General features: G+C 41.5%; 109 protein-coding genes (1 of these 109 only partly in view). 54 read left to right on the top strand and 55 right to left on the bottom strand.

Annotated elements, in window-relative coordinates; all coding sequences use genetic code 11:
• The 9 genes in view from secY to rplQ are tightly spaced (at most 21 nt apart) and all read left to right on the top strand, a layout consistent with a single transcriptional unit that may run on beyond the window.
• Positions 1-588 carry the 3' portion of a preprotein translocase subunit SecY gene (gene secY, locus LPTSP_RS10435; protein ID WP_108928720.1) on the top strand. Its footprint begins 795 nt before the window's first position, so 588 of the gene's 1,383 nt are visible here — the last part of the coding sequence; the start codon falls outside the window, past its left edge; the stop codon is at positions 586-588.
• Between the two features lie 4 nt (positions 589-592).
• Positions 593-1,156, top strand: coding sequence for an adenylate kinase (locus LPTSP_RS10430; RefSeq protein ID WP_108928719.1), 564 nt, complete (start codon positions 593-595; stop codon positions 1,154-1,156).
• A 1-nt stretch (position 1,157) separates the two neighbouring features.
• A complete protein-coding gene (gene infA / locus LPTSP_RS10425; RefSeq protein ID WP_008595303.1) occupies positions 1,158-1,376 on the top strand; it encodes a translation initiation factor IF-1 in 219 nt (72 codons plus the stop codon).
• Positions 1,377-1,385: 9 nt separating this feature from the next.
• A complete protein-coding gene (gene rpmJ / locus LPTSP_RS10420) occupies positions 1,386-1,499 on the top strand; it encodes a 50S ribosomal protein L36 (protein ID WP_008594142.1) in 114 nt (37 codons plus the stop codon).
• Between the two features lie 2 nt (positions 1,500-1,501).
• A complete protein-coding gene (rpsM, locus tag LPTSP_RS10415) occupies positions 1,502-1,879 on the top strand; it encodes a 30S ribosomal protein S13 (RefSeq protein ID WP_100769642.1) in 378 nt (125 codons plus the stop codon).
• Between the two features lie 2 nt (positions 1,880-1,881).
• Positions 1,882-2,289 (top strand): 30S ribosomal protein S11, encoded by a 408-nt coding sequence (gene rpsK, locus LPTSP_RS10410; RefSeq protein ID WP_016547062.1) that lies wholly within the window; start codon positions 1,882-1,884, stop codon positions 2,287-2,289.
• 12 nt (positions 2,290-2,301) lie between these two features.
• Complete coding sequence (gene rpsD, locus LPTSP_RS10405) at positions 2,302-2,925, top strand: 30S ribosomal protein S4 (RefSeq protein WP_008595182.1); 624 nt, start codon at positions 2,302-2,304, stop codon at positions 2,923-2,925.
• A 21-nt stretch (positions 2,926-2,946) separates the two neighbouring features.
• Positions 2,947-3,924: a DNA-directed RNA polymerase subunit alpha gene (locus tag LPTSP_RS10400; RefSeq protein WP_008593478.1), complete on the top strand. Its 978-nt coding sequence runs from the start codon at positions 2,947-2,949 to the stop codon at positions 3,922-3,924.
• Position 3,925: 1 nt separating this feature from the next.
• Complete coding sequence (rplQ, locus tag LPTSP_RS10395) at positions 3,926-4,513, top strand: 50S ribosomal protein L17 (RefSeq protein ID WP_108928718.1); 588 nt, start codon at positions 3,926-3,928, stop codon at positions 4,511-4,513.
• A gap of 111 nt (positions 4,514-4,624) precedes the next feature.
• Here rplQ and LPTSP_RS10390 read toward each other — a convergent pair whose 3' ends face one another.
• Together LPTSP_RS10390 and LPTSP_RS10385 are read right to left on the bottom strand one after the other, a co-directional pair.
• On the bottom strand, positions 4,625-6,610 hold the full coding sequence (locus tag LPTSP_RS10390) for a PP2C family protein-serine/threonine phosphatase (RefSeq protein WP_108928717.1): 1,986 nt from the start codon (positions 6,608-6,610) through the stop codon (positions 4,625-4,627).
• A gap of 197 nt (positions 6,611-6,807) precedes the next feature.
• On the bottom strand, positions 6,808-8,880 hold the full coding sequence (locus LPTSP_RS10385) for a glycosyl hydrolase family 5 (protein WP_108928716.1): 2,073 nt from the start codon (positions 8,878-8,880) through the stop codon (positions 6,808-6,810).
• 189 nt (positions 8,881-9,069) lie between these two features.
• Between LPTSP_RS10385 and LPTSP_RS10380 the strand changes: the two genes are divergently transcribed.
• Positions 9,070-9,570 carry an LIC10604 family protein gene (locus LPTSP_RS10380; RefSeq protein WP_108928715.1) on the top strand — a complete coding sequence of 167 codons (501 nt, stop codon included), beginning with the start codon at positions 9,070-9,072 and terminating at the stop codon, positions 9,568-9,570.
• 235 nt (positions 9,571-9,805) lie between these two features.
• Here LPTSP_RS10380 and LPTSP_RS10375 read toward each other — a convergent pair whose 3' ends face one another.
• The 3 genes from LPTSP_RS10375 to LPTSP_RS10365 are packed head-to-tail and all read right to left on the bottom strand — an operon-like array spanning position 9,806 to position 12,612.
• The gene (locus tag LPTSP_RS10375) at positions 9,806-10,462 is read right to left on the bottom strand and encodes a class II aldolase/adducin family protein (protein ID WP_108928714.1); all 657 of its coding nucleotides are present in this window, start codon (positions 10,460-10,462) and stop codon (positions 9,806-9,808) included.
• Positions 10,459-11,115, bottom strand: coding sequence for a class II aldolase/adducin family protein (locus LPTSP_RS10370; RefSeq protein WP_108928713.1), 657 nt, complete (start codon positions 11,113-11,115; stop codon positions 10,459-10,461). The genes LPTSP_RS10375 and LPTSP_RS10370 overlap by 4 nt, the downstream gene beginning before the upstream one ends.
• A 30-nt stretch (positions 11,116-11,145) precedes the next feature.
• Entirely contained in the window at positions 11,146-12,612 is a 1,467-nt protein-coding gene (locus tag LPTSP_RS10365) for an aspartate aminotransferase family protein (protein ID WP_108928712.1), read from the bottom strand.
• A 149-nt stretch (positions 12,613-12,761) separates the two neighbouring features.
• On the opposite strand from LPTSP_RS10365, the gene LPTSP_RS10360 reads away from it, so the two are divergent.
• Positions 12,762-13,424, top strand: a complete 663-nt coding sequence (locus LPTSP_RS10360) for a TetR/AcrR family transcriptional regulator (protein ID WP_108928711.1) — start codon at positions 12,762-12,764, stop codon at positions 13,422-13,424.
• Positions 13,425-13,444: 20 nt separating this feature from the next.
• On the opposite strand, the gene LPTSP_RS10355 is transcribed toward LPTSP_RS10360, so the two are convergent.
• Both LPTSP_RS10355 and LPTSP_RS10350 read right to left on the bottom strand, forming a co-directional pair.
• Positions 13,445-14,722 (bottom strand): LA_0442/LA_0875 N-terminal domain-containing protein, encoded by a 1,278-nt coding sequence (locus LPTSP_RS10355; RefSeq protein WP_108928710.1) that lies wholly within the window; start codon positions 14,720-14,722, stop codon positions 13,445-13,447.
• Positions 14,723-14,800: 78 nt separating this feature from the next.
• Complete coding sequence (locus LPTSP_RS10350; RefSeq protein WP_439957007.1) at positions 14,801-16,105, bottom strand: LA_0442/LA_0875 N-terminal domain-containing protein; 1,305 nt, start codon at positions 16,103-16,105, stop codon at positions 14,801-14,803.
• A 459-nt stretch (positions 16,106-16,564) separates the two neighbouring features.
• Between LPTSP_RS10350 and LPTSP_RS19260 the strand changes: the two genes are divergently transcribed.
• Together LPTSP_RS19260 and dinB are read left to right on the top strand one after the other, a co-directional pair.
• Positions 16,565-17,023 carry a ComF family protein gene (locus tag LPTSP_RS19260; RefSeq protein WP_245915546.1) on the top strand — a complete coding sequence of 153 codons (459 nt, stop codon included), beginning with the start codon at positions 16,565-16,567 and terminating at the stop codon, positions 17,021-17,023.
• A gap of 42 nt (positions 17,024-17,065) precedes the next feature.
• Positions 17,066-18,169 carry a DNA polymerase IV gene (gene dinB / locus LPTSP_RS10340; RefSeq protein WP_108928708.1) on the top strand — a complete coding sequence of 368 codons (1,104 nt, stop codon included), beginning with the start codon at positions 17,066-17,068 and terminating at the stop codon, positions 18,167-18,169.
• Between the two features lies 1 nt (position 18,170).
• Here the strand turns inward: dinB and LPTSP_RS10335 are convergent, their stop codons facing one another.
• The 4 genes from LPTSP_RS10335 to LPTSP_RS10320 all read right to left on the bottom strand — a co-directional run bounded on the left by LPTSP_RS10335 (position 18,171) and on the right by LPTSP_RS10320 (position 23,754).
• A complete protein-coding gene (locus tag LPTSP_RS10335; protein ID WP_108928707.1) occupies positions 18,171-18,923 on the bottom strand; it encodes a hypothetical protein in 753 nt (250 codons plus the stop codon).
• A gap of 107 nt (positions 18,924-19,030) precedes the next feature.
• Positions 19,031-20,896 (bottom strand): RecQ family ATP-dependent DNA helicase, encoded by a 1,866-nt coding sequence (locus LPTSP_RS10330; protein WP_108928706.1) that lies wholly within the window; start codon positions 20,894-20,896, stop codon positions 19,031-19,033.
• A 15-nt stretch (positions 20,897-20,911) separates the two neighbouring features.
• Positions 20,912-22,852 carry an FAD-dependent 5-carboxymethylaminomethyl-2-thiouridine(34) oxidoreductase MnmC1 gene (mnmC1, locus tag LPTSP_RS10325; protein ID WP_108928705.1) on the bottom strand — a complete coding sequence of 647 codons (1,941 nt, stop codon included), beginning with the start codon at positions 22,850-22,852 and terminating at the stop codon, positions 20,912-20,914.
• Entirely contained in the window at positions 22,849-23,754 is a 906-nt protein-coding gene (locus LPTSP_RS10320) for an LIC10647 family lipoprotein (RefSeq protein WP_245915545.1), read from the bottom strand. The genes mnmC1 and LPTSP_RS10320 overlap by 4 nt, the downstream gene beginning before the upstream one ends.
• A 184-nt stretch (positions 23,755-23,938) precedes the next feature.
• Here LPTSP_RS10320 and dusA point away from each other — a divergent pair, with 184 nt between their 5' ends.
• The 4 genes from dusA to LPTSP_RS10295 all read left to right on the top strand — a co-directional run bounded on the left by dusA (position 23,939) and on the right by LPTSP_RS10295 (position 29,037).
• Entirely contained in the window at positions 23,939-24,994 is a 1,056-nt protein-coding gene (dusA, locus tag LPTSP_RS10310) for a tRNA dihydrouridine(20/20a) synthase DusA (protein ID WP_108928703.1), read from the top strand.
• 41 nt (positions 24,995-25,035) lie between these two features.
• Entirely contained in the window at positions 25,036-25,977 is a 942-nt protein-coding gene (locus tag LPTSP_RS10305; protein WP_108928702.1) for an MBL fold metallo-hydrolase, read from the top strand.
• A 258-nt stretch (positions 25,978-26,235) separates the two neighbouring features.
• The gene (locus LPTSP_RS10300; protein ID WP_108929872.1) at positions 26,236-27,945 is read left to right on the top strand and encodes a 7TM-DISM domain-containing protein; all 1,710 of its coding nucleotides are present in this window, start codon (positions 26,236-26,238) and stop codon (positions 27,943-27,945) included.
• 102 nt (positions 27,946-28,047) lie between these two features.
• Positions 28,048-29,037, top strand: a complete 990-nt coding sequence (locus LPTSP_RS10295; RefSeq protein ID WP_167396455.1) for a cytochrome-c peroxidase — start codon at positions 28,048-28,050, stop codon at positions 29,035-29,037.
• Positions 29,038-29,369: 332 nt separating this feature from the next.
• Here the strand turns inward: LPTSP_RS10295 and LPTSP_RS10290 are convergent, their stop codons facing one another.
• On the bottom strand, positions 29,370-30,653 hold the full coding sequence (locus LPTSP_RS10290) for a citrate/2-methylcitrate synthase (RefSeq protein ID WP_108928701.1): 1,284 nt from the start codon (positions 30,651-30,653) through the stop codon (positions 29,370-29,372).
• A 127-nt stretch (positions 30,654-30,780) separates the two neighbouring features.
• Here LPTSP_RS10290 and LPTSP_RS10280 point away from each other — a divergent pair, with 127 nt between their 5' ends.
• The 8 genes from LPTSP_RS10280 (at position 30,781) to LPTSP_RS10245 (ending at position 37,991) form a co-directional block, all read left to right on the top strand.
• The gene (locus LPTSP_RS10280) at positions 30,781-31,875 is read left to right on the top strand and encodes an AraC family transcriptional regulator (protein ID WP_108928699.1); all 1,095 of its coding nucleotides are present in this window, start codon (positions 30,781-30,783) and stop codon (positions 31,873-31,875) included.
• A gap of 77 nt (positions 31,876-31,952) precedes the next feature.
• Positions 31,953-32,900: a M24 family metallopeptidase gene (locus LPTSP_RS10275; protein ID WP_108928698.1), complete on the top strand. Its 948-nt coding sequence runs from the start codon at positions 31,953-31,955 to the stop codon at positions 32,898-32,900.
• A gap of 46 nt (positions 32,901-32,946) precedes the next feature.
• On the top strand, positions 32,947-33,795 hold the full coding sequence (locus tag LPTSP_RS10270) for a metal-dependent hydrolase (protein ID WP_108928697.1): 849 nt from the start codon (positions 32,947-32,949) through the stop codon (positions 33,793-33,795).
• Positions 33,792-34,592: an SDR family NAD(P)-dependent oxidoreductase gene (locus tag LPTSP_RS10265; protein WP_108928696.1), complete on the top strand. Its 801-nt coding sequence runs from the start codon at positions 33,792-33,794 to the stop codon at positions 34,590-34,592. Before LPTSP_RS10270 ends, LPTSP_RS10265 begins: the two co-directional genes overlap by 4 nt.
• 20 nt (positions 34,593-34,612) lie before the next feature.
• Complete coding sequence (locus LPTSP_RS10260; RefSeq protein ID WP_108928695.1) at positions 34,613-35,557, top strand: alpha/beta fold hydrolase; 945 nt, start codon at positions 34,613-34,615, stop codon at positions 35,555-35,557.
• 151 nt (positions 35,558-35,708) lie between these two features.
• Entirely contained in the window at positions 35,709-36,185 is a 477-nt protein-coding gene (locus LPTSP_RS10255; protein ID WP_245915544.1) for a C40 family peptidase, read from the top strand.
• A gap of 199 nt (positions 36,186-36,384) precedes the next feature.
• Positions 36,385-37,044 (top strand): M15 family metallopeptidase, encoded by a 660-nt coding sequence (locus tag LPTSP_RS10250; RefSeq protein ID WP_108928693.1) that lies wholly within the window; start codon positions 36,385-36,387, stop codon positions 37,042-37,044.
• On the top strand, positions 37,041-37,991 hold the full coding sequence (locus LPTSP_RS10245) for a class I SAM-dependent methyltransferase (protein ID WP_108928692.1): 951 nt from the start codon (positions 37,041-37,043) through the stop codon (positions 37,989-37,991). Before LPTSP_RS10250 ends, LPTSP_RS10245 begins: the two co-directional genes overlap by 4 nt.
• Before the next feature lie 293 nt (positions 37,992-38,284).
• Here the strand turns inward: LPTSP_RS10245 and LPTSP_RS10240 are convergent, their stop codons facing one another.
• Genes LPTSP_RS10240 through LPTSP_RS10230 form a run of 3 tightly spaced genes read right to left on the bottom strand, consistent with a single transcriptional unit; the run spans position 38,285 to position 41,058 of the window.
• Positions 38,285-39,088: an SDR family oxidoreductase gene (locus LPTSP_RS10240; protein WP_108928691.1), complete on the bottom strand. Its 804-nt coding sequence runs from the start codon at positions 39,086-39,088 to the stop codon at positions 38,285-38,287.
• Between the two features lie 43 nt (positions 39,089-39,131).
• Positions 39,132-39,989, bottom strand: a complete 858-nt coding sequence (locus LPTSP_RS10235) for an LA_0991 family prenyltransferase-like protein (protein WP_108928690.1) — start codon at positions 39,987-39,989, stop codon at positions 39,132-39,134.
• Positions 39,990-40,038: 49 nt separating this feature from the next.
• Positions 40,039-41,058, bottom strand: a complete 1,020-nt coding sequence (locus tag LPTSP_RS10230; RefSeq protein WP_108929870.1) for a mechanosensitive ion channel family protein — start codon at positions 41,056-41,058, stop codon at positions 40,039-40,041.
• A 152-nt stretch (positions 41,059-41,210) separates the two neighbouring features.
• On the opposite strand from LPTSP_RS10230, the gene LPTSP_RS10225 reads away from it, so the two are divergent.
• The 4 genes from LPTSP_RS10225 to LPTSP_RS10210 are packed head-to-tail and all read left to right on the top strand — an operon-like array spanning position 41,211 to position 46,499.
• The gene (locus tag LPTSP_RS10225; RefSeq protein ID WP_108928689.1) at positions 41,211-43,544 is read left to right on the top strand and encodes an adenylate/guanylate cyclase domain-containing protein; all 2,334 of its coding nucleotides are present in this window, start codon (positions 41,211-41,213) and stop codon (positions 43,542-43,544) included.
• Positions 43,545-43,547: 3 nt separating this feature from the next.
• Positions 43,548-45,059 (top strand): FecR family protein, encoded by a 1,512-nt coding sequence (locus LPTSP_RS10220; RefSeq protein ID WP_108928688.1) that lies wholly within the window; start codon positions 43,548-43,550, stop codon positions 45,057-45,059.
• 9 nt (positions 45,060-45,068) lie between these two features.
• A complete protein-coding gene (locus tag LPTSP_RS10215; protein WP_108928687.1) occupies positions 45,069-45,896 on the top strand; it encodes a fibronectin type III domain-containing protein in 828 nt (275 codons plus the stop codon).
• A 3-nt stretch (positions 45,897-45,899) separates the two neighbouring features.
• Positions 45,900-46,499: a DUF1554 domain-containing protein gene (locus tag LPTSP_RS10210; RefSeq protein WP_108928686.1), complete on the top strand. Its 600-nt coding sequence runs from the start codon at positions 45,900-45,902 to the stop codon at positions 46,497-46,499.
• Here the strand turns inward: LPTSP_RS10210 and LPTSP_RS10205 are convergent.
• From LPTSP_RS10205 to LPTSP_RS10190, 4 genes are all read right to left on the bottom strand, one after another.
• Entirely contained in the window at positions 46,496-47,170 is a 675-nt protein-coding gene (locus LPTSP_RS10205) for a response regulator (RefSeq protein WP_008594648.1), read from the bottom strand. The two genes, LPTSP_RS10210 and LPTSP_RS10205, sit on opposite strands and share 4 nt — an antisense overlap.
• Positions 47,167-48,216, bottom strand: a complete 1,050-nt coding sequence (locus LPTSP_RS10200) for a sensor histidine kinase (protein WP_108928685.1) — start codon at positions 48,214-48,216, stop codon at positions 47,167-47,169. Before LPTSP_RS10200 ends, LPTSP_RS10205 begins: the two co-directional genes overlap by 4 nt.
• 109 nt (positions 48,217-48,325) lie before the next feature.
• Positions 48,326-49,618, bottom strand: a complete 1,293-nt coding sequence (locus LPTSP_RS10195; protein ID WP_108928684.1) for an LruC domain-containing protein — start codon at positions 49,616-49,618, stop codon at positions 48,326-48,328.
• 146 nt (positions 49,619-49,764) lie between these two features.
• Positions 49,765-51,288 carry an HDOD domain-containing protein gene (locus LPTSP_RS10190; protein ID WP_108928683.1) on the bottom strand — a complete coding sequence of 508 codons (1,524 nt, stop codon included), beginning with the start codon at positions 51,286-51,288 and terminating at the stop codon, positions 49,765-49,767.
• Between the two features lie 402 nt (positions 51,289-51,690).
• On the opposite strand from LPTSP_RS10190, the gene LPTSP_RS10185 reads away from it, so the two are divergent.
• Complete coding sequence (locus LPTSP_RS10185; protein ID WP_108928682.1) at positions 51,691-53,178, top strand: aldehyde dehydrogenase family protein; 1,488 nt, start codon at positions 51,691-51,693, stop codon at positions 53,176-53,178.
• 50 nt (positions 53,179-53,228) lie between these two features.
• Here the strand turns inward: LPTSP_RS10185 and LPTSP_RS10180 are convergent, their stop codons facing one another.
• The 5 genes from LPTSP_RS10180 to tpx all read right to left on the bottom strand — a co-directional run bounded on the left by LPTSP_RS10180 (position 53,229) and on the right by tpx (position 56,269).
• Positions 53,229-53,654 (bottom strand): acyl-CoA thioesterase, encoded by a 426-nt coding sequence (locus LPTSP_RS10180; RefSeq protein WP_108928681.1) that lies wholly within the window; start codon positions 53,652-53,654, stop codon positions 53,229-53,231.
• Between the two features lie 105 nt (positions 53,655-53,759).
• Positions 53,760-54,179, bottom strand: a complete 420-nt coding sequence (locus LPTSP_RS10175; RefSeq protein WP_217350169.1) for a DUF3995 domain-containing protein — start codon at positions 54,177-54,179, stop codon at positions 53,760-53,762.
• Positions 54,180-54,249: 70 nt separating this feature from the next.
• Positions 54,250-55,056, bottom strand: a complete 807-nt coding sequence (locus tag LPTSP_RS10170) for a hypothetical protein (protein WP_108928679.1) — start codon at positions 55,054-55,056, stop codon at positions 54,250-54,252.
• A gap of 10 nt (positions 55,057-55,066) precedes the next feature.
• The gene (locus LPTSP_RS10165; protein ID WP_108928678.1) at positions 55,067-55,723 is read right to left on the bottom strand and encodes an SGNH/GDSL hydrolase family protein; all 657 of its coding nucleotides are present in this window, start codon (positions 55,721-55,723) and stop codon (positions 55,067-55,069) included.
• Between the two features lie 30 nt (positions 55,724-55,753).
• Complete coding sequence (tpx, locus tag LPTSP_RS10160) at positions 55,754-56,269, bottom strand: thiol peroxidase (RefSeq protein WP_108928677.1); 516 nt, start codon at positions 56,267-56,269, stop codon at positions 55,754-55,756.
• A gap of 352 nt (positions 56,270-56,621) precedes the next feature.
• On the opposite strand from tpx, the gene ilvB reads away from it, so the two are divergent.
• The 3 genes from ilvB (at position 56,622) to LPTSP_RS10145 (ending at position 60,489) form a co-directional block, all read left to right on the top strand.
• Positions 56,622-58,349, top strand: coding sequence for a biosynthetic-type acetolactate synthase large subunit (ilvB, locus tag LPTSP_RS10155; RefSeq protein WP_108928676.1), 1,728 nt, complete (start codon positions 56,622-56,624; stop codon positions 58,347-58,349).
• 134 nt (positions 58,350-58,483) lie between these two features.
• Positions 58,484-59,902 (top strand): anthranilate synthase component I family protein, encoded by a 1,419-nt coding sequence (locus LPTSP_RS10150; RefSeq protein ID WP_108928675.1) that lies wholly within the window; start codon positions 58,484-58,486, stop codon positions 59,900-59,902.
• Positions 59,899-60,489, top strand: coding sequence for an anthranilate synthase component II (locus LPTSP_RS10145; protein ID WP_108928674.1), 591 nt, complete (start codon positions 59,899-59,901; stop codon positions 60,487-60,489). The genes LPTSP_RS10150 and LPTSP_RS10145 overlap by 4 nt, the downstream gene beginning before the upstream one ends.
• 2 nt (positions 60,490-60,491) lie before the next feature.
• Here the strand turns inward: LPTSP_RS10145 and LPTSP_RS10140 are convergent, their stop codons facing one another.
• On the bottom strand, positions 60,492-62,198 hold the full coding sequence (locus LPTSP_RS10140) for a hybrid sensor histidine kinase/response regulator (protein ID WP_108928673.1): 1,707 nt from the start codon (positions 62,196-62,198) through the stop codon (positions 60,492-60,494).
• Between the two features lie 104 nt (positions 62,199-62,302).
• Positions 62,303-62,773: an LIC13081 family protein gene (locus tag LPTSP_RS10135; protein WP_108928672.1), complete on the bottom strand. Its 471-nt coding sequence runs from the start codon at positions 62,771-62,773 to the stop codon at positions 62,303-62,305.
• Positions 62,774-62,848: 75 nt separating this feature from the next.
• On the opposite strand from LPTSP_RS10135, the gene LPTSP_RS10130 reads away from it, so the two are divergent.
• On the top strand, positions 62,849-63,715 hold the full coding sequence (locus LPTSP_RS10130; protein WP_108928671.1) for a pirin family protein: 867 nt from the start codon (positions 62,849-62,851) through the stop codon (positions 63,713-63,715).
• A 10-nt stretch (positions 63,716-63,725) separates the two neighbouring features.
• On the top strand, positions 63,726-64,964 hold the full coding sequence (locus LPTSP_RS10125; protein WP_108928670.1) for a BaiN/RdsA family NAD(P)/FAD-dependent oxidoreductase: 1,239 nt from the start codon (positions 63,726-63,728) through the stop codon (positions 64,962-64,964).
• Here the strand turns inward: LPTSP_RS10125 and LPTSP_RS10120 are convergent.
• From LPTSP_RS10120 to LPTSP_RS10090, 7 genes are all read right to left on the bottom strand, one after another.
• Positions 64,961-65,302 (bottom strand): VOC family protein, encoded by a 342-nt coding sequence (locus LPTSP_RS10120; RefSeq protein ID WP_108928669.1) that lies wholly within the window; start codon positions 65,300-65,302, stop codon positions 64,961-64,963. The two genes, LPTSP_RS10125 and LPTSP_RS10120, sit on opposite strands and share 4 nt — an antisense overlap.
• Positions 65,299-65,580, bottom strand: a complete 282-nt coding sequence (locus LPTSP_RS10115; protein WP_108928668.1) for a GNAT family N-acetyltransferase — start codon at positions 65,578-65,580, stop codon at positions 65,299-65,301. Before LPTSP_RS10115 ends, LPTSP_RS10120 begins: the two co-directional genes overlap by 4 nt.
• A gap of 64 nt (positions 65,581-65,644) precedes the next feature.
• Positions 65,645-67,000, bottom strand: coding sequence for a sensor histidine kinase (locus tag LPTSP_RS10110; protein WP_108928667.1), 1,356 nt, complete (start codon positions 66,998-67,000; stop codon positions 65,645-65,647).
• 324 nt (positions 67,001-67,324) lie between these two features.
• Positions 67,325-67,762, bottom strand: coding sequence for a DoxX family protein (locus LPTSP_RS10105; protein WP_108928666.1), 438 nt, complete (start codon positions 67,760-67,762; stop codon positions 67,325-67,327).
• 103 nt (positions 67,763-67,865) lie between these two features.
• Complete coding sequence (locus tag LPTSP_RS10100; protein WP_108928665.1) at positions 67,866-68,315, bottom strand: MarR family winged helix-turn-helix transcriptional regulator; 450 nt, start codon at positions 68,313-68,315, stop codon at positions 67,866-67,868.
• Between the two features lie 83 nt (positions 68,316-68,398).
• Positions 68,399-69,220 (bottom strand): aldo/keto reductase, encoded by an 822-nt coding sequence (locus LPTSP_RS10095; protein ID WP_108928664.1) that lies wholly within the window; start codon positions 69,218-69,220, stop codon positions 68,399-68,401.
• Between the two features lie 61 nt (positions 69,221-69,281).
• Complete coding sequence (locus LPTSP_RS10090; RefSeq protein ID WP_108928663.1) at positions 69,282-70,634, bottom strand: hypothetical protein; 1,353 nt, start codon at positions 70,632-70,634, stop codon at positions 69,282-69,284.
• Between the two features lie 29 nt (positions 70,635-70,663).
• On the opposite strand from LPTSP_RS10090, the gene LPTSP_RS10085 reads away from it, so the two are divergent.
• Positions 70,664-71,257: a DUF6962 family protein gene (locus LPTSP_RS10085; protein WP_108928662.1), complete on the top strand. Its 594-nt coding sequence runs from the start codon at positions 70,664-70,666 to the stop codon at positions 71,255-71,257.
• 50 nt (positions 71,258-71,307) lie between these two features.
• Here LPTSP_RS10085 and LPTSP_RS10080 read toward each other — a convergent pair whose 3' ends face one another.
• A complete protein-coding gene (locus LPTSP_RS10080) occupies positions 71,308-73,032 on the bottom strand; it encodes a transglutaminase-like domain-containing protein (RefSeq protein WP_245915543.1) in 1,725 nt (574 codons plus the stop codon).
• Positions 73,033-73,136: 104 nt separating this feature from the next.
• The gene (locus tag LPTSP_RS10075) at positions 73,137-74,024 is read right to left on the bottom strand and encodes an LIC_13029 family protein (RefSeq protein WP_108928660.1); all 888 of its coding nucleotides are present in this window, start codon (positions 74,022-74,024) and stop codon (positions 73,137-73,139) included.
• A gap of 138 nt (positions 74,025-74,162) precedes the next feature.
• Between LPTSP_RS10075 and LPTSP_RS10070 the strand changes: the two genes are divergently transcribed.
• Both LPTSP_RS10070 and LPTSP_RS10065 read left to right on the top strand, forming a co-directional pair.
• Positions 74,163-75,185, top strand: coding sequence for a DUF2804 domain-containing protein (locus LPTSP_RS10070; protein WP_108928659.1), 1,023 nt, complete (start codon positions 74,163-74,165; stop codon positions 75,183-75,185).
• A complete protein-coding gene (locus LPTSP_RS10065) occupies positions 75,145-76,320 on the top strand; it encodes an acyltransferase family protein (protein ID WP_108928658.1) in 1,176 nt (391 codons plus the stop codon). The genes LPTSP_RS10070 and LPTSP_RS10065 overlap by 41 nt, the downstream gene beginning before the upstream one ends.
• A gap of 124 nt (positions 76,321-76,444) precedes the next feature.
• Here the strand turns inward: LPTSP_RS10065 and LPTSP_RS10060 are convergent, their stop codons facing one another.
• From LPTSP_RS10060 to LPTSP_RS10045, 4 genes are all read right to left on the bottom strand, one after another.
• On the bottom strand, positions 76,445-77,656 hold the full coding sequence (locus tag LPTSP_RS10060) for an acetyl-CoA C-acetyltransferase (protein ID WP_108928657.1): 1,212 nt from the start codon (positions 77,654-77,656) through the stop codon (positions 76,445-76,447).
• Between the two features lie 113 nt (positions 77,657-77,769).
• Entirely contained in the window at positions 77,770-78,741 is a 972-nt protein-coding gene (locus LPTSP_RS10055) for a YheT family hydrolase (protein ID WP_108928656.1), read from the bottom strand.
• A gap of 42 nt (positions 78,742-78,783) precedes the next feature.
• The gene (locus LPTSP_RS10050) at positions 78,784-81,081 is read right to left on the bottom strand and encodes a hybrid sensor histidine kinase/response regulator (RefSeq protein WP_108928655.1); all 2,298 of its coding nucleotides are present in this window, start codon (positions 81,079-81,081) and stop codon (positions 78,784-78,786) included.
• Between the two features lie 163 nt (positions 81,082-81,244).
• Positions 81,245-81,430, bottom strand: coding sequence for a hypothetical protein (locus LPTSP_RS10045; protein WP_108928654.1), 186 nt, complete (start codon positions 81,428-81,430; stop codon positions 81,245-81,247).
• A 101-nt stretch (positions 81,431-81,531) separates the two neighbouring features.
• Here LPTSP_RS10045 and LPTSP_RS10040 point away from each other — a divergent pair, with 101 nt between their 5' ends.
• Genes LPTSP_RS10040 through LPTSP_RS10020 form a run of 5 tightly spaced genes read left to right on the top strand, consistent with a single transcriptional unit; the run spans position 81,532 to position 90,143 of the window.
• Positions 81,532-83,139 (top strand): TolC family protein, encoded by a 1,608-nt coding sequence (locus LPTSP_RS10040; protein ID WP_108928653.1) that lies wholly within the window; start codon positions 81,532-81,534, stop codon positions 83,137-83,139.
• Complete coding sequence (locus LPTSP_RS10035; protein WP_108928652.1) at positions 83,136-86,435, top strand: efflux RND transporter permease subunit; 3,300 nt, start codon at positions 83,136-83,138, stop codon at positions 86,433-86,435. The genes LPTSP_RS10040 and LPTSP_RS10035 overlap by 4 nt, the downstream gene beginning before the upstream one ends.
• 5 nt (positions 86,436-86,440) lie before the next feature.
• On the top strand, positions 86,441-87,046 hold the full coding sequence (locus tag LPTSP_RS10030) for a TetR/AcrR family transcriptional regulator (RefSeq protein WP_108928651.1): 606 nt from the start codon (positions 86,441-86,443) through the stop codon (positions 87,044-87,046).
• A gap of 34 nt (positions 87,047-87,080) precedes the next feature.
• On the top strand, positions 87,081-87,698 hold the full coding sequence (locus tag LPTSP_RS10025) for a TetR/AcrR family transcriptional regulator (RefSeq protein ID WP_108928650.1): 618 nt from the start codon (positions 87,081-87,083) through the stop codon (positions 87,696-87,698).
• Positions 87,699-87,719: 21 nt separating this feature from the next.
• The gene (locus LPTSP_RS10020) at positions 87,720-90,143 is read left to right on the top strand and encodes a glycosyltransferase family protein (protein ID WP_108928649.1); all 2,424 of its coding nucleotides are present in this window, start codon (positions 87,720-87,722) and stop codon (positions 90,141-90,143) included.
• A gap of 122 nt (positions 90,144-90,265) precedes the next feature.
• Here LPTSP_RS10020 and LPTSP_RS19095 read toward each other — a convergent pair whose 3' ends face one another.
• The 4 genes from LPTSP_RS19095 to LPTSP_RS09995 form a co-directional block, all read right to left on the bottom strand.
• Positions 90,266-90,511: a hypothetical protein gene (locus tag LPTSP_RS19095; protein WP_167396430.1), complete on the bottom strand. Its 246-nt coding sequence runs from the start codon at positions 90,509-90,511 to the stop codon at positions 90,266-90,268.
• A gap of 161 nt (positions 90,512-90,672) precedes the next feature.
• On the bottom strand, positions 90,673-91,896 hold the full coding sequence (leuA2, locus tag LPTSP_RS10005; protein ID WP_245915610.1) for a 2-isopropylmalate synthase LeuA2: 1,224 nt from the start codon (positions 91,894-91,896) through the stop codon (positions 90,673-90,675).
• A gap of 289 nt (positions 91,897-92,185) precedes the next feature.
• On the bottom strand, positions 92,186-92,797 hold the full coding sequence (locus LPTSP_RS10000) for a tetratricopeptide repeat protein (RefSeq protein ID WP_174704454.1): 612 nt from the start codon (positions 92,795-92,797) through the stop codon (positions 92,186-92,188).
• Entirely contained in the window at positions 92,745-93,611 is an 867-nt protein-coding gene (locus tag LPTSP_RS09995) for a hypothetical protein (RefSeq protein ID WP_245915541.1), read from the bottom strand. Before LPTSP_RS09995 ends, LPTSP_RS10000 begins: the two co-directional genes overlap by 53 nt.
• Positions 93,612-93,793: 182 nt before the next feature.
• Between LPTSP_RS09995 and LPTSP_RS09990 the strand changes: the two genes are divergently transcribed.
• The 4 genes from LPTSP_RS09990 to epsC all read left to right on the top strand — a co-directional run bounded on the left by LPTSP_RS09990 (position 93,794) and on the right by epsC (position 95,611).
• Complete coding sequence (locus tag LPTSP_RS09990; RefSeq protein ID WP_108929867.1) at positions 93,794-94,396, top strand: hypothetical protein; 603 nt, start codon at positions 93,794-93,796, stop codon at positions 94,394-94,396.
• 61 nt (positions 94,397-94,457) lie between these two features.
• Positions 94,458-94,646, top strand: a complete 189-nt coding sequence (locus LPTSP_RS09985; RefSeq protein WP_108928645.1) for a hypothetical protein — start codon at positions 94,458-94,460, stop codon at positions 94,644-94,646.
• Positions 94,647-94,654: 8 nt separating this feature from the next.
• The gene (locus LPTSP_RS09980; protein ID WP_108928644.1) at positions 94,655-95,056 is read left to right on the top strand and encodes a phage holin family protein; all 402 of its coding nucleotides are present in this window, start codon (positions 94,655-94,657) and stop codon (positions 95,054-95,056) included.
• Between the two features lie 9 nt (positions 95,057-95,065).
• Positions 95,066-95,611, top strand: coding sequence for a serine O-acetyltransferase EpsC (epsC, locus tag LPTSP_RS09975; RefSeq protein WP_108928643.1), 546 nt, complete (start codon positions 95,066-95,068; stop codon positions 95,609-95,611).
• On the opposite strand, the gene LPTSP_RS09970 is transcribed toward epsC, so the two are convergent.
• Positions 95,603-96,199: a TetR/AcrR family transcriptional regulator gene (locus LPTSP_RS09970; protein ID WP_108928642.1), complete on the bottom strand. Its 597-nt coding sequence runs from the start codon at positions 96,197-96,199 to the stop codon at positions 95,603-95,605. The genes epsC and LPTSP_RS09970 overlap by 9 nt on opposite strands.
• A 90-nt stretch (positions 96,200-96,289) precedes the next feature.
• On the opposite strand from LPTSP_RS09970, the gene LPTSP_RS09965 reads away from it, so the two are divergent.
• Positions 96,290-97,312, top strand: coding sequence for a zinc-dependent alcohol dehydrogenase (locus LPTSP_RS09965; RefSeq protein WP_108928641.1), 1,023 nt, complete (start codon positions 96,290-96,292; stop codon positions 97,310-97,312).
• Positions 97,313-97,354: 42 nt separating this feature from the next.
• Here the strand turns inward: LPTSP_RS09965 and LPTSP_RS09960 are convergent, their stop codons facing one another.
• Positions 97,355-98,017 carry a DsbA family protein gene (locus tag LPTSP_RS09960; protein WP_108928640.1) on the bottom strand — a complete coding sequence of 221 codons (663 nt, stop codon included), beginning with the start codon at positions 98,015-98,017 and terminating at the stop codon, positions 97,355-97,357.
• 95 nt (positions 98,018-98,112) lie between these two features.
• On the bottom strand, positions 98,113-98,397 hold the full coding sequence (locus LPTSP_RS09955; RefSeq protein WP_086448304.1) for an LIC10816 family protein: 285 nt from the start codon (positions 98,395-98,397) through the stop codon (positions 98,113-98,115).
• 456 nt (positions 98,398-98,853) lie between these two features.
• Here LPTSP_RS09955 and LPTSP_RS09950 point away from each other — a divergent pair, with 456 nt between their 5' ends.
• Complete coding sequence (locus LPTSP_RS09950) at positions 98,854-99,999, top strand: M14 family metallopeptidase (protein WP_108928639.1); 1,146 nt, start codon at positions 98,854-98,856, stop codon at positions 99,997-99,999.
• Positions 100,000-100,041: 42 nt separating this feature from the next.
• Here the strand turns inward: LPTSP_RS09950 and LPTSP_RS09945 are convergent, their stop codons facing one another.
• The gene (locus LPTSP_RS09945) at positions 100,042-101,805 is read right to left on the bottom strand and encodes a GAF domain-containing SpoIIE family protein phosphatase (RefSeq protein ID WP_108928638.1); all 1,764 of its coding nucleotides are present in this window, start codon (positions 101,803-101,805) and stop codon (positions 100,042-100,044) included.
• A 131-nt stretch (positions 101,806-101,936) separates the two neighbouring features.
• On the opposite strand from LPTSP_RS09945, the gene LPTSP_RS09940 reads away from it, so the two are divergent.
• From LPTSP_RS09940 to LPTSP_RS09930, 3 genes are all read left to right on the top strand, one after another.
• A complete protein-coding gene (locus LPTSP_RS09940) occupies positions 101,937-103,172 on the top strand; it encodes a metallophosphoesterase (protein WP_108928637.1) in 1,236 nt (411 codons plus the stop codon).
• A 56-nt stretch (positions 103,173-103,228) separates the two neighbouring features.
• On the top strand, positions 103,229-103,801 hold the full coding sequence (locus LPTSP_RS09935) for an MORN repeat-containing protein (RefSeq protein ID WP_108928636.1): 573 nt from the start codon (positions 103,229-103,231) through the stop codon (positions 103,799-103,801).
• A 144-nt stretch (positions 103,802-103,945) separates the two neighbouring features.
• A complete protein-coding gene (locus LPTSP_RS09930; RefSeq protein ID WP_108929866.1) occupies positions 103,946-104,374 on the top strand; it encodes a DoxX family protein in 429 nt (142 codons plus the stop codon).
• Between the two features lie 57 nt (positions 104,375-104,431).
• Here LPTSP_RS09930 and LPTSP_RS09925 read toward each other — a convergent pair whose 3' ends face one another.
• From LPTSP_RS09925 to LPTSP_RS09895, 7 genes are all read right to left on the bottom strand, one after another.
• Positions 104,432-105,517: a hemin-degrading factor gene (locus tag LPTSP_RS09925; RefSeq protein ID WP_108928635.1), complete on the bottom strand. Its 1,086-nt coding sequence runs from the start codon at positions 105,515-105,517 to the stop codon at positions 104,432-104,434.
• The gene (locus LPTSP_RS09920; protein ID WP_108928634.1) at positions 105,504-106,361 is read right to left on the bottom strand and encodes an ATP-binding cassette domain-containing protein; all 858 of its coding nucleotides are present in this window, start codon (positions 106,359-106,361) and stop codon (positions 105,504-105,506) included. Before LPTSP_RS09920 ends, LPTSP_RS09925 begins: the two co-directional genes overlap by 14 nt.
• Entirely contained in the window at positions 106,358-107,488 is a 1,131-nt protein-coding gene (locus tag LPTSP_RS09915) for a FecCD family ABC transporter permease (RefSeq protein ID WP_108928633.1), read from the bottom strand. Before LPTSP_RS09915 ends, LPTSP_RS09920 begins: the two co-directional genes overlap by 4 nt.
• The gene (locus LPTSP_RS09910) at positions 107,485-108,339 is read right to left on the bottom strand and encodes a heme/hemin ABC transporter substrate-binding protein (protein WP_108928632.1); all 855 of its coding nucleotides are present in this window, start codon (positions 108,337-108,339) and stop codon (positions 107,485-107,487) included. The genes LPTSP_RS09915 and LPTSP_RS09910 overlap by 4 nt, the downstream gene beginning before the upstream one ends.
• 27 nt (positions 108,340-108,366) lie before the next feature.
• Positions 108,367-110,859, bottom strand: a complete 2,493-nt coding sequence (locus LPTSP_RS09905) for a TonB-dependent receptor plug domain-containing protein (protein ID WP_108928631.1) — start codon at positions 110,857-110,859, stop codon at positions 108,367-108,369.
• On the bottom strand, positions 110,859-111,485 hold the full coding sequence (locus tag LPTSP_RS09900; RefSeq protein ID WP_108928630.1) for an HmuY family protein: 627 nt from the start codon (positions 111,483-111,485) through the stop codon (positions 110,859-110,861). The genes LPTSP_RS09905 and LPTSP_RS09900 overlap by 1 nt, the downstream gene beginning before the upstream one ends.
• 67 nt (positions 111,486-111,552) lie before the next feature.
• Positions 111,553-112,305 carry a hypothetical protein gene (locus tag LPTSP_RS09895; protein WP_245915540.1) on the bottom strand — a complete coding sequence of 251 codons (753 nt, stop codon included), beginning with the start codon at positions 112,303-112,305 and terminating at the stop codon, positions 111,553-111,555.
• Positions 112,306-112,794: 489 nt separating this feature from the next.
• On the opposite strand from LPTSP_RS09895, the gene LPTSP_RS09890 reads away from it, so the two are divergent.
• Both LPTSP_RS09890 and LPTSP_RS09885 read left to right on the top strand, forming a co-directional pair.
• Positions 112,795-113,223 carry a host attachment protein gene (locus tag LPTSP_RS09890; protein WP_108928629.1) on the top strand — a complete coding sequence of 143 codons (429 nt, stop codon included), beginning with the start codon at positions 112,795-112,797 and terminating at the stop codon, positions 113,221-113,223.
• Between the two features lie 103 nt (positions 113,224-113,326).
• Positions 113,327-114,874, top strand: a complete 1,548-nt coding sequence (locus tag LPTSP_RS09885) for a glycerol kinase 5 (RefSeq protein ID WP_108928628.1) — start codon at positions 113,327-113,329, stop codon at positions 114,872-114,874.
• 1 nt (position 114,875) lies between these two features.
• Here the strand turns inward: LPTSP_RS09885 and LPTSP_RS09880 are convergent, their stop codons facing one another.
• Positions 114,876-115,310 (bottom strand): hypothetical protein, encoded by a 435-nt coding sequence (locus LPTSP_RS09880; protein WP_108928627.1) that lies wholly within the window; start codon positions 115,308-115,310, stop codon positions 114,876-114,878.
• Between the last annotated feature and the right edge of the window lie 33 nt (positions 115,311-115,343).

Below are 115,343 nucleotides of genomic sequence, written 5' to 3'. Positions count from 1 at the left end.
CAAAGCATTCCTTTCAAAGTGAATGGCGCGAGCGTAATGCCGATCATATTCGCTTCTTCTTTATTACTTTTTCCGCAAACGATTATCCAACAGATCTCCGAGCTTCCTAACTGGGCGGGCTGGGTTTTATTATTGGATTATCTGAACCCATTCTCTCAGACTTGGTATCACGCTGCATTCTACTTCTTCGTGTATATCGCGTTGATCGTATTCTTTGCATATTTCTATACTGCTATCCAATTCAATCCGGGAGAACTTGCGGAGAATCTTCGTAAGTATAACGGATTCATTCCTGGTATTCGCCCAGGTTCTCATACTAAGGAATATATTGAGAAGGTCCTAAATAGGATCACTCTTCCTGGCGCAGTTTTCTTAGCAGGACTTGCATTAGCTCCTTATATCATTATTCGCTTCTTGAATTTAGGAACGAACTCCGGTGGTGGATCCTTGGTTTACACCTTCGGAGGAACTTCTCTACTGATCATGGTAGGGGTGGCTCTGGAAACTCTGAAACAATTAGAGTCCCAATTGCTGATGAGAAACTACGACGGTTTCTTGAAAAAAACTAAGATCAAGGGAAGGTCATAAGAAAATGAATTCTATCATTTTCATGGGCCCTCCGGGTGCAGGTAAAGGTACCCAAGCAAAGATCCTTTGTGATACTTTGGGAATCCCTCAGATCTCTACAGGAGATATTCTGAGAGCTGCCGTTAAGAACGGAACCCAAATGGGATTAGAAGCAAAGAGATACATGGATGCCGGAGATCTAGTTCCGGATTCAGTAGTTATTGGTATTATCAAAGATCGTCTCGTAGAGCCTGATTGCAAAAATGGATTCTTATTGGATGGATTTCCAAGAACCGTAGAGCAAGCGGATGCTTTAGATAAGATCCTAAACTCAGAAGGTTTAAGGATCAAGAGAGCGATCAATTTAGAAGTTCCGGATGACGAACTTCTACAACGTTTATTAAAACGTGCGGAAATTGAAGGTCGCTCCGACGACAACGAAACAACGATCAAGAGTCGATTGGAAACTTATAACAAGAAGACTCTTCCGTTATTGGACTACTATGCTGCAAAAGGAAATCTCTCTCGTGTAAACGGAGTAGGTAACTTGGATACAGTCACAAAACTCATCGAGAAGGAGTTAGCTTAACTTGGCGAAAGAAGATGCAATCACCGTGGACGGTACCGTTTTGGAACCTCTCCCAAACGCTATGTTCCGCGTAGAGCTGGAAAATGGTCATAAAGTCTTGGCTCATATATCCGGCAAAATGAGAATGCATTATATCAGGATCCTTCCAGGCGACAAAGTCACCGTGGAACTTTCTCCTTACGATTTGACCAAGGGTAGAATTACCTACCGCAAAAAATAGGAACACGTTATGAAAGTAAGAACTTCCGTAAAAAAAATCTGCACTAGCTGCAAAGTTATCAGAAGAAAAGGTGTGATCAGAGTGATTTGCACCAACCCTAAACACAAGCAAAGGCAAGCATAATCATGGCTCGTATCGCAGGTATCGATCTTCCAAGAGAAAAAAGAATCGTTGTTGGTCTGACGTATATTTACGGAATCGGCCGATCCACTTCTCGCAAACTTCTCGCTAAGGCAGGAGTAGACGAGGCAATCAGAGTGAAGGATCTAACCGACACTCAAGAGGCTGCTCTCAGGAAAGCGATCGAAGAAAGTATCAAGGTAGAAGGTGATCTTCGTTCCGAAAATCAACTCAATATCAAAAGATTGATGGATATCGGATGTTATAGAGGCCTGCGTCACAGAAGAGGTCTTCCTGTTCGTGGTCAAAGAACCAGAACGAATGCCCGTACTCGTAAGGGTGTGAAGAAGACCGTTGCCAATAAGAAGAAGGTAACTAAGTAATCATGGCTGAAGATAAAAAAGGCAAAAAAGAGAAAAAGGTTAAGAAGAAGGAGAAAAAGGTCGTTCCTCGCGGAAAGGTCTATATCACCGCTTCTTTTAACAATACCATCATCACCATCACCGACTTGGCAGGAAACACTCTGGCATGGTCTACCGCTGGTGCTATGGGTTTCCGTGGATCCAAAAAATCTACTCCGTATGCGGCTCAGATCGCAGCGGGGAATGCTGCCGAGAAGGCGATCGATTCTACCGGTTTAGCCGAAGTAGATGTTCTGGTTTCCGGTCCAGGTATCGGACGTGAATCAGCGATCCGTTCCTTAGTCGCTAGAGGACTTTCTATTAAAATGATCAAAGACGTTACACCTTTACCGCATAACGGTTGTCGTCCCCGTAAGAGAAGAAGGGTTTAAGGTAGGAATAATATGGCAAGATATAGAGGACCTGTCGTTAAACTAATGAGGAGAGAAGGTGTTAACCTTTACCTCAAATCCAGTTTTACTTTTAATAGAGATAAGTTCCACAAAAAGGGACCTCCTGGTATGCAACCTAAAAGGAAACCAAAAGTTTCCGAGTATGGTTCTCAGCTTCGTGAAAAACAGAAGTTGAAAAGAGCTTACGGACTTTTAGAAAAACAGTTCCGTAGCCTTTACGAAGAAGCGTCTCACGCTCACGGTGTAACCGGTGAAATTCTTCTTCAACTTTTAGAAAGAAGATTAGATAACGTTGTATATCGTTTAGGTTTCGCAGTGACTAGACGTCAGGCGAGAAACTTTATCGCTCATAACCATATTCTGGTGAACGGCGAGAAAGTTGATATTCCGTCTTTCCGTTTGAAAGTAGGCGATAAGATCGAGATCAAACCTAAATTCAGAACTTCTGGTTTTATTACCCAGAATATCCAACTGGCTCAGTCTCTGAATAATATTCCTTCTTGGGTGTCTTCCGATTTCATTCAGTTCTCGGGAGAAATTCTGTCTTTACCGGAACGTCATCATATCGACATTCCAGTGAAAGAACAGGTGATCGTGGAGTTGTACTCCAAGTAATTTATTGGGAAGGGTTTCCAAGTGTCTCTAAAAAGTTTACTCAAAGGATTTAAACGTCCCAAAAAGATCGAATTTACTACGGAAGCGAATACTCCGAACTACGGAAAATTCGTAGCGGAACCTTTCGAGCGCGGTTTTGCGACCACGATCGGAAACTCTCTTCGTAGAACTCTCATGTCTTCCATCGAGGGCGCGGCAATTTCCGCTCTTCGTATCGAAGGAGTGAACCACGAGTTCTCTTATATCGAAGGAGTCGCTGAAGACGTTACTCGTATCATCCTAAACCTCAAACAAGTTCGTATCAAATACGAGCCTGAGGACAAGGACCAAAGCAAAGTTATCCATTTGGAATTGAAAGGTGCTGGATATTTCAGAGCTGGAGACCTGGCTGTGGATTCCTCCATCGAGATCATGAACCCGGATCTACATATCGCTACTTTAAATGAAGATGCGAACCTTGTATTGGATCTGGAAATCCAAAGAGGAAGAGGATACGTTCCTGCAGAAGATAAGAAAAAGGATATCGAAGTTCTTGGAACTATCCCTATCGACTCTATCTTCTCTCCAGTTCAAAAAGTAATTTTCGAGATTTCAGAGACCCGTGTGGCTCAGAGATCCGATTACGAAAAACTGACTCTGGAAGTTTGGACGGACGGATCCATTTCTCCTGAGGATGCAGTCGCTCAAGCGGCAAAAATCCTAAAGGAACACCTGACGGTATTCATCAACTTCGAAGAAGAATTAGAGGAAGAAGAAGACGAGTTAGACGAAGCGGACGAGAAGTTGAAAGCTTCCCTTTCCAAACACGTAGAAGAACTCGAACTTTCTGTACGTTCCTTGAACGTTCTTCGTAGTCTGGAAATCGACTTCGTTGGAGATCTAGTAAAAAGATCCGAAGAAGAGATGTCCAAATCTAAACATTATAGCGAGCAAGGCCTCGCAGAGCTGAAGTCCAAACTTGCCGGTTTGGGACTTTCGTTCGGAATGAGAGATTTCTAATATGAACAAAAGAAATAAAGTAAAACATCTCAACCGCGAGAAAGGTCATAGAGACGCTCTGATCAATAACATGATCACCAGTCTTTTCAAATACGAGAGAATCGAATCCACTCAAGCAAAACTGAAAGTGGTTCGTTCTCACGCAGAGAAGATCATCACCAGAGCGAAAAGAAATCTAGCGACTGATATCGCTCCTGCGGTTGCACTTCACAACAAACGTGAAGTTCTAAAAAGAATAAAGGACCGTAATATCGTTACGAAACTTTTCGAAGATATCGCAGTTCGTTATGCAAGCACTAACGGCGGATACACTAGGATCCTGAAAATGATCAATAGAGCTTCAGACAATTCCGAAGTAGGAATTTTAGAACTCACTAACAGAAAGGATCGCTCCTCCCTTATCAAAGAGATCAAAGATAAGAGAGAAGCTATTTCCGAGACTAAAAAAGAGAAAGCGGCAGCTCCTGCTCCGGCTAAAAAGGAAAAAGCTCCTAAAAAAGAAGCTGCTCCTAAAGCTAAACTGGTTAAGAAGCTTGCAGCTCCGAAAAAAGCGGTTAAGAAAGCCGCTCCTAAGAAGAAGAAAAAATAATATATATAATCCCCGAAGAGATGGGATATGTGGGCCCCGGTGTTGGAAACAGCATCGGGGTTTTTTATTTTTGCGGGGAGAGCGTGGAAGGTGCCGTAGTCCGGCGATTAATCAGAATCCTTTCGATTTCAGATACTCGTCCAGTTTCCCTACAAGCGCACTTTCTCCATCTAACTCTTTTGCTTTTTCTAGCACGGATCTTGCGTCTTCAAATTTATTCAAAAGTCTATAATTGTCTGAAAGATTGATCAGGTTGGCTAGACGGTGAGGTTGAGTTTCCCGAACCTTCTCCGCAGCGTCAGCCGCACGTTGGAATTCCTTCAGATGTTTATAACATAAGGATAATAAGAACCAAATATTACGGGATTCCGGATCTAAGTTTAGATAACGTTCTAACCACTTGGAGGCTTTAGAGAATTCTTTTTTATCGTAATAGATCTGTCCGATCAGTCTTGCGGATTCTTTAAAATTTGGAGCTAAGTTCCAAGATAATTCGAGAAGTTCTAAGGCTATTGGTACTTCTTTTTTCGTTAAATGTTGTTTCGCTTGGTTGTACTTTGCTACTGCTTCGTTATATTTAGGATGTTCTGGGTCTATCAGTTCTTTATAACCTATACGTATGAGAGAAAGATCGTCTGCAATTGCGCCTACTCCGTGCAATTTCCCTGCAATCATGTCCAGATCTCCCTTGGAATCTTCTACAATACGAACAAACAAGTGTTCGTCCTCGTTCATCTTCCAGTTAATTCCATCTAAACTGATATTGATATCGTCTCTTCCGTCCGAACCTAAGAATAGAACGTCTCCAGGTTGCAGATAAGATTCATGAATTTTAATATTCGCTCCGAATGGAGATCCTAATTTCCATGCAGAAAGTTCAGGAGCCAGAAAAGAGGATCTATCGTCTCTGAACAACACAGGCCAAGGATGTTCTGCATTCAATATTAGTATCTTTCCTGTTTTATCATGGATCAATCCGAATATTGCGGAAGCCATCATAGTTCCGTCGAATGTTCTGAATATTTCGTCCAGTTCTCGGTGAGTTTGTAACATCCAGGTCTGTGGATCAGCCTCGATGACCTTTCCATGGCTTGCGGAACGAGTGAGAATATTGTTTACTGCAGTTCCAAGGACGATCGCTCCTCCCGCACCTTGAAGAGATTTTCCCATCGCGTCCCCGTTTAAGAAGAAGGTCCATTTTTCCTTCTCGGTTCCGAATAGAAGATTTCCGCTGATACAAATATCTCCGCCTAGCTCGGACTCTCTGTTCTTGAACGTGAACTTCTTCTTTTGTTCTATATAGAAGATAGTGCTCACATCTTGGGAAGTATTCCAGTTTGTCATGAGTGGTTTACTCAAGAGAGAAGTGAGATAATAATCTCCATCCTGTTGGACCTTCAGAGCTTGGATTTCCTCCATTCTCTTTGTGACTTCCATCGTTCTTTCGTCGACTTTTTGCTCTAAAGTGTTTGCGTATTCTTCTTCCACCGCGCCAATCCTGCGGAAGATCAGGATTACACTTCGGGTGATATAGGATACTACTGCTAAAAATACTAACTTTAAGGATTGTTCTGAAATAGATGCATATCCTGGAGAAATAACTTTGAGTTCGTCTTCAGTGAATTCAACTCCTCTGAAGATCGTATTTAGGATCACGAGTCCTTGTCCAACTACGCTGAAAATTCCTGAAAGTTTTGCGACTGTAGGTGATAATAATAATACTGAATACACTATGAAGATCATATTGATCGCGTATAGAATGATCTGGCGGATCACTCCGGATGCCATATTCCTGTCTGTCCAGGAGGCAACGAACATGACTACGGATAAAATTGTGATGTCGGCGAGTACGGAAACCTTGCCGACCATAGACGGTATTTTTCCATATTTCTTATTGCAATAATGATTATAATAGGCGTAACCAAGCATTGAGCCTGTACCGATCAGATACGCTGCATTTTGAACTGCAGAGCTCTGAGTCCAAGCGGCAGCGAGGGATAGCAGGAATAACCCCGCTAAACCGAATCGGATCCGGTTGATCGTCAGTGGACCGGAGGCTATAATTCTCTCCGTGATGAGTTCCTTTTTTTCTTCCATCCCTACTCGGCCTCTTTTGGAAATCGCCTTGGTATTTGGATTAGTGAATATATTTTTGAATGTATCATCTACAAATTTTTTACAGAATGTAGAGTAGTTGTAAAAATATAATCCCGCTTCCAAATACTTAAGACGAAAAAAATAAGAGAAAAGTAAGTGACTCCTTTAAAAACAATCTCGCAATTTAATACTTTCTTTCACTGTTCGGCCGGATAACCTCCATAAGTCATTTTGCCAGTAAAGTAAATCGGGCTCTTCTTTTCGTTTTGGATCCGAATATTCAGACCTGTTTGCAGAGTTTGTAATGCTTGGATATCAAACGTAGTACCCAATCCGTCTACTAAGAGAGCATAATGTATGCTCTCGTTCATATCTTCTTCAGGATCAAGATCGTCCCAAATTAATGCCAGATTTCCGGACCCGCTTTCTCGATTTCTATCATCAGTTAAGATTGCTTCGTTCGGTTCTTGTAGTAATGTTCCTGGGATTTGTTTGTTGTAGATACGTTTTTCAGTGATTAGAACTATATCATTTTTATTGAAATGAGGAGGTAGATAGATTTCCGTTGGAGCATCTGAGTTCCGTCCTTTCCAAACTACTAGAATAAATCTTTTATCTCCGAAGTATTTTGCTCCGTTCTGGACCGTTTTGATCGCGGCCCAAGCAAATACATTATTCCAAGTATCGTATCCAATCGCGTTATAGTGAGAGCTTATCGCTCTTCCTTGGATTCTTCTTACATATGCCCTTTGGATCACATGATAATCCATATTGAAGTTTGTTCCGTAATTTCCGATCACGGAGAAGTCTTCGTTATTCCAAGCATCTTTGCTCGTAATAAGTTTAGAATTGTTCCCATTCATATATTCGTTATGTTTATCGTAATAGTAATCCCAATGCCATTGGGTCCCGGATACGATTGGATTATAGAAGTCTGCGAACCTTGTCTTAATCGTCAGAGCCTTATCTGAGATCTCCATAGCTTGGTAGACTGCATTGATCATTCTAGGCGTATCTTTCGCTCCCACACCTTTTAACCACATTCCGAATTCACTTAAGAAAGACGGAATATTCAAGAATCTTGCTTCATTTCTGATCTCATCCAGGTATTTGAAATATGTGGCATTGTCTATCCCGGTTAGATCTGTTCCCATTCTTCCTGCATCATAAAAGTGGGAATTGAACGCAAACCCTTCTCCTGGCAAAGTGGTCAAGTGCCCGCCACCGGTTGCAGGAGCTACCACTCCTGCGTTTGTGTTCCAAAATACCAATGGTTCTGCGAATACTAGCTTATTCTGCCATCCGTTTTGTGTAAGTGTTTCGCGTACCTTTCTGTAAAAAGGCCAAAGCTTTTGGTTGTCCCATTGTGCAGGGTTTAAACCTTCCATTCCTCCGTCCACAGGCTCATTGAATGGGTCCAATCCTACTATATAATCGAATTCTTCTGAACTTAACTTTTCTTTAATATAGGCGGCCGTCATTCCGATTTGCCAAAGATATTCCGTTTGAACGTATCTTGTTCCGGAAGAAGTAGAAATAGAGGCATTATTCCAGAAATTACGGAAACCTCTGCGGACTGCCTCGTTAGTAAGATTATTTTGGCTCCAATTCGCACAGATAATCCCGCAATATTCGGAAGGATACGAACTTCCGGAGATAATCCAAGAGGGAGCGCCATTTCCGGTATGCCAGGAATTTTTGTTAAATAAATGTCTGGAATAAAGATCTTGGTGATAATCGAGTAGGATATACATCTTTTTGGAGATCGCCTTTTTCATTTGAGAAATGATCGCATCCAAATAGGAATAATTGATCGTGTTCACCGAAGGATGAGTTCCTTCCCAAGCGATTGTAAATCTGATCATATTAGAACCGGTGGTCTTACCTAATCTGTTAAACGCAGTCTCCGCATCCGAATCGTTTGCAAAAGGTTTGAAACCATGTTGAACAAGTTTTACATTCCCGGAGATATTGAATCCACGGAAAGATACTTCTCTTCCTAGACCGTCTAAGAATATTTTATCAGTGACCCCGTTATAAGTTTTATCTCCAACTAAGATCTTCCGCTCTAATTCATTGTTTGTATATTCCAGGCTATGTGTACTGGATACATTCGGATTGGATTCCAAAATGGAATATGCGGACCCTGAATTCGGATTTTGCCCGTTCCCAAGCAAGCCGAGCAGTTCCGGAGATATATTTTTTTCCGCACTGCAAGCGAAAATGCAGAAAGCACCAAGGCCAAGTATATATTTTTGTATTCTCTTCATCGGCGAGCAAGATAGTTATCTCGTCCAGAGATCCAAGTCTTATTTTATGAAACGGAAATTTATAGACTTTCTATATTTATTATTTCAAGAAATAACTGTACTCTAATTAAGTTTTTTGAAATTGCTTTATAATTGAAGAAGTTAGTGACTACTTATATTTCACTTAATCAAAATGAAGGGAGAAGATAGATGAAAATCGTTTGGATCATCTTACTTGGCTTGGTCGGTCTTATAGTTTTGCTTGTGCTTTCTGGATATTTGCTTCCGAAAGATCATATTGCAAGTGTGGAGAAAGATTTTTCTTCTTCTCCTGAAAGTATATATAAGATCATTCGTAATGTTCGTGAGTATAAAGATTGGAGAAGCGGTCTAAAATCTGTAGAATTAGAGTCGGATACGATTTGGATGGAGTCGGATTCTCACGGAAATACTATCCGTTTTGGGATCATAGAAGAACGTTCTCCGAATTATTTGAAGACTAAAATCCTAAGCGAAGATTTACCTTTTGGCGGAGGTTGGGAATTCGAGATCAATCCGAATGCTCCGAATACTAAACTGAAAATTACTGAAAAAGGTTTCGTGACAAATCCTCTATTTAGAGTTCTTTCTAAATTTGTATTCGGTCACGATGCTACTATGAAAACATATTTGGAAGATCTTAGTAAGAGGTTAGAGTCGGCAGGGAAGTGAGTGAAAAATGGGAGCCACTAAAAGAATGGAACTGAATTGTAAATGAAAGTTTTTGCTCTGCTTTTGTTGGAATTCCAACAAGGTGAGGATGGTAAATTTTAGTTGTGAAAGATTCTTTCTTGTGATAATGGGATGGAGAGTGTAAAAATTTCCACCGCTACGCTCCGGCCCCCACCCAGAAGAGGGCGGGGCCTCCCTCAAACAAATTCAGATCTTCAGTAGATCCAAGAATCCTCTATCCTCGGTTCTTCTCTGCTTGCTTAGAATATTTTCTTTGATAAACAAATCGAATTGCTTCCGCTTCTAGCCAAGGAACCGGTTTCCCCCCGCCTAGAATTCGAGATTCTACAAAGGCTTTGCTTGCTTTTTCCAAAACCATACAGACTGCATGAGCATCATCTAAACTTTTATGAGCGCATAATGCTCCGGAGTTTTGAAGGTATACTGCGTTTCTTCTTCCTATGGCCGAGACAATTTTTTTCAGACCTTTCTCGTCGCTTGAGTTAGGCACTACTTTTGCGTTAGGTCCTACAATTTGAGCCATATCATCCAAGTAAGGGCGAACAGTTTCTCCTGCCATAGAACAGGTCATCACGTTCTCCTGGGTAGAATGAAAGATAACGCTGAATTCGGGTCTTGCTAAATAAAGAGAAAGATGTTGCGCAGCTTCATCAGGAATGTCTTTTGGAAAGATCTGATTTCCTTCCAAAGGAATCTCCAGAAGAGCATTCTTTGTTTTTTTACCGAGCGTATTTAGATCCGCTTTTTTGGGAGTGATCCAAATGCTCTTTCCGATCTTAACGCTGGCACATCCGTTCTTAGCTAAAATTCCTTCCTTCACTAATTGAGGGAGAAATTTTTGAAGATCTATCGGACTGTCTGGAGCTTTCATGCCGTTTTCACCAGTCCATAGTTTTTGAGATACCAAGAGCGGATAGAATCCCTGTCTCCTTTTTTGTAACCGGAAACTTTTAGGAATTCTTTCTCTATAAATAGTTGGCAGACTCTTTCTAACTCGAGTGCGACTTGGAAAGCGTCTTCCATGTCTTTCCCCACGCAAAGAGTTCCGTGGTTTGCTAAAAGTACTGCTTTACTTCCTGATCTATCTAAAGCATTGATAGCCATTCGGATCAGTTTTTTAGTTCCGGGAAGAGAATAGTCAGTACAAAGCACCGGGCCTCCGATAATCTTTTTCATCTGAGGATTTAGGACGGGAACATCTTTTCTCGCAGCCGCTACCACCGCAGCTTGTAATTGGTGAGTATGGATTACTGCACCTATAGTCGGGCGAAGTTTGTAAGCCGCTGAGTGAAGTCCTTTCTCATAAGAAGGTTTGATCTTTCCGATATGAGTTAGATCATGGATGTTTACTTGAACGATCTCTTCCGGCGTTAGATCATCATAAGTTCTACCGGTAGGAGTGATCGCAAAATAATTCTCATCGATACGTTGGCTGATATTTCCCCAAGTTCTTGCAATCAGACCCGACTTAAGAAGTCGGATCCCTGCATCTCGAACGGTTCTTTTGGCCTTATCTATTTCCATGTTCTTCTCCTATTCAGCAGACTTTAAGAGTTATACACCTTCGACTTTTTGGAAAACTCTTTCGAATCTTTTTAATGCATCGTCAATTACTGCATCGGTATCCGCAGCACTTGTATACAAGCGGCTTCCTGCTAACGTAACGATACCTTCTGCCATATAAGCTGCGCCCATTTCTTCCATTGCTTTTTTCCGAGTATGAGCTTCTTTGATCGTAGACTTGATCTTCCAGAATTTTTTGACATCGATCTCTAAAAGCATAGTACCAACTGTTTCCAAATGGCAGATAGATCCTTGGTTGAAAGCCACGAAAGGTAGATTATACTTCTTAATCAGCTTTTGTAAACCAGCAGTGATCCTATCTCCTGCTTTTCCTGCTTTTTCACAGGCCTTTTGTTTTTCGATCTCTAACAGAGTATAATAACCTGCGGCAGAGCTAAGAGGGTTGGCGGCCATGGTTCCACCGATAAGAGCCTTTTTCACGCCGGTTTGGAGTCCTGCGGAAAGATACTTCATGTATTCTTTCTTTCCACCTAATCCGCCCGCGGATGGATAACCGCCTGCAACCACTTTACCGAATACGGTTAGATCCGGAGTGACTCCGTAATAACCTTGTGCTCCGCTTAGACCTATACGGAATGCAGTAACAACTTCATCAAAAATCATTAATGCTCCGTATTTGTCGCAAAGCTCTCTGACTCCTTTATTGAAGTCCATATCTATAGGGCGAGTTCCACTTTCCGGTCCTATCGGTTCCAGGATAACTGCAGCAGTGCCGCCTCTCCAACGGTTTCGTTTTAAGGTTCTTTCTAATGCGTTTAGATCGTTCGGATAGAATTCTTGGGTATATTTGAAAACATGTTTAGGAATTCCGTGTGACTCGAAATGTCTTGTGCCTGGAAGACGAAGTCCATAAGCAAGCTGATCGCTCCAACCGTGATACGCACCGCCCATCTTAACTATATTTTTCTTTTTGGTAGCAAGTCTTGCGACACGGATGGATGCCATACAAGCTTCCGTTCCGGATCCTAACATACGGAACATCTGTACAGAAGGCATATGTTCCACAATCTTCTCCGCAAGTCTTAACTCGTATTCATGGAATAAGCCGGTCACTGGTCCAGTGGTTTCCAGAAGTTGGACAACCTTCTTACGAATATTACTTGGATTACTTCCTAAAACTGTAGGACCTCCAGCTTGTAAGAAATCTATGTATTTGTTCCCGTCTAGATCGTATAAATGCGCTCCAGAAGCCTTGGTGAAAACGAGAGGGAAGGGATAATTAAATGCAAGGTTATGTTGCACTCCGCCAGGAATATACTCGGAGGCTTCCGCGATCATGGATTTGGATTTAGCACATTTCTTTTCAAAATATTCTTGAAGGTACTTCTCCATTTCATTCTTCTTAATGGACCGAATTGGCTGGCGAATCAGGTCATGAAGTTGTTTATAAACCCCTTTTACGTCTGGGTATTGGGTAATTGCGAAGCCGGTAGACATATCTTTTTCCTTTTTTTACGGAATATAGGTTGACAGTGAGTGAATACTCACTCACTGTCAACTAGAAAATATAGAAAAGAAGCTCCCGGGAAAATTTTCCGTATTCCGTAGCTTAGGAACCGCTCAGGTAGTAAAAATAGGGAAGTACTGTGGCTGAATTTACCGCTTCAAAATACAATAGAGATACTTTCGATAAGATCCCGGAAGAAAAAAGGACCAGAATACTTTCCGTAGCGATCGCAGAATTTGCAAACCGAGGTTTCAATAATGCGAACACTAATATTATAGCGAAGAAGGCTGGCATCAGCGTCGGGTCCCTATACAAATACTTTAATACGAAAGAGGATTTTTTTCTCACCGCTGTCGGTTACGGGATCCATCAGTTGGAAAAAACTTTGGAAGAAGTCTTAAGTGAAGAAAGCGATCTTTTTGGCAAGATTGAAAGAATATTAAGAATTATCCAAAAACATTCCAGAGAGAATCGAGATATCATTCGTTTATACAATGAGATCACCGCAGAGGGAAATTCTGAACTGATCCGAGGGCTCTCTTCGGATATGGAGAGTGTTTCTGCTAAGGTATATACTTCCTTATTGGCAGAAGCGAAAAAGTCCGGATCTGTCGGCAAAGAAGTGGACGAGAAAATTTTCGCCTTCTGCATAGATAACCTTTTTATGATACTTCAATTCTCTTATGCGACCGAATACTATCGAGAAAGAATGAAAGTTTATCTCGGAAAGGACTTCGAGAACGATGAGAAGGTTATCAAAGGAATGATGTCTTTTATTAGAAGGGCGCTGGAGAAGAAGTAGCCCTTGCAGATTTGTCCGACTTATTGGGACACAAACTCAAATCGTTTCATTACTCCAAGTTCCAAAATGGCCGATCTACTTTCAGAATTGACCGTCTTTCCTACTGCTTCCATTAACTTTTGTTGTATTAGATACGCACCAGGGTTACTTAAATCCACTCCGATCAGCCCATCCTTGGACGAAAAAGTGCTTTGGAAATACGAATTCAGACTGTATTTCCACTCATAAAATTGGAATCCTGCGTAAACCGAAATTGTAGGAGTGACTCTATAAACCAATCGATAGAGAAGATGGAAACCCTGTGCATCCCAAGAGATATTCTGTCCTTGTTTAATAAATGCTACCTGGGACAGATTTGTAGGAGCAAGAGAGGATAATATACTTCCGTTCTGACTACCGGACAAATTCAGATTATGATATTCTAATCTGTTTTCCCATCTTTCTCCCAAACGGATGGTTGCTTTTAATCCGATCGTATATCCTTTAAGTGTTTCATTAAAATTCATTACACCTTGAGAATACAGATACAATCCGCTATCTATATAATAGGATGTGGATAAATTCGTATCTTGAGATTGTCCCCAGAAGTATTGGTATCCGATCGTGGGCCTTAAATCGAATCTTTCGTTTGTAAACGCGAGGAAGGACAATTCATTTTTCAAAGAACTCTGTCTTTCCGGAAAGCTTCCGTTGCTATAGATCATTCCGCTTGCATAAGAATGGCTATTATATGTGCTCCTATTCCCAAGATAAGATCCGGTAATTCCTCCCGACCATCTTTTCCAAGTGTAGATTGCTCCATAAGTTTCGGATAATTCAGGGGAATGTGTAGGCTTATCGATTACTGTAGGAAGTGTTCCGGAAGCTAGTCCGACTTTGTTTTGGATCTGCACCGGTAGTCCTTGGGTTTCGGGAGAATATCTTCCTGCTCCTAAACCGATATGGACTTCTAAATCGTTTCGTTTCAGTTGGTCTATACGAAAATTTACGACAGGCTTCGGAACTTCCGCTAGGATAGGAGAAGTAGTTTGTTCCGCTTGGAATTGCTTTTTCTCTTCCTCTTTGGGGAGTTTTACAGGTTCGTTGAAGCTTACAGTATTGATCTCGAACTTATTTAACTGGATCGTTTTTCCTTCGGAAGTTTTGATCAAAATGTTTGTTGCGGTCTGTTGTAATATTTCAGCACGAATAATCTGACCATTCTTAAGATAGATGGTCTTCATTTCTGCAAATAAGGAAGCGATTGGTATAAGCAGGAAAATGAATAATAGAAAGGACCTGAAAGGATACAATTTCATTTTCAACGCATTCTGTATCTCAAAAGGTCCGAGGCAATGATTTAATATTATAAATCTGAATTTGTAAATAAATTATGCTTATTGAGATAACTCGAATCTTTTCATCACTCCAAATTCTAAGGAAGAAGCTCTGCTGGTAGCAGGTGTGGATTTTGCTGTAGTTTCTATCAAAATATTGCTGAGAATGACCACATCTAATGTGGGAGGCGATGTTATATCTCCTAATCCTTGGAATCTCTGACCTATTGAATTCACCGAATATTTCCATTCGAATAGTTGGATCCCTACCCAGAAAGAAATGGTAGGGGTCCATCGATAGAATAGTTTATTAGAAAAATTAAATCCTTTTGCTGTCCATGTTGTAGTTAGATCGGTTCGGTAATAATCAAAGAAAGAAGCATCCGTAGTAACTGTTGTTCCTACAGTGGCAGCATACTGGGCTCCGGTGAGAGATAGATAGTGAAGTTCGATCCGATCCTCCCATCTTTCCCCTAAGCGAATTGTCGTTTTGACTCCGATCGAAGGTCCTTTTAAGATCTCCAGAATATTATAATTAAATTTCATTACATCGAATAATGAGTTCGCAAAGTAATCGTTAGCTGTGGTACTATTATCTTCCGTTTTTCCCCAGAATTGGGAATATCCGAAACTGGGTCTTATATCAACTCTCTGATTACTAAAGGCTAGATAGGAAACGTCCAATTTCAAAGAATTTTGTTTTTCAGGAAACGTTCCTTTAAATTCCTGAAGAGAAGAATTTCCTCCATACACAGTCATTCTTTCCGAAGTCTTTCCGCCGAAATGATTGCCGGTTAATCCGAATGCGAATTTTTTCCAATAATAGATCAATCCCATGCTATAAGCAAGGCCTCGTTTATATAAAGGATCATCTACCTGAGTAGGGACGCCATTTAGGGCGTTTATCTTTGCGCTAGCATGATCGAAATAAGATTCCGTAGGAGGGCGGTAAGTCCCAAGGCCTGCGCCGAAATATAATTCTAGATCTTTTCTTTTAATTTGGTCGATTGCATAAGGGCTTGCACCTTTATCTATTTCTGGTTCGGATTTTTTGGTAGGTTCAGGAGTTGGAGGAGGAGGCTCTTCGACAACTGCAGTCTGTTGTTTTATCTTTTCTTCCGATTCCTTTTTTTCTTGGACTGTGGGTTCTTTGTAGCTGACTCTTTGGATATCCTTTTTGTTGAGTTGTTTGACCTTTCCATCTTCCATCTTGATCTGCATTGTAGTCGCAGTCTGCTGGATCACTTCTCCGCGTAATATCTGTCCGCTCCTGAGATAGATGGTCTGCTGTTCCGCAAAGAGAACAGTTATAGGCAAAGATAATAAAAGGATTAATAAGCAGATTCTTATATTGGGACTTCCCATACCGTAGTCTATTAGAACGAACGTTTGTTTAATGGGCAATAATTTATTAAATTAAGATAAATAAAAGATGTTCTAAACTCAGGATCCTTCGGCAGGGGAGAAGGTTGGAATGCACTGGTTGGATTTCTGGGATCACCCTAATTAGGGAAAAATGCACGCAGCGTAGTCCATCCTGCACCCGCCTATTTTATGAGATCTTTATTCTTTCTCCGACTCTTGGATTTTTTCTTTCCTTTGCTTTGCGGAATTTGCGGCAGAGAAGACTTCTTCTCCTTAAAAATCGGTCTCTGCAAAAGATGTACCTACGTTTCTCGGACTTCCAAGCCTTCGTTTAGATGTAATGTATGTTCGTCTCCTTTATCGGATGTATCTAATGTTTGCGGATTTTGCGATTCCAGAAATATATTTTTCGATCAGGAGTTTAGTCTTAGGGATAGAAATGATCTTTTGGGAGAATTATTGAACAAACTGAAATCGAATCATGAATATCCTGTTTCTATTTTTCTTTCCTTGGGGATTAGAAAGATCTTAAGGAAGCTCAAGACCTTGGATCTGGATGCTTGTATCCTTCTTCCTAGTTATTCTAAAAATAAAATTATCAATCCGGTTCTCAGGCCATTTTCTCCGAGTAGCAGATTGTATGAAGAAACAAAGAGGATATTAAAAATTCCTTTAATAAGTCCTCTAACAAAGATAAGTCCGGAAAAACAGGCGGGCAAAAGTTTTTCGGAAAGATTCTTTCACGCCTATTCTGCTTGGGAAATCAAATCGAAATGGAAGGGGCGTTGTCCTTCTAAGATATTATTGTTAGACGATGTTTTTACTACCGGGGCAAGTGTAAACGAAGCAAGCAGGATCTTAAAAAAGAATGGTACAAAGTCGGTCTATGTTTTAACGTATCTTAGGGTCTCGGATTAAACTTGACTAATCTATATATCCGTTTAGTATAGATAACAGGAAATGATTCGAAAGATTCTACATGTGGATATGGATGCGTTTTATGCTTCCGTAGAACAAAGGGATAATCCGGCTTATCGGGGTAAACCTATCATTGTTGGAGGTCCCCCGGATTCCAGAGGAGTTGTTTGTGCCGCAAGTTACGAGGCTAGAAAGTTCGGAGTTCGTTCCGCAATGCCTTGTTCCCAGGCGGCAAGACTTTGTCCTTCCGGCATCTTTGTAACTCCTCGTTTCGAAGCATACAGAAAAGTATCATCCAAGATCAGAGAGATCTTTCTAGAATACACAGACCTTGTGGAAATGCTTTCCTTGGATGAGGCATTTTTAGACGTCACTCAAAATAAGAAAAATATCCCATACGCAAGTCAGGTCGCAAAAGAGATCAGAGAAAAAATTTTCGAAGAAACGCAGTTAACCGCATCCGCAGGAGTTTCCATCAATAAGTTTTTAGCTAAGATCGCCACCGACCAAAACAAGCCAAACGGAATGACGATTGTTCGTCCTGAACAAGCCGAACAATTTATAGACTCTTTGGATGTCTCAGTATTTCCCGGGATCGGAAAAGTTACATTAAAAAAAATGCATGCACTTGGGATAAAAAAAGGAAAAGATCTAAAGGCAAAAAGTCTGGAGATATTGGATCAAAATTTCGGAAAATCAGGTCGTTGGTTCTATGCGGTATGCAGAGGTTTAGACGATAGACAGGTAGAACCTTATAGAGAAAGAAAATCCTTAGGGGCAGAATCCACTTTTCAAAAAGATCTAGAAAATAGTACCGACATATTTAGAGAACTCTCGGATATCGCGGAGGAATTGGAAAGAAGGCTACTGCAAAAACCTTTTCCGGGAAAAACGATCACTCTTAAGGTCAAATTTTCCGACTTCACGCTGAAGACTAGAAGTCTTACCGAAGATTATTCCTTTCTAGATAAAAACGAATTGTATCGGATCGGATCCAAACTTTTGGAAGAATTCATATTAGGATCCGGTAAATCAATTTTTCCGATCCGACTTTTGGGGCTAAGTCTCTCTCATCCGGAAGCTTCTTCTAAAAATTCCCAGATCAAGTCGGAAGACGAAGAAGATCTATTTCCTTCTTTATTTTGAATTATTTAGAAGCGTCTCCAGTGTCTATCCCGGAAGGCACCAAATTAGCGATTCCCTGTCTGAGATTCGCCCATTCTTGCCTGCATTTTTTATCTGCATCCTTCTCTTCGTTATAATGTAACATGGATCTTCCTGCAGCTAGTCCTGCTAGTTTAGAATTATCGAATATCTTCCAGGCAATACTTAATATAAACAAACCAACGAATGGAAGTGCGATCTTTAAGATCCCATGATGTTTGGAGTCCATAATGGAACCCAAAAAAGTGCAGATGGAGCCGATGCTGAATAGATACCAACCAATATAAAAATAATCTTCCGCGATCTCGGAAGCGTTATTGATCATGTATCTGCAAAAAGATCCATCCATCTCGACTAATTCCTTTTTTCCGGAAGGGAGCAGATTTTCAATAAACGGTTTTTCCAGTCTGGATTTTCCCAAGTAAGGTTGGATCTCTAAGAATAGATTGATCCCAAGATACAACATCCCGATAAAGAAGAGTATAAAAAAAGGTCTGTATAACAGTTTGGTCCTTTCTGTGGATCTATAGAGTTCCAACTCGGATTCCGGAACTCCCATCTTCTTTGAGATCCTATCTTTGTATTGTTGGAAGGCAAGGTTATCCATAAAGGGAATATAATCTGTGGCGGGAAGGGAATCCTTTGTTTCTTTACTTTGGAGCCAAACGTTTACTTCGTTTAAAGCTTTGGTTTTCGAGACTTTGAAATACGGAAAAATAAGACGGATCAGAAACATATTGTTTTCCTAATGTATAAAATCGGAAGAGATGGATTGGCTGGACAGATTAGAAAATCTTCAGGTTGTATGCAAGGCGATTTTTAGAATAGAAGACAATAAGAAGGTTAAAACTTCTCTAAAATAGCTAAAATTTCTTTCCCATATTGTCTAACTTTGGCTTCTCCAATCCCTTTGATCGCCATTAGATCTTCCAGGCTTTCCGGTTTTTGGGAGACGATCCTGACTAGCACAGGATTCTGAAGCACCATAAACTTTTTCCATTTATTACGTCTTGCGATCCTGTCCCGGAAATTTTTGAGTTCGTTCAGGATGAGTCTGTCCCCGCTAAGTTGTACTTTTTTGCGCGGTTTTTCCGGATCGTCGGAAGTTACTTTAGGTTTTCCGAATGCAGTCAGATAAATTTTCGGATATTTATCCCCTTTGATGGAAAGTTTTTTGGCCTTCTGCCAATCCTCCAAAAGTTTTAGAATGGATTCTTCGGGAACATGTTTTAAGGAAGAATAATATTCGGATTTGTCCAATCTTCTGCGAAGTATATCCTTGGACTTTGCTCCTCTTAATGTTCCTGCGATGATCTTTTTCCCGAATTTTGCCGGATATTCAGAGATCAATCCTTCTATAGATCTGATCTCGTCTGCATCGAAGATATGGGATTCTTTTTCCTTCTTCTTCTCCGCTTTTAATCTTTCCCTTTCCGTATAGGCAAGCCTTGCAGAATGAGAGGTTGTGGAGTCCGCACAAGTATCGCAGGATCCGCAGCTGGAGATTTCTTCTCCGAAATAATCACATAAGATCTTTTGTCTACAGTCCGGAGAGCTTACGTAGGATTTTACGTGAGAGAGTAATGTCTCTCCTCCCTTGTAATTTGCTTCTTTGGATAAAAGGAAACTTTGGACGCTCAAGTCGCCAGGTAAGAAGAATAATACACAATCCGAATTTTTACCGTCTCTTCCCGCTCTTCCTGCTTCTTGGTAATAACTTTCCAGAGAAGAAGGTACCTGGTAGTGAAGGACCAACCGTACATTCGGACTATCCAATCCCATTCCAAATGCGTTTGTGGCTACGAGTATATTCGTTTTTCCGGATGTATAACCTTCCTGCGTTTTTTCTCTGCTGGAGTCGGTTCTTCCTGCGTGATATTTGCCTACTTTATATCCGGATTTGCGGAGAAGTTCGTAAATTTCATCCACTTTGGCCCTGGTTGAACAATATATGATCGCCTTGCCTGAGACTGATTTTTGAAAATTACCCTTTTCTAATATTTCTAAAAGTAGATTTTCTTTTTCTCTCTCCGAGTCTGGATATACAACGGAGAATTTTAAATTCTCTCTCACATAGGTGCCTTGCACATGTAAAGGGAATTTTAATCCTAAACTATCGGAGATATCTTTTTTGACTCTGTCTGTTGCTGTAGCGGTGAGCGCTACCCAAGGAGTTCCTTCTTGTAAATAAGAACGTAATGTATGAAGCTTTCTGTATTCAGGACGGAAATCGTGTCCCCATTGAGAGACACAATGTGCCTCGTCCACTGCCATCAAACTTACCGGGAGTTTTGGAAGCAGATTTAAAAAGGATCGAGAGACTGCACGTTCAGGAGAAATATATAATATTCTAATCTTACCCGTGGCCGCGGAAGATAATACTCTGACTTGTTCTAGATCGTCCTGAGTCGAATTACAAAAAGCAGCTTGGATACCTCTCGCTTTTAAACCGTCCACTTGGTCTTTCATAAGAGCGATCAACGGTGAGATTACGATCGTAAGAGAATTGGATTCAGCGAAAGAAGGTAATTGATAGATCAGCGATTTTCCGCCACCAGTAGGAAGAATAGCGAGCACGTCCTTTCTTCCTAGCAGAGCTTGGATTGCTTCCCATTGGCCCTGCCTGAATTGCGAAAAACCGAAATGGGTATGTAGGATCTTTTTCCAATCCTCTATCGAAGAGGAGACTGTTCCAGTGTTTGCAGACAAGTTGAAACTTCTTCCTTATTCCAGATTTCGGATCTTGCGGTATAGAAATCTTGCGGGATGCAGAGATGAGTACAAGCTATTTTCGATAGATAATGGTTCGTTTAAAAGAATCTCTGCCAAAATTTCCCCTCCCAATAGGGAAGATAAAACTCCCCTGGATCCCAAACCGCCGAACACAAACAGGTTTTTTTGCGGTTCTAAAAAAGGGAATTCTTTCTTTCGATTTTTAGGAAGACCCATACCAGAGTATATTTTTCGAAATGGTTCCGGAGAATGGATTGGCCCTAAAATAGGGAATCGATCCGGGGTTTGGGATCGTATCCCTACAAACTCGGATCGAACCTTGATCTGCTCCCAGTTTACGCCCAAGAATGTTCTTTGAGAATATTCTAAAATTTCTTCTCTGTCCTTTTCTCTCGGCTCGGGATCTAATTCGAATTCATTAAATGTGGATCCATTAACCCTGATCCCTTTTTTAGAAGGTGTGAGATATTTATCTCCCACTCGGATCGGATCTTTTTCGGAGTCTATATTCGGATCTTCTAATATTTCTAATTGTCCTCTCACTGCTCTAAGGGAGAAGGGCGACTCTTTCCATAAATCTTGCAGTAAACTTTCTATTCCGAAAGAATTTGCTAAGATCAAAACTTCCGTTTTGCATAAAGTCTCTTTGTTTTCTGAGAATAATGTCCATTCTTCTTTCTCGAAAGAGATCGAACTTACCTTTCCTTGTTTGAGAAGAATATTAGGATGATCTAAAAGTTTTTGAGCGAGAAGTGGAGTATCTGTCCAGAAACCTGAAGGATAAAAAATACCTTTTGCATTTTCGGGATAGTTTTCTCCCAGTTCCGGTTTTAGTTCCGCCAATTCTTTGGATAAGGAATGTGCATTTTGGCCTTCTTCCAATCTTGCCCAGGGAAGATCTTCTCCGGAAAGTTGTAATGTGCCAGAGATCTGATAAGAATCATTCGGAAGAAGATCGGAATAACGACGGATAGAATTTCCAAGGCAACGTAGAGTCCATAAACTTGTTGGAGTTTTTACTTTGGTAATATGAGGATGAGAAACCGCCATCGGAACTGAAGATGCGCGTAACGCGCCCAGGTCATCCCAAACTTCTACCTGAATTCCTCTCCAGGCAAGCGCTCTAGCGATACTTGCTCCTGCGAGTCCACCTCCCAGCACGGATACTTTCTCAGGAATTTGATCGAACGGGAATTTTCTTCTTAAAAATGGGATCAGATTTGAATCAGGTTCCGGCTCGGACTCATACACCCCGATCAGCATTTCTCTTTTTCTGCCATAACCTGGGATTTTAGAAAGAGTAAAGCCCGCGCTACTTAAACAGTCTTTGACGGATCTCGCCACAGTAAATGTAGCAAAAGTAGCATTTTTATTCGAAAGTCTTTTGATCTGGATCGAAATATTTTCTCCCCAGAGTTCCGGATTTTTGGAAGGTGCAAATCCATCCAAGAAGAATGCGTCGAACTTTCCGGATGTTTCCGGAAGACATTGGGTTGCATCTCCGATCCATAGATCCAAGACTAGATTTTCTTTTTCGAATAAGAAAGTATTACATCCTGGGATCAGTAATTTATATTTTTCTAAAAATACTTCGAGAAGTTCGCCGAGTTCCGGAAATGCGGAGATCGCTTTACGAATATCATTACTTTCTAATGGATATTTTTCGAAAGAAACAAATCGTAAGACTCGAACATTCGAATTATTTTTGCAATTTCTCCAGACCTGCCATGCAGCGAAAAAATTTAAACCTGTTCCAAATCCTAATTCTAAAATAGAAAAAACGTGATGTGTTTGGGAAGAAGATAATCTTTCTTCTAATTTGTTTCCTTGGATGAAAACATGCTTAGTTTCTTCTAATCCGTTTTCAGGAGAAAAATAAATATCGTCGAATTCTCTGGAAACGGGGGTGCCGTTTTCTTTCCAGTCGATCATCCGGGATTTTCCGTATCTGTTTTGGCATCTTCTTTAGGAGGAAGACCTGCAGAGGGTAGATTCTGTAAAGGAGGGTAGGCCGGTCCTTCTTCCTTTTTATGAGGCTCTTTAGAAAGTTGTATCTCTTTTCGGACTCCCATCCTGTAGGTAGTCATGTTCATGTAAAGAGAAGGTGCGGGTAATCCGTTTGCAGTTGCCACCTGGTTTCTGACATTCAAGCCTTTTCCGTCCAAATCCCCGAAGCTTGTTATTTCCAAAAACAAATATGCATTATAAAGGATTGTATCCGGAAAGTATTGTCCTATATTATATTCGAGTAATAAACGAAGGCCTTTCAATTCTTGTAGTTGGTTTTTTACGCTGGAGATCCTTTGTTCCCTCTCTATGATATCCATTCTATAAACAGCAAGGCCGTATATGGGGCCCACACCAAAGTTCACATTCTTCCCCTCGTAATAACCTAAATAAAGCGTGAAATACATCTGATAATCTTCATAAGTGTATTCCATATTTCTTCCTAACTGAGGAGGAAGTGGAAGTAGTTGGTTGGAAACATAATCGTCAAACGCCAGATAACGTCTTCCGTCGTCCGGGTAATTGATCAAGTTTCCTCGATAAGTCCTGGGAGAAGTCAAGTTGAAGGACCAGGCAAGACCGCTTAAGAAAGAAAAAAATCCTTTAATATCTCTTGTGCCGGGGATCCGACTCGGTACAGAACCGATCGAGTAAAATGCACGAGTTGTTGTAGAGTCTCTACTGACTACGCTTGTATCTGTATCCGAATTCGGAAGACTGAACTTACTCACGGGGATTCCTTGGATATTTGCTGGATGAGTAAAAAAATCCAAGGCGGTATATTCCGCACCCGCATTGATAATGATCGAGTCTAAAATCCCGCTCATACTCTTACAAGAAGAGAGAACCAGAAATAAGCAGCAGGCTATAATATGGGGGAAAAAATCCGGATTTAGTCTCTTTGAATCCATCGTCCAGAACCAAATTGAAACGGTCGGAAATCAAACCAAGTCCATTTCATGGGGCTTGACTGCTCACACCGAAAACCGAGGATCGTATTAGTCGAAGTATATGTCTTTCGAAAAAAAACAGCCGATCCTATATCCCGTATCCGTGGCCCCGATGATGGACTGGACGGATAGGCATTTTCGTTTTTTCCTAAGGCTAATCACTAAACATTCTCTTTTCTACACCGAAATGGTGACAACCGGCGCTATCTTGAGAGGGGACAAACATAGATTCTTACGTTTCTCTCAACAAGAAACTCCACTTTCTTTACAGCTAGGCGGGGACAATCCTTCTCAACTTGGTGAATGTGCAAAAATAGGAGAAGAATACGGCTACTCGGAGATCAATCTGAACGTAGGCTGTCCAAGTGATAAGGTCCAAGAAGGAAATTTCGGAGCCTGTTTGATGAAGGATCCGGATCGAGTAGCGGATTGTATCTCCGAAATGGATTCTAAAACTTCTATCCCTATCACAGTAAAATGTCGTATAGGCGTTCGGGGAAAAGAAACATTAGAAGATCTGCATGAATTCGTGAGATCCGTAAGCGCAGCTGGTGCAAAAAGGATCACGGTACATGCAAGAATTGCAATATTAGAAGGCTTAAGTCCCGCCCAGAATAGAACTGTTCCTCCATTACGTTATGAGGATGTATATTCTATCAAAAAAAGTTTTCCGGATCTTGTGATAGAATTGAACGGAGGAGTTAAATCCATTTCGGAGATACATTCTCACTTGGATAAAACGGATGGAGTTATGATCGGAAGGGCGGCTTACGAAAATCCTTTTTTATTCTCCGATGTGGATTCCGAATTTTTTGGAGCAGAACCTTTGAACCTGAGTCGTAGAGAGATCTTCGAATCCATGCAGGAATATGTTTCTTCTCAAACTGCAGAAGGCGAAAAGCCTAGTCGGATCTTAAGACATTTGCTCGGGGCATTTCATGAGATCCGAGGTGCTCGTTCTTATCGTAGGATCCTTACGGAAAAAATGCATTCTAACCCGGGACCTAGATTACTTTTAGAAGCCTTAGGTTCCATCCCGGATGAATACCTGGATCGTAAATTAGGAAATCCGAAAATTGAGACCAAAGAGGTCGCACATCCAGTGGTTTCAGCCTAGGTTACTCGTCTAAATACTGCAAAATATTTGCGGAGAAACTTTTGGACAAGATTCGAACCATAGATTGCGGATATGTAGAAGCAGGACTTGCTTGTGCCTATCTGATCGTGGACGGGGACAGGGCCACATTCGTAGAGAATAATACGAATTATGCAGTTCCATATCTATTAGATGCATTGAAAGAAGAAGGACTCGGGCCTGAGTCGGTGGATAATATCATCATCACTCATGTTCATTTGGACCATGCAGGAGGAACAGGTAAGCTAATCTCTCTTTGTCCGAATGCAACTGTACTTGCTCATCCAAAGGCAGCACCTCATGTAATAGATCCAACTCGTTTGATCAAAAGTTCCATCCAGGTATACGGAGAAGAAAACTACTATAAGTTGTACGGTGAAATTCTGCCTGTGCCAAACGATCGCGTCCGAACCATGAGCGATGGAGAGGAATTAATTTGGCAAAAAAGAACATTCAAATTTCTGCATACAAAAGGACATGCAAATCATCATTTTTGTATTTATGATAATTTGACGAACGGGATCTTTACCGGAGATACTTTCGGGATCGGCTATACATTGTTCAGAAAAGGAAAGGACTCTCTATTATTTCCCTCTACAACTCCGACCGATTTTGATCCGGAAGAAGCGGTACTTTCCATAGACAAGATACTTGCCACAGGCGCGGATAAGGCTTATCTCACACATTTTGGAGTTTGGGAGGATGTTCGTTCGGGAGCTTCTCAAATGAAAGAAGGTCTTAACGTAATGAAAAACGTTCTGATCTCTGCGGAAAAGACAGGTTTAGAGGGAGAAGCTTTAGTTGCTTTTTGTGAGGGTAGAGTCCGTTCCTATTTGGAAGACCAAATCCGAATTCGGCATCTACCTTTTGGAGAAAAAGAGGAAAGATTTATAGGTTTCGACTCTCAGATCAACGCACAAGGGATTGCGTTTAAGATAGAAAGATCTAGAAAGAGTAGAAAATAAATTTCCATCCCTTAAGTATCTATTTTTAATGCTTCTAACTCAAAGATGAGAATCCGAAATAGTCTAGTAACACTTAGGCGAAGTTTTTCATTTGCTTTCCCGGTTTCTAATTCTTTGAATATACTTGTGGGCATAACTTCGGATGAATTCGAAAAGAAAAGAAACCTAGTATTACTTTTCTGTACCTTCTTCCTATTAATCTCTTGTTCCACAAGAACTTCCGAAAAAGTCCCTGTCCTTTATAAAGGAAGTATAGACATGAGTACTGTCAGTCCTTGGGGAGAAATTTATCCTCTTAAAGGAGACTGGGAATTCAGTTGGAAAAATTTATATTCACCTAATACGGGTTATGTGGAAAGTGGGCAATACTTTCCGGTTCCAGGGATTTGGAGGGATTATTCTCCTGAATTCACCTGGCAGGGACATGGTTCTTATAGATTAAAGATCCATAAAACTCCGGAGCAAAAAAATCTAGCCATCTATGTGCCCAGGATCCCAGGAGTGTATTCCGTATATTTCGGAAAAAGAATGATCTTTGCCAATGGGATCAATGGAACGAATCGGGCAGATACTGAGTTCTTGGCGCATCCGAATGCACAGATCTATCTATTGGATTCTTTGGATACCGAACTTTTCGTAAACGTTTCCAATTATAAGGGAAATTTCTTAAAAGGCGGGATCCGTAATCCATTCCTTATCGGCGATATAGACGCTTTAAAATCTAAAGTGGTCCAAGAGTTGATCTGGGAAACACTTTTGGTCGCTATTATTTTTTCCGTAGGTTTATATCACCTGATCTTCTTCGCATCTTATCGAAAAGATCTGGTGCCATTGTTCTTCTCGTTATTCTGCTTTTTAGTAGCCTTCTATTCTTTCGTAACTTCCGGGCTCCAGTATTTTCTTACACCTGAACTGAGCTTGGATCTTCGGATCAGAATGGAATATTTCTGCGAAGCATGTCTTGTCCCTGCAGTATACATGATTCTGAAAACAATGTACCCGAAACAATTCGGAGCCAGATGGATGACAATATTAATGAGCAGCATGTTCATTTTTATACTCTCCGTTTTTGTATTGGGAGAAGAGGAACTCATCTATCTGTATTCCTTCTTCATGCATGTTCCTCCTTTTTACACTTTGGTTTTATTGGCAGCGTTAGGATATGCTTGGTGGCAGAAGGAAGATAGAGCCAGAACAGTATTTCTTTCAGGGATGATACTTGCCGTATCTATGGTGAACGACGTTATCTGGGGACTATATGAAGTTTACTTTCTTATCCCTTATAGTTTCCCAGCGGCACTTGTAGGGTTTATCGCATTCAATTCATATATTATATCATTAAGATTTACAAAAGATTTAGAGAAGGCGGAAACTTTCGCAGAACTACAGTCCAAATACAACGAACAACTTAGACTGAACGCGGAAGAAAAAGCGAAATTTGCCACATTAGTGGACCAATCCGTGGACAAGGGATTTCATTCTCTCATCAATCAATTGGAGTCGAAAGAAAGTTCCGACAAATCTCTTGTAAAACTCAAAAACGAACTCAATCAAACACTCTCCGGTGTCCGGGATATTTTGGACCTGATGCACCATCAGGGAGGAAAGGAAGAATTAGTAGAAGAAGAGATGAGAAAGTTCGTCCTGAAAAACCCGTTATTCTCTCATTCGGAGATCCAAAAGGTATCTCAATATTTGAGAATAGACGAATGCCTCCAGGTCCAGAGAATCTTCTCCGAAGCGGTAAAGATAGGAGCGAGAAGGTCCGGAGAATCTAAAATTTTCTGGGGAAAAGAGGGAGACTCAATATTACTTAGGATAGAGACAACTGGACCAGCGGAAACCAAAGAAGAACCTTCTTCTCTGATAGAAGCCGACTTAAAATTGAGAACCGAAAAGTTGGGAGCAAGATTTTTCCTACTGAGTGAGCCAGGAAAATTCGAATTCGAACTCAGACTGCGCCCATAATCGAATTTTTCGAAATAGAAATCGGATTCTTCGGAAAAAGAGTTGTCTCTAATCCTCCAACCTACATTCTACACAAGATTAGAATGATTCTAATTTGTGGTGATGAAAATGAAGAAAACACAAATACTATACTTGGGCCTAATTTTGGCTCTGGTCTCGGCATGCGGTCCGTCCGAGAAAACAAAGCAGCTTATGCAAGACGCCAAGATTTCCTTCGGGATCCTTCCGGAAAAAATGCCAGGTTCCGAAAAGGATACTCCGGCTAAGATTGCTTTAGGCGAAAAACTCTATTTTGAAAAACGTCTTTCTATCAACGATTCCCAATCCTGTAGTTCCTGCCACGGAACCCTCGGAAAGAACGCTGGAGTGGATAATCTTCCAACTTCTCCTGGTGCTCTTGGAAAAAATGGAGATCGGAATTCTCCTACATCCCTAAACGCAGGTTTCCACTTCGTTCAATTCTGGGACGGTAGAGCGGCTGACCTCAAGGCTCAGGCAAAAGGTCCGATCTTAAACCCAGTGGAAATGGCTATGCCTTCCGAAGCGGCCGTGGAGAAAAAACTCTCTGAAATCTCTGAATACGTGGACTTGTTTGCAAAAGCATTCCCGGATCAGGAGAAAAAAATCACCTATGACAATTTGGCAGAGGCGATAGCGGCATTCGAAAGAACTCTGATTACCAGAGACCGGTTTGATGAGTTCCAGGCAGGAAATCATAGGGCTTTGACTTCCGAGGAGCAGAAGGGATTGGAAACCTTCCTGAGCGCTGGATGTATCCAATGCCATAACGGGCCTCTTTTGGGTGGAAACAGCTTCCGTAAGCTTGGACAAGTAAATCCTTACGAAAATACAACCGACGTTGGAAGATCAGCTGTTAGCAAGAACGATGCTGAAAAGTATTTCTTCAAAGTTCCGTCTCTTAGAAATATTGCTCTAACCGCTCCTTATTTCCACGATGGAAAGGTAGCAACTCTGCCAGAAGCGGTTAAAAAAATGGCATATTTGCAGCTTGGAAAAGAGCTTTCCTCGGAAGAGGTGGATTCGATAGTATCTTTCTTGAAGGCATTATCGGATAAAAATCGGTCTAATTAATTAGATCGCAGATTACGAACTTACAGAATTGAAACCTATTCAGACCGGCTCCGAAAGGAGACGGTTTTTTTTTGCCTTCGAAGGCACGAAGTTATTAAGAGTCACTGAGTGAAAATAGACACAGGGGAAATCTCGCACAGAGGCACAAAGCCACAGAGAGACTTAGAGATAACGTTTATAAATCTAAAAACAAAAACTCTGTGCTCTTCGTGTCTCTGTGTGCCATTAATCTCTGGGCCTCTATGAAACTCCGCGTCTCATATGACAAAAGAAATTTCAGCTAATAAGATCAATCGCCTTTAAATTACAACTGAGGTCTTTAAAAAGAGATATTATCTTTCCAGAATCTGTCTGTACTTTCTGTGAGTCTCGCCTGTGAAGATCTGACGAGGACGGACCTTGTGAGATGAGTTCACTCCAATCCTTTGTTCTCTCCAGTGTGCCAACCAACCAGGAAGTTTACCTATCGCCTGCATTGCAGTGAAAAGTTCTTTAGGAATTCCTAAACTATGGAATAGGATCGCGCTATAGAACTCTAGGTTCGGATACAGATTTTTTTCCAGATAGAAAGGATCTTTGCTTACGAAATCGTCCACTTGTAGAGCGATCTCCGCGATTGGATCCAACTTCTTCTGTTTATAAAATTCGGAGAATAATTTTTGGGCGATGGTTGAACGTTTGCTCTTCACCTTGTATGCGTCGTGACCAAAACAGGTAGAGTGAAGTTGGGATTCTCCCTTTTTGAATTTTTCGAAAAATTCCGGAACGGAAAGTTTGGATTTGATAATATCTTCGATCAACTCGACTGCTGCAACCTGTCTTCCGCCTTCTCTGGAACCCCAAAGTGCATTGATCGCAGAAGAAACAGAAGCGAATATATTTGCCTGAGTGGAACCGATCAGCTGAACGGTAGTATTCGAAACATTCTGCTCATGATCGGCATACAAGATCCAAAGTTGGTTCAAGATCCTATCATGCTCTTCGGAAGGTTGGTATTTAACCGACGGAATAGAGAAAAGCATATATAAGAAATTTGTACAATACGGATGGCGATCCACTGGATAAACGAAAGGTTGTCCTATCATCTTTTTATATGAGAATGCAGCGATTGTTCTGATCTTTGCCAAAAGTCTAGCCGCTTGGTCGATCCCGCGGTCCAAATATTCTTCGTACTCGTCTTGGTAATAGCTGGAAAGAGAAGAAACCATAACAGAAAGGACCGCAAGAGGGTGGGCTCTTCCTGGGAATCCGTCGAATAGATTGATCATATCCTCGTGAATCAAACTATGTTTGGAAAGTTTGTTGGAGAATTCTTTCAGCTGCTTTTCGTTAGGAAGATCCCCATAGATCAGCAAATAACTGGTCTCAACGAAAGTGGAATAATGCACTAATTCTGCTACGTCGTAGCCTCTGTATTGTAAATCTCCTGTCAGAGGGTCTCTTCTGGAAATTTTACTCTGGGCATACGCCGTATTAAAAAAACCGGGATCGTAAGAAGTCAGTCCCGTCTTAGTATGCAAATCTCTAATATCGATTCCTTTATTACCGTCAGTTCCGGTGATTACTGGAAGACGGTGTACCTGGTCTCCGAATTTCAACTCTACGAAATCGCTCATACCGATAGGAAACAGGGAAAGGGCGGAAGAGTCAAACCTTCCTTGGCGTTGCCTGCAATTTTCCCTTTCGACTGGACAAAACTTTCGCCTTCGATTTACTCACCCGAAGTTTCGAAGGAATTTTGTTTTGGAGCATCTGCCCGGTTTTTTTCTTCATTTTTGGATCCAATTTGGAACCGCACTTTGCCTACTTCTTGCGGCGATGGAGCTCGCTAGAAAAAGGGAAAATGCGATGCCGGGTGGGATCTTCTATCTAGCCATTATTCTCGCCTTGGTGGAGAGTCGATTGGGCTTAGGTCTGCTCCCATGGGCCGCGGATCATATCTGGTTCTGGCCTGCATTCTTCCCTGCAGTTTGGGCGGTGGGTCCCACATTACTTTTGGTCTCTAAAAATATGGTCCAATTCGCCTTGGACAGAGAGATCCAGATCGGAAAACATTTTATCCCTGCCATTCTACTTTTACTCGGTGAATTAACAGCTTATATAATTCTTCCTGCGGAAGAGATCAGAGAATATATTCGAAATGCAATGTTCGGTTCCAAGGTGGATGTTCTGACTGGGGTCACGATATTCGGTTCCATCCATCAAACAGTTTATTCCATCTTTCTTTGGGTATTGTTTAGAAAGGCATCTAAGGAAACAGATATCCCACTTTCTTCTTTAGTTTATACGATCCTGATCGTAGTATTCACCACCATACAACTTTGTTGGTTCGGATATTTTCTGAAGAACCAATTTTTGTTAGCGGCAGGTTCTAGTTTCCAAACTCTTGGGATCGTTCTAGTCTTTTTATTCTCAGCGAGGTATCCGAATTTTTTCATTTCTTTAAAGTCGGAGATCCAACAGAAAAGATACGAAAGGACCCAATTGAACGGATTGGATCTGGACCAACTTCATTCTCGCATCAAGGAATTGGTTGAGGCAGATAAAATTTATAAGGAAGAAAGTCTAAAAATCCAGGACTTCGCCGAAAAACTATTGGTATCTCCTCATCAACTTTCCCGCATTTTAAACGAAACTTACGGCAAAAACTTCAACGAATTCCTGAATTCATTTAGGGTAGAAGAAGCTAAAACCCTGTTACTAGAGGATCTGGATCGGACTGTTCTATCCATAGCGTACGATGTAGGCTTCAATACAAAGTCCACATTTAACGCCCAATTTTTGAAAATCACCGGAATGACTCCTTTGGAATGGAGAAAAAAGGGTAGCAAACTATAAGTTCGGACGATTCTTTTTCGCATATCGGTTAGGATAAAATCTTCCTGTCGGATTCCGCAAGGAAGGAGAAGAGACCGATGTCCCGAGAAACATATCCTAAAGAAGAACTAGAATCCTACCGCAAAGTCCAAGCCTTGGCTTACGAAGCGGTGGAATCCGTACGAAAGGAATTATACTCGGGGATCACCGAAAAAGAAGCTGCTTGCAAAATCGACGACTATATCCGAAATGCGGGAGGCACATCCTTCTTCCATTACGGGTTTGCATGGTTCGGAGATCGGACCGCATTCAGAGGATTCAAACGGCCACTCTCACTGAATTATTTAAGAAAGGGAGAAGGTATACTTCCCCATTTCGGAGGAATGTTCCAACCTTCCAACCGCAGATTAGAAGAAGGAATGGCGGTCATCCTGGACATAGCTCCTACGTTTGCAGGAAGAGCGGCGGATGTAGGATACGCATTTTCATTCGGCAAAAATCCCGAACACGATAAGGCACTCGCAAATTTAGAAGAATACAGAGAGTTGATCTTAAGAAGGGTCTTAGAAGAAAGAACCTTAGCTGAAATCTATCTGGAAGTGGACGCTAGGATACGTGCTTCCGGATACGTTAACTGTCATTCTATCTATCCTCAAGGAGTTTTAGGTCATAAGGTGGGAAGACTCCCAGCTTATAATTTCCCTGGCGGAAGAGTGAACGGGTTTCCGTTCCAAACATTCGCATACTTATTCCCTCAAATGATAAAAGATCTGATCCCTGGAGTTTCAGGACATTCCCCATTATGGGGAGAAGGTTCCGACTTCAGACCAGAACCGGGACTCTGGGCAGTAGAACCTCATATCGGTAAAATATATAACGGCTCCAAAGGACCGGAATCTTTCGGAGCTAAATGGGAAGAGATCCTAGTGGTCACAGATTCCACTGCATACTGGCTGGATGAGGATCTTCCTCATGTACGTCTTTGGAAAGAAAAGAAAAAATCTAAGTCCAGTGCCAAAAAACAAAAAGAAAAAGTTCCGGCTTAAAATAAATACATTCAATAAATTTAATGTTTAATTCAGAAGGCTTATTATGAGCAGCGAAATATTACAGGATAAGGATTTTCATTTTTATCCGGTCAGAAAACCTAAATTCGAATTCAGCGAAAACGGCACCAGTAAACACTGGATGGATGGTTCCGCTTACAAAACCCATATTCTGAATACCTGGACTCTTTTCTTTCCGGACGGAGAAAGGTTCTTTATCAGAAGTATCCAAAAATTTCTCCCAAGCATCAAGGATCCGAGAGTGCTTCGCAATGCAAAAGCATTCATGGGTCAGGAAGCACAACATGCGGGAGAGCATAAAAAAACCTGGAAAATACTGGAAGATCAGGGCTTTAAGATCAAGGGATTCACCGATTTTGTGAATTCTTTCTTCGTGAATTTTGTAGAGAAAATCATGTCATCTAAGTCTTGTTTGGCGGCTACCGCCGGAGCGGAACATTACACTTCTCTTGTGGCTACTATCGGTCTGCAGATCAAGGCTTTAGATCAAGCGGAATCGGAGATGAAACGTCTTTGGGAATGGCATGCAGCGGAAGAGATAGAACATAAATCCGCAGCTTACGACGTATTCTTAGATATCAGCGGAAATTATTTCAGAAGAATGATTACTTTTCTCGGAGTGACCATCGTGTTCTGGGCAGCGACATTTATAGGCGCGGAAATACTTCTTTGGCAAGAGGGACTTACTTTTAAATGGAAAACCAGAAAAGATGCTTTTCGTTTTATCTTTATAGACGAAAAGGTCTTCTTTCATGCGCTGGGCGCCTTCTTCAGATATTTCCGTCCCGGTTTTCATCCGGAACAGGAAGATAATCTAGAATTGAGTAAGGCAATCTTCGAATCGCCAGAGCATAAATATAAGGAAATTGCATGAGCAGAATAAGCGGGAAAAATATTTTAATCACCGGAGCAAGCGGCGGTTTCGGTAAAGAATTAACCAAACAGCTGTTAAAGAAAGGTGCCAATCTTGTGCTGACTGATATGAAAGCGCCTGAAACTAAACCTGAATTCTATTTGGAAAATTCAAAACCGGTACCGGGCAAAATACTCGGAACTTTTGCAGCTGACTTAAGCAGCGAATCAGGTTGCGAGAAGGCATATAAGGAAGCGATCAAGATCCAACCTAAGATCGATATCCTTGTCAATAACGCAGGTTTGGCATTTGGAGGAAAACTTCTGGATGTTCCTATGGACAAATGGAAATTGATCTTGGATGTAAACTTATACGCTCCTATTTACCTTTCACGTTTGTTCTTACCTGCAATGTTGGAGAGAAAATACGGACAGATCGTAAATCTATCTTCTTGTGCAGGGATCACTTCTCCGGGTGAGTTAGTGTATTATTCGGTTTCCAAGTTCGGGATCAGAGCCTTGGGCGAAGCATTAGATTCCGGTTATAGAAGCCAAGGGATATATACGACTAACGTGTATCCTTTCTTCGCAAATACGAATATACTGCATTCTCAACAATTTGGAACGGATAAACCTAAAGTAGTCCCTTCTTTGATCGTAGACAGTCCTCAGATGGTGGTTCGAGCCATAGTAAGAGGAATTGAAAAAAGAAAGATGCATGTCTTCCCGGGATTCACCGCGAAGCTATTGCGCTTTTTGACCAGACTGTCTCCTGGTTTCTTAAGAGGAATGGAAAGACTAGGGCAAAAATTTTCTTAAACTGTAAGAGGCGAAAAAAAATGGCGGCTACCCAACTGGAAAACGGAGTAAAAAAGGAAAAGGCAGAAGTTTTCAAGGAAACCTTTGTTCATAACGGCGATATTTCTCTGTACGTAAAATACAATCATACAGCGAAAGAAAGACCGAACAGACCCACAATTCTATTCGTTCACGGATATCCTGACGATCATAGGGTCTGGTCCTACCAGATGGAATCCTTAAAAGAGGATTATAATGTGGCCGCTTTGGACCTGCGAGGTTCTGGGAAATCGGACAAGCCTAAAAAACAAAAAGCATATAATGTTCGTAGAATATTCGAAGATCTTGAATCGGTAATCCGATTTATTGGGAACGATAAGCCGGTCCATATTGTTGCTCATGACTGGGGTTCATTGATCAGTTGGGCATTCGTAGCGGACGAACAAAAATCAGTTTGGGCAAAATCATACACTGCGATGGGAGGACCTCATCCGGTGCTCGGGCGTAGGATTGCTTTCCAAATGGCTCTTTCCGGAAATCCGATCTCTTTGTACAAGGCACTTTCTCAACTTAAAAGATCTTGGTACATTCTATATTTTCAAATTCCTTTTCTGCCGGAATGGATCTGGAAAACTTTCAGCAAATTTTTCTGGAAGTATGCAATGAATGCAGGTGGAGTTCCTAAGAATGATATTCTTAGGAATAAGTCCAAAGAAGAGATAGTCGCGACCACAGTTTCTAATGTGAATTTGTATAGAGAACTTTTGAGAGGGGAGACGTATCCGGAGCCGAAACATATCAAGGCTCCAGTCCAAGTTCTAATTCCACTCAAAGATTTTGCGATCCGACCGGAGTTATATAAACTTCATGAAAGGATCTGCGATTCTTATAAAGAATATACATACGATAGCAATCACTGGATCCAGAGAACTATGCCTGATATGGTTAGCGAAAAGATCAGGGAATTTGTCTGGGAGATCGGCTGAAAAACGCAAAATCGTAATCGCTCCGAATTAAAAAAAAAAGAAACCAGATCCGTTCAAAAAGGGTCAGATAAGCATGATCTTGAACGGATTCCAAAAAATTCTAGTTTTATGGAAAGAGAAAGTTCTCCCAAATTCGGGAGCGCTTTCGTTTTTGATCATACCTTTTTTCGCCTTGGTTCTGGTCGCAGATCAGGCAAAATCTCTTTCAGACAAAGAAGTCCAAAAGTATTTTTCCGAAACTTGGAAATTAGAGATCGATCCTAAGAGCAATTTAGAATTGTTTAAGGAAACCCAACATTGGATCGGAACACCCCATAGAGACAATGGCAAAGACGAATCCGGGATAGATTGTTCCAGTCTTGCTGCAAAGTTGGTGCAAAAAGCATATTCCAAAACAATCGCAGGATCTTCTGAGAGTATTTCTAGACAGGTCAAAAAGATCTCCGAGTCCGATCTGCAGGAAGGAGATTTAGTATTTTTTAATATATACGGCGAGAAGATCAGCCATGTAGGAGTTTATCTGAAGGATCGAAAGTTCGTGCATGCTTCCGTAGTCAAGGGCGTAACTGTAAATTCTTTGGATGAGAACTATTACAAGACTCGATTCGTATTTGCCGGCAGATTATAGTCGCTTCGCTCCTGAAGCCCGCGGCTTGTTATTGATCGATACCTATGTTTTGGTGCGGACTATAGTCGCTTCGCTCCTGAAGCCCGCGGCTTGTTATTGATCGATACCTATGTTTTGGTGCGGACTATAGTCGCTTCGCTCCTGAAGCCTGCGACTTAGTATTGACAATCCATACACTTGGGCCAAAAACAACTCCTGCATGAGAGTCCACGGTTTTGGTCCGATCTTACTTCTGCTTACCTTCTCCGCTTGTCAAAAATCTACTGTCCCAAAATTAGAAGAAGTCAAACCTTCTTTAAAAATCGAAAATGGATTAGTAAACATAAAAGAAATAGATCCAAGTATAGAGATCGATCTACGCTATTCTACTCCGGAGAATTTTACAGGCTCCATCATCTATCCTTTCCGAACCTGCTTGCTCAGAAAAGAAACCGCAGAAAAATTGAGAGCCGCCAACTCTGAATTTAAAAACTACGGATACAGGATCAAGATCTGGGATGGGTATCGTCCTCCATATGCACAAAGGATCTTATGGGAGAAGGTCCCAAATCCAAGATATGTAGGAAATCCTACCAAAGGAGGTTCCGTTCATAACCGAGGCGGGGCAGTGGATCTCACGCTTATAGATTCGCAAGGAAGAGAATTGGAAATGCCAAGCGCTTATGATGAATTTACATACAAAGCTTCTCCCTTTCGTAAAGACCTGGAACCGACAGTTTTCAAAAATCTAGAAATCCTTGTAGGAATTCTAACAAAGCATGGATTCAAACAGATCAGTTCTGAATGGTGGCATTATAATGACGGGGATGCCAAAGTGTATCCCTTAGTAGAGGTGGATCCAAAACTTTGGGAGAAATGAAACATTTAGAAATGTTCTCCAATCGCCTGACCAGGATGTCCAAACATTGGAAAAAATGGGCGAGAAGAAGGGGAATCACCTGTTTTAGGATCTACGATCGGGACATTCCTCAGGTTCCGCTCGTAATCGATTTATACGAAAATAACTGCCTAGTCTCCGAATACATAAATTCTTATCCGATGTCCGAGGAAGAAAGAGAATCGGAAAGAAATACCATCCGCAATTTAATAATCGAAATCCTTCAGCTTGCTCCCGAAAATTTATTTTGGAAAACCAGAGAACGTAAAAAGGGAAATCTACAATACGAAAAGCTGGATACTCAGGAAAAATCCATCCGCGCAAATGAAGGCGGACTTAAATTTAAAGTAAACTTAAGCGATTATCTGGACACCGGACTTTTTTTGGATCATCGAACTACTCGTGATCTTTTTAGAAAAGAAGCTTCAGGGAAGAATGTCCTAAATTTGTATTCGTATACCGGTGCATTCTCAGTTTATGCAGCCGACGGCGGCGCGAGAAAAATTACAAGTGTAGATCTCTCTCAAAAATACTTGGACTGGTCCAAGGAAAACTTTGAACTCAACGGATTTTCTTACGACGAGCATGAGTTTATTCGAGAAGATATTACGGAATGGTTGAAGAGGGAAAGGGCCAATCCCAAGAGAACTCAATACGATCTTATCATCGTTGATCCTCCTACATTCTCAAATAGTAAGAAGATGAGGGATATTTTCGATGTCCAAAGAGATTATTCTTTTTTACTGAATTCGATCTTTAGGGATTTCTCCGCGCCGGGCGCGATACTCTTCTTCTCCACGAATTTTCGAAAATTCAAGATGGAGGCTGATGAGCTTCTTTGGGAAGATATTCAGGATATTACCAAACAAACTCATCCGGAAGATTTTCGAAATGAGAAGATCCGATTTGTTTGGAAGATGAGGAAGTGAGAATTTGTAGGAATTCCAACAAATTCCTCGGAAATTTTTAGTCGTAAATTTTCCAATTTTATGATACAAGGCGAAAGGCTTCTCCCACGAGCCCACCTCCACCACCCGAACCAGGGTGGGGGCCGTCTTTCATACCATGTAGGAACTCCAACCTTTCCTCCGATCTTTGTGTGAGAATTAATGCGACAGCGATGCGGAGGGCTTTAGTCCGGGGCTTGCCCCGGACGAGGGCGACTGCCCGAGCCCGCAGAAGCGCGGTCCGAGCATAGCGAGGAGTCGCCCAAGACTTTATTTCAGGTGACTGCCGTCTTAGATAAGAACTTCGCGAAAACTTTAGGGAAATAATGTCTTAAGAACAGACCGAATTTTTCCTTTCCGCCTGCGATGATCACTTGCAGATCTTCGTTCTCGATTGCGTCCAGAATTTTGCGTGCACATTCGTCCGCGTCGATCCCGTTCTCGATCACCTTATCCATTTTCTTTTGAGGAGTCCCATCGCCTTTGAGTGCGTTATGCGAAATATTGGTCTTAACAAAACCTGGATACACTAAAGTGACCTTCAGATTTTCTTTTGTATTTTCTGCTCTGAGAGCTTCATAAAAACCAGTTAATGCGAATTTGGTAGAAGAATATCCGGTTCTCAAAGGAACTCCGATGAGTCCAGCAACACTCGCGATCGTAGAAACCCAGCCTTGCTTTCTTGATCTCATATGTGGAAGGACCGCAAGAGTCAGAGCGATATTTCCGAAAAAGTTCACCTTCATCAACGTTTCATAAGTCTCGAGAGAAGTCTCATGAGCCAAGGAACGTTGGCTGATCCCACCATTATTGATGAGCACGTCTATTTTTCCGAAAGTTTTGATAACCTGAGCGGGAGCTTTTCCTAACTTTTTATAATCTTCCAGATCTAAAGGGAGGATCATACTGTTTGAATCTGTTAGTCCGTTCTCTTTGCGGACCCTTTTGAGTTCCTTTTCTCTTCTGGAAGAAAGAACTAAAGTCGCTCCTCTTCTCGCGGCTTCTTTCACTAAAGATTCGCCGATCCCGGAAGAAGCTCCTGTAATCCATACGACTTTGTCTTTGAAAAATTCTCCCATATTTTTATCTCCGATATTAAATTTCTTAGGCGGCAGTTCGGATCTAAAAGGAGTTTAAAAGCCAAGGGATAAGTCCCAAGATAAAAACTCCTTCTCCGAGGATCCTATACTTTTGAGAATCTTGGAATTTATCCGCGTAACGCAGGATCCCTCCCGGAACGGCACAGATGAGAGCGATCACCAAAGAGGCCGAAACCGAGGTGCCAGTCGCCCATTTCCGTATTCCGCCGGCCAATACTAAGCTAGCCAGGAATCCAAGCAAGGACAATCGCAACACCCATTCCTTGGCTAGTTTGGGAGAAAGAACTCCTAATAGATAAACCTGGCCTTCTTTGGCGTCTAACTCTGCTTCCATGAGAGAGTTCATTACTAAATTCAGAACGGTGCCTAAGAAGAATAAGAACAGAAGAATGGGGACGGCCCAGGAACGAAACCCTACAACCAATAGAGGACCGAACCAAACTCCCAAGGTATATATCAACGCTACTGAAAATTCTTTTCCGAAACGTATCTTTCCCCAGCGAGCAATTCCTAAATGGAGAACTGCTAAGGCTGCTAATAATACTCCGCCTAATAAAACTATCTCTCTTAATAATAAGAATGCGAGAACCGCTGAGATAGTTGCCGCGATTGTGCAGAGTATTGTTAAAATTTTAGAATGATCGTAGTGGAATTTGTGACGTGGGTTTATGGAATTTTCTCCAACCTTCTTTCCATCCAATAAATGATCCAAGGTGTAGATGACCCAAACGCTTAAAGGAAGAAGGAGCCACCATACTGTTTTCATCTTGGCTCCCGTCACTGCTGTCGCTAATGCTCCGGAACCTAAAACGCCCAGACATATATCCAAGCTTAGTACATGAACATAAAACCAAAGTTTGTTTTCTAAAACGTTTTGCATACGATTTCTATTACGACTGATTCCTGCGAATAGATTAGGATGTTTCGGATTATTTTACTGTCTTCGCGGATATGTTATCGATTCCTTCCGATCTAAATTGGGAATGCAAGGATTTTATGAAAATAGATTTAATTTGTCCGGAGTCATGTATGTTTTTTAACGGAAGATGAATCACCAAATCAATATTAGATTGTCCGAAAGAAACATAACGATATGAAATTTTGGATTCGTTATAACCGCTTTTTCCATAGATCTGTGTTAAGGAAAAATTCGCGGCCTGTCCAAGAATGGATTCCAGCTTCTCCAAATTTCCTTCTTTTGGGACACTGATCTCCAACTCTGTCCAAAGTCCTATATTTGTAAGACTATAATTCGTATAGGTAGTCTTGGACATCTTAGCATTCGGAATGATGATCGTGCTTCCATTTCTTTTTTTGAGAGAAGTTGTTCTCCAATTGATATCCTCTACTAAACCTTCTTCTCCGGTTTCTAAAGAGATATAATCTCCTACGGATACTTTTTTACCTAGTAAAACTCCAAGCCCTGCGAACAAATTGGAAAGAGTTTCCTGCAAACCTAATGCGAATGCAAGACCTCCCACTCCCAATGCGGTTAACGCGGGAGTAACGGAGATGCCCAAAGTTTGTAATGCGACCAAACCTCCGGTAAGTAAGATCAGCATCCGAACTATATTATTTAGAATGGACGCGGAGGGAAGAAGTCCTTCTGCCTTGGAAGAATACAAAGTGAAAGCTCCGGAGCCGACTCTTGCAAAGGAAAATGTGAAAACCAAGATCCCGAATACTTTCAAATAAAGGGAAATTTTTTCTTCTGAGGAAGCATCTAATTTTAAGAATCGAAGGGCAGCGTATAATCCAAAAATAAAAAAGGAAAACCTAACTAAGGAGAGTAGAGCGGTATAAAGAGGATGTTTTGTGTCTAACTGATCCTTTGTGAGAGTTTTTGCGAGTCTCGGAACTATGAACCCACCGAAAAGATAACCCAAAAGAATTCCGGAAATAACCGAAATTACTGCAAGCAACCAATTAGAACCTAAGACCGAGTCCATCCAAATCATTCTCCCAGATTAAGAGGAAGTATTTTCTAGAAAAGAAAAAATGGAAGTCCCGAATTATGTGGCAAACCGAGGGCAAATCTAAAGGGAGATAAAATTGGATTTTGTAATGACAAACTAGAGAGATTTCAGAGACTCCTATCCCCATGCAAGAGGGAGTCGGGAAAAATCAAATTTTAGAAGTTCCTCTGACGGACACTATGTCCGCATACTCAAGACGATTTCCGGAAGAAGGCGGGAATCTTTCCGAATGGATGGACGAGATCCATACCAGAGGTATCCAAGAGGTAGTTTTTTGGGGAACGAAATCCGAAGCAAGCGGTTGGAAAAATAGTCAGGTATTCAGAGATCTGGTAAAAAAACTCCAAGAAGATAAGATCCGTCTTTCTACGATGGACGGAGTAAAGTTCCGTTCTTCTCCTGACTCTGCGCGAAAATTAGATCGTTTTCTTCGTTCTCATTTAGGTTCTGTTCTAGTTTGTTATTCCGAAAACGAGGCTTCCGAATTCGTGAAGTTGATGCAGGAGATACTTTCCGGCAAAAAAGAAGAGTCTACTAAAGTATATACACCATATTCTCCTAATATAACTTCTGAAAAATCCAAAAAAGAAAAACAAGAACCCCCTAAAAATCACGGAGAGGATTTTAAAGCATCTAGGATCACTATTCGAGTCAAACTTCTGGCGATCGTTTCCGCGATCGTAGTGGTGAGTATGGGGTTAATGATCGGACTAGCGACTAATCTTTTCCGAAATTATACAGTATCACTCATCCAAGAATATAACTTGAGTTTGGCGAGATTAACTGGACTCCAAGTAGGTCTTAGGATCAAGGAACTTTCCAGTAAATCATCTGAGTTTGCAGACAAATGGAATATTCGTCCTTCAAAAGGTTCCGATTCTAAAAAGATCACCCCACCTGCTTATATCTCCGGATTTTTTTCTACTCATCCTAAAATTCTTGCCTGGGGAAAATACGAACAAGGAGAATCAACGCTCGTTTTTAATCCAAGATTTGTCCGAGATCTTAGGAAAGAAGAAGATGAGATCCGAGGTCTATGGGTTGCTATTCCGAAAGAAGATAAAGAAAAATTTTTCGCTTCCGAATTCGAGTCCACTCGATTGGAAAATATCAGTTCTAAGTTCGGATTTTCTACTGTACTTTTTATTGAGAAAGATCCATCCGGGAAAGGATATGGCTTCTTCTTAATTTCTCCTCAGGATCTTTGGGAATCTGCCAGGTCCGCTTTACAAACCGAATTATTCGCGATCTGGGTGGTGGATTCCAGGGGGAGATTAGTCGCTCATACGGAAGAATCAGAAACTGTTTCAGCGAAAGATTATTCTAAAAACCCTCTTGTTCAATTTTTATTACGAAACCCCGCCGATAACGGATCCCAAACTTCTATCTTCGAAGGAAAGGAAACATTAGGATCTTTCCAACAATTAGAAGATGGAAACCTCGCAGTAGTATCTTCCATCGAGGCGGATAAAGCATTCGAAGCGGTGTATAAGATCAGAAGGCAGAATTTTTATATTCTGATCTCCGTCTTGAGTCTTGCATTCCTAGTAGTATTCCTATTCTCCAGAACATTAACTGTTCCGCTCATTAATCTATTGAGTGCGACTAGGCAGATCGAAAGAGGAAATTATAAGGTAGGGATCAAACCTGTAACCAGAGACGAAGTTGGAGTTCTAACAAACTCGTTTCTCAAGATGGCTCATGGATTGGAAGAAAGAGAGAAGATCAAAGACACTTTTGGAAAATTCGTGAATAAGGAAATCGCAGAAAGAGCCTTGGCGGGAGATATGCCTTTAGGTGGGGTCACAAAGGATGTAACAGTATTCTTCTCTGACTTAAGAAACTTCACCGGGATGTCGGAAAAATTAAAACCGAGTGAGGTGGTAGATTTTCTAAACGCTTACTTCACTGAGATGGTGGAATGTATTTATCTTACGGAAGGGATCGTGGATAAGTTCATCGGTGACGCGATTATGGCCCATTGGGGGGCATTGTACACGGACGAGAACGATGCAAGAAATGCGATCAACTCTGCACTTCTAATGAGAAACGCTCTGATGGAATTCAATCGGATTGGAATCGAAATAGGAAGACCACAAGCAAGATTCGGATGTGGGATTAATACCGGACCGGTAGTAGTAGGGCAGATAGGCTCCGAAAAGAAACTGGAGTTCACAGTTATCGGAGATGCGGTTAATCTCGCTTCTCGTATAGAATATTTAACTAAAGATTTCGGAACGGATATATTGGTTTCGGAAACATCTTACGAAAAAGTAAAGGACCATTACAAATTTGAAACATTACCTCCTGTTTGGATCCGAGGAAAAGAAAAACCTCAACAACTCTATGCGGTATTAGGTTGGTTGGAAGATCCTGACTGTCCTAAAAATATACAAGAGCTTCGCAAGATCTGCGGAATACCGGAACCTGATTCTCCTTCCAAGGTGATTGCGGATTAATATATGGATTGGAGAATATATAAAAGAGAATGGCAGGTAGGTATAGGCTGCTTCCTTGTACTTTTCTTATCTTTGTACCTTCTTTATTTCGAATCCAAATCGAACGGGGGAGCCGGAAAGGAGATTATGGGGACTGTCTCCTTCCGTTACAAAACTGCTCAAAGAAAATTTCCGGATAGAATGTTATGGGAAGATCTGGAGCAAGGAATGCCAGTGTATGATAGGGACTCCATCCGAACAGACGAGGCTTCCGAAGCGGTAGTATTTTTAAAATCAGGCACGAGGATAGAATTAGATCCTCAGTCTATGGTCGTTCTCCAATTAAAGGAGAATAAGGAAAACCTGGATCTGAACGAAGGAAATATTCTAGTTGAGAGCGGAAAAAAAGTTCTCTCCGTGATCGCAGGAACGGTAGGTTTAGAAGCGGAATTAGGTTCCAAGTTCCAAGTTACAAAAAATCAGAACGGCACTAGAGTAGATGTAGAAAGAGGACAGGTAGAATGGTCCGAAGACGGGACCGTCAAACAAACATTAGGCGAAAAAGAGAGTTCGCTAAATGGGAATAAACTGAACCAAAATTGGAGCCTTGTCAGTCCCGAAGATTCTTACAGATATTTTCCGACAGAAATGGAGCAGACCGTCGAATTCCGTTGGGAAGGAGGAGAAGAAGGTATATTAGAAATTTCTCCTAGACGGGACTTTTCAGTGTATATCTCTAAAAGGCCTTCTAAAGAACCTTATTATAAACAAAAATTTCCGGAAGGGATCTATTATTGGAGGGTCAACTCCAGGGACGGCAAGAAAATATCCGAAGTCCGAAAGTTCAGAGTTCTTCCCAACTTCCCCGTAGAATTACATTATCCTAAAAAAGATCTTTCTCAAGAAGATAGGACCGTTGCATTCTCCTGGGCAAAACAAAAGATAGCAAGCGGTTATAAATTACAGATCTCTACTGATCCTAGTTTTGGATCTATTTCCGAGACACAAGTATTTCGTACGAATTTTTCGCTAACATTGGATCCAGGCACTTATTATTGGAGAGTACAGTCCTATACGAATCTTCCCGGAACGGAAACATTCTCGGAAGCGCGTAAATTTTCCATTTCTCTTCCTGTCATTCAGGTTGCAGAAACAAAACAAGAGATTGCTGCGACTACTGAAGCGCTGACAAATGCGGAACTTTCCGTTGATTTTCCGAAAAAGGGCGCTGTAGTGGATATGACCGGCAAGGAAAGTATTTCTTTCCGTTGGAAATTCTCCACCAAACAGAAGCAAAGCGAATGGAAATTTCGTCTTTTCTATAAGAGAGGCTCAGGCGACGAGCTAATCTATGAAAAAAAGACAAAAGGCGACAGGTTGGTGTTCAAGGACTTGGAAAAATTGGATGTAGGAACATTCCATTGGACCATAGAATCCGATTCGGACCCTAACTTAAGATCTGAAGCGGATTTCAAAATATTACTTAGGGAAGAATTGGAAGCCCCGGAAACAAAATCCAGCGGCGCCCGCCCTTAAGGAGAAGGCATGCATTTGTTCCGCGGAAAAACTTTCGCTCTGTTATTTCAGCTTATTCTAATATTCTTTTCCGTGTCTTTGGGAATTTTCGCAGAGAAAAAGAGCTTCGTATATTATATAGAATGGAAAGAAGTAAAAGGAAGCCGCGGTTACGTAGTAGAAGTCCGAAAAGCAGAACCTCCTCAAGAATTATTTTTGGAGAAGAAGGTCTCTGAGAACGAAATAGAATTCTCCTTAGAGGCAGGGACCTACGAATACAGGATCGCTGCATTGAATAGATTCGGAAAACCTTCTTCTTATACTCCTTGGACTAATTTTAAAGTAGAGCAAGACCGCCCGAAAGCGGTTGCCATGGCTGAGAAAGAAGAGGCAAGTAAAGGAATCAAAACTTCTAAGTTTGTTTGGATCCCTGGAACAGGATATTATTCCAAGGGAGAACGTTGGAAGTCCTACAGCATCTGGGCTTGGTTCGGAGCTCTCGCCTATCTTGGAAATTCGGAAAGAGAAGCTGGGAATATTCTCGCCTCAAAGCCGTTAAACGACCCGATGAATATCGGGATCTTAAGTTTAAATCTACCTTCTTCCTTTACTCTTTATCTATGGCAGGCAAGAGAGAATGATAAGAAAGAATATGAAATGCACCAGAGCAACCAGGCTCTGATTGGAGGAGCGGCGATCTTAAGCGTTGCACTTTCTCTTTGGTTAGAGAATAAACTCCCGCAAGGAGATACTGTCCAATTCAAAGTAAGTCCTGACAGAGGCGGAAATCTGAATACTTTTGCAAATACTGGATTCTCTCAGAATAGATGGGAAGTCCAATATACAAGGAGCTTTTGAACTATGGCTCTTAGAATTTCTACCTTGCTCATTCTTCTTTCCGGGTTTTTCAGCTCCGCTTGTTCCAAACCTTTTCCTGGCGGAGATGAATTGATTCTTTTAGGACTTCTCGGAAAAACACGTTATCTGTTCGTTACTACTTCTCCCAATACAGGAGACTTAGGCGGGGTTGCAGGAGCCGATCTGATTTGCCAAAGTGCAAAAACCGCGGAGGTTCCTAATTTGCCTGGATCGCCTTTGGAATACGTTGCATTGATTGCTTCTTCTACTAGGATTCCGGGCGGAGCCGGTTGGCCCTTATTTCCAGGCACGAATTATTACGCAATGTCTCCAAGCGAAACTTTGATCTTTCATACGGATGGTTCTGGACTTCCGACGCTTCCAATGGATAGCGCGACTGGAATTCCTGGGGCAGGGAATTATTGGACAGGGATTAGCTCAAGTTTTGGACTTAGCACGGATATATGCCAAAGCTGGGGAAGCTCTTCACCTACAGATTTTGGAGAATATGGAGCTCCTGGTGATAATACCATCGGAGGCTTCAACCAAGGCTTCTCGGATGGATGCGATCAGCCTAAAGGTTTACTCTGCGTTAGAAACTAACTTTCTACGATGCCCGCGCGGATTGCATAGACTACAAGGTCTGCCACCTTGTGTAAGTCCAACTTCTTCATGATATTTGCTCTATGCACTTTTACGGTGGCAGGAGAAATGTGAAGAAGTTTCCCTATTTTCTCGTTGGAATTCCCTTCCGAGATCAATTTTAAGATCTGTCTTTCTCTGTCGGAAAGCACTGAGAATACGGATGGACCTTCTTCCTGAAGTTCTCCCGTTTTTTTGCGGCCGATTCCTGAAAGAACTCTAGTCGCGATCCTTGGACTTAGATAAGTTTCCTTTCTGCGGACAGCGTCTATTGCTCTTAGTAGATCTTCTCCCGCGTCGTCTTTTAGAACGTAACCGTTGATGCCTAGATCCACCAGTTTTTGGATGTATTCTTCGTTATCATGTCTGGATAGAATGATGACCTGAACTTTGGGATAGTATCTTTTGACTCCTTTGACAAGGTCGATACCGCTGACTCCAGGCATGGAAATATCCGTGATAAGAATATCAGGCTCTAATTTGCCGATCTCGTCTAGCGCCTGTTCAGCGTTCCCATTTTCGCCGATGATTTCTAGATCGTTTTGTCCAGAAATGATCAGTCTAAGACCTTCTCTTAAGATGGCATGGTCGTCTACAAGATAGAGTTTGCAAACGGAGGGTTGGGCGTTCATACTTTCTCCTTGGAACGTTTTTTTAACGGGATCCTAAGCACGTATTGAGTACCTTTATTAGGTTCGGATTCTAAAAAAAGAGTACCGTTCAGGTCCTCGGTTCTTCTCCGAATATTTTCCAATCCGTATCCGGTAGACTTTATTCTGGCTTCTTTTTCTTTAAATCCTTTTCCGTTATCTTTTGCAGAAACTACCAAAGTATCTTTTTCGGAAAAGATCCTTAACTCCACTTTATTCGCTTGGGAATGTTTTAGAATATTAGCGCAAATTTCCTGTAATATTCTGAATACTTGGTTTTGTATTTCCTGAGGAATTTTTTCGGGAACCTTAAACTCGGATTTTACTTTAATTTTTTGTATCGGAAAAATTTGGTTCGCTAGAGAGCTTAAGGCAGCTTCCAGCCCAAGTTCTTTTAAGGAAGAAGGTTGCAAATTTGTGTAAATTTCACGGAGTTCTTGGCTTGCTTTATCGATGAGTCCTAACCCTGAGCCGAAAGATTCCGGATGTTCCTTCTCGGATTTTTGGTAAGCTTGGAAATGTAATTTTGCCGCGAGTATAAGTTGTCCCACTCCGTCATGAAGTTCTCTTGCGAGTCTGGATCTTTCTTCTTCTTGGGAAGCGAGTACTTGTGTGTGGAGAGTTGCGATCTTCTTTTCTAACTTTTTATTCTCGGTGATATCTTTTAAGATCATACCCAGGCTGTCTTTGAATTTAAAGATAGAATATCCGTAGGACTTCTTTCCTTTTTTGAATTCCTGGTTTTGCAATTTTGTTTTGAGTGCTTTATGAAGATTTTCTCTCAGGTTGGCTTCTTCTTTCGAATCCAATTTTAATAGATTGAATAGGTTTTTTCCTACGGGGCTTGCAAATCTAAGTTTGAATTCTTTTCGAAAGGATGCGTTTGTAAATCGGACTATATTGTTTTCGTCCAAAGCTACGATAGGGGAGATCTCCTCTACCAAGGATAGGAAATTAGAGGCCTGCTCCTTACCGGAATACGAGCCTGATTGTTTGCTATCTTTTTGTTTGGAGAGTCCTGAAGCCACTTAAAGTTCAGGATATACTCCGGCTTATGGATCGAAAAGGAAAAAAACCCCTCCCCTCGGCCGAATGAGGGAAGGGGGAGGTTGCTTTTACTCTTTCAGGAGTCCCAAATTAGGGCGTAGCTGGAAACACTGCCGAAGTATTCGGAGTTCGGAACCAATCCGTATCGGTGGTTCCAAGAGATTCATACCAGGTTTTGAAAGTAGGATAAGAAGTACGTATGTCCGTAGCTTCGTAAGGCCATTGGAAGTTTCCAGGAACAAGAAGCACCCAAGGGAAGCCGGTAGCATCTCTATAAATGTCTTTTCCTTCTGCATCGAAATACCTTCCTGCAGCGTGTATATCTTTGCCGGTGTTGACCACTCTTATGAACGTATCATAAGGAGCGGGTCCTAACACCAGTTTGGAAATTGGCGCGGAAAGGATAACTTCCAGTTTTGCAGTTTTACCTTTTACGAAGACTGTGTCCGTTTTGGATGCGTTTGATTTGGAAATTGTAGTAGAACTATTTCCTAATATTTCCAGATCCGCAATCGAAGCTGGAGTTCCACTTAAGTTTTCTTCCAAGGTGGTTCCGTCTGCCGCATACCGCAGAAGAGAATAACTTGTTACACTTGCTCCAGGCAATCCGAAGCGAAGAGTATGATTATATCCGGCACCTTTGGCGACATGAGTGAAATAACCTCTCACTCGTACTACCTCGCCGAATTTGTTCAGATCTTCTTCGAAATAAGAACGGATCACATAGTCGTTGAAGTCCGCATCTCCTTGTTTAGGAAATAAGTCCTCATACGATGTGGTGTAATAATCTTCCGCAGGAACCCGGATAGAACTAACTCTTGTAGGATCGTTCGGGAATACATCCTCGAAATCCTGTATGCCATCTCCATCGGTATCGATGATCTGCTGTCCCGTCGCGGTGAAGCTGATTGAGATCCTTCTGTCCACCTTGCTTACAGTCACGATGGAAATATCCGCTTCGTAAAACTTACCGTAAGCTTCTACAGTGAGATGAACCGTTTTAGTATCGCCATCTATAGTAAAACTACCTGTAACTTCTCCGCTAGGATTTGTATAAGCCTTGAATACCGATTTATTACTGGCAGCACCAGGAACGGCAGAAGGTACAGTTACCTGCACCATGGACCCGTTTACAGGAGCTACAGGATCTATTACTTGAACGTTTACTGTGATTGTTCGGGTGGTATCGAATACGAAATCTACAGGAGCAGTCTCGTCATTGATATCGATCCCGAAATCAGTAGGACCGGAAGGAGCCTCCACTGCAGTGGATCCTGCTACTAAACTCATCAACCATGCGTAATTCGGATCGCTGGAAGACGTGCAGGAGGCGAAAGAGATACTGAGAGAGGCTAAAAAGCAAATTAGGATTTTCTTTGTCATATATGCACCCGTACGGATGTCATGATTATGCTTATCTCCGACCAATACGCAATACACCCGAAGGTTTAGATTTCTGGAACCTTCGGCTAATACTATTTTTGGTACTTTGTTCGAAAGAAATCGCTAATTGCCGGAATTCCGGCGAATTAAAGAGTAGCTTGGAAACTTTCTAAAGCTTTGGTCCGGAAAGAATGGAAATCCCCGGAAGAGAAAAATTTACAATGTTTCAGTACTTCGTCAGGGATCTCGGAGAACTTAGCTTCTTCGTTATTGATCTTGATCATCATATCTCCCAGATAAATAGGGAAGATGATCTCTTTGTATTGTTCTTCCGCCAATTGAGGTCTATGATGGTATTCCATCGTTTTAGAATATAACTCTGGGAAATTCCATTTTTCAGCGATCAATGCACCGATCTTAGTATGAGTGATACCGAATGCAGCTTCTTCCATAGAAAGAGAAGACGCGATTTCTTTCGATGCGGAATAATTTTGGATCTTGCCCATACGTTCTTGTTCCAAGGAAAGAAGAATGATCTCTCCTATATCATGAAGAAGCGCCGCTGACATTAGATTGCTCATAGCTTCTTTAGGGAGATTCAATCTTTGAGCGATCAATTTACAGTAATACGCACATTGGTTTGATTTTTCCCAGATCGTTAAGAAGGCAGGGAACTTATTCTCCAAGATCTGTTTTGTTCCGAGAGAATATAATAAAACCTGTAGCTCTTTCAAACCGATGAGCTGGATGGCTCTGTCCAATGACTCTACTTTGTTTCCACGTCGAAAAGCTGCAGAGTTGGATAATTTCAGAATGTTTGCAGAAAGAGCTACGTCCTTCTTCACCATCTCAGCGATCTGGCCGATACTTGAATTCGGTTTATCGATCGCTAATTGGATATCTTGGATCGCTTTAGGGAATGTAGGAAGTTGGTCTACTTCCTTGATGATCTCTTCTGCTTTTTGGATCTGAACATTTTCTTTTTGGATCCGAATAGGAATATCGATTATAACTGAAGTATTATTGCCTTGGCTTTCTACTTTATAGGAACTTGCGCCTAAACCGTCGTTTTTCAACATCATTAGAGTCATGATCAGTCCAAGACCAGCGCCTTCGGTCTCGTCCCCTTTTTCTAAAAATGCTTCTGCAAGATCGTTATAAGTTTTTGCTTTTTCGATCCTTACGTTGATACGTTCCACTTCTTCCGGGCTGAGTTTTACATTATTCATCACGCGGATGCGGATTGCGTCCTTATTATGAATGAACGATACTAGGACAACGTAATTGTTCTTAAAAAGAAGATCTTCGTACTTCTCCTTATTATCCAGATATGTTTGTTTAAAGCCCAGGATCTTGCTGCGATATACACTAGGATTTTGGATATCCGCCTGGAGTTCTCTAAAATAGATCCTCTTGATATTTGCTTTGATAGTGTTCGTGATGGTTTCTTTCATAGCCGCGAGAACAGAATCCCTCACGAAGATGATATCCAAATGTAAAAGATAACGATCCAATGTCTTGGAGAGAATGCTGTCCACACTCTCGGTAAGATTGAAAAATTTAAAATGAAACGGAGTGTTCTCCGAAATAGGATGATTCAGGTCCTTCAGATTGCTGAATATACCTTGGTCTTTGTGATGGAAAAGTTCTAGGGTTTTCCCTTGGCTCATATCAAGTTACTCTGAAAAACGTTAGTAGTCTCTGTCAAGAAATAGCGAAACTTATAAATTAAAAATAAGATTCCGCTAAGCGAATTATACGGATCAAACTTGGAAAAAAAAACTGAGTGAAAAATTTATCTTACGATTCTTGTCAGAAATAAATTTCCAAAAACGTCATTAGGAAATAGTCCTTTTGGACTAAGCTATCACTTGATTGAGTAGGAAAAATCTTATCATAACGGGTAGAATAAAAAGCGACCTGGGTCCAGGAAGGCGACTTTTTCTCGAAAAGTTACGGAATGATCATTCAATAAAAAGGTTGCGTCAAAATCCTGAATTTGGTGAAATTATACCTTGGTTCTCTACCAGTCCGGATTTCCGGAAGAATGTTAGAACTTAGGAGACCCCTCAATGTCCAGCACAGCTACACAACCGGCGAGCTCAGTCTCTTCCGCTTCCAGCGGAACGGCTTCTTTTCCTGCTCCGAACCCTAAGGAGATGCAAAGAGTATTCGATGTTCAAAAACGTCATTTTCATAAGGTTCTGAAAGTTTCCAAGGCAAAGGATCGAGTCGTATTATTGAAAAAATTACTGGCGGCAGTGGAAAGACTTACCCCAGAGATCAAGCAAGCCTTACAAAATGATTTTAGAAAAGCTCCTCACGAAACGGATCTTACTGAGATCATGCCTTCTATCGCGGAATTAAAAGACGCGATTCGACATGTAAAAACTTGGATGAAACCGGAAAGAGTAAAAACTCCAGTTTCACTCTTCGGAGCAAGAAGTTCCATTTCTTACGAACCAAAGGGAGTGACTCTGATCATTTCTCCTTGGAACTATCCGTTCTATCTCGCAATCGCACCGTTGACTGCGGCTCTTGCAGCAGGAAACACCGCGATCATCAAACCTTCCGAGTTCACACCTGAAACTTCTAAACTACTTACTAAACTAGTAAAAGAAACCTTCCAAGAGGGAGAAGTTGCAGTATTCGAAGGAGATCATACGGTTTCCACGGCTTTAATGGAGCTTCCATTCGATCATATCTTCTTCACTGGAAGTACACATGTAGGAAAGATCGTAATGGCTGCGGCGGCAAAAAATCTTTCCACAGTTACCCTAGAATTGGGTGGAAAATCTCCTGCCATCATCGTACCAGGAGCAAACCTGAAAAAGGCGGCTCAAAAACTGGTATGGGGAAAGATCATGAACGCGGGCCAAACCTGTGTGGCGCCCGACTATCTACTACTTCCAGAAGGACAGACTGAAGAATTCGTAAAACAAGCGAAGGCTGCGGTGAAATCTTTCTACGGAGAAACTTCTGCAGATATCAAGAACAATAAAGACTTCTGTCGTTTAGTGAACCAAAGAAACTTCCAAAGAGTTTCCGGTTATATCCACGAAGCCGTAGAAAAAGGTGGAAAGGTAGTAATGGGAGGAGAAACAGATTCTTCTCAAAACTATATAGAACCAACACTTATCTCTAATGTACCTGAAAACGCAAGGATCATGGAAGATGAGATCTTCGGACCGGTGCTCCCTATCCTAACTTACAAAAACTTGGATGAAGCAGTGGAGAAGGTACTTTCTAAACCGAAACCACTCGCACTCTATGTGTTCGGAAGCAATAACAAACATATCAACAAGGTTCTCAAGGAAACATCCTCCGGAGGAGCCGCGGTGAATGACGTTATCGTACACTTGGCTAACCCGAATCTACCGTTCGGAGGGATCAACCATTCCGGACACGGAAGTTACCATGGCTGGTGGGGATTCAGAACATTCTCTCACGAGAAGTCCGTATTCAAACAAGCTCCATTCTCTTCGATTGAAATGTTATATCCGCCTTACAATGGATTCGTGGATAAAATGCTTCAATTCACTAAGAAATTCTTCGTGTAAGGATTTCCTCTACTTTCTTCGATCTTGGAAGCCCTCTTCGGAGGGCTTTTTTATTTCGAAAGTTCCAAAAGTCCTAATCCTTCCAGGAATTTGTCCGTATACTTCCAAGGTCTTTTCTTACCGAAATCAAACATGATACAATGAGAGATAGATTCGCAGGAAACTTTACCGTCGGATTTTCGGATCAATTTTTGAAATACCTTGCATCTCGAGCCTGAGATCTCTCCAAACTGAGATTCTATTATAGCAGTATCCGGATAACGAATTTCTGCCTTATAATCTGTTTCTCCTCTTAGGATCATCGGGCCTATATTCTCGGATTTCATTTGAGAGAAGGAAAGGCCCGCTTCTTCTAGGGCAACCATTCTTCCTTCATGAAGGAATACTTGAAAGTTTCCTACATTCAAATGACCATTTGGATCGCATTGGCTCCAGAGGACCGGGATTTCATAAAAGAATGATTTAGAGATTTGCATATCTTGCTCCTATTCTTTCTATACTCGAGAAGAAAAGGAATTAGAAAAGGGGAAATTATTGTTTTATATCAAATTATTTATTGGTTGGAAAAACAAAGTATAGGATTAAAAACTTCTCCAGCCTAAATATAAATAAGATGATCCCAAAAGGATACAAACAGGCGAATAAAGTAAATAATCGTATTTTGCAAATTTGGTGTTTTTGATTTTTTTAAAGTAGCCTACTAGTCGAAAATCTCCGATCGCTCTTCCTAAAAAGATGAGAGCGATCAACAGGGAGAAGATAGAGCTTGTTTTGTTTGGATAAAAGATATTTCCGGAGGACCAAAGAGCCACGGCACCGAATCCAAAAAGCGCGAGTGCTACAAGTAAGGTTAGTCCTATGCCTGGAACAAATGTGGGTTTTCCATTAGTTTCCGGAATGACAGTGACCGATTCTAATTTGCCACCGAATGCCCAAAAGACATGTAATGCAGATAAGAAGAATAGAACGGAACCTGTGATTAAGCCTAAGATCTTTTCCATTCGTATAGTTTTGAGTAAAACTTTTGGTTTGTCCAGCAATCTTATGATTTGGATTTGAGCGACGAGGTTTTTAGTCTCCGAAAAAATATAAATATCCTATTTTAAATCCGCGGTCAATATTCGAATCGGTCCTTGTTTGCAACATCAAGGAAAAGGTCAGGTATCCATTTTGGTTGGTGAGATATTGGACCCCAGGAGCGATCACAAAATAATCCGAGTATGGCGTGATCGTATTCGAAACGGTTGTCCTATGACTGAATTCCAAAAGCAGATTCGTTTTGGAAGGTAGATTATAAGAAAGAGTGAACCCGGAATATAAGAATCTTTTAAAGTTCTCTTCGGTGGTTTCTTTTCCGGATGAATTGGTTTCTGATTCAAAGTTTACAGTTCCTTGCATGGAGAATGCGCCGAATCTTTTGAGTCCTCCGAAATAGGCCCGGATCAAAAATAGATCCGGATTGATATCCGCTTCTCTGGGTTGTGAAACAGAAGGTCCGAAAAATTGGACCCCGCCTCCGAAGGATGCAAAGTCTGTTTTTACAAAATATTTTGCACCTACCGCCCATCTATCCCAACCGCTCCAAATTTTTCTGGTTGTGGAATAGTGATCTATATAGCCGTAACTTGCTGTGACTGAGAATGAATCCGTGAGTTTCATTTCCCCGTATGCAGAGAGCTTTCTATCTCTTTCATATCCATCTTCTTGCCTGGGAGTTCTGTCGGTGGCCGTTCCGGAAACATAAACTTTATTATATATCGCTAATTCCTGGTTGATGTTCGGGTGAACTGGTCTTTCCTCATTGCCCGGTGCGGATAGAAGGGGAATTATGAAAACAGAATATACGAAAAGCCAGGCTATAAAATTTTTTCTTTTCATTATTATGGCCTTATTCGTATAGATACAAGATCGGGAAGAGCGGTTCTAACTGCGCTTGTACAGCTTTGGACAGAATATAATATCCGTTTTTGTTGGGATGATTCCCATCGGTCAGCATATCTTCTTGGATCAATAGTTCCGTATCTATTCTTGGAACAAAATTAATTCTTTCTTTCATTTCCGCAGTGATCATTGCGACCGCGAGTGTAGGCCAAGGAAATTCAATATTCCAAAGATTTAATGCAACTACATGCTCACATCTTGTTAAAAGAATCTGTATACTTTGGATCTGTCTGTTTATAGTTGCATCTACTTGGCTTTGGGTGGGTGAATAATTCCCTAAAAAATCGTTAATCCCTCCTTCATACAGGCAGGCATTATAGCGATTTTTATCATTCTGTACCGAAGAGAGAATTTCGCTAGTGTCTATGCCCGGAAAAGCGAACTTGACTACGTTAAAGTCGGAAAGTTGTTCTTCTACAGGCCAGGAAGCTACAATGCTGTCCCCGTACAGTGCAAGAGAAGGTTTTGCCAAATAAGATATTAATTTTTCAGGATCGGAAGAAGGGGCTTTATCACAATTGTTGAATTGGAATACAAGGAGCAGAAGTAGGGCTAGGTTTAAGATTTTTTTTAACTTTCTTCCTAAACCCGTCCATTTCTGCATGAAAACATTCTTTTTAAATAGAATGTTTCATTAAACTAATTTTTTTGCGGCTCCGATCGCTGCTTCGTAATTCGGCTCGCTTGCGATCTCAGGAACTAATTCCACGTACTGGACCGTATCATTCTTATCGACAACGAACACCGCTCTTGCAGAAAGTCCCTTCAAACCTCCATCCGCGATATGAGTCCCGTAAGCTTTAGAAAAAGAGAAATCCCTGAATTGAGAAAGTGTGATCAGATTCGGAGAATCCAATCCTTCCATAGTGCAAAAACGATTCATTGCAAAAGGAAGATCTCCGGAGACAACTAGAGTTACGATCCCGTCCAGCTTTGTCGCTCTTTCGTGGAACTTTTTAGTTTCCATGGCGCATACAGATGTATCTAAGCTTGGGACTGAAACTAAGATTTTCACTTTTCCATTATAATCTTTGAGTGACTTGGTACTTAAGTCTTTTGCCGTTCCGTTAAAATCGGGAGCCTTTGCTCCTACTTCTAATAATTTTCCTTCGAGTTGAACTGGGTTACCTTTAAGAGTGACGCTTGTCATTTTTGTTTCCTTGAGATGGGATGATACGTTGAAAGCGGATTTGAGCAACGAAAATCCGCTTCTTTGTCTTCCTTTTCGGACTAAGGCAAGACATCAAAAAGTTCTTGCAAATTTTTATAAGTAAATCGTGAATATCTTAAGCGGTTTATCCGTCATTTTCTACGTAATGAAGAATATAGGTCTACAGTCTAACCAAACCCTTTGGGTCGTCCTCTGGATGGTGGTAGTGGTCACGCTACCCTGGTTACCCTTTACGCCCTAGGGTTCTTTCGTAGGCAGCAATCTTCGAAAAGCCCCTCTCGGCGTAAAGCCGAGGGGGGCTTTTTTTATTTCTACACTATGTGAGGCAAAAATGGAAACGATTACAGAAAAAAACAAGGCCTGGCTTAGAGAAGATAAGGTTCCTCAAAACGGGGCCGAACTGATCGTAGCTTATTTAAAAAGAAGAAGGATCCAAAACGTATATGGGATCCCTGGCGGCGCCAATCTGCCGTTATACGATGCGCTTCATAATAGTGGAATACGTCATATTCTCGCAAGACATGAACAGGGTGGAGGATTTATGGCTCAGGGGGAAGCCAGAGTCACTAAAAAACCCGCAGTTTGTCTCGCTTCCTCCGGTCCAGGAGTTACAAATTTAATCACTGCAGTAGCGGATGCAAAATCGGATTCTATTCCGTTAGTTGCTATTACTGGTCAAGTGCCTCTATCACTTATTGGAACGGATGCTTTCCAAGAAATAGATACTTACGGGCTTTCCTTACCCATTACTAAAAAAACGTATTTGGTTCGTTCCGTATCCGAACTCATTCGTGTCTTGCCGGAAGCTTTCCAAATTGCAGAAGGACCCAGACCAGGCCCAGTTTGGATAGATGTGCCCAAAGATATACAAGCTTCTCCTATTTCGCTTTCCATGTCCCAGATAGAATCTATCTGGAGTTCCGGAGAAGAAAAAAATCCACCTAAGATTTTTATCTCGGAAGCGGATAGGCTTAGATTTTATTCTTTATTAGAAAATTCTAAAAAACCTGTTTTGTATATAGGTGGAGGAGTGAGAGGTTCAGGCGCGGAAGATCTAATCCTCCAATTAGCAGAGGCTCAGGATATACCGGTAGTTTGTACTTTGATGGGTTTGGATTCTTTTTCCCAAACACACGAGTTATCTTTGGGAATGCTCGGAATGCACGGAGCTCCTTATACAAATCGTTTATTGTCCGAGTCTGATCTTCTTCTGGCATTCGGAGTTCGTTTTGACGATAGGGCCACTGGAAAATTGGAGACATTCTGTCCGAAAGCAAAAGTGATCCATGTGGATATCGATTATAAGGAAATCGGAAAATTAAGAAGACCTGATTTCGGATTCTGTTCTGATCTAAGATACTTTTTGGAAAATATGGGAGAGTTCCCTATTCATAAAAGAGGAGAATGGAGAGAGCAGATCCGTTCTTATAAAGAACTATATCCTTTAAGTTCAGTTTCCGCTCCTAAAGGTTTTTCTCCTCAGGATATCATTTTGTCCGTTGCAAAATTTTTAGGACCGAATGCAAGGATTAGCACAGATGTTGGCCAGCACCAGATGTGGGTGGCTCAATATTATCCATTCCAAAAAAGTGGGACCTTTTTGACTTCAGGGGGACTTGGCACTATGGGATTTGGTTTGCCTGCAGCAATCGGGGCTTCTCTTGCGGATCCAAATTCAAAGATCGTTTGTTTTTCCGGAGATGGATCTATTTTGATGAATATCCAGGAATTGGACACTTTAAGTGAACTACAATCAGATCTTAAAATTATAATATTCGATAATCGGAATCTGGGATTGGTCCGTCAGCAACAGAATCTGTTTTATGGAAGCAGGTACAATGGAAGTTCTTATCCTTCTCATTCTAAATTTTCTAAAATTGCAAACGCTTTCGGAATTCCTAGCTTAGATCTGGGAGAATCTGGAAAAAATTCAGAAGATCTGGAGAATTTCCTAAAAGAGAAGGGACCTGGACTCATTGTTGTTCCGATCGATCCGGATCTCCAAGTTCTTCCTATGGTTCCTCCCGGAAAAAGTAATTTGGAGATGCTCTTAGGTTGAAAACCCCCGTTCAAAGACAGTTTTCAATTCTAAACGGGTTCCTTTGGTGGCCCGCCCGGGCCTAGTCATACCTTAATATTCCTTTTTTCTAATATGTTACAGGGCCCGCTGGGCCCAATATTAAGGAGACGACTATGTCCATAGAGATACAAAATATCAGAAAAGAAGCAAATTCGCTTTTTCCAAGGCCGATTGTCCGACCCTTCCCCTTAAAGGAAGAAGGCGTCTTGGAATATTTCCAAAAACTACTGGAAGAAACGGGGGTGGCATTCCTATTCGAAAGTTTGGGACCTGAATCGGATAATTCCAGATACAGTTTTATTTCAGGATTTCCTAAGAGAGTATTTCAAGCAAAAGGAGATAGATTAGAATGCGACGGAAAAGAGATCGCGAGAGGAAATCCATACCGGCTATTCTCCGAAATTTTCCCTCCTAGAAAATCTTTCTTAGAATGTACTGAATCCGGAGGAGGAGGTCTCTACGGTTATCTTTCCTATGAGGCTGCAAACGATATGGAACCCAGCCTGCTTCTGAAAGAACATCCTAAATTCCCGAAGTTCTGTTTTGCTTGGATGGAAGATGGGATCCTGTTGGATAGAAGAACAGGGGAATCCAAATATTTTCATTACGGAACAGATAGGTACAATTTGTTCGAAGAAGTCCTTAATAAGAAAACCCCAGGCAAAGGAAAGTTTCAGGCGATAGATTTAGGTTTTTCTAAAACGAAAGAAGAACATAGATCAATGGTAGAAGAAGTTTTAGAAGAGATTCGAAAAGGAAATACATTTCAATGCCAAGTAGGCTTTCGAAAAACATTTTTAGTAGGAGAGGACGAAACTGTAGACTCCAGAAAAAGAGGCGACTTCGAATTATACAAATCGGTCCGAAAAATAAATCCTTCTCCTTTTATGTTCTTCATGAGCTTTCCTGGAGAAGTTCATTTGGGAGCGAGTCCCGAACTTTTATTTAGATTAAAAGACGGACTTGCTGAAAGTTTTCCTTTGGCAGGGACCATCCGAAGAGGAACAAACGAAGAAGAAGACCAAAAATTTGCGCTACAACTTCTTTCCGATCCGAAAGAGATCGCAGAACATAATATGCTCGTAGATCTGCATAGAAATGATCTGGGAAGAGTTTCCAAATTCGGAACCGTGAAAGTAAGAGATTCTTTCGCTCTCAAAAGGTTTAGTCATGTTCAACATCTATCTACTGAAGTTTCTGGAATTCTAAGAGTCGGCCAGGATATGTTTTCCGGATTAGCCTCTTCTTTTCCAACAGGAACGTTAAGTGGCGCTCCTAAAGTAGAATCCATGAAGATCATCCATAGGATAGAAAACGATCCGAGGGGGCCCTATGGAGGAGCAGTAGGAAGATTCGGCTTCGATGGTAATTGTTCCTTTTGTATTCCGATCCGAAGTTATTTCAGAAAAGAAGAAGAGGCCGTAATCCGAGCTTCCGGAGGGATCGTGATGGATTCCGATCCGGATGCAGAATACGAAGAGATCGGCCATAAATTGGGAGCAGTCTTGAACGCGATGGAGGCAATCCAATGAAAGTTCTATTAGTAGATCATCATGATTCTTTTTCCTATAATCTATTCCAACTTGTGGGAGAAATTTTAGAGGAAGAGTTTCCCTATAGATTCAGATTGGATGTGATACGTCAGAATGAAACGGATGTTTCCAAGGTTCTAAAGGCAAGATACGATAGAATTCTACTTTCTCCCGGACCTGGAACGCCGGAAGAGCCAGAATATTTCGGTTGTTCTATGGAAATCCTAAAACAGCTAGGGGGAAACATTCCGATCTTAGGAGTTTGTCTTGGAATGCAAGGTATAGCTTATTTTGCAGGAGCGAATATTATAAAAGCAGAATATCCTATGCACGGAAAAATTTCCGAGATCAAAACGGACGGAAAAGGAGTGTTTAAGGATCTTCCTTCCGACCTAAAAGTGATGAGATATCATTCTTTAGTCGTGGATGAAAAATCCCTCGGACAAGAATGGGAAAGGACTGCCTATGCAGGCGTAGAACTAATGGGGATCCGTCATAAGGAGAAACGAATGGAAGGTGTACAATTCCATCCGGAGTCTTTCGCTACAGAAGGAGGAAGGAAAATGCTTTCTAATTTTCTAATATAGGTTTAGGAAGCAATGGAGGAAGGGAAATCTTTCAAAAACTCTTGGATCTTTTCTCCCAGATCTTCCATTCGGAAAGGTTTTCCTAAATAATCGTCCATGCCGGCCTCTTCGCAAGCTTTTCTGTCTTCCGGGCTGTCATGGGCGGTGACTGCAATGATCCAAGGAACCTTTTTCATACTTGGTTTCTTTTTTAAGATCCTTGCGGTCTCTAATCCGCTCAATTCGGGCATTTGTATATCTAAAAGAAGAAGATCTACAACATCCGTCTCCTCCCAATATGCCAAGGCGTCTATTCCGTTCGAAACGACAGCGCAACTTAGTCCCAATTTTTCCAACATCTTTTGGATCAATCTTTGGTTTACCGGATTATCTTCGGCTACAAGTATCTTGAGGTCTTTATGTTCGGAGAAATCGAAATTGATCCGATTCTTAGATTCGACAATTTTAACTTTATCTGAGACGACTGCTTTTGGAAGGACCATTTCTAAGACGAATCTAGAACCTTTTCCTGTTTCACTTTCTACAAATATATTCCAATCTAAAGCTTCGCAGATCCGTTTACAGATAGAAAGTCCTAGGCCTGTTCCACCATATTTCCTAGAAGTGGAAAGATCAGTTTGTGAGAATGCTTCGAATAAAGTGGGGATCCTTTTTGCTTCGATTCCTATGCCTGTATCTTTTACGCTCAACGAAAGAGTTACATCCGTTTCGGTTTCGTGTCCTAATTCCAATTCTACTGTGATCCCACCTTTTTCGGTGAACTTCAGAGCGTTAGAAACTAAATTAACAAGAACTTGTCTTACTCGTATAGAATCCGATTTTACATCGATACGTTCTCTTGCTGGAGGGAGGATCGTTTTAAATGCCAATCCTTTCTTGAACGCTTTGTCGGAGGCTTCTTCAGAATATTTTTCCAGAAGGGAGATCATATCGAATTCTTTAAAACTGAAATGTAAAGAGCCTGATTCAGCCTTACTAAAATCGATCACATCGTTGATCAAACGAATCAGATGTTCTGAACTTTCTGTTAAGGAATCCAGATATTCTCTTTGAAGTTCCGAATTGTTCGTTTGATGTAATAAATCCACCATTCCTAATATACCATGCACAGGGGTCCTAAGTTCATGGTTCATATTGATAAAGAACTGTTCTTTAGCTTTTTGTAATTCTAGCGCTACGGCTTGTAGTTGGATCAGAGATTGAGATTTAGCATCTAACTCCATAAAGGAAACTACCGAATTTGCCAGTGCTTCCAAAGCTTGTATCTCTGCTTCGGATACCTTTTTGGGTTGAGTATCTAATACACATAATGTGCCTAAAACGTAACCGTCAGGAGTTCTTAATGGAGCACCTGCATAAAATCTAATGTTCAGATCATTCAATACGAAAGGATTTTGTTTGAACCTTGGATCTAATTGGGCATCTTCTACGATCAAGGTCTTGTTCTCGGAGAGCGCAAATTGGCAAAAAGAATCTTGCCTAGGAGTTTCCTGATCGTTTAAACCCATTCTGGCCTTAAACCATTGCCTTTCCGAATCGATCAGCGAGATCAATGCAATTGGTGTTCCGCAAATTAGGGAGGCAGCCTTAACGATACCGTCGTATTTTTCTTCAGGAGGAGTATCTAGGATTTTATAACGTTTTAGTGCCTTTACCCTTTCATTTTCGTTTTCGGGTAGGGGGGCGACGCTATAAGGAAGGTTTTCCATAATGAAATACGATATTATTTGAGACTAAAAAATAATGGGGGATATTCTCCTTTTTTGAAAGCAAAAACACAAGGATTTATCAGCTTAGTAAATTATTTTCAGGGTTAATCATGTATCACCTGAAAATTACGAATTCCTAAGGTTTTACCATGAGAAAGGATCTCTTGTAGTTTTCGGATGTCTTTTCTGGTTTTTTCGAACGCCTTGGAAAAGATCCATAACCGAAAGATCTTAAAAAATCCGGACAATTCCATCTGACTTGTAAAAAGGATTTTAGTATCCGTATCGGAACCTTTTGGGTCCGGATAAAATGAGAAGGTCTCAGTCTGATCTGAAAATCTACTTTTGATCCGGAGCACTAATCTACTCGGATACTTGGATTCTAAAATTTGATATTCGAACGTACATGCGAAAAACAAAATTTTAGTTTTCACTTGAAAGCCGGGAGTACTTTCATTTTTCTTAAAGGAGAGAATATTTCCAGACCAGTCCTGCAAACGTTCGAAATTAGAAACGTAATCGAACGCTCTGCTCAAAGAGATCGGCACAGTAAAAGCAATAGTAGTCGTCGCCATGGAAACTTCTCTCTTTCTTTAAAAAGAATTCCCTCAGGATCCTTTTTCGAGTCCAATGTAATATAGAGAGGAAATATGGGTTTTAGACGAATAACCGGAACAAGAATCGCCGAAAAAACTATCGAAGGTGGAGGATTTCCAGTCAGGAGACCCTTCCCAGTTCCGCAATTTTCTTATTGGGACCCGTTTTTACTTTTGGATGAAATGGGACCGGTCGTTTATGAACCAGGAAAAGCAATAGGAGCTCCCGATCATCCTCATAGAGGCTTCGAGACCGTTACATATCTTTTGTCCGGAGAAATGGAACACAAAGATTCCTGGGGACATGCGGGGAAGTTAAAAGAAGGTGGGATCCAATGGATGACTGCAGGTGCCGGTCTTGTACATTCGGAACTTCCTTCGGCTGATTTTCAGTCTAGAGGTGGAAGGATGCATGGATTCCAGATCTGGGTCAATCTCCCAAGGGATAAAAAACTTATTTCCCCAAAATACCAGGAAGTGGATTCTTCCGAGCTTCCGGTGGCAGAAAAAGACGGAGTATGGGCTAAGGTAATCGCAGGAGAACTTTGGGGAACCAATGCGGTGATCCAAACTCAAACCCCGATCGTATTCTTCCATTTGAAACTTTCTCCAGGTTCGTATGCAGAAGTGCCTGTGCCAAAAGATTATAATATTCTTGTATATCCTTTCGTCGGCGGAGGCACTGTAATCGATACGGATGCCGAACACGATCTGGTAGAGGGCGAAACTGTATTTTACCAAGGGGGAGAAGGTAGCATAGGCCTCAGAGCCCCTGAAAATTTTGCCCAGGAAATATTGATCTTGGGAGGACAACCTCTGAACGAGCCAGTGGCACGTTATGGTCCTTTTGTGATGAGCACTCCTCAAGAAATACAGCAGGCCTTCGAGGATTATTCCGCAGGAAAAATGGGGACAATATAATTCCCCATTCATGGAAGAAACCCAAACCAAAAAATTAGCAGTGATCGGCGGCGGAGCCGCCGGTTTTTTCGGAGCCATCCAGACTAGAATTCTTTCGGAAGGAAGAATTTCGGTGCAGCTGTACGAAAAATCTCCTAACGTATTATCCAAAGTAAAAATTTCCGGAGGAGGAAGATGTAATGTCACTCATTCTTGTTTTGATCCGGAAGAATTGTCCAAACGTTATCCAAGAGGAGAAAAGGAACTCAAAAGAGCCTTCCAGATCTTTCAACCCAAGGACACGATCCGGTTTTTCGAAACCAGGGGAGTGAAATTAAAAACGGAAAACGACGGTCGAATGTTCCCAATCACCGACAATTCCGAGACCATCATCAACTGTTTGTTGGAAGAAGCAAAAAAATCCGGGGTCAAGATACGAACTAAAATTGCTATATTAGGAATTTATAAAAATGAGGACCCGAAAGGTAAAAGATTTAGGATACAAACGGAAGAAGGGGAAGAATATTTCGATTTCATCCTGGTAGCTAGCGGATCCTCTCGTAAAGTATGGGGATGGCTGGAAAATATGGGCCATACTATAGAATCTCCGGTCCCTTCTTTATTTACATTCGAGATCTCGGATCCATTGCTGGATGGATTCCAAGGATTGACAGTCCAGGATGTAGAGATCATATTCAAAAATTCTAAATTTAAACAAAGAGGCCCAGTTCTTTTTACTCACTGGGGATTAAGTGGTCCTGCGGTTTTAAAACTTTCTGCCTGGGCCGCTCGTGAATTATTCGATACAGATTATAAAGCAGAGCTACTTGTAGATTGGGTGCCTAGTCTCTCCAGACAAGAATTGAGAGAAATATTTTTGGAAAAGAAAAAGGATAGTCCTTCCAAAAAACCGGGGAGTCGTTCCGAATTCGATCTTCCTTCTAGATTTTGGGAAAGGGTTTGGGAGAAGTCCTGCGGCTCTGAAAAAAGATGGTCCGAAATTTCTTCCAAAGAATTACACCAAGCCGAAGAGATCTTAAAAAGGACCGTTTTTAAAGTTTCCGGCAAGGGAGTTTTCAAAGATGAATTCGTAACTTGCGGAGGAATTCGTCGCAAAGAAGTGGATTTTTCCAAAATGGAAAGTAGGTTACATCCAGGACTCTATTTTGCGGGAGAAGTTTTGGATATAGACGGGATTACGGGCGGATTCAATTTTCAAAACGCATGGACTACTTCTTATATTGCCGCCAAGGCGTTAACAACAACTTAGTCCCAGAGTTCCGGATAAGAACTAAAGCCTAACCGATTTCCATCCGGATCCTTAAAGTATTTTGTATAATCTGTCTTTTCTATAAAGGAATTTCCGAATAAGGAATCTATCTCGACTCTTTCTTCCTTTTTTGTAGCGGAGAAGATCAGTGCGTACGGCGCCTTGAATACTTCTTCCTTTTCTATCATGATTCGAGTTGTTCCCGCTAAGAACCAGGAGGATCTGAGTTTGCCGTCTTGGTAAAAATGATCCTTTTCGAATGATAGACCTGGGATGGTTATATAAAATTTTTTTAATGTTTCCGGATCTTGGGTGGAAATCGCTATATGATGGATCATTCCATAATTACCAGGTCCGAATATTCAGGATGTCTTTTTAGATAAGTTTGCACAAAGGAACAGTTTGGGATAACTTTCTTTGTTTCTGCTCTAGCGGTTTTGAGAGCCGCTTCCGCGAGAAGGGAGGCGATCCCTTTCCCTCTAAAATCGGTGGGAACAAAAGTATGATATAGGTCCCACACATGGGCGCCTATCTCCCTATAAACCAAATGAGCTTCTCTTCCGTCTTGTAGGATCAGGAATTTTTTGCCTGCAACATCGTGTTGGACTGAATTCATTTTGCCCTCTATGGATTCGACTCTTTTCCGGATGGTTTAACAGAGCCAAAACAATCTAAATCGATCAAGTTTTAAAAATCAAGCAAACGGAAGTCCCGCCTATGTTTTTCAGATCCAGCTCCGCCTTGAGTTGGTTGCATAATGAACGAATGATCATTAAACCCAGCGAGGAATCCTGGTCCTGTTTTGTAGAAGAAATTTGACCGAACCATTCCTGGATGGCGGGCATCCCGACACCGTCGTCTTTTACAGTGAGATGGATCTTATTTTCTTTAACCTTTAACTGAACGGAAATATTTCCTTTGGCTTCGTTCGGAAATGCATGTTTGAGAGAGTTTGAGATCAGCTCCGTTACGATCAAACCGCAGGGGATTGCCTTCTCCATAGAAAGTCTAACAGTGTCCAGATCCGATTCGAATCCGATCCGATTTCCAGAAGGGAAATAAGAAGTGACCAGATGTCTTAAAAGAGAATCCAAATAGGTTTTCATATCCACATTCGCGAATTTGTCCTGCTTGTAGAGATGATCGTGGATCATTGCCATTGCAGTGATCCTATTTTGTGCCTTGGATAAAATTTCGGAAGTAGTGGATTCTCCGGAATACATGTTTTGTAAATTTAGCATTCCGGAAACGATCTGGAGATTGTTTTTAACCCTATGATGGATCTCGTGAAGTAGTACTTCCTTCTCCCTTAAATTTTCTTCTAGAGTCCTTTCAATTTCGATCCTTGTCGCGATCTCCTTTTCTAAAGTACGTTTGGATCTGTATATATGAGCTTTTCTTAATCTAAGATTAGTAAGATATTCGTGCCTTCTCTGCACACTTTCCTGCAATCCTCTCATGAGTATCGTAAGAGGAACGCATACAATTGTGTTGGCGATCAAAAAGTTCAGGCCCACTACATATAATCTTTCCGGAGCCATGTACCAAGGAAGGCTCATATAAAATTGCACCCTGGATGCTATAAAGACTGCGATCATATTTGCCAAAAGTCCGAATAGAGAAGGTGTGAGGCCGAATAGAACTCCTGCGAGTACAGGAAAAGGAAATAGCCAAAGTAGTCCTCCTCCTTCGGGTCCTACGAATATCAAAAGGGAAAGTCCTAAACAATAATTCATCGTAAGGACCATGGTGGCCTTTATGGAAAAATTTATTTTTTTAGCAATTAGAAGAAAGTAAACTAGGCCTAACGCACATGAATCAACCCATAATACTTCCGACTTACCTTCGGTCCATGCAAGATACACGCTCGGAAAGTATACTATGGTCCCGAGTATGGTCATAGTGAATAAGATAGAAGTTAAAATGAGTTCTCTCCAAAAGGAAAGTCCGGAAGAAACCGGAGCTTTTGGAGTTAGATATCCTTGGACAGATTTGAAAATTCGATCAAGAGGACCGAATTTCTTTCCTTTTTCCATAGTTGTTATAAATAGACTACAAGAATCTATCAAAACAATGATACTCTAGTTCGAATAAAAAGCGGTAGGTAATTTTAATTGTTTCTATTTTCATAATGAATTATGTAAGATCTTGTTTCCTCTTCTTTAAGTAATAGGTTGAAATCAAACGAATACTAAGCCCTTATGATTAGTTTCTTGATTTTTCAGGGATCTGAATCGTTTTTTAAAACAATTTTTCGTCCTGGAAATTGCACGTTATTCGAAAGACCAGATAATTATTAGGATAAAAAAAAGAGGCCCGAAGACCTCTTGCAAGTTGGTAGTTAGGTATAATGGTACGTTCTATTTTTTGGAGATCGCTCCGTCCAAGGAAAGTTTTCCTCCTCCCTTGATCACCAATGCTAAGGAGATTGCTACCATCAATATATGGAATTCGAAACCTTCTCCTTTTTGGCTTCCTGCCCAGTTCATAAAGAAACCGTGCTCTGCGTGTGGAAGTATTGCGACTGTCATCGCGACTCCGATCCCAGCTGCTGCTACTCTCGTAAGAAGACCTGAAAGTAATCCGATAGGTCCCAAAAATTCTGCGATGAATAAAAGTATTACCAAGAAACCTGGAAAGCCCGCGCCGGTTAAAAATGCGTAAGTTCCGGAGAATCCGTATCCGCCGTACCAACCTAACACTTTTTGTGCTCCATGTGGGAACATCACCACTGCAAGGGTTACCCTTAAAATTAAGGATGTTATATCCGAGTCCGTTTTTAGAATTTTCTGAATCATGTTCACCTCCTAAATGATTCTTGTTTATATAGTCTATTGATTAATAGTTTATTATTAAAGTAATGGGCCGAAAAATCCGAAAAACATAGATCCCTCCTTTATATTACGCAGATTTGAGTCCGACAGTCTTGCAGATCTGTCCTAAATTTTTGAGTTCTTCGTCGCTGAGGCAGGACATCTTGCCCTTCAACTGCTCCAAATAATCAGGAAAAGAAGTTCCGATGAGTTCCTTCCCTTTGTCGGTAAGATTGATGATGAAATAACGTCTGTCTTCTTCGCTTCTGACTCTCAAGACTAGATTTCTTTTTTCTAAGTTATCTATGATCTGTGTGATATTTCCTTCGCAGGAAAATATTTTTTGACCGATCTCTTTTTGGCACATTGGACCCAGATGGTAAAGAGTTTCTAAACATCCGAATTGCCCGCTAGTCAGATTGTACTGGCTGAGGAATTTTTCCTCCATTGTGCGGATGGAATCCGCGCAACGACTCAATTTGATGTAGGCATCGAGTACCTTTACATCTCTGGACTTTCCTTTGTAGTGAGTTGCCATAATACTTTAAGATTGAACTATTAATGTATAGACATCCTGAAAAGAAAAAAGTCAACAAAAAAAGATATTAAACCCAAGTCTACTTAAGCCCCAGTAGGGTCCCAACAGGTCCGGAAGTTCTCATTCCAGGTTTCCATTTCCTGTAGATCGTGCTCACTCAGTTTAAAATCGAATACTTGGGAATTCTCCAAGATCCTTTCCTTTTTGACCGATTTAGGAATAACTACCAGGCCTTTGTCGATTGCCCATCGGATTAAGACCTGAGCGGGAGTTTTCCCGTATTTGTTTGCAAGTGTTACGAGTTTCGGATCGGAGATTTTTTTGCCATGGGCGAGTGGGCTATAAGCTTCTAGAACAATATTATTCTTTTTGCAAGTGTTTAAGAGCTCATTTTGATTTAAGAATGGATGGTATTCTACCTGGTTTACTGTAGGAACGATCTCTGCATATTGGAACAATTCCTGTAAATGAGGGATGGTATAGTTACTAACCCCAATCGCACTGACTAAACCTTCTTTATATACTTTTTCTAATTCTTTCCAGGCTTGTTTTCTAGTCCCGGCAACTGGGAAATGGATCAGATACAGATCTATAGTATCAAGTCCTAAGGTCCTTAAGGATTCGTCCAAATACTTGCGTGGATTTTTTTGGTCGCTATTCCATAGTTTTGTTGTAATGAATAATTCCTTTCTAGGGATCCCACTCTTTCGGATAGCTTCTCCTACGTCAGATTCGTTTCCGTAAATTTTAGCGGTGTCTATATGTCTGTATCCGAATTCCAATGCGTTCAAAACCGCATCTATACATTCTTTTCCGGATCTCGTTTTCCAAACTCCTAGTCCGAAGACTGGCATCTCCACTCCGTTATTCAGCTGGACAGATTGATTTAAGACTAAATTTTGCATATGTTCTTTTAGACTCCTTCCCGGAAAGATCGGATCATTCTTCTATTCAAACGATGTGGTTTTATTTTTTGGGAGAAGAAGAAGCCAAATCCGTAAATGTTAGGGACTCTTCACTTAGGTTTAAAACGGATTCCAGTACATTCTCCGCAAATACTAGATCGCTATACCCAGGGCCTTTTGGCAGCCAGGAACCCAGGGCCAAAATTCCAAGGAGTTCCGCATCTCCCGGAAGTTGTTTGCTCGAAAGATTCACACTTTGGACATTATATAAAATATCTAAGAAAGTCCTTTGTTTACTTTCATTAGAAGATTTTAATGCAACACAAAGTATCTGATTGTCCTTTTCCATTCGGATTGTACGAATATTTCGGATAGAAGTGAGGGGGATACTTCTTTCCCTATATAATAAACTGCTTAAGATCGGTATCCTGGTAGAATAACGTAATTTCAGCTCGAAAGAATTTGCAATTATATCCGTTTTCTTGAATAAGATGAAGACGGTCATCACAGTTACAATTCCCAAGAAGAATATCGAAAAAGGAATGAAGAAGATAAGAAAGATCAGATTTTCCGGATCTTTGAAGACAGAATTTAGGATCGCAAACCATGCTCCGTAAAACAAGGTTGGGACTAGGATTGTAATAAACGCCCTTCCTGCGGATTTAGGTTCTAAAATTTCTATCTTAGTCCCTTGGTCTTTCGATTCTGTTTTAACCCAAGGAGAAGGTTCTATCTGTTTCGGATCTTTTTTATGAGGGACTTCTGTTGTTTCCGGATCTGTAAGTTTTAGATCGGATCTGTCCCAAACAGGAAGAGGAAGTTTTGTTTTAAAAAATTCTAATCCTCTTTTGAGAGAGTCCGAGTCTTGGAACGTCTCTAGTAATATACAACTGCCATCTTTATAAAGTAAGTATAGGTCCCAGTATTTCCAACTACTGCTCGTAGTGGTGCTGCTTCCGGAAGAGGAAGATCTTTCCATTCGGAATAAGATCATATAAGAGATGAATTCCGAAAGCGGAAGTTCAACATCCGATTTATCTGTTTCTCTCAAAGAGAGTAGTGAAGTATTTGTTTTGATCTCTATCGTTTTTACTATATGAGATGCCTTTCTGTAACTTCTCATTGTGATTATAAAAATAGTAACAAGCGAAATACAAAAAAAGAATCCGAATCCCGGAAAGATCTTATCTTCTCCCGTGAGGAATAATACTCCGAAAAATAAGGAGGCAATACTTCCAAATACACCAAAGGCCAAGATCCCAATGACGAATATACATCCGCTTGAATAGGGATTTTTACTTTCCTTACGAATACTATCCGATTCTGAGATCCAAGAGTCCAAACTCATAATAAAAAGTCCTGAGAATAGAGAAGACTCTAGGAAAATCAATTTTAAAACGAATCCTTCTTGCATTTTGATTCAAATCGGATTCCTTGTTCGTCATGCAAATTAGTACCGCAATTTCAGATTTAGTATTGGCAATTTTTGCCATATGGGCCGGTCTTTCTGTCCAATCTTCCGCTAAAGGAAACGTTTCTAAAAAAGGAGGAGCCTATGGTCTTTTTTTGATCGGGTTAGGCGCTCTACTCGGAGTGGTTTTCTTTTTAGGAGGAGATTGGATCAGCCCAATTTATAGACCTATCGTTCATGTTGCAGGTGTAGTAGGAGTTCCTTGGATAGGGATAGCATTTTTCCATGCAGGTTTCGGAAAGATAGATGGTAAAACCTGGAATCTGCTTAGCCTGATTCTTTTGGTTTTAGCTGTAATAAGTTATCTTTATCCTTTGGGTTTATATGCTACCTTGATCGGAGCGATCGCATTGATCGCTGTTTTGGTGGTGTGCATCCAAAAATACAAAGGTTCTTATAGAACAGCAGCATTATATGGGATTGCAGGCGCACTTCTATTCATTCTATCCGGACTTGTGATAGGAACTGTAGGAACGATTGCAGGGCTGCCTAGAGTAGATCTATTTCATTACGGATTAGCTGCGGCTACTTACAGCTTGGGATATTCTTTAAAAAGGATCGGATAACCCAAAAAGCGCCGCAGGAGTTTTTAGACTGCGGCGTTCGATTTGCCTTCTTATTCTACGGTCCTTTCTTCCGATTTTTCTAATATACGATTTTTTACAGGATTCGATTTAGGATAAATTTCTTCCGCTCCGGCATCGTATTGTTTTACGGATCTCTGGGAAATTTCAGGGATCAATTCTATGGAGATAGATCTAGTCGCTCCCGAAGCAGGTTTCGTAAAATTGGCCAAGGTATCTCCTCCTTTGATGATCGTATGATAAGGCTGATTGAGTACTGCGAATATTATGTGTTTTGCATATGTTAGTCCCGCCCTTGTTCTAGGAGAAGCCAAAGGTTCCATTGGTATCCAGCCGAAGGAAGGATGCCATACTTCCGCAACCTTATGATTTAACTCGACTTTTTCTCCTACAGGGAGCCAGTTCCAGGCCATCCTGGCCGGTATTCCTGCGCTGCGTAGCAGTGAGATCTGAGCGTAGCTATGTTCTGTACAGGATCCATGTCCGTTTTGAAGAACTGTAGGTGCTGGATCGAATTTGCCGTCCTGTTTATACACCATATTCTTTCGGATGTATTTGTATACCGCTTGGATATACTCCTCCACATTCGAGCCAGAAGATTTAAGTTCTTCTTTGATCCGGATAATTTCAGGATCGGAAATCTTATAAACAGAGCCATCCTCCAAATACTGTTTCCATTCGCTTGGAACCCTCCAGTCTTCCCAAGAAGTCTGGAAGCGGGTGAGTCCGGAATCTATATTATATCTTACTAATTTAGCTGAATATACGGTTTCTTCCCAGGTTTGCCCAGAACTTAAAGCTGGGATTGGAATGAGCAAAGTGCGATTGTTCTGTTTGTCTTCGGTTAATTTTCCGTTTGGATGGAATTTTTCCTCGCTCAACACTTGAGAAGAAGTTTCCTGAGGAGGAATGGCTACTGCTATTTCAGTTTCCGGAGAATTTTCCTTAGGAGTGATCTTTAAAACGAAACGTATCGTATCTCTGCTAGGAGAGAATCTATAACTCAAATTTCCTTTTAGCACAAGATTTTCCTGTTTTCCAGGATAATAATCATTCCCGATCCGTATTAGATTTTGATAAATTTCGGATTCAGGACTGAGAACCACTAGGTCGTTTTTGAAGCAGGAAAGTTTTCCTGCTTCTTTGGATTCCAAATGTACAGTAAAACTGTTCTTGATCTTATTCAAAACAGGATCGTAAGAATGGAGATTTGTGCCGTCCTTCGAATTCCAAAAATATATCTCTTTCCCTGAACAATCGAATGCAAAAGATACTTTGGGAAGAGGCAGATCTTTTTGATCTATCTCCGAACCTGCCTCCTTATCATAAAGTATAAGTTTATTCTCTCTGATCTCGAAAAGTTTTCCCTGGATAAAACCTATATTTCCCCAGGCGGAGCCAGTTTGGTAAAAAGGGATCCTTCTCTTAATTTCAAAGGAACCGTTCTGCAATACTGCGATCTCCTTTTTGAACCTTACATAAATTTGACCTTCTTCTTTATCGAATGCAAGACCTCTGACCGTTTCCTTTAGATCCAAACGATTTGCAGTGCCGGTCTTAATATTCCTAATGAGCAATCCCCCGGTATTCTTTCCGTTCGTGTCCGGAAAATTGGCGGGCAAAAAAAGATCTTCGCCTATCAGCAAACTTCCTTGAGCGGATTTGATCTTTTCTTCGGGGACTAAGGGAGAAGGAGAGAATATTTCCGGGTTCACTGCTTCCCATTTCATGGAAGAATAAGCAGGTTCGGAAGCCAATTCCGCTACAAATAAGCATATGAATATAGGGATCGAAAAAAGGGGAAGGCGTAAGTAATCCATCCGTTCTTTGGACGGATTTTAGTTCAAAAAATCAAACCGTTTTAAGCAGGGATCTGTTCTGAGACCTGGGTCACCCAAGAAGCGTAATAGTTGGATAATGTTCTCAGGAACATCAGATCCATTTCATTCTCTGTACCGATGGCACGTAACGCATTTGCGTATTGTGTCCTGAAATCGGTCAGAGGGGCAGTTTCTTGGATATAATTTCTCATAGACTGGGCCTGTTCCGGACCAAAGCCGTATTCAGTAGACCATTTATCTATTAATGTCCCACAATTATATTTTCGGGAAAGAAGGATCTGTGCCAAAATATTTCGGAACATGTTCTCGATAGAAACGATCGTGATCTCTCTATGATTGATCGAGATCTCAGTGATGATATCGTCTTTCTTATCGATCACTGCCTTGGAAGTTCCCATCTTGTTGAAGTATTTGGAAAGATCGTTATAAGCTCTAAAATGTTTTAAGATGAGTTCCCTATCCTTTACATCTACCGTTCGTTGGTCTTCCGGATGGCTCATCTCTTGAAGGATAGATTCTATTACCTGAAACATTATATCGAAAGTGAACTGTGTAGACTTGCCTAATAAATATCTAAGCTCGCTTTGGAAAGCCGCGTGTATAGACGCGAAGAATGCTTCTAATTTTTCAGGATTAAGGACAGTAGAAGTTTTGAATACGGAGATCATATCCCGAATGAACTTGGATCTGTCTAGGATGGGAAAGAGTTCTGGGTGATTGGAATGGGTGCGGATAAAGGTCTCTTTAACTACCTTGACCGAACCTCCCCGAACTTCTTCACTTCGAAACAATACTCGATAGAGAAGAACTGAGATCTCTCGGGAAGTTTTTTTATCTTTCAGAGTTTTTAAGTCGGAAGTTTCGAGATTTTCTCTGCTTCCTGCATGCTTGCTCTGGATTTCTCCCATAAAATGGTTATGCCGATTTTCCCGAACGATTGTTAGGTCGATCTTGGTATGAAAAAGTTAATTGTAAAGCAGATTTGGTTGCTAGGGTAGAAATCCCATTGATTTTTCCTCTAAGCGTTCGAAAATCGAGCGAAATCTATGCAAAAAATTATCGGACCCGAAAATCAAGTACACTATGGAGTTTGGGATGGTCCTATCGAATTCAATCATCTAGATTTTACTCTTCTGGATTTTTTCGGAAAAGAGATCAAAGGACTCAAAAAGAAGTTCGCCTTCCATTCTTTCAATTATCTAGGGATCATGATGGAAGACTGCTTGGTCGGGATTGCGGCTGTGAGCCTTGGCTATGCGTATAACGTGTTTGCTTATTTGTATAAATTCGATCAGGGCAAGGTCTACGAATTCGATGTAAAAGGACCCGACTTAGGTCTTGCTTTAAAATTCCCGGCAAATCCGGATGAATACGAGATCTCTTTCAAAAAAGGAAAGTCCTTCCTGAATATCCGAAAGTCTCATTCCGAAGGGAAACTTCTACTCGATGCAAACTTTGGAAATAAATTGGAGATCTCCGGAGAATTTCCATATTCTTTGATCACTCATAATCCTCTTAGGGTCTTAAATCCTTCCGAACCTAGTCGCTGGACGTTCACCGAAAAATGTTCTCCTCTGATCCCAGATCGTATCAGTGTAAAATATGAGAAGAAGGAACTAGTCCGAGATCCTTCCAGGACCACTATGGTCTATGATTGGTCCGGCGGTTATTTGAGAAGGGAGACAAATTGGTATTGGGCTGCATTCTCCTCCGTTCTGCCTGATAGGACAAAAATAGGAGCCAACTTTGCGGCCCTAGTAAACGAAAGTTTTTTTCCGGAGAATGCTTACTGGATCGATTCCGAAAGACAAAGAGTCAGCAGATGTATATTCGATTTTTCTCAAAAAGATCCTTATAAACCTTGGAGGCTTTGGGACGAAGAAGGACGTATCCGTTTGGAATTCGAGCCCAAGGGAGAAAGAAGAGAAAAAGTAAATCTGATCTGGACCAAATTGTATTTTAGACAATTCGTGGGAAAATTCTCTGGAAGTTTCAGACCGGAAAAGGGAAGGGAAGTCCAGATCAAAGATGTCTGGGGTTTCACAGAATTCCATAGGTCTCTATGGTAGTATTCGCAACTTGAAATCTGAAAATCCGATCCGTATTTTATCTATAGATCTGTTGAGAGGTCTGACTGTGGCCGGGATGATCCTGGTAAATAATCCAGGCACCTGGTCCAATATGTATTGGCCTCTTAAACATGCAAAATGGGATGGATGTACTCCTACAGATCTTGTGTTTCCTTTTTTTCTTTTCGTGGTGGGTGCTTCTATTCCCTTCTCTGTATCGAATGGAATACAAGAATTTCCTAAAATTCTAAAGCGAGCTTCCATTCTGATCTTTCTAGGATTGTTTTTGAATTTTTTCGGAGAATGGAGTTTTTCTAATCTCAGATTTCCTGGAGTTCTGCAAAGAATAGGATTCGCTTATTTTTTCGGAGCCGTTCTATATAAAGAGAAAAATCTGAAGCTCAGGATCTTTCTATTTATATCCTTATTGATTGCATATTGGTACTTACTGGAATTTGTTCCTCCTCCCGGCGCCACAGAGCCTAGTATGAAAGAAGGAAAAGACTGGGGGGCCTGGCTAGATAGGGAAACTTTCGGCCAAGCACATTTGTGGAGATTCGGTAAGGTCTGGGATCCGGAAGGGCTTTTAACTTCTTTTACATCTATTGCATCCGCGTTCTGCGGGATCTTTGCTGGAGAATTTTTAAAAGTTTCTCTGGAGAAAGGAGAAGGTCTACTTTCCATTTCCGGCAAAATCGCGTTAGGCGCTTTTGCTGTATTGTTAGTGGGCGGAGTTTGGGGAATCTACTATCCGATCAATAAAAGTTTGTGGACCGGAACGTATTCTCTTTGGACTGCGGGCTGGGCTCTGCTCGTTATTTCTCTTTTTTTAGTTTTGGAAAAATATGATAAATTCGGACTTGGAACTCTGCAAAGTTTTCTTCTTCCTTTTGGAAAGAACGCTTTGTTGGTGTTTTTCGGTTCAGGGATATTCGCCAGAAGTCTGAATATAATCATGGTCTCTTCTCCCGAAGGGAAAAAGATCCCTTTAAAAAATCTGATCTACCAAGAATATTATAAAAGCTGGATAGATTCTCCGGAACTGAGCTCCTTCTTATATTCTATAACTGTTCTGGTCATATGGTTTTTGATCCTTTTCTTTTTGGATAAAAAAAGACTATATTGGAAGATTTAAGGACCGATCGGATGTTTTATCACGGCGAGAAGATCCTCGTCGAGAAAAGTTGAGAGAGCGTATAAAAATAAAAAACGCCGCTTCCCCGAGGAAAAACGGCGTTTCAAACTCGAAAAATCAGAAATTAAATTCTTTCGATTACGGTTGCGATCCCCATTCCTCCGCCTATGCAGAGAGTGATGAGTGCGTAACGTTGGTTCCTTCTTTCTAATTCATCCAATGCGGTTCCGAGAAGAATTGCCCCTGTTGCTCCCAGAGGGTGTCCTAGAGCGATTGCTCCTCCGTTTACGTTGATCTTTTCCAGAGGGATCCCAAGAGTTTTTTGGGTATATAATACAACGGAAGCAAACGCTTCGTTGATCTCCCAAAGATCGATATCTTCCACTTTGAGCCCCGCCATATGTAGCGCTTTTTTGGAAGCGGAAACAGGTCCTGTCAACATGATAGTTGGATCTTCTCCAGTAGCAACTGTGGAAAGGATTTTTGCCCTTGGCTTCAATCCGTATTTTTTGACCCCTTCGTCGTTAGCGATCAGAACGGAAGCTGCGCCGTCTACGATCCCGGAAGAATTTCCGAGTGTATGGATGTGATTGATCTTTCCAACCTCAGGATAGGATCTTAATGCAATCGCATCTAGTTCCTTCTCTCCGATGGTTTTGAAAACTGCGCCTAAGCCAGAAAGGAATGCGTAGTCTGATTCGATGCGTGGGTTCTCATCGGTGTCTACTACCGTTCCGTCTTCTAACTTTACAGGAATGATGGATTTTTTGAATACGCCTTCTTTGATCGCTTTATCCGCTTTCAACTGGGAAGATTCTGCGAATTTGTCCGCTTCTTCTCTGCTGATATTATATTTGGTTGCGATTAGGTCAGCAGAAATTCCTTGTGGGACAAGATTATAATGTTTTTGTATATTAGGATTTCCTATATTAAAATCCCTGTCTCCTAGATCCGCTCCCATTTTTACACGGCTCATGGATTCTATTCCGCCGCCTAAACCTACTGGAATTGCTCCCGACTGAACATGGTTTGCAATATTGTTTACTGCTTGTAATCCGGAACCGCAGAAACGGTTTACAGTGTATCCTGGAACGGAATTAGGCCACTGAGCAGCCATGACCGCATAACGGGCGATACATGCAGCTTGGTCATCCACTTGGGAAACACAACCTAAGACAACTTCTTCTACGATTTCTGGTTTTAATCCGTTTCTTTCTTGGATTGCTTTTAGAGTAGAGGCCGATAGTTCTTGCGGGTGAACGGAGGCAAGTGTTCCTCTTTTTTTACCTTTCCCTCTAGGGGTGCGAACCGCATCGATAACGTATGCGTTGGACATAGTATTTCTCCTATAACGAAAGCCGTTCGGTTATTCTTGAACTTACGTTCAAAAACGAAATATGCTTCCTGCTTGAGTTTAGAAGAAAGGGGGGAAAAGCAAGCTACTTCTTCTTACTCGAATATAACTTTATCAAAGACCCGGAAATACCAACAGTCTCCTTTTAAGTTTTCGTAAAATCCGTTATGGCCTCCGTACTTTTGGATAAATATCCTAAGCTTGGAACTTTTTGGAAGGTCTCTGAATTCGTCGGGACGGATGATCGGATCGTCTGCGGATGTGACTATGGTCAGATCCACCTTTAGTTTTTCAAAATCCTTTGGACCCAATGTATAAGAATTAAAATAATCGTCTGAGTTTTTGAACTCCGCAGAAGATGCTACGATCCTATCAGTCATTTCCATGACTGTTTTTCCTTCCATGATATTCGGATAAGGATGTAGATCCGGAAAATGTACATTCTTTTTAGCTAGGGATTGTCTCCATTTATCTAAGAAATATTTTCCTATGATCAGTTTAGAATCCATCATTTCAGTCGCGGACTTTGGATGAAGTGGCGGACTTACAGCGATACAATGTTTTAAATTAGGTATACTTTGTTTGTTCCTGGAATGTTCTCTGGCTACTCGGATCGTAAAATTCCCACCCATAGAAAATCCAGCTAAGTATACGGGAAGTTTCTGGCCAAAGTCTTTTGCAACTTTACGGACGGCTTCGTAGGTCTCTCGTATTAAACTTCCGTTAAATGGTTCCGGATTCAGATGATGAGTATTTCCATGATCCCTTAAGTTCAGTCGGAAGATAGATATTCCCTTATCATAAAATCTTCTGGAAGTCCTTTGGATATAATTGGAATCCATACTTCCTTCCCAGCCGTGTATAAGCACTAACAACGCCTTGTTTTGAGGAGACTTGGAATAATGACCTAATAGTCGAACACCTTTTCCAGCATTGATAACGACTGGAGAAGCTGCCTTGTCCATGGGATGGTCCGGAATATTCTGCCTCATTAAAGAAGCAAGAACCGTTTGCACAAATGGATGTCTGAGATGGATCGGAGGTTTGAAGGGACGAAGTGTGTCCATGCCGACAATTTTCCGGATCAGGTTTTGTTAGACAAGCATTCGTCAGAGAAAATCCGAAAGAACTTTATACAATTGTTTTGGTTGGAATGGTTTGCCGATAAAACCTTCTATCCCATGTTGAGCGCATTTTTCATATGCTTCCGAAAAGGAACTCGCTGTGACTGCGACGATAGGAGTTTTTGCATTAGAGGAATTTAAAGCATGTATTGCATCCGCAGTATGATATCCGTCCATCTCTGGCATTTGCAGATCCAATAGGATCAGATCGTATTTTTTATCGTTCGTATCTAAAAGTTTTAACGCTTCTCTCCCGCTTAAAGCTGAGTCGGATTGGACTCCGGTTTTACTCAAATGTTTTGCAAGGATCTTCACATTGATCTCGTTATCATCGACGATAAGAACGGAGCCGGTAGAAAATATCGGAACAGTCTCGGATTGTATCTGTGCAGGATTAAGAGGAATTCCTGCTTGTATTTTTAAAGGAAGAAGGATGGAAAATTCAGAGCCGAGTCCAGGCTCCGAATTCAAACGAACTTCTCCTTTCATTTTAGAGGTCAGTCTTTTGACGATATAAAGCCCAAGTCCGACTCCACTGTATTTACGAGTGTCTGCTAGGTCTTCTTGGTGGAATGCATCGAAGATCCTCTGTCGAGCTTCTTCTTTAATTCCGATACCTGTGTCTTTTACTTTGAATATGATGGAGGATTCTCCTTCTATGTCTAAAGTCAGCATAACGGAGCCCTTGTCGGTAAACTTGATGGAATTCGTGATCAGGTTCAGTAATAACTGTTCGATCCTGGTCCTGTCTCCTACGATCACTTCGGGAAATTTTTCGGAGATGCAGATCTTGAATTCTATATTCTTTTCTAAAGTTTTAGGTTCTACTAATATACGTATAAAATCGATAAACGTTTTGGTCTCGAAAGGTTCTTCCTTGATTTCCAGTTTTGTGGAATCCAGGGTGATTATTTGAAGTAGATCGTCGATCAATCTAGATAGGATCTCAGTCGAGTCGGAAAGATCTTTTAGATTTTCCTTTTGTTCTGAGTTCAATTCGGAGGACATTAGAAGGTTTGCCATTCCGAATATCCCGTTCAATGGGGTTCTCATTTCATGAGAGATCATTCCCAAAAATTCTGATTTTGCCCTATCCGCTTGTTCTGCCTTTTCTTTCGCTTTTTCCAAAGCGATCTCGGATTGTTTTGCAGCGGAGATATCAGTATGAGTTCCTACAATACGTGTAGGCTCTCCGTTCTCATCCTTAATGATAAGGGCTCTGGAGCGGATAAATATGGGCTCTCCATCTTTTCTTTTGTATCTTAATACCTTATCGAACCTTTCCGTTTTTTCCGATCTATGTTGTTGAAATGCGGAAAGAGCTATTCTGAGATCTTCCGGATGTACCAGTTTTTTCCAAATCTGGGAATCTTCGGAAGAGATCTCCTCATTCGTATAACCTAACATAGTTTTCCATCTTTCGGAAAGGAAAAGTTGTTTGGTTTTTACGTTATAATCCCAGTATCCATCGTTGGATGCCAGATAAGTAAATTCCAGCTGTTCTTTTTGTATCCTAAGCTGGTTTTCTACATTTCTAATTTCCGTAATATTCTTATTACTGATCAGGAGTCCTTCGTAAACTCTACTGATCTGAAGTAGATAAAATCCCGGATTTCCCCGAGTATCCTTGATCTCGTATTCTCTTTTCTCCGCCTGTTGAGTGAGGTATACGTTCTTATAAAGATCGAAAGTGCCTAATTCCAGGTTCCGAGGGAATAGTTTGCATAAGTTCTTGCCGATTGCGATCTCTTTAGGCATTCCTATTTCCGCCTCAGCTGCGGGGTTCAGGTCCTTATATAAAAAATCCGTAATGGATCCTTTATCATCAAAAACAGGTTCCAGATAATAAATAGCATCCTCGTTCCTATAGGCAGCTTCTCTGAAAATATCCTTCTCTTTGATCTCTTGGTTTAGATCTTTTGCGATGGAGATGACCCAATCGTCTTGGGGACAGATTATGGTGGAGTCATAGTATTTTTTGGAGATAGCGGATTGGCGTATCCCTCTCCATTCAGAGCCCTTTTTACTGACGGACTCCATAAATCCGCCGATATCAGGATTGCTTTCGAACTCTCCCGGTCTGAGTTCTGTGTAATGTTTACCAACAAGTGAAATCTTCTCCATTTGCAGAAGTTTAGCGGCCTGATCGTTGCAATAGTGCAATTTTATATCTTGGATCTTACCGTTTTCATCTCGTAGAAGATGGTTCACATAAATAGAAGTCCCATCTGAATTTTCAAAAAACTTAATGAATGTAAGAATGTCTGCCGGGATCTCGTTCATCTGCGTACTAAAGACTTTTACATCATTATAGGACGGCGAAGATCCAGAAAAGGCCCCGAATTTCCTATAAACGGCGTAAATCCATTGGGAGAAAGCTCACGTTTAGTATCTGAAGTAACGAGTTGGAAAGGATTTTTTGGAAAGAAGAAGGAAAGCCCTTCGATTAGGAAGTTTCTCCCTTCAGGTCGGAGCCTAAAAATTCATTTTCTGGGTCTTGAGAGGCAAGTTTCCAAATTTCCGATCTTGGGGGATAGGTTTCTAAAATTTCCGGCTCCTTTTGCCTGGATTCCAGCTTTCTACATAGATCCAGAAAAGGGTGACGAAGGGAAGAAGCTCCACGTATGCTCATGTCCAAATTCTCCTGTAATGAGACTCAATATCAATAAAATCTTTTCCTTTTGAGAATTTTTCTGTTGACATAGGAAACAATAAAAAGAGATTTTGTTTCCTATGGGAGGAAACAAAATATACTATAAATGTTTCCCATTGGATGTTATGCAACAGAAAAAGAATCAGTCAATGCTTCGCAATTTTTTGATCTTAGGCATTTTTCTAAGTAATCTCTCCATCTTTGGAGATCATCGGGACGATCTGGAGAAGGAAGGAGTTTGGACCACTACTTCCCTTATCCGTTACTCTTTAGAGAATTCAGTTCAGGCAAAGATGAGCCGACTGGACTTAGAGAACTCGGAATATGATTGGGAGAAGGAAAACGGTAAATACAATTTTATCGGGACCTTAACCGCTAATACTCAAAAGACGAATAACTTACCTCTACCTCAATACACTTTGCAAGGTAGAGAGATCACAAGCAATACGCTCTCAGCTGGTCTATCAAAAGTTTTTAATACAGGAACCACCGCGAGTTTAACAGTCTCGGATAACCGTTACGAAACGGATGCGGGGAAAAGGCCGGAACAACAAGGCACCATCGCTCAACAATTCGCGCAGCCAAGTCTTCACTTTGCAAATCTTGGTTTCACTTTGAAACAGGAATTATTGAAGAATATTTTCGGATACCAGCAACGAAGGTCCTTAGAGATCAGTAGGAGAAGTTCCGCGGTCAGAAGATTGGACGCCATGAATACTCTGTCCAGGTCTGTGGTCCAATCTCTATTATCTTTTTGGAATTTATCCTTAGCGGATGAAAATCTTAAGACCGCAGAATTACTGGTCAAGAGTGTAAAGAATGTAAAGGACATCACTTCTTCCAAGGTCCGTATGGGAGTGGCAGAAGATTACGAGTCCGGACAATGGAACGCGCTTCTGATCAATGCTGAAAATCAGCTCAGACAAGCAAAACTGGAAAAGGACAGGGTTCGAAGGGACTTGCTGGTCTCCTTAGGAAAAGATCCGGAAACCAAAGTAGGATTTTCTTTGGTCCTGGACGATTCTCTTCCTTCTTTAGGCGCAGAAGATTCTGAAACGGAAGAAGCGTTTCAACATAGATACGATTTCAAGAGTCTCGCATTACAAAAACAGAATGCCGGAACCGCTCTGGAAATCTCTAAAAACGGATTATTACCGTCTCTCTACGTAAGCGGTACTTATAATTCTCGAGAATACGATCGTAATTTTCCTCAGAGTTTTGACGGAATAGGCGCCGGTAGATTTACCCAAAATTCAGCAGAGATCAAGATGGATTATCCTCTTGGAAACGATACTGCAAGAGCGGAATATAAGAATTCTTTAACACAAAGTAGAAAGATGGACCTACTTTTGGAACAAACAAAAGAACAGGTCAAAACAGACGTAAGGCAAGGATTGCAGAAGATCAGCACTACTTACGAGATCCTGGAAGAATCTAAAAAGAATCTTTCTCAAGCAGAGAGGTTTTACTCGGGTATTGTGCCCAGATACAGATACGGAAGGGCCACATCCGTAAACGTTAAGAACGCATTGGACCTTGTAGCTCAAGCTAGATACGGGCTGATGCAGGCAAAAGTGAATTATAACTCAGCGCTAGTACAATATGAGCTCTCTAAAGGGACTCTTTTCCGCAAATACGGAATGGATGCCGAAGAAGTTCTGAACCAAACCACCGGAGATCAAAAATGAATTTTGCAGAACTATCGATTAAACGACCGATATTTATCACCTGTACGGTTCTCATCATTCTTGTTTCGGGATATCTTTCCCTGAACAAGTTGGGAGTGGACCTTTTTCCTAACGTAACGATCCCGGTGGTCACAGTGACTGTGCCTTATCCGGGAGCCGCACCGAACGAGATCGAAACTCTGATCGCAAAACCAGTGGAAGACGAACTTTCCACCATCTCCGGAGTGAAAAGGATCCGATCCACTTGTAGCGAAGGATCCGGAACCATTATTTTGGAATTCACATTAGAGACAGACGTTAAATACGCAGAACAACAGGTAAGAGACAAGGTCTCTGCGGTAAAACCTAAATTGCCTAACGATATCAAAGAGCCTGTTATCAGAAGGATAGACCCTGCAGATCAACCGATCATCATTCTCGCATTGAATGCAAACTTAAGCGAGGCACAGATTTACGATATCGCCAACGAAGAGATCAAACAGAATCTTTTAACCGCAAAGGATGTCGGAAATATCACAATCTACGGCGGTAGAAAAAGAGAGATCCATGTTGAATTAGATCGCCAAAAATTAAAACAACATATGATCCCTGCTTCCGTGGTTTCCAATCGTTTGGCTTCCGGTGGGACAAATATTCCTGCTGGTAAGGTGAGTAAGGCGGATTCAGAGTTGGTGTATAGAACCATCAATGAATTCAAATCCCCTCAAGAGATCAGAGACACTCCAATTTCCTTATTTGGGAACGAGGTTCCTGTCAGGATCGGACAATTGGGAGAAGTAGTAGATACTTTAGAGGACGAAAGCACTCGCGCGTACTTCAACGGTAAGAAGGCAGTCTTCTTGTTGGTATTCAAACAATCAGGTTCGAATACTGTTGCAGTTGCTCAAGAAGTGAAGAAAAGGATCGACGATCTGAACAAGGAACTTGCAAGGAGAGAAGGTGGTGCAGTTCTTTCTATCGCAAACGATAACTCAATTCAGATCGACGATAATATCTACGACGTAAAAGAAACGATTATCATAGGGATCGCACTTACGATCGTAGTTGTACTTCTATTCTTAGGAAGTGTGAGATCTACCATTATCACTGGGCTTGCATTGCCAAACTCACTTTTGGGTGCATTCATTCTAATGGCGGTTGCCGGATTTACGGTGAACGTAATGACACTTCTTGCATTGAGCTTGGCTGTGGGACTTCTCATAGATGACGCAATTGTTGTTCGGGAAAACATTTTCCGACATAGGGAAATGGGTAAGAGCGCGAGAGAAGCTTCTACAGAAGGAACAAAAGAAGTAACATTAGCGGTAATCGCAACCACTATGACTGTGATCGCGGTATTCTTGCCGATTGCATTCGTAAGTGGGGTAGTAGGACAGTTCTTAAGAGAATTCGGGCTGACTGTATGTTTCGCTCTTTTGATCTCACTTTATGACGCTCTTACGATCGCTCCAATGTTATCCGCTTATTTTGGCGGTAAAATTTCAGGATCACATGCGCATGCAGCTCATGGAAATTCTTCTCCTGAATTCTTAAGTGTTCCATCAGATGGAAAGAAAAAGAAGAAGAACGGCGCTACTACCGCTTTGGAAGAGATCGCATTCTCTAAGATCAGAGCGCAAGAGGCCCCGAAAGGAATTGTTTCCAAAGCATTCTCATATGTATTCGAACTCTTAAAGTTTGTTTTCGGAGTTTTAGGAAGAATTCTTTCACCTTTAGAGAAGGGACTGGATTTCGTCTTATCCGGATTTAACGTATTCCAAACTTGGTTGGAAAATGTTTATGCAAGCGTTTTGAAATTCACCTTAAAACGTCCTGTATTCATTCTGAGTGGAGCGGTTTTGATCTTTGTCGCAAGCTTGATGCTGACCAAATACATTCCTAAAACATTCTTACCTGCCCAAGACCAAGGAAAATTCCAGGTCACCTTGGATATGCCTCCTGGTACTTCCGTTCAAAAAATGGCGGAGATCGCTCAGGAAGCGTACAAAGAGATCTCTTCTCATAAAGAAGTAAAATTGGTAGCAATGTTCAATACGAACAGGACTACAACTATGTTCGTGGAGATGATCCCGGCAAAAGAAAGGAATATGAACACTTCTCAGTTCAAGGACCTTCTTCGTAAAGAATTGGAATCATTTTCTTATGCAAACCCGATCGTAAAAGACATAGATAACGTGGGTGGAGGACAAAGACCTTTCACTTTGGTTGTTAGCGGACAGAACGGAAAAGTGGTGGAAGAATATTCTAGAAAACTTTTCGAAAGATTAAGAGAATCTAAAGCTCTTTTGGATGTGGATACAAGTTATAGAGCAGGGGCTCCGGAATTCAGAGTGGTGCCCGATCGCCAAAGAGAAGTTCTACTCGGGATCCCAGGCACTGTGATCGGAACAGAGCTTAGGACTCTTGTCGAAGGAACTACTCCTGCTGTCTATCGTGAGAACGGAGTGGAATACGATATTCGTGTTCGATTGAAAGAAGGACAGAGAGATCTGAAGGATAACTTCTATAATTCTTTTGTGCCTAACTTCAATAATATGATGATCCCGATACAGAACGTTGCAAAAGCGGAAGAGACCACAGGTCTTGCAACCATCAACCGTATGAACAGGAACAAATCCGTGGAGATCTATGCGGACGTAAATCCGGACGGACCTGGAATGGGTGGAGCAATGGAAGAAGTAGCAAAACTTACTCAAACAGAAATGCCTCTTCCTCCGGGAGTTCGTATCGGATACACAGGGCAGGCAGAGAACTTTAAAGAGATGGGAACTTCTCTTGGGATCGCTATGGGGCTCGGGGTGTTATTCATCTACATGGTACTTGCTTCCTTGTATGAAAGTTTTATCACACCTATCGCGATCATGTTGGTCCTTCCTCTCGCGCTTTGTGGTGCGTTTATCGCTCTGTTTATAACCCAAAAATCCTTGGATATATTCTCCATGATCGGGCTAATCATGCTCATCGGGGTGGCTACCAAGAACTCGATCTTACTCGTGGACTTCACAAACCAGCTAATACAAAGAGGTGTGGAAATGAAAGAAGCGATCATAGAAGCTGGAAGAGAACGTCTTCGTCCGATCCTCATGACCTCGTTCGCTTTGATCGCTGGCATGGCTCCTATCGCGATCGGATTAAACGAAGCATCCAAACAAAGGACAAGTATGGGGGTCGCGATCATCGGCGGATTGATCTCTTCTACCATACTTACATTGGTAGTGGTTCCGGCAGCATTCTCCTACATAGAAAAGCTGAACCAGTTGGTTCGTAGAAATTCTCCGGATCCGGATGCGCGATAAATATCATGAACTTCACCGAGAAAAAAAATAGGCTCCGAGTATTACTCGGGGCAACTCGGGTCTTTCAGCGAAAAGGTTATGCGAAAGCAAAAATGGACGACTTCGTAGAAGAATCCAAGATTGGAAAAAAGACCTTATACGAATATTATCCGAACAAAGAAGAGGTTTTAAAGGCAGCTGCCGATTATCGTCAAACAAGAGCCGCTTATAGACTTAAAAGAATTCGAAACAATCGGGCTCTGGACTTCTCCAAACGATTTGTGAAGATGAGAAAGGAGCTGTTGGACGTTTGTAGGCCCAGCCATTTCGTATTATGGAAAGAATTGCAGGATCAAATTCCGGAAATATGGAGAATGGTGAAGGCAAAAAGGGTCCAATTAATAGATACGGAAATAGAAGGCTTATTGGAAGAGGGAAAAAAATTAGGAGAATTCAGAGCGGACTTGAGGCCCGACTTGTTCATCATGGCATTAATTGCCTGTTCAGATGCGATTTATAAGTGGGGACAAAGCCCGACCGAGCGTCGGGACAATATATCCGAACTGGACAATATTTTTCTTTATGGCATAATACGCAGAGGAAAGGAGACGTTAAAATCGTCTTTAGATTGAAAAATCGTTTCCTAAGCGAAAGGGGGATAATAAAGTGCACAGCGCCGTGGAACAAGAACTAACCCAAGAGAAGGACGAAGTCCGTGAGAGAATATTCGAAAAATCGTTCGAGTTATTTTTACGATACGGTTTTGCGAAGACTCGTATGGAAGAGATCGCCCGAACTCTTCGGATCAGTCGCAAAACACTTTATAAACATTTCGCCAATAAACATGAATTGTTAAAAGAAGTGATGACTGATAAACATCTCAGAATTCACGGAAGGATCGAAGGTATCTTCCAAGACCCGGAAAAATCCATTAAAGAAAAGATCCAAGCAATGAGAGGTTGCCTCTCCTCCGAGATCCCTCACGGAATGAACGAATTTCTACGAGAGATCCGTGACCAAGCCCCTGACATTTGGAAACAAATCCAGTCTCTAAAAGAAAAAAATATAAACAGAACGATGCGAAAGATGATCGAGACCGGTATCAAGAACGGTGAAATTCGTTCCGATGTGAATCCTGATATTGTGCTTCTCATACACTCAGCAGCTTCCGAAGCAATGTTCGATCCGAACTTTTTAGCACAGACTCCATATTCTATCCGAGATCTGGTCCAAGAGCTGGACAATATTATCTTTTACGGGATCGTAAAAAGAGACGATATCTAGAATTAGGAAATCTTTTCTATTTTGATCGTATTCTTTTTTTTTGCAGGATGGATCCTATCTTCAATATTCTTATTTTTCCTTTTTAGCAGACTTAAAGGTGCGGGAAGAATAGGGACTGTCCTCCTATCTGCAATTGCCCCTTTGCTATTTATGGGGATTGTTTCCTTTATATTTACTATGCTTGGGATCTATAGCATAGAGAAGATCGTTCTTTCTTTATTCGGATTTTTAATCCTTTCTGCCGTTTGCGTTTTTTCTTTTAGAAATATAGAAGTTCGCAAATCCATCCGACTCGAGATCCAAAAGCCTGAACTTATTTTTTTGATTTTATTCTCTTTGATGGCTTTGTATCTGTATGCAGGATTTCCTACCTGGTATTTGGATGGGGGAAGGGACCAAGGACAGTACACAATTTTCGGAGTAGTGATCTCCAAAACCGGCGGTTTAAACTTAGAAGTGCCGGATACAAAACTGATCAGTGAGATATTCGAAGATTCTGTACTGGTAGACTATCAATCCATTGCTTCTGAATTCAATCTGGGACTTTCAAATTCGGAGACCTATCGTTCTCCTCGTTTTTTTCATATACTTCCTGCGTATTTGGCGATCGGTTACGATCTGTTTGGAATTGGCGGACTTCTGAGAGTCAACGCAGTCTTTGGATTTTTTTCCGTATTCCTTTTGTATTTAGTAACCAGAAGAATGTCGGATCCTTTTTCTGCATCTTTCATCTCCGTTTTATATGTTCTGAATTCTTCCCAGTTATGGAACGTAAGATCAGCATTATCCGAAGCAATTTCTCAATTTTTAATTTTACTTACAGCCTATTTGATCCAAATATTTTTCAAAAGAGAAAGCCGGATGCCTATGTTCATTATAGGGTTGGTATTTGGGATCAGTTCTTTTGCAAGAGTGGATAGCTATGTTTATCTTCCCGCTTTGGTAATGTACTCCGGGTTTTTATTAGTATTTTTCGAGAAGTATTTTAAAAATTCATTATATTTCATATTCGCATTTCTTCTGACAAGTGTATTATCATTCGTGTATGCCTACTTTTATTCCAAAGTTTATGTTTATCACTTATGGGAACATGGATTTCTAAATATTGTTGGGTTTGCTTGGGTTTTTTCTTTGGTCTTTCTTTTGTTAGAAGTCCTGATTTGGAAAAAGAGCCCTTCTGTTTTGGGTTGGTTCCGAAGTTTCGCCGAGAAGAATAAAAGAACATTAAGAATTTCTGTATTATCTGCATTGTTTCTTGCCGCTTTGCTTGCCTATTTTGTAAGGCCGATGTTTTTGTCTCAAGTGCCTGCGTTGGCAGCCGCTAAATATCTTACGTTTCATTCTTTGTCTGTATTTTTCTGGTATGTGCCTTTTTGGTTGTTTGCATTTTTAATTTTCACCTTCGATCTATTCATTTTCCGCAGGAAATTTGTTAATTCTTCCTTTGTATTTTTTATAGGGTTCTTTTTGTTAACAGTCTATCTGGCGAGTCCAAGTATTGCGCCGGATCATTTTTGGGCCTCCAGAAGATGGATGCTTTTTTCTATTCCGTTTGCGATCTTAGGGTCTGTCATCGGGATCAAAAATATTTCAAATATAAAACAGAGTTGGAAAACTGCGTTGTTGCTAATCTTAGCCGGCGCAGGGATTATTTATACAGTCTGGAGATCTAAACTTATACTTTTCCAACCGATGATGGAAGAATATGAAAATGGCTATGAAATATTCGCAAATTCTACTCCTGATGAAAATTCTTTTTATTTTACTACAAAAAGACAGATCGCCAGTCCTCTTAGATATATTTATGGAAAGAATATATATCTAATAAACGATTCCGAAGAATTTTTACAAAAAGTTCCTAAATTGCTCTCTTTGGGTAAGAGAGTTCATATGATCCAAAATGGAGGATTGTCCGGGGCAGATCCTTATTTGAAATTTACTCATACTACAGATTTAGTTTTAAAAGGAAGTTTTCCTGCGGAATCTATCCAAAGATATCCCGAATTTCTATATCATAAAAACTTAAATTTACAAACCTACGAGTTGGAAATTTCTCAAACAAAAGTATTACCCGAGCCGATCCAATTTGATTGGATGCCTGCGAACGGGGGATTTTTTTCCAGGGTGGGGGAAATAAATTCAGACGGGACCATTTCTGCAACAAGACACCAAGGCCCTTTGGTTTATGGGCCTTTACTTACCTTGCCTAAAGGAAAATACAAAGTAGAATTCTCCGGCGTAAATTTGGATCGTGCAAAGTTTGATGTTGTTTATAACGGGGGATCTTCTATCTTATATCCGGAAGAAAAAGGAGAAGAGGCGAACTCTAAAGCTCTAATATTTGAAATTAAAAGTCCAGTTATAGATGATGTAGAGTTCAGAGTATTTGTAGAAGGAAAGTCCGGAGTCAAGATCCAAAGAATTAAGCTGGCAAGGATTTTATAATGAAAAAATTAGATGTCCTAAAGTCCTATCTATCGGTATAGATTAGAGGTTGAACCTTGTAATTTATTTAAGGATTAAAAATGAAATACATATACCTAATTCTGATATTTTTCGCTTTTAGTTTATCCGCCGGGGATAGGGAGAAAGGAGAAAAATGTACATCGGATATCCAATGCGGTTTTGGAATGCAATGCAGTGGAGGAGTCTGCACAAAAAAATCCGAATTCGATCATGGCAGCAGCGGTAAATCCGGAAACGAATGTTTTTCGGATGCGGACTGTATCGGTTCTGGGTCCTGTGCTAGAGGAACTTACGGTAAAAAATACTGCACTGGTAAGTAGGCTAGATGGAACCACTATCGGGGACATTGTAAACACAGCCTCCAGACTGGAAGGTCTGACTATAAAATATGAAGTGCCCATTCTAGTTAGTTTCAGCCTGGTGCAGGCTGTGGGAGAGCTCCCAGGGATAGTGTGGAAATCCCTAGGAGAAACGGAGCTCAAGGGTCGCTCAGCTACTTTGGAGGTGTTTATGATCGGAACTCTCCAATACTCCTAACCTTCTCCAACTCAGTCTTGATCTCTTCGATCGACAATTCTCCTCCCCCGTAATTTTCGGAGATGGATTTTAGGATAGGTTGCAATTTAGAAGCTTCTTCTTTGGAGACGGAGATCCCGGATTGCATTAGGATTTCGTAAATTGCCGATTTTCCGGATTGGCTCGTGAATGCGATCCTGTCGCCTTCCGGCCTTCCGATCAGATTCGCGTCGAAAGCACGATAGGCTCCTTTTTTCATGTCTTTCGTTTTGGAAACTCCGTCTTGGTGGATCCCGCTTCTATGAGCTACTACATCATCTCCGATCAAAGGGGCTTTTTCAGGTATTGGAACTCCAGACATCCTAGATACAATCCTGGAAGTCTCATAAATCGTCTGAAGATCCAAGTCCACTTTGACTCCGCAATTATGAAGAGCGATCGCAACTTCGTAAGTGTTTGTGTTTCCTGCTCTTTCTCCCAAACCGTTTAACGCAGTTTCCAATTGAGTGGCTCCTGCAAAAAAGCTTTCTACAGTAGTGGCTGTTGCCATTCCCAAATCGTTATGAGTATGGACCGAAATTTTGCTACCTTGAGGCAAGGACTCTACTACTTTTCGGACCATGGCCACGAATAAGTAAGGTCTGTATCTTTCCACAGTGTTAGGTAGATTGACTACATCTGCACCTGCATCCAAAGCGGCCTGGAAAGCTTCTACTGCAAAATCCATATTCTCTAAAGAATCCCCGAAATGTTCTCCCGAGAATTGTACTTCTCCATAATTTCCCGCTAATTTTCGCGCATAAGAAACGGATCGTATTATATTTTCTTTAACTTGCTTTTCGGAAATCCCTAACACGTTCCGGATCGTAAAATCGCTTATAGGATAAACTATATGAATTCTAGGACGAGGGGCCTTACGGATCGCCTCCCAAGAAAGATCTATCTCCTTCTCCACCGCTCTGGAAAGACTGGAGATTGCAACATTCTCCGGAGCCAAAGAAGAAAGATAGGAGCATGCCTCGAAGTCTTGTTTGCTTGCAGAAGCGAAACCGACTTCTATTCCTTGCACTCCTAATTTTAGAAGTCTCTTAAATATGATCTCTTTTTCTTCCAGGTTCCAAGGTTTACGTAAAGCTTGGTTGCCGTCTCTTAATGTAACATCCATGAAGAATGGAGAGACAGGAGGAGTTTTCAAACCCTGACCGGGTATGATCATCTCTTGGATGGAAGGATACTGTGTTGCGATAATCGCATTTGGTTTTTGTTCCATGGGCACTCTCTTTTTTCCGGTCCCGAGAGCGGGAATTTTGCCGGGAAAAAGGCCCTGATACAAAAAAACCCGCTCTGAGGAGCGGGTTTTTGCATGCGCAATATTTCCGTCCTCTCAACTCCAAAGAAGGAGTAAGAGGAGACCGAGCAAATTAGCTTGGAAGAAATTTTGTGCCATACTTATACTTTTAGACTCGGCAAATGGAAGAAGGAAGTCAAGTAGAAAAGAAAAAAAGTCAGAAGTCTTCTTCTTTTTTAAGAAAGCTCCAGATCCCGCCTTGCTCGAATTGTTTTTCTTCCAGCAATTGTTTGAGTTGAAGATATTCTTTTTTGACCTGATCCGGGATGCCTACGATCTCTAATTTGCGGAAAGTTTCTCTCGCTTCTTCGAATCGATTGGTCCTTACATAACAAATCGCTAATGCATATAAAGTGGGGGAATCGGATAACTCCGACTCGGGCAGGTCTTTGAGCAGATCTAAGGCGCGATCGAACTTAGAAGCGCCGGTATACACAGCCGCCAGATTTTTTTTGGCAAATACATCCGTATCGTCCAGCTCCAATGCCTTAGAAAGATGGAACTCCGCTTTTGGTTTGTCCTTCTTGCGAGCGAATAATACTCCAAGTCCGACCCAGGCTTGTACATGTGCAGGTTCCAAGCCTATACATTCTTGCAATGCGGTTTCGGCAGGGCTCATCTCACCCAATTGAGAGAGGCACATTCCTAAATGAAAAAATGCGTTAGGATTATTCGGTTCCGACTCTGTCCAAGAGATCAGGACGGACTTAGCGGAATTAGAATCCCCTTTTTTCAGATAATCCAATGCGGTTTTCAGTCTTGGATCCATTCTTTTTCCATTTCTTTTCTTCCTTATGGATACGACTATCTTTTTCCTCTTTGGTTTCCCTATTACAATGTTGGGTAGAAGCTCTCCATTCCCATTCCGCGTTGATCTTGATCCATTCCTTGTCTATCTGGTATTTTTCCATAAGAGTATCCAATAAGCGAACATCTTCCCAATCGTCGGCGTTCACAAAATGATTTGACTCTTTCATAAATTCTTTTTTCCAGCGAGAAACAAATTTGTCCAAATGATCTTCTTTAAAATCTTCTAAGCTGTCTTCAGAGTTTGCACATTCATTGATCAGAAATTCCACATGTTTTTTCCTGAGCTTTGCTTCTGAAGTTTCGGTGACTCTTTGGTATGTTACATAGATGGTCCCTAATATTAAAGTGGTCTCAAAAGCGAATGGGACAGGAGTGATCGCTGCGATTGCAAGAACTCCTCCTAATTTTCTCACTATTGAGCTGCTGTCTTTTTTGAGTTCTGATTTATATAAGGAAACTTCTTTGATCCTTTCCGTATATTTTTGTTTTTGAGGACTTAGAAACTCTGAGTCGAATTTTTCTAAATCGGAAAACGCATCTTTGTATTTTGTCTTAAGGCTTAGGTCTGTTCTGTAAATGTTTCCGTCTTCATTCGTATAAAAGAGTGAATACTGGTGCTCTCTTGAGATAAGAGACTTATCTCCTCTCGGAAAAGAAGAACAAGAATAGACCGATAATAGAATAAGGATCTGTATTCGTTTGGAAAATCTGGGCTTTGATTTTGTTTTGGAAAATATTAGAAGTATATAATGGTTTATGGATAAAGATCGCATAATAGCCTTCCCATCAGGTCTTGGCACTTATTTTATATCTGACCCGAGTTCCAAGTCGGACATATGAAATAAATTTCTATTTATTGTTTTGTTTGAAACCTTTGTCGATTTGTATTCGTCCAACCGCGATTTTCGCTGGACAGAAATTCTTTCTGGGGTTTCATAGAAGGGCCGGACATCCTATGAATTCATTTGATAAATATCGTACGATACTTTTTGTATCTATTTTCTCTTTCTTGTTATCCTGTTCCGGAGCCGAAAAGAAAAACTCTGAACTTCAGTTGCCTTCATCCGGAGAACTAAGATCGGAAATACCTGTGTTAGTCCAATTCGAAGACGACCTGGATTACGATGTAAAAACTTTGATGGCAACTTTCGCTACTGGAACGGAAGGCAAAGACAGAAGGTTAGATAGAGAATACGCCAAATTTCCGATCTTGGTCGGAACTGGAGCCAGATCCAAAGAATTGGAATTAGAAGGCACAGTTACCAGAAGAGTTTCTTGGAGTAGATCCGAAAGAAAAGAAGTGCTCATCACTATCGAAGGAAACAAGCTCACTCATAACTGTGGTCTGGGGATTACTGATAGATCCTTAGCATCTTCCGACTCCGGCAAAAAACCGTTCAGATCCGTTCGGTTGTTTTTCCAAAGTACAGGAGTGAGAGATACTCCTCGTACAGGATTTGCCTGGGTTTTAGGGCTCGGAACTTACTTACTCTATCCATTGATCTATACCGGTTTCGTGGTCGAAAAGATGGATTGCGGATTGGTTATAGAGGGTTAGATCATAATTTTGCTTTTCGAATTCGTCTAATAGGAAGAATATAACAGAAAGGAAGAAGAATATGCCTTATATGGCTGTCGGATCTCGGCAAATTTTGTATTCCGATTCTTCGGCTCCTGCTTTGGTAGGAGATCAACCCAGAGAAGTAGCTTCCGTTTCGGACAACGCAGTTATGCAGCCACAAACAGTGGTAGTTCCTCCAGGCGGATTGCCTCCTCATTTGGGACAGTTTCTAGATTCCACAGTTTAAGGACATAGATGTACCGACTTCTTTTTTCCGTTTTACTACAGTCATTGGTAGTAGTTTTCGTTTTTCCTCTGATCGATTCAGGATTTCGTGTCAGTGATAAGGTCTGGGACGTAGTAGTCATCGTCCTGTTCTTCGGGTTTTTAAATTTTGTTTTAAGATGGTTCCTGGTACTGGTCACCTTTGGCGTAGGATATCTGGTTTATCTTTTAACCTTAGGACTTGCAGGCCTTGTGGTCAATGCGATCGTACTATTCTGGATCGCAAACATTTTCCCCGATAAAATATTCGTGCCTGGTTTTTGGGCAGCTTTCTGGGGAGGAGCTATTCTGACCTTGGCAAACTACGTAGCCAAAAGAGAAAGTAAGGAAGAATATTCCAGATCAGAACGTAAAAACAAAAAGACCTATTAGATTTTCCGAATGATTCGAGAGATCCAAGCAATTTTCAAAAACGACCCTGCAGCGAGAGGAATGGAATTTATACTCTATCCGGGTTTACACGCCATTTTAATGCACAAGTATATTGCATATCCTTTATATAAGATAGGATTAAAGTTCTTGGCCAGATTCATTTCTCAGTTCAGTCGGTTTCTAACCGGAATAGAGATCCATCCCGGAGCAAAGATCGGTAGCGGTCTATTCATAGACCATGGGATGGGGATTGTAATAGGTGGGACCGCGGAGATAGGGGACGATTGTATCTTATTCCATGGAGTCACCTTGGGCGGAACAGGAAACCACCAAGGGAAACGTCACCCTACTGTTGGAAATAATGTGCTCATCGGTGCCAGGGCCACAGTCTTAGGTCCAGTGCATGTGGGCAATAATGTGAAGATTGGCGCAGAAGCTGTAGTCATAGACCATGATATTCCAGATAATTGTACGGTAGTGGGTGCTCCCGGAAAGATCGTACGATTAAAAGGAAAGAAGGTAAAGATCTCTCTTAAAAAGACAAAACTAGTTTAGATTGGAAAGCATCTCCTCTTCCAATTCGTTAAAATACTTGGGATCGTGTGTCATCACATAAAATTGAGAATTGCCTTGGAATAATTTCAGAAATAGTTCCGCTTTCTTTTTAGAATCGAAATTTGCGGGAAGTGTAAGATCTTTCTTATTCTTCTCAAAATAATTTTCTAAACAGGAGATCCAAGATCCCAATACTAAAGAACTTCTCTCCGCTAGATCCGGTTCCGGTTTATCTAAACTTCCCATAAATCGAGCAAGAGGGCATCCGAAATACTTTCCGGACTTAACCTGCTTTTTTAAAAGTGCCATCCATCTATGCACGAACTCTTCCGGAGTTTTGGATCTTTCCATCAGTCTTTCCCAGGCTTCTCTAAAATCCTTACCCTGTCTTTCTAAGTATTCTTTTCCCAGATCTTCTTTGGTCTGAAAATATCTATAGAAGCTGGCTTTATGGGATTCAGATTCGTCGATCACCTGGTTGATAGAAGTTCCTGCATAACCTTGGGAATACATCAGACGGACAGCAGCGGATGCTATCCTTTCGAAAGGACCTTCTCCCGAGACCGGTTCCGGTTTTCGTTTGCTCATCAGACTAAAATAAAATGATAGACTAACTGGTCTATCCTATTTTTATGAGGACGATTTGATGATAGACTGAGTGGTCTATCGGAGGAAACCATGCAACAATTGCTATTTTCTAAAAGAAATCGGGTAGAATGGGAAGAAGTCCAGGACCCTAAACTTTCAGGACCGAACCAAGCCTTGGTCCGTCCCCTGGCGGTTGCCAGATGTGATTTGGATCTTCCTATATTAAGAGGGCAGACATTATTCCGTCCTCCTTTTCCTCTAGGTCATGAGTTCGTGGGAGAAATTATGGAAACAAGCGAGGAATTATCTTCTCTATTTCCAAAAGGAACTCGTGTCGCAGTTCCATTCCAAATCTCCTGTGGACATTGTGCGAATTGTGAAACCGGACTGACTAAAAGTTGTAGTACTGTTTCTCATACAAGCGCTTACGGAATGGGAAAAGGCGCTAAAGAATTCGGTGGGGCCATATCCGATTCCGTCTTGGTCCCTTATGCAAAAGAGATGCTGATCCCATTTTCTAATAAGACCGATCCTGCCGCGATAGCAAGTATCAGCGATAATATCGTAGAAGCATGGAAGCTAGTCGGAATGCACCTCAAACAAAACAAGAATCGGTCCGTTTTAGTACTAGGGGGTTTTGCTTCCAGTATAGGATTGTATACTGCCGCTCTTGCAAAACATATGGGTGCTGCGGAACTCGTATATATGGATACGGACAAAAAACGTCTACAGATTGCGGAATCTTATGGAGTGAAAGTGGAGCAGGTGACTTCTTTCCCCAAAAGTTTCGGTAAGTTCGATATTGTGGCAGATGCAAACGGAACTGCGGAAGGTTGGGATTGCGGTCTTAGGTCTCTTGGAATAGAAGGAGAATTCGGATCCGCTTCTATTTTCTGGACCAATAGTATTCCGATTCCTTATTTAGAATTATATAATAATGGGGCCACCATTCGTTTGGGAAGAGTTAGATCCAGAGAATGGATCCCCGAAATTTTGAGATTAGTAGAAGAAGAAGGTTTCGATCCTTCTAAGGTCACCACGCGTAAGGCCTCTTGGTCGGAAGCGGCGGATGCTTTCTTGGAAGAGGAGACAAAGTTGATCGTTGTCAGATAAAGTACATTGGCATTAAAGGACGAGGGAACTCGTCCTTGTTTTTTAATATTGTCCTATAGACCTGAAATAATCCCCTAAAAGTCCATCCACCTCTTCAAAAGAAGCATACCCTTTGGTTAGGATCCCTCTATCCAAGCCGTCTGAAAATACCAAACAAGGAAATCCTGTTACGCCCAAAATATATCCGTAATTGAAATCGTTCCTAGTTTCTAAGAGTGTTTCTTCTCTATGGTATAATTCTTTGAATTCATCCAAAGGCAGAGAAAGTTCCGAAGCGATCTCGGCATATGTTTCAAAACTGTTAGGGTCTTTTTTTTGGGAGTGAAAACTTTCCAGCAGCTTATCTAAAAAAGCAAAAGATAGAGTAGGGTCGATCCTTTGGGCCGTAATGACCGCCCTGGAGCCAGGCTCCGAATCGTATTTTATATTTCGATTTTGGAGTATATCGTAGTGAAAACTTCTCTTAGAGATCCTTTCCACTTCTCTCCAAAGATATTTTAGTTTTTCTGTGACTTCTTCCGAAAATGTTTCCACCTCGGGACCGTATTTTAATCCTCCGAGCACCAATGTGAACTCTATCTTGTCGGAGTATTTTTGCCTTATCTTTTCAAAAACGGGGGAGAAGCCGTAACACCAGGCACAGACTGGATCGGCTACATATAGGATGGAATGTTTGGTATCCGGACGTTTGAATTCTAGGCTCACAGATTACAGAGATAATTCTTCTTTTATCTTTTCCAACAAAAAAAGGCGGGAACATGTCCCGCCTTCCTTTCCTTTTCAAATAGGGAGGATTCTTTTTAGATTTCGTTCGGGTGTTTGACGTAGTAGAGCGATAGCCATACTACCCCGAAAAGTACCCCCGCGTAAGCTAGGATCGCAGTTGCGATGTCAATCATAGGAAGAACTGCTGCTATAGGCGTTACTTTAGTCGCAGTAATCTTCGTAGCTTCACCAAGAATTAGGAAAAGACCTCCCAATCCGATTAGGTGATAGCGATTCATCGCATCCTTGGATACTCGGGCAAACCGGGCAAACACAGGAACAGCCAAAAGCGCTAATGCGAAGATGGTCACTGTATCCATGTTCATACCTCCTTAAGGTACTAGGTTAGACCGATGACGGAGTGTGAACATTTCACAAGAGCGAAAAAATTATTTTAAAAAAACATCATGTAATATAACAAGCGGTTTATTACATGATCAAGGTTATAGTTCTTAAGGGTTAAATCATATTTTTATTTTATTTATCACGGAAGTAATAGTTTCCATGAGTGTGTGTCGACATATATTTAGTACATTATAATACTATAATTAATTGGTTGTTTTTTGTTTGAGCGTAGAAGGCCCGCTGCAGTGGATGATCAGAGCCAGCGGACCTTCTTCTTTTTTAGTCCATTTTATACTTATAGTTTTGGGTTCGGATGGCAGGGGGCGATCTGATCAAACGTAAAAATAGAGGCTTAAGATTCATCGAATCGTAATCTAATAGAAAGATTTTTTTTTGGACCTGAGAGCGGAGTTAGGTATGTTCGTGTTTAAGTGGACGTATTATCGTACTATCTAGAAACCTACGAAGCCTGTAGAAAGGCCTTCTTATCCTACAAAAAACAGCTAAAATCCAAGTTTTCTCGTTTCGACTATGAATGTCTGGAGATCCCTAAAGACGGGGGAGAGTTGGATATATATTGTTTAGGAGAAAAGAAAAAACCCGCAAAACGTTTGGTGATTATGAGCTCTGGCATTCATGGAGTAGAAGGATTTGCAGGTTCCGCATTCCAGCGCAGATGGATCGAGGAATTCCTGCTGGATGACAAGAGCGCTTATAAACTTCCTAAAAATTCGGACTTTTTGATTTTACATGGGATCAATGCACACGGTTTCAAAAACTTCCTGAGAGTGAACGAAAGGAACGTCGACCTAAACCGAAACTTTGCTTTAAAAAGAGAGAAACTTCACAAGAAGTTCAAAAACAAGAAATACAGAAAGATCCAAAGTTTTCTAAATCCTGGTTCTGAGTTTGGAAATTTTTTCTTAGAATACATATTTTTCATTCTTCGGTTCTTGGGAGTTGTGATCCGCTTTGGCGCAAAGTATGTTTTGGATGCAGCGGTAAACGGCCAATATGAATTTCCAAAAGGGATCTATTACGGCGGCAGAAAACCTGAACCTGTGGTGCGCGCTTTAAGAAAGTATTTTAAAAAAGTTTTAAAACCTTACGATCGTATTTTGATCTTGGACTTCCATACAGGTTATGGAGCTAAAAATGGGCTTAGCCTAATGCATAATGCGGAAAGTGGCTCTAAGACGGATAAAAATCTCAAAAAAGTTTTCGGCGATTTTGGTCTTCTTTTGAACGAAGGAGAGGAAGATTTTTATAGGACCTCGGGGGATTTTACTGATTTTTTCGGTAAAATTTTGGCAAAAGAAAAAGATCTATTCCCAATTACCGTGGAGTTAGGAACATTCGGAAATTTGAATGTGATGGGCGCTATCCGAGGAAGTTTTTTAATGATCAGCGAGAACCGCATCCGATTTCACGGTTCCAAATCCGAATTAGAAGCGGATAAGGTAAGAGAAGAATTTAAACAGATGTTCTATCCGAACCGCGAAGACTGGAGACTAGCCGCTATGGATCATGTTTTCGGAATTGTTCCGGAAGCAATCACAAGGTTTTCTAAGATATAATTAACTGATCGGATCCGACCATAAGATTGCGAGCAGCAAATCCTAAACTCTATCCACGATCAATAGAGTAACGTCATCTTCAAAATCGGATCTATGGCAATAGGTCCTACATTCTTTAATTAAAGTTTCCGCTGCTTGTGCTGACTGGGTCTGAGAATGATTTCGGACTGCTAGGCTCAGTAAGTCTTCGCTGTATCTTCTGGTCCTATCCGTGTTAGAATGTTCCGTAAGTCCGTCCGTATATAAGACCAATCTGTCTTGCGGCTGGAAAGAAGTTACATATTCTTCGAAGAATAAGTCAGGGATCACCCCGACCAGTTTTCCTTTTGTTTCCAGATGTAAGGAACTTCCTTCCGATTTTCTATACAGGATTGGAGGATTATGACCTGCATTCGTATAAGACAGTGTGTTGGTGCCTGTATGGATAATCCCGTAAAATGCGGTAAGGAAATTTCCAGCTAATTTATTATACAACGCGTAGTTGAGTGCGGTGAAAAACTTGGAAGGACTTCCTAATGTTTCGGAATCGAATGTGCTCACGACGGTATGAATGACTGTCGCAACTACAGAGGCGGAAAGCCCATGACCGGAAACGTCAGCGATCAGGACCGCACTACGATTCTCGTCTAATTTTAAAATATTATAAAAATCTCCACCTACATTATCGTAAGGAATATGTTGTACTCCGAATTCCAACCCTCCCACATAAGGAAGACTAGAAGGAAGTATCTTATGCATTACTTCTCTGGCACGCTTTAATTCCCTATCCGTATCCAAAACTTTGTGGAAAAGATTCGCGTTTTTGATGGTGACACTTAACCTGTTTGCGATAGCGCCCAACATTTCTAGATCTGCATGTGTGAATGCGAATCCCGAATACTTATTGTTTACGCTGATAACTCCCAATAATTCTCCTCTGAATAGTAACGGGGCGGAGATGAGAGAGTTTGCTTCGAATTTATATTTAGCGCTCTTATCGTATCTTGGGTCCTCGTCCAGATTTTGGATGAGTAGGCTTTGTTTTTCTTTTGCAACCCAGCCTGATATTCCTTCTCCATAAGGGACTTGTATATTATGAATTGCTTCTTCTGGGATCCCTCTGGCCGCTAAAACACGCAGGACTTCTAACGTAGGATCCGCAATATAAATGGTTCCTGCTTTTGCTTCTAAGAATTCGAGTACCTTGTCTAAGAGCCAATTTCCTAATTCATGGATGCTTTTTTCTGCGACCGTTAATTTTTCGAATTCGTAAAGTAGTCGGAGTTCCAACACCCTCTTCTTAAGGGTTTCGTGTGCTTGTGCATTTTTGATTGCGATTGCGGCCATTTCGGAAAGTGAATTGAGAACCTCTACATCCGAGGCATCAAAACTTCTGTTGTCCGATTTGTTCAGAATTTCAAGGGTTCCGATCACCTTGTCCGCAATGTATAAAGGAACGCATGCAAGTGACCTGGTCCTAAATCCTGTTTTTTGGTCCAAAGCAGGGTTGAATCTGGGGTCCGTATAGGCGTCTTCTAGAATGATCGGTTTTTTTTCTTTAGCCACCCAGCCCGCGATCCCCTGTCCAGGTTCGAGCCTTGCATATTTTTGGACGATCTCTCCTTTTTCACCCAAGGCAACTTCGCAGTATAAAAATCCGTCCTTCTCCTCTAATAAAAATAGGGAGCTTGCTTCCGCTTCTAACAGATCTTTGGAATACAACATGATCAAAGGTAGAAGTTGGTATAGGTCTAAATTTGCATTTAGGATCGTACTCGTATTCAGTAGACTTTTGTATTTTCTGGTTTCCGAGTCAGTGGTAGACATAGATGGGGCAAGACTCTCATGGATCGGCGAGTAAGTCAACGGATTGTCGTTTCTGTCGAAACAAAATGTGAGAAAGGCTGTTTTTAGAGGAACTCTCGCCCTTTTTTTCGGTCGGATATAAGTATCCGGTGATGGAGTTCGATTTGCAAAGGTTATTGATTTTTCTTAGTGTTTTTACCGTTATTCTTTTGATAGGTTATTCTTACGCGACGAGTCGTTTGATCGCACCTTTTGAACTCGGAACTTTTCAGAAGGTTTCTTTATGGATCGGAGTAGTTTTCCTGGTCCTTCTCACCCCTAGCGCATATCTTTTAAGTTTATTTTTTAGAGAAACCCAATGGCAAAAGTTCTGGGCCTATTCCGCTTTTACTACTTTGGGATTTGCGACCATTCTCGTTTCCTTCGTAGTTTTTAAAGATCTGGGAAACTTGGCTTGGAGAGGAGTTATTTATCTTTCGGACCTTCTACAATCCAAAAGTATTTCTGTCGCATCAGCCGAAATCGAAACGTTAATGGGGGCGGAAAAATTCGGAAGAGGGGACTTTTTAGCCAGGATCTCTTCCTTTACACTTTTAGGGATCGCAGGTGGGTTAACCGCTTTCGGATTTTACCAAGCTAAAAAAACTCCTACGGTCAAACATGTGAGAATCAAGGTAAAGGATCTTCCTGACGGTCTGCACGGCTTTAAGATCGCACAACTTTCCGACATCCATATCGGGCCAACGATTAAGGGGAAGTTTTTAGAAGGTGTGGTCTCCAAAACAAATTCTTTAAAGCCGGATCTGATTGCAATTACCGGGGACCTGGTCGATGGCACCGTAAATATGTTGAAACATCATGTTTCTTCGCTGAAAGATCTGGAATCTAAGTATGGTACATTCTTTGTAACAGGAAACCATGAGTATTATTCTGGTGTAATCGCTTGGATCCGAGAATTAGAAGATCTTGGAATAAATGTATTATTAAATCAGAATAAACTAATAGATCATAATGGCGCAAAGATAGCTGTCGCAGGTGTAACTGATTATAAGGCACATACGATTATTCCAGGTCATAGAACAGATCCTAAACAGGCTTCTCTCGGAACGGAAGGGGCCCATTACAAGGTGTTACTTGCTCACCAACCGAATTCCATTTTTGAGGCGGCTAAGGTAGGTTACGATCTTCAACTTTCCGGTCACACTCATGGAGGGCAGTATTTTCCAGGAAATGTGTTTATCCATCTGTTCCAAAAGTTTGTGGCGGGTTTGAGTAAATGGGAAGATACCCAACTTTACGTAAGTAGGGGAACCGGTTACTGGGGACCTCCATTAAGAATTGGAGCTCCTTCTGAGATCACTCTGCTTGTTTTGGAAAAACAGTCTTAGAACTTTATTGACATTCTGATCTTCCCGGGCTCTCTGTAGGAAATCCGGGATCCAGAATGATCAAAAGAATTTTCACCTCGATTTCCTTGTTCGTATTCTTATTTTCCAGCTCCTTCTTCTTTTCCGATTGTTCCAAACCAAAGCCAAAGTCCAACCCTGAGATCGAAAGATTAAAACCTAAAAAGAAAGCGGACGATAGGGACCAGGACTCAGATATTTCTTCCAGAGAATATTTCGACGAGGATGCGGACGGCAAACCTATCGAAAGAAAACCGGAGCCAAGTCCCGGAGTCAGTCTTAGATCTTTTGCAAGCGGTTCTCCCGGATGTAAAAAAGGAAATTGTAAGAACGGAGAAGGTGTCTATGTTTACGATACCAAAGACGTTTACTCCGGCAGATTTGTGGGAGAGATGAGAGAAGGTTGGGGGACTTTGGCGTATTCGGATGGAGATAGATACGAGGGCAATTGGTCCGAAGATAAAAAAATAGGTTCTGGACGTTATGTGTTTCGGGACGGTTCCGTTTTTACCGGATCGTTTACAGCAGAAGGTAACGGGAACGGTAAATATACGAAAGCCGGCAGAACTACTCGATGCAGATTAGAGAGTAGAAAGTTACTCTGCAAATGATCCTTACTGAACGATAATCCTTTTGGATGAGTTTATCTATATATTAATAAACGATTGTTCGATATACAAGATCTCTTTTTTACAAGAGGTCTTGATTTTCAAAAAAAGAAAGATAGAATGTTCCATCGCAGGACGGAGGTCCGTATGGAAAGATGGCATGATTGGTTAGAGACTCATCGGGATTGGTGGATCGATATGGTCCGCGTATATTTAGGCGGTGTTCTTGTGTATAAGGGATTAGCATTCCTTGCAGATACGGATGCGCTCATCCGACTCATGGAACTAAATAACGCTCCTTATGCTTCTACATTACTCGCTCATTATATAGTGATCGCTCACATTTGTGGTGGTGTGCTGCTGATGGTAGGACTTCTGACTAGATTCTCCGCAATTTTACAATTGCCCGTGCTAGTCGGGGCCGTTTTGTTCATCCATGCAAGAGAAGGTTTCGTATCTCCCGGATCAAATCTGCCTTACGCGTCCATGATCCTACTTTTACTTTTACACTTTTCTCTCTATGGATCCGGTCGTATCTCGGCTGATTTTTATATAGAAACACATAAGAGTGTTTAAGGAAAACTTCGTTAGCTCTTTGGACTTATTGTAAAAGAGCTAACGATCCTTGTATTCTTAGGCGAGCACTGACACCTTATCTAATAGGCCGACCCAATCGGTTCTTTCCGGCTGTCCCGGTTTTCTTTTCCCGAAAAACTGAACGATCAATTCTCCGTTCTCATCGTATACTTCCATGGAGTGGATCATTCCGTCTTTAGAAGGTTTATCCACTATATACACTTTGGAGATCAGGTCGGATCTTAAGTGTAGATTGAATTCAGGATCAAGTACATTCCACCAAGATTCCAAAACCTTAATATTGGTGACTTCTCCCGTATGGATCTGGATGGAACCTGGGTTTCCCACGAAAACCATGATCGGTGTCCTGTCTAAGGAAGCCATTTCTAACATTCTTAATACTGCTTTGGGCTCGACGGTTTTAGTGAATTTTCCGCTGGCGATCTCCATGGATTGGATCCTGGAAACACCATGTTTTTTTAATAGAGAGAAAAACTCGTGAGTGTCTTCTAATTTTGCCCAGTCGTTTAAGAATTCAGCCTTGGTTTCCGGCTTAAGTTCTTTTTTCTCCGCTACAGCGGTTTCCTTTTTGTTTTCAGAAGAGAATAAGGAGGAGAAGTCTGGAGATTCGTTTTTGAATTCCGATCTTAGTTTTTCCCAAGCGGACACATTCGATTTATCAGTAAGGAAAAGTTTGAACATAGCCTCTCCATTTTCATTGAAGAACTGAAAGGATCTTTGGATGGAATCTTGTTTAGGTTCTTCTACAGAAAATCCGTATTTCCAAATTCCTGGGAAAAGTCTGAGATCAATATCCGCTCCAACGACTAGGATATGTCCCGGGCCGGAACTTACTTTTTCGAATATTCCTTTTCTTTCATGTACGCAGGCTTCGTTTCGAGTGAGGACCATTACATGTCCCAATTCTCCGAATTTTGCGAACAATTCACCCCAGCTGGTTTGGAGGGAAGAAACTTGAGGGAATCCTTCCGTTTTTGAGATCTCGGAGGCAGCTAATAGTCCACCTTCCGAAGTTTTTAGTTGGGAAGCGATCTCTCTCATTCTAAGACGAGGTTGTGTTTCTTTGATCTGTTTCCAATCTTTGATGATATTCTCGATTTCTAACGATTCAGCGATGGACATTTTCTTTTACTCCTTTAGCATCTAATGTATATGGCGGTTCTTTTTTTGTGTGTTGTTCTGCGGGGCCGAGAGGGATGAGATAATGCCCTCCTTCCGGAAACGGGACCTTTTTAGTTCTCAATCTGAAATGTTCTAAGACAAAATCCTCATCCAGTATATTCTCCGGAACTCCGTCCGCTAGTATCTTACCTTCTTTTAATACTGCAATCCGATCGGCATATCTCAAAGCTAGATTCAAATCGTGAAGGATACAGAGAACGCCTCTTCCTTCTTTACTGAGTTGTTTTGCTTTTTCTAATAGAGAATGTATTCTATTCGGATCTAGAGAAGCTCCCGGTTCGTCCAAAAGAACGTAACTTTCTCTTTGGGTTGGTTCCTTGTCCTGTACCAAAACCCTTGCCATTTGGGTCCTTTGTTTTTCTCCACCCGAAAGTTTATTATAAGTTTGGAATCTTTCTCGTTCCCCTAGATGTACCGCATGAAACGCATCTTCGGTGATCTGGTCCTCTAATGGTTTAGGAACTCTTAATTTAGAGCATGATCTTCCCATACGAACGATCTCATCCGCGATAAACGGGAAATGGATCTCTGATTCTTGGGAGAGAACACTTCTGCGAAGCGCCAGGTCTTCCGAATCGTACTCCGACAAAGGAATCCCATCCAAAAGCACGAATCCTTTATCCGGGGACATTTCTCCGGAGAATAATTTTAATAAGGTGGATTTTCCCGCTCCGTTTGGACCAAGCACGATCAAAAGTTCTCCCGGATACAAACTTATATTGACCCCTGACAATAAGAATCTTCCCCCTCTGGATAAGGAAACGTCTGATAATACTAGGCTCATCTAAATTCACCTTCTCTACGTTTTGCTTGTAGGATTAAGGACAGAAAGAATGGACCACCTATTCCTGCGGCAATGATTCCGATCGGAAGTTCAGATGGGAAGGCGACAGTGCGTGCAGCCAAGTCCGCTATAGAGAGAAGAAGCGCTCCTCCGAATAAGGAAGCAGGTAATAACGTTTTATGGCCCGGTCCTAAAACCATTCTCAGAATATGAGGAACGATCAAACCTACGAATGCGATATTTCCACAGATGGAAATGCTAACTCCTACTAATAGACTTGCTAGAACAATGGTAAGATTTCGGATCCTTCTTACCTTGAAGCCTGTATGAAAAGCTTCTGCCTCACCTAATGCTAAAGCGTCCAAACCTCTGGCAAGTACTGGAAAGAAGAAGGTAACGATTAGAAGAACGGAACCGAGTAGATAAATTTTATGCCAGCTTGCGATTGCCATACTTCCCAAACTCCAGAAAGTAAGATTTCTAAGTTGCGCATCGTCTGCGAGATAGGATAAAAATCCTAAAAGAGAAACTACGGTCGCGTTTACCGCGATCCCTGCAAGCACCAGAACTAAGGAAAATCCTCCACCTTCTCTTTTGGAAACCACATGTAAGAAGAAGGAAACAGAAAGCGCTCCTCCAAAGGCGCATAACTGCAATAGAAAACTTTCTTTTCCTTTCAGTTCTGCGGGGAAGAATGTAAGTATTTTTTCGGAGAATACGATCCAGGTAGAAGCTGCTAATGCTGCCCCTGGGCTTACTCCTATAAATCCAGGTTCTACCAATGGATTTCGAAATAGTCCTTGTATACAAACTCCTGCAGACGCAAGACAAGCTCCGACTAACATAGATAGTACGAGTCTTGGCATTCTCAAATTCCAAACTAGAACGGAATGCGGGATCTCTAATTCAGATAGGGAATCCTGTCTTAAGATCAATACTTTCAGGATCTCTTCGGTAGAAAGTTGTATGGATCCGAATTTAAGAGAAAGTATCCCGATCCCGAAAAGTCCAACGGCTAACAACGTGTATACGAGAATAGGTGGGACTTTTCGTCCTGTTATCTTTTTCTTTTCTACCCCTATACTTTTCATTTCAGGGGAAGAAGTTTCCGGAGAGGATATAATCATTTTTTCCCAGGCGTTTTAAGATGGAATGACTCGAATAATTCCTCGATCCCTTGACCAAGTCTCGGACCGAAGCCTAAAAGGATTAGATCGTCTATCGCAACTACTCTGGATTTTTTTCCTGCAGGAGTATCTTTTACTCCCGGAAGAGAGAATACTCCGTCTTTTCCGCCAAGGCTTTCTAAACCTCTGCTTGGAATTAAGATAATATCCGGTTGTGCTGCTATCACTGCCTCAGGAGTGATCGGCTTAAAACCTTTGAATCCATCCACTGCATTGATCCCTCCGCCGAGTCGGATCATTTCGTCTGCAGGAGTTTCCGTTCCTGAAACTTGTGCAAGGCTTGTTCCCCTATGATATACGAATAGGACTTTAGGTTTGGATTTTAATTTGGAAACCTTCTCCGCAATTTTGGAATGTTTTTTGCGGATGTCTTGCACGATCTTTAGTGCTTCTTTTTCCGCACCGATCTCTTTTCCGATCGCAAGAATATTATTTAACGCAGGTTCTACTCCTGGCAATCCAGGATAGATAATCACTTTTAAACCTGCAGATTTGAGTTGTTCTATTACTTCGGGAGGACCTGCATACTCTAATCCAAGGATCAAATTCGGCTTTAAGGAAAGAATCCCTTCTGCGGAAAGCGCTCTTTGGTAGCCTACTTTAGGAAGTGCTAATGCTTCCGGAGGATAAAGGGAAGAAGTGTCATTGCCCACTACTAGTTTACCTTTTCCTAATGCAAAAACGATCTCGGAAACGGTTCCGTTCAATGTTACGATCCTAAGATCCTTTGCCTCTGCAAAGATAGATGCAGGTAAACAGACGAACAAAGCCAAGGTTAAGAGTTTTTTCATATTGGTTCTCCCAATTTTAGAATGTTTTTACCGGACTCCCGGTACAGGCGAAGAAGAAGGTATCGGCGCCGCGGAATAATCCGCAGGAGCCGCGCCCGCGCTGAACCTTCCATCTATCCCCACATAATAGAATCTAGGTTTTTGCGGATTATAAGTAAGATCGAATGTGTCTAGAAGGTTGTCGACACCTGCGAATATTTCAAAAGTTCCTAATATTTTCTGAGAAACTCTGATATTCAAATTGGTATGAGGGTTCACCATTCTTACACCGTACGTGGGTCCTGTAGTACAGTAAGATAAGTTTCTTTCCGTACAATATTCTTGGATGCCGCCTGGAATACTTCCGAATAATGCATTGATCGTATTCGTTGCTTGTGTAGTAAGCTGAGCGCTAAGTGCGGAGAGCTCCGTAGGCAATTGAGGATCGCACCAAAGCGGATTTTTTTGACAATAATAAGGCTGTTTTCCGAAGATCACCGCGAATAAAGAGAAACTGAATCCGCTAGGTTGGTGATCTATTCGTATATTGGCATTCCATCTATGATATCCTCTTCCTTCTAAAGGAAGATTGGTCAATTCGTCTCTTGTATCCGTATATGTATAACCGCCGCCCAAGGAAATATTCTGATGAACCCTAAGAGTAACGGAAGATTCGAATCCTTTTGTAAGAGCCTTTTGGTAATTGGATGTATTAAAGATCTGTAATCCGGATGCATCCCTAGTCGGGTTAGTCCTGAATCCGATCAAATTATCGATATTATTATAGAAGAAGTTAAAGCTAAACCAGAATACCTTATTCGGTTCCCATTCTCCGCCTAAGTTATAACTGCGAGAAAGTTCAGGCTTTAGGTCAGGATTTCCTGCTACTCTATAGCCCACACCTGGGTTTATAAAATTATAATATAGATCCTGGAAGCTGGGAGCTCTATATCCCAGGCCATTGGCTGCCCTGATGCGGAATTTATCGGTCACATCGTAGCGAACCGCTAATTTAGGAAGGATCTGTCCTCCGTAAATGGAGTCGTGGTCGGAGCGAATTCCGGGCACGATCTGGATCCTAGGAGCGCTGGATACTCTCCATTCATCTTGCACATAAAACGCATTTCTTTGTCTTTGGGCATATCCATTTTGGGTCTGGTACGGGTCTGTTCCCCCGAGAATATCACTCGCACAAACATAAGGAAAATTTCTCTTACAATCCGGAGCGATCCTTGCGGAAGAAAATTGGTCTATTAAAGTTTCCGCACCATATGAGATTACATGTCCTTCTGAGATCTTGTGATCTAAACGGGTCCGCAATTCTGTGACTGCGTTATCTAACTTTTCCCTTTTATCCTGGGCGTCCGACTTTCTTTGGTCGTATGTGTAGGTATCGAAAAATCTGGCGTAGTTTGTATTTACGTTTAAGTTTAATGTTTTGGTAATTTCCCAATCTGCGTTGACCGCGCCCATGAAGTCATGGGTTTTATTGCTTCTATCGTAAACTCCTCTTGGAGGAACAGCATCTACCGCATTTTGGTTTAGATATCTATAATAGAATTGGAAACCTATTTTAAATGTTTCCGAGATATCGAAAGTTGTCTTATTAGAAACGTTAATGTCTTCGAATGCGCTACCGGAAGTGGATTCTAAAGGACCTTCATAAGGAAGTTTTTTGCGATAAATATATAGTTTGGTCCAAAGAGGAGTGTCTGTAGGAAAGGGGGAATAACTGGAAGAAAGACTTTCTACTCTTCCGTTCTTAGGACCTAAGGTCGCATCCGGAGTTAGATCGTAACCGTCTCCTCTATGCCAACCTGCAGTAAAGTTAGTGGATACGATCCCTTTGCGAACTCCTACGGATGCGTAGTTACGGAACTCTGTTCCTGTTCCATAATAGACAGGATTTCCTCCTCCCATAAAAGTCCTAAAGTTTGCGGAGTAGGGATCTCTTTGTTCCTTGGTGATGATATTGATCACACCTGCGATCGCATCCGAGCCGTAAAGAGCGGATGACGCACCTTTCACGATCTCAATTCTTTCTATATCTTCCGCTTTAAATCTAGTTAAATCTATGGAACCGCTGAAACGTCCCGTGGTCCTTTGTCCGTCTACTAAGATAAGAACGTTTTGCCCTGCAAGACCTTGCAAACGAACTGTGGATCCTCTTTCTCCCGCTTGAGCCGGACGAACTTCTATCCCTGGAACGTTGCCCAGAGTTTGGGAGATATCTCTGGCTCCCATTGCATCTATATCTTTTCTGGTGATCACCTCGGTAGTGATCGTGGAATCTTTTAAAAAACCTTTTCTACGAGTACCGGTAACGGTGATGATGGAGCCTCTATCGTTGTTCCCATTACTAACATCTTTTCCCGTTTCCGGATTCGCTTTGGACTTATCAGGATCTTCTTTTTTTTCTTCCGTCTTTTTTTCAGGAAGTACTTCTCCTTGAGAGAAGATAGGAACTCCTAGGAAACATAAACCTGAAAAAAGGATCAGATAAAGTGTTCTAGGAAGAGAAGATGATTTTATCTTCCCCATCAAAGTTCCTTCCAGATAAATGTAGGGAATCCACTAGTACTTGCGTTGTCATAATAGTCTGTGACTTCTAATCCGAAGAAGGAAGTTCCGTTCGAACCTTGGATCAAATATCCTCTTGATTTCGCGGTTAGAATATGAGTGGTTCCGTTATAATCGTACCAATCCCAGAGAGCAGGGCTTGCGTTTTCAGTTGCAGTTCCGAATCCTCCACCTCCGGTTTGGGACATGAGTTCATCTACTTCCGGAGTACAATCTCCGCCGGTTACGGCAGCAAGATTTGTATCGCCCGCATTAAAACAAGCGCCTGCATTTCCGGAACCGCTGGTCCCGCTATTGGTACCTATTACGAATCTTTTAAATTTTAGATCCCATGTACCGGACTTGGTTGTCTCTGTTCCGCCTGCCTTTAGGTCTATATATACCCAGCAACCGCTTGCAGTTGCGTTAACTCGGGTAGTAAAAGTCCCGGAACCTGTTGTTGTTGTATCACCGGGGGCCTTGATACATCCGCCACCATCTTCCAATGCTGCTAAAATCGCAAGACCGTCGTCCCCTCCGGTGCTAGGCCCGCAGAAAACACTTAAAGTTGCCATGAGAATAATGAAAATTGAATGTAATGTTTTCATTATATAATCCCCCTTATTAAAAAATTAATAATGACAGTAGGCGGCCGAAGTCGACCGCCTAAAATCCTTAAAGCGCAGTAGTGCTATAAGTTACTACCTTAGTCGCAGTTACCCCGGAAGCGGAGCTTCCGGTCTTGTAATATGTGCTAGTGCTGCCGGTGGAACCGATCCCGGCTCCGCTCGGCCAATCCGCTTTATTGATGATCGCGTTTGACTCGGAAAGGGTGCATCTCTTCTTACAGTTTGCGCCTTTGTATCCGCTTCCCCAAACGGTAAGTTTAGGAGTGGTGTCCGCGCTGATATCGAAACAAACATCGCTTGCAGTAGTGGTGAAGGAAGAGAACAGACTTGTTCCTGTCCCTCCGAGCGCGGCGGTTGCAGTTCCATCATCCGTTCCATAAGCTGTGGTTGCGGAATAACCTGCATAAACCATAGGTCCGCCTTGGTAGATATTCACTACAAGTCTTCCGTCGCCTGCAGCAGTGGTAGGTGTGCTGGAAGTTCCTGCTAGACCATCAGTGTATCCGCTAGCTAGGTAGATGGTTCCGTGTCCGCTTAACGCTTGGAGCAATGCTCCTTCTATCCTGATATGTCTTGCTGCGCCCGCAGTAGGGATGGAGATCAATTGGAAAGTGTTGATCCCTGCAGTGATTGCAGTTTCTGCGATCTCATCGTCTGCAACAGCTGCATCTACGCAGGCACTATTCAAAGCCCCGAGTACTAGTGCAGCGTTCGACTCTTTCGAGCCCTGGTCGCAATTCATTAAGAAGGATATTCCTAGAATCATCGTCAATAGCGCCTTGGTTGTGTTCCGTTTCATGTTATCTCCTGTTGAGACTCAATTCTCATTAGTAGGAGTCATGGTTCTATGTTTAGGTTTTGAAATGAGTCTAAAACTCAAAAAGAAAACCTTTCGAAATCTGTCAACTAAGAATGAGAACAATTCTCAAAAGCGATGCGGAAAAGTCCACCAAAGAATTTCTGAAAAAGCAGGCATTCTGGCTGTCCCAAGAATTGATATTTGTCTGCGGACTGACGTATGATTTGGTTCTTTTTTGATTTAGAGGGATTCCAGTTTATCAATTAGTAAGTATATTTCGTTTTTCTAATCCTTTTGCTCTTAATTGTAACTATTTCTTGTCCAAACGATCGTTACGGGCTTATTAAACAAAATTTGTTTTTTCTCATCTTCATGAAAGTAGAAGGTTTTGGAAAAGTAATTGCTAGCTCCTTCTCCTTGGGTTAAAACTATTGGGCCGAATTCCGAACCTTTCGGTGACGGAAAGTTTCATAAATAGGAGGGTACAGTATGAAGAAAAAATGGGTGGTGGTTGCAAACCGAAGCGAGGCAAAAATTTTCGAATACCAAGGACCGACTAACGGTTTGAAGCTGGTGCAAACGATGGAGAATCCCGAAGGAAGACTTAGAAATTCGGATCTAGTTACAGGAGCAGGCCAGGCTTCCAGATCTGATTTTGATTTTTTTCACGAACCGAAAAAGAGAGTGGCTGCGGCTTTTGCAGGTAAACTTAGCGATTTTATGAATTTGGAAAGGAAGAAGGATTCCTTCTCCAATTTTATTTTGGTTTCAGAACCGGGCTTTATGGGAATGATCATAGGTAAATTGGATGAGAAGTCTAGGGAAAGGATCTATCATAAGATGCCTAAAGATATCGTACATGAAAGAGAGTCCAATCTGATGAACCATCTTAAGAGTGTGCTTGTAAGCGAAGCTTGAGATCCATTCGAGTCGATGTTATTAAGGCCGCCTTCATGGCGGCTTTTTTATTGACGCAGCCGAATCCTAAAGGATTCTACCTCAGTAAAAATTGGAGAGAGTCATGGCTGCCTTAAAAGAAAAATATATTCTTTCTGTCGATAGCGGCGGAAGTGGGATCCGAGCAATCTTATTCGATAAGAAGGGCAGAATAGTATCCAGACAATACGAAAAAACTCCTCCAATTGTAAGCGAACCGGGCGCCTTAGAACATGATCCCGAAAAACTTTGGCAGGCGCTTGTTTCCATCCTCAAAAAAACTTTTAAGAACAGAAAGTTCCAAGCTGTAAATGTGGATTCACTCGGGATCTGCAACCAAAGAGGATCTTTTCTTCTTTGGGAAAAATCCAGTGGCAAACCTTTAACAAAACTGATCAGTTGGGCGGATGTAAGGGCCGGCAAAACTTCCGCGGAAATGAATTCTAATAGGATCTGGAAAGTTATCCAATTCGTTTCTAGGATCTTAGGGACGATCACAGGTAATCCTATGTTGATCGCAACCTATATGCTCAAGTTCACCACGGATCACGCTTCCGTTCGTTTGAAATGGGTATTCGACAAAAATCCTGAACTTAGAAAAAGAGCAAAGAAGGGTGAAATACTTTTTGGTACACTAGATACTTGGTTCGTATATAAACTCACCAAAGGAAAAGAGCATATCAGCGATCCTTCTAACGCAACAGTTACCGGGATGTTCAATCCTTTTCAATTACAATGGAATGCTCCTCTTTGCGGCATCTTCAATATCCCAATGAAAATTTTTCCGAATGTAATGGATACGGCTGCTGATTTCGGAACTACGGATCCTTCTCTATTCGGTGTTGGAATTCCGATCAGAGCTGTAGTAGGCGATCAAATGGCTGCGCTATTCGGACATGCATGTTTTGAAAAAGGTGGAGTCAAAATTTCCCAAGGTTCGGGTGCATTCGTGGACATGAATATGGGAGATAAACCTAAAATGTCCAAAAGAGGTTTGTTTCCTCTCGTAGCTTGGAGGCTTAGTGGAAAGCCTACTTATATGTTAGAAGGATATACAGGTACTGTAGGAACTTTAATCGACTGGCTCGGAAAAGGGATAGGTCTTTCTGATACTCCAAAGGTTTTGAACGAACTTGCTTCTCAAACTAACGACACTGAAGGTGTGATCTTCGTTCCGACCGCTTCCGGTATGAGATTTCCCCATTTTAATCCGAATGCAAAGGCTTCCATTTTCGGACTTTCTTTAGCAACTCATAGAAGGCATGTGGCAAGAGCCGTACTCGAAGGGATCGCATTATCTTTATTTGATATATTAGAAGGGATCAAAAAGGACACGAATGTCCCGGTACGTTCCATTATGGTGGACGGTGGAGTTTCTCAATCGGACATACTTCTACAATGTCTTGCAGACTTCTGTAATGTGGAAGTGAAACGTGCACCTGAGCCGGATATGACCGCTACAGGCGCTGCTTATCTTGCAGGACTCGGTTCCGGTTATTGGAAAAGTTTGGAAGAATTGAGTAAACTAGAGAGAGGTTATAAAATTTTCAAACCTAAGATGGATCCAAAGTTCAGAGAATTAAAATTGGAACGCTGGCATAGAGCCGTACAATCCACTCTAAAGATAGATTGAATTATTCTTGGATCCGAATGGAGCTGACCACTGTGGTCAACTGTTCCGCCAATTCTTCGGATGGCTCCTCGTCTCCATTATAAGTGATTAGGATCATTCTTTTTTTAGCGGAGACCAGATAGACCATCCAATGCCTTCCGTCTTCTTTTAAGAATTCACAGGCAATGATCTTTGAACCTTCGTTGTTTTCGAAGAAGGCGGCCATCTCTCTCACATACTCTATTTTATGGGTCGCAAGATATCTTTCTAGTTCCTGTTCGGGATCGAATCCACCTTCTTTATTTTCGAAAGCGTAGACTTGCATGGCGCCTGCACCATTCTCCTCGAAAAAAGCGGGAATACCTTCGATCACAATATTCTGCCAGTGGCCTGGGATCACCATGCTGTACCAGCCGGAAGGGGAACGATAAAGTCTATAATCTAACTTTTTATCCATCGTAAAAACTATTTCGCCATCCTTATCCGGTCA

This window comes from Leptospira johnsonii (assembly GCF_003112675.1).
Classification (GTDB): Bacteria; Spirochaetota; Leptospiria; order Leptospirales; family Leptospiraceae; genus Leptospira_B; species Leptospira_B johnsonii.
Note: the sequence above shows the minus strand (reverse complement) of the source record. Positions and strands in the feature narration are given on the sequence as shown.

Excerpts from the sequence above, each read along its gene's own strand:
- LPTSP_RS10430 (WP_108928719.1), top strand. The coding sequence starts at position 593 with ATGAATTCTATCATTTTCATGGGCCCTCCGGGTGCAGGTAAAGGTACC.
- rpmJ (WP_008594142.1), top strand. The coding sequence starts at position 1,386 with ATGAAAGTAAGAACTTCCGTAAAAAAAATCTGCACTAGCTGCAAAGTT.
- rpsM (WP_100769642.1), top strand. The coding sequence starts at position 1,502 with ATGGCTCGTATCGCAGGTATCGATCTTCCAAGAGAAAAAAGAATCGTT.
- rpsK (WP_016547062.1), top strand. The coding sequence starts at position 1,882 with ATGGCTGAAGATAAAAAAGGCAAAAAAGAGAAAAAGGTTAAGAAGAAG.
- rpsD (WP_008595182.1), top strand. The coding sequence starts at position 2,302 with ATGGCAAGATATAGAGGACCTGTCGTTAAACTAATGAGGAGAGAAGGT.
- rplQ (WP_108928718.1), top strand. The coding sequence starts at position 3,926 with ATGAACAAAAGAAATAAAGTAAAACATCTCAACCGCGAGAAAGGTCAT.
- LPTSP_RS10390 (WP_108928717.1), bottom strand. The coding sequence starts at position 6,610 with ATGGAAGAAAAAAAGGAACTCATCACGGAGAGAATTATAGCCTCCGGT.
- LPTSP_RS10385 (WP_108928716.1), bottom strand. The coding sequence starts at position 8,880 with ATGAAGAGAATACAAAAATATATACTTGGCCTTGGTGCTTTCTGCATT.
- LPTSP_RS10380 (WP_108928715.1), top strand. The coding sequence starts at position 9,070 with ATGAAAATCGTTTGGATCATCTTACTTGGCTTGGTCGGTCTTATAGTT.
- LPTSP_RS10375 (WP_108928714.1), bottom strand. The coding sequence starts at position 10,462 with ATGAAAGCTCCAGACAGTCCGATAGATCTTCAAAAATTTCTCCCTCAA.
- LPTSP_RS10370 (WP_108928713.1), bottom strand. The coding sequence starts at position 11,115 with ATGGAAATAGATAAGGCCAAAAGAACCGTTCGAGATGCAGGGATCCGA.
- LPTSP_RS10365 (WP_108928712.1), bottom strand. The coding sequence starts at position 12,612 with ATGTCTACCGGCTTCGCAATTACCCAATACCCAGACGTAAAAGGGGTT.
- LPTSP_RS10355 (WP_108928710.1), bottom strand. The coding sequence starts at position 14,722 with ATGAAATTGTATCCTTTCAGGTCCTTTCTATTATTCATTTTCCTGCTT.
- LPTSP_RS10350 (WP_439957007.1), bottom strand. The coding sequence starts at position 16,105 with ATGGGAAGTCCCAATATAAGAATCTGCTTATTAATCCTTTTATTATCT.
- dinB (WP_108928708.1), top strand. The coding sequence starts at position 17,066 with ATGATTCGAAAGATTCTACATGTGGATATGGATGCGTTTTATGCTTCC.
- LPTSP_RS10335 (WP_108928707.1), bottom strand. The coding sequence starts at position 18,923 with ATGTTTCTGATCCGTCTTATTTTTCCGTATTTCAAAGTCTCGAAAACC.
- mnmC1 (WP_108928705.1), bottom strand. The coding sequence starts at position 22,852 with ATGATCGACTGGAAAGAAAACGGCACCCCCGTTTCCAGAGAATTCGAC.
- LPTSP_RS10320 (WP_245915545.1), bottom strand. The coding sequence starts at position 23,754 with ATGAGCGGGATTTTAGACTCGATCATTATCAATGCGGGTGCGGAATAT.
- dusA (WP_108928703.1), top strand. The coding sequence starts at position 23,939 with ATGTCTTTCGAAAAAAAACAGCCGATCCTATATCCCGTATCCGTGGCC.
- LPTSP_RS10300 (WP_108929872.1), top strand. The coding sequence starts at position 26,236 with ATGAGTACTGTCAGTCCTTGGGGAGAAATTTATCCTCTTAAAGGAGAC.
- LPTSP_RS10295 (WP_167396455.1), top strand. The coding sequence starts at position 28,048 with ATGAAAATGAAGAAAACACAAATACTATACTTGGGCCTAATTTTGGCT.
- LPTSP_RS10290 (WP_108928701.1), bottom strand. The coding sequence starts at position 30,653 with ATGAGCGATTTCGTAGAGTTGAAATTCGGAGACCAGGTACACCGTCTT.
- LPTSP_RS10275 (WP_108928698.1), top strand. The coding sequence starts at position 31,953 with ATGTCCCGAGAAACATATCCTAAAGAAGAACTAGAATCCTACCGCAAA.
- LPTSP_RS10270 (WP_108928697.1), top strand. The coding sequence starts at position 32,947 with ATGAGCAGCGAAATATTACAGGATAAGGATTTTCATTTTTATCCGGTC.
- LPTSP_RS10265 (WP_108928696.1), top strand. The coding sequence starts at position 33,792 with ATGAGCAGAATAAGCGGGAAAAATATTTTAATCACCGGAGCAAGCGGC.
- LPTSP_RS10260 (WP_108928695.1), top strand. The coding sequence starts at position 34,613 with ATGGCGGCTACCCAACTGGAAAACGGAGTAAAAAAGGAAAAGGCAGAA.
- LPTSP_RS10250 (WP_108928693.1), top strand. The coding sequence starts at position 36,385 with ATGAGAGTCCACGGTTTTGGTCCGATCTTACTTCTGCTTACCTTCTCC.
- LPTSP_RS10245 (WP_108928692.1), top strand. The coding sequence starts at position 37,041 with ATGAAACATTTAGAAATGTTCTCCAATCGCCTGACCAGGATGTCCAAA.
- LPTSP_RS10240 (WP_108928691.1), bottom strand. The coding sequence starts at position 39,088 with ATGGGAGAATTTTTCAAAGACAAAGTCGTATGGATTACAGGAGCTTCT.
- LPTSP_RS10235 (WP_108928690.1), bottom strand. The coding sequence starts at position 39,989 with ATGCAAAACGTTTTAGAAAACAAACTTTGGTTTTATGTTCATGTACTA.
- LPTSP_RS10230 (WP_108929870.1), bottom strand. The coding sequence starts at position 41,058 with ATGGACTCGGTCTTAGGTTCTAATTGGTTGCTTGCAGTAATTTCGGTT.
- LPTSP_RS10225 (WP_108928689.1), top strand. The coding sequence starts at position 41,211 with ATGCAAGAGGGAGTCGGGAAAAATCAAATTTTAGAAGTTCCTCTGACG.
- LPTSP_RS10220 (WP_108928688.1), top strand. The coding sequence starts at position 43,548 with ATGGATTGGAGAATATATAAAAGAGAATGGCAGGTAGGTATAGGCTGC.
- LPTSP_RS10215 (WP_108928687.1), top strand. The coding sequence starts at position 45,069 with ATGCATTTGTTCCGCGGAAAAACTTTCGCTCTGTTATTTCAGCTTATT.
- LPTSP_RS10210 (WP_108928686.1), top strand. The coding sequence starts at position 45,900 with ATGGCTCTTAGAATTTCTACCTTGCTCATTCTTCTTTCCGGGTTTTTC.
- LPTSP_RS10205 (WP_008594648.1), bottom strand. The coding sequence starts at position 47,170 with ATGAACGCCCAACCCTCCGTTTGCAAACTCTATCTTGTAGACGACCAT.
- LPTSP_RS10195 (WP_108928684.1), bottom strand. The coding sequence starts at position 49,618 with ATGACAAAGAAAATCCTAATTTGCTTTTTAGCCTCTCTCAGTATCTCT.
- LPTSP_RS10190 (WP_108928683.1), bottom strand. The coding sequence starts at position 51,288 with ATGAGCCAAGGGAAAACCCTAGAACTTTTCCATCACAAAGACCAAGGT.
- LPTSP_RS10185 (WP_108928682.1), top strand. The coding sequence starts at position 51,691 with ATGTCCAGCACAGCTACACAACCGGCGAGCTCAGTCTCTTCCGCTTCC.
- LPTSP_RS10180 (WP_108928681.1), bottom strand. The coding sequence starts at position 53,654 with ATGCAAATCTCTAAATCATTCTTTTATGAAATCCCGGTCCTCTGGAGC.
- LPTSP_RS10175 (WP_217350169.1), bottom strand. The coding sequence starts at position 54,179 with ATGGAAAAGATCTTAGGCTTAATCACAGGTTCCGTTCTATTCTTCTTA.
- LPTSP_RS10170 (WP_108928679.1), bottom strand. The coding sequence starts at position 55,056 with ATGAAAAGAAAAAATTTTATAGCCTGGCTTTTCGTATATTCTGTTTTC.
- LPTSP_RS10165 (WP_108928678.1), bottom strand. The coding sequence starts at position 55,723 with ATGCAGAAATGGACGGGTTTAGGAAGAAAGTTAAAAAAAATCTTAAAC.
- tpx (WP_108928677.1), bottom strand. The coding sequence starts at position 56,269 with ATGACAAGCGTCACTCTTAAAGGTAACCCAGTTCAACTCGAAGGAAAA.
- ilvB (WP_108928676.1), top strand. The coding sequence starts at position 56,622 with ATGGAAACGATTACAGAAAAAAACAAGGCCTGGCTTAGAGAAGATAAG.
- LPTSP_RS10150 (WP_108928675.1), top strand. The coding sequence starts at position 58,484 with ATGTCCATAGAGATACAAAATATCAGAAAAGAAGCAAATTCGCTTTTT.
- LPTSP_RS10145 (WP_108928674.1), top strand. The coding sequence starts at position 59,899 with ATGAAAGTTCTATTAGTAGATCATCATGATTCTTTTTCCTATAATCTA.
- LPTSP_RS10140 (WP_108928673.1), bottom strand. The coding sequence starts at position 62,198 with ATGGAAAACCTTCCTTATAGCGTCGCCCCCCTACCCGAAAACGAAAAT.
- LPTSP_RS10135 (WP_108928672.1), bottom strand. The coding sequence starts at position 62,773 with ATGGCGACGACTACTATTGCTTTTACTGTGCCGATCTCTTTGAGCAGA.
- LPTSP_RS10130 (WP_108928671.1), top strand. The coding sequence starts at position 62,849 with ATGGGTTTTAGACGAATAACCGGAACAAGAATCGCCGAAAAAACTATC.
- LPTSP_RS10125 (WP_108928670.1), top strand. The coding sequence starts at position 63,726 with ATGGAAGAAACCCAAACCAAAAAATTAGCAGTGATCGGCGGCGGAGCC.
- LPTSP_RS10120 (WP_108928669.1), bottom strand. The coding sequence starts at position 65,302 with ATGATCCATCATATAGCGATTTCCACCCAAGATCCGGAAACATTAAAA.
- LPTSP_RS10115 (WP_108928668.1), bottom strand. The coding sequence starts at position 65,580 with ATGAATTCAGTCCAACACGATGTTGCAGGCAAAAAATTCCTGATCCTA.
- LPTSP_RS10110 (WP_108928667.1), bottom strand. The coding sequence starts at position 67,000 with ATGGAAAAAGGAAAGAAATTCGGTCCTCTTGATCGAATTTTCAAATCT.
- LPTSP_RS10105 (WP_108928666.1), bottom strand. The coding sequence starts at position 67,762 with ATGATTCAGAAAATTCTAAAAACGGACTCGGATATAACATCCTTAATT.
- LPTSP_RS10100 (WP_108928665.1), bottom strand. The coding sequence starts at position 68,315 with ATGGCAACTCACTACAAAGGAAAGTCCAGAGATGTAAAGGTACTCGAT.
- LPTSP_RS10095 (WP_108928664.1), bottom strand. The coding sequence starts at position 69,220 with ATGCAAAATTTAGTCTTAAATCAATCTGTCCAGCTGAATAACGGAGTG.
- LPTSP_RS10090 (WP_108928663.1), bottom strand. The coding sequence starts at position 70,634 with ATGCAAGAAGGATTCGTTTTAAAATTGATTTTCCTAGAGTCTTCTCTA.
- LPTSP_RS10085 (WP_108928662.1), top strand. The coding sequence starts at position 70,664 with ATGCAAATTAGTACCGCAATTTCAGATTTAGTATTGGCAATTTTTGCC.
- LPTSP_RS10075 (WP_108928660.1), bottom strand. The coding sequence starts at position 74,024 with ATGGGAGAAATCCAGAGCAAGCATGCAGGAAGCAGAGAAAATCTCGAA.
- LPTSP_RS10070 (WP_108928659.1), top strand. The coding sequence starts at position 74,163 with ATGCAAAAAATTATCGGACCCGAAAATCAAGTACACTATGGAGTTTGG.
- LPTSP_RS10065 (WP_108928658.1), top strand. The coding sequence starts at position 75,145 with ATGTCTGGGGTTTCACAGAATTCCATAGGTCTCTATGGTAGTATTCGC.
- LPTSP_RS10060 (WP_108928657.1), bottom strand. The coding sequence starts at position 77,656 with ATGTCCAACGCATACGTTATCGATGCGGTTCGCACCCCTAGAGGGAAA.
- LPTSP_RS10055 (WP_108928656.1), bottom strand. The coding sequence starts at position 78,741 with ATGGACACACTTCGTCCCTTCAAACCTCCGATCCATCTCAGACATCCA.
- LPTSP_RS10050 (WP_108928655.1), bottom strand. The coding sequence starts at position 81,081 with ATGAACGAGATCCCGGCAGACATTCTTACATTCATTAAGTTTTTTGAA.
- LPTSP_RS10045 (WP_108928654.1), bottom strand. The coding sequence starts at position 81,430 with ATGAGCATACGTGGAGCTTCTTCCCTTCGTCACCCTTTTCTGGATCTA.
- LPTSP_RS10040 (WP_108928653.1), top strand. The coding sequence starts at position 81,532 with ATGGGAGGAAACAAAATATACTATAAATGTTTCCCATTGGATGTTATG.
- LPTSP_RS10035 (WP_108928652.1), top strand. The coding sequence starts at position 83,136 with ATGAATTTTGCAGAACTATCGATTAAACGACCGATATTTATCACCTGT.
- LPTSP_RS10030 (WP_108928651.1), top strand. The coding sequence starts at position 86,441 with ATGAACTTCACCGAGAAAAAAAATAGGCTCCGAGTATTACTCGGGGCA.
- LPTSP_RS19095 (WP_167396430.1), bottom strand. The coding sequence starts at position 90,511 with ATGTCCCCGATAGTGGTTCCATCTAGCCTACTTACCAGTGCAGTATTT.
- leuA2 (WP_245915610.1), bottom strand. The coding sequence starts at position 91,896 with ATGATCATACCCGGTCAGGGTTTGAAAACTCCTCCTGTCTCTCCATTC.
- LPTSP_RS10000 (WP_174704454.1), bottom strand. The coding sequence starts at position 92,797 with ATGGATCCAAGACTGAAAACCGCATTGGATTATCTGAAAAAAGGGGAT.
- LPTSP_RS09995 (WP_245915541.1), bottom strand. The coding sequence starts at position 93,611 with ATGCGATCTTTATCCATAAACCATTATATACTTCTAATATTTTCCAAA.
- LPTSP_RS09990 (WP_108929867.1), top strand. The coding sequence starts at position 93,794 with ATGAATTCATTTGATAAATATCGTACGATACTTTTTGTATCTATTTTC.
- LPTSP_RS09985 (WP_108928645.1), top strand. The coding sequence starts at position 94,458 with ATGCCTTATATGGCTGTCGGATCTCGGCAAATTTTGTATTCCGATTCT.
- LPTSP_RS09980 (WP_108928644.1), top strand. The coding sequence starts at position 94,655 with ATGTACCGACTTCTTTTTTCCGTTTTACTACAGTCATTGGTAGTAGTT.
- epsC (WP_108928643.1), top strand. The coding sequence starts at position 95,066 with ATGATTCGAGAGATCCAAGCAATTTTCAAAAACGACCCTGCAGCGAGA.
- LPTSP_RS09970 (WP_108928642.1), bottom strand. The coding sequence starts at position 96,199 with ATGAGCAAACGAAAACCGGAACCGGTCTCGGGAGAAGGTCCTTTCGAA.
- LPTSP_RS09965 (WP_108928641.1), top strand. The coding sequence starts at position 96,290 with ATGCAACAATTGCTATTTTCTAAAAGAAATCGGGTAGAATGGGAAGAA.
- LPTSP_RS09955 (WP_086448304.1), bottom strand. The coding sequence starts at position 98,397 with ATGGATACAGTGACCATCTTCGCATTAGCGCTTTTGGCTGTTCCTGTG.
- LPTSP_RS09945 (WP_108928638.1), bottom strand. The coding sequence starts at position 101,805 with ATGTCTACCACTGACTCGGAAACCAGAAAATACAAAAGTCTACTGAAT.
- LPTSP_RS09940 (WP_108928637.1), top strand. The coding sequence starts at position 101,937 with ATGGAGTTCGATTTGCAAAGGTTATTGATTTTTCTTAGTGTTTTTACC.
- LPTSP_RS09935 (WP_108928636.1), top strand. The coding sequence starts at position 103,229 with ATGATCAAAAGAATTTTCACCTCGATTTCCTTGTTCGTATTCTTATTT.
- LPTSP_RS09930 (WP_108929866.1), top strand. The coding sequence starts at position 103,946 with ATGGAAAGATGGCATGATTGGTTAGAGACTCATCGGGATTGGTGGATC.
- LPTSP_RS09925 (WP_108928635.1), bottom strand. The coding sequence starts at position 105,517 with ATGTCCATCGCTGAATCGTTAGAAATCGAGAATATCATCAAAGATTGG.
- LPTSP_RS09920 (WP_108928634.1), bottom strand. The coding sequence starts at position 106,361 with ATGAGCCTAGTATTATCAGACGTTTCCTTATCCAGAGGGGGAAGATTC.
- LPTSP_RS09915 (WP_108928633.1), bottom strand. The coding sequence starts at position 107,488 with ATGATTATATCCTCTCCGGAAACTTCTTCCCCTGAAATGAAAAGTATA.
- LPTSP_RS09910 (WP_108928632.1), bottom strand. The coding sequence starts at position 108,339 with ATGAAAAAACTCTTAACCTTGGCTTTGTTCGTCTGTTTACCTGCATCT.
- LPTSP_RS09905 (WP_108928631.1), bottom strand. The coding sequence starts at position 110,859 with ATGGGGAAGATAAAATCATCTTCTCTTCCTAGAACACTTTATCTGATC.
- LPTSP_RS09900 (WP_108928630.1), bottom strand. The coding sequence starts at position 111,485 with ATGAAAACATTACATTCAATTTTCATTATTCTCATGGCAACTTTAAGT.
- LPTSP_RS09895 (WP_245915540.1), bottom strand. The coding sequence starts at position 112,305 with ATGAAACGGAACACAACCAAGGCGCTATTGACGATGATTCTAGGAATA.
- LPTSP_RS09890 (WP_108928629.1), top strand. The coding sequence starts at position 112,795 with ATGAAGAAAAAATGGGTGGTGGTTGCAAACCGAAGCGAGGCAAAAATT.
- LPTSP_RS09885 (WP_108928628.1), top strand. The coding sequence starts at position 113,327 with ATGGCTGCCTTAAAAGAAAAATATATTCTTTCTGTCGATAGCGGCGGA.
- LPTSP_RS09880 (WP_108928627.1), bottom strand. The coding sequence starts at position 115,310 with ATGGATAAAAAGTTAGATTATAGACTTTATCGTTCCCCTTCCGGCTGG.